At 72.2% G+C, this 115343-nt stretch carries 87 protein-coding genes; 54 read left to right on the top strand and 33 right to left on the bottom strand.

All coding sequences use genetic code 11. The annotated features are described in order from the left end of the window. Positions 1-217 precede the first annotated feature (217 nt). Together M8J73_RS19980 and M8J73_RS19975 are read right to left on the bottom strand one after the other, a co-directional pair. Entirely contained in the window at positions 218-1048 is an 831-nt protein-coding gene (locus M8J73_RS19980; RefSeq protein WP_249828883.1) for a DMT family transporter, read from the bottom strand. Between the two features lie 213 nt (positions 1049-1261). Further along, the gene (locus M8J73_RS19975; RefSeq protein WP_157873280.1) at positions 1262-1726 is read right to left on the bottom strand and encodes a hypothetical protein; all 465 of its coding nucleotides are present in this window, start codon (positions 1724-1726) and stop codon (positions 1262-1264) included. Positions 1727-1918: 192 nt separating this feature from the next. Here M8J73_RS19975 and M8J73_RS19970 point away from each other — a divergent pair, with 192 nt between their 5' ends. The 10 genes from M8J73_RS19970 (at position 1919) to M8J73_RS19925 (ending at position 12587) form a co-directional block, all read left to right on the top strand. Continuing rightward, complete coding sequence (locus tag M8J73_RS19970) at positions 1919-2269, top strand: NADH-quinone oxidoreductase subunit A (protein ID WP_240501603.1); 351 nt, start codon at positions 1919-1921, stop codon at positions 2267-2269. Further along, positions 2260-3579 (top strand): hypothetical protein, encoded by a 1320-nt coding sequence (locus tag M8J73_RS19965; protein WP_055541392.1) that lies wholly within the window; start codon positions 2260-2262, stop codon positions 3577-3579. The genes M8J73_RS19970 and M8J73_RS19965 overlap by 10 nt, the downstream gene beginning before the upstream one ends. Further along, a complete protein-coding gene (locus tag M8J73_RS19960) occupies positions 3572-4516 on the top strand; it encodes an NADH-quinone oxidoreductase subunit H (RefSeq protein WP_055541391.1) in 945 nt (314 codons plus the stop codon). The genes M8J73_RS19965 and M8J73_RS19960 overlap by 8 nt, the downstream gene beginning before the upstream one ends. A gap of 15 nt (positions 4517-4531) precedes the next feature. Further along, a complete protein-coding gene (locus M8J73_RS19955; RefSeq protein ID WP_055541390.1) occupies positions 4532-5095 on the top strand; it encodes an NADH-quinone oxidoreductase subunit J in 564 nt (187 codons plus the stop codon). Continuing rightward, on the top strand, positions 5092-5397 hold the full coding sequence (gene nuoK / locus M8J73_RS19950; protein WP_055541389.1) for an NADH-quinone oxidoreductase subunit NuoK: 306 nt from the start codon (positions 5092-5094) through the stop codon (positions 5395-5397). The genes M8J73_RS19955 and nuoK overlap by 4 nt, the downstream gene beginning before the upstream one ends. Continuing rightward, entirely contained in the window at positions 5394-7259 is a 1866-nt protein-coding gene (locus M8J73_RS19945) for an NADH-quinone oxidoreductase subunit 5 family protein (protein ID WP_055538569.1), read from the top strand. Before nuoK ends, M8J73_RS19945 begins: the two co-directional genes overlap by 4 nt. Positions 7260-7264: 5 nt before the next feature. After that, complete coding sequence (locus tag M8J73_RS19940; protein ID WP_206187825.1) at positions 7265-8773, top strand: complex I subunit 4 family protein; 1509 nt, start codon at positions 7265-7267, stop codon at positions 8771-8773. Positions 8774-8823: 50 nt separating this feature from the next. Then, entirely contained in the window at positions 8824-10245 is a 1422-nt protein-coding gene (locus M8J73_RS19935) for an NADH-quinone oxidoreductase subunit N (protein WP_055538574.1), read from the top strand. A gap of 133 nt (positions 10246-10378) precedes the next feature. Then, complete coding sequence (locus tag M8J73_RS19930; RefSeq protein WP_157873127.1) at positions 10379-10882, top strand: hypothetical protein; 504 nt, start codon at positions 10379-10381, stop codon at positions 10880-10882. Between the two features lie 94 nt (positions 10883-10976). Further along, on the top strand, positions 10977-12587 hold the full coding sequence (locus tag M8J73_RS19925; protein ID WP_055538572.1) for a multicopper oxidase family protein: 1611 nt from the start codon (positions 10977-10979) through the stop codon (positions 12585-12587). Between the two features lie 64 nt (positions 12588-12651). Here M8J73_RS19925 and M8J73_RS19920 read toward each other — a convergent pair whose 3' ends face one another. Beyond that, complete coding sequence (locus M8J73_RS19920; protein ID WP_055538573.1) at positions 12652-13395, bottom strand: CbtA family protein; 744 nt, start codon at positions 13393-13395, stop codon at positions 12652-12654. Positions 13396-13410: 15 nt separating this feature from the next. Next, positions 13411-13626 (bottom strand): CbtB domain-containing protein, encoded by a 216-nt coding sequence (locus M8J73_RS19915; RefSeq protein WP_249828882.1) that lies wholly within the window; start codon positions 13624-13626, stop codon positions 13411-13413. Between the two features lie 252 nt (positions 13627-13878). Here M8J73_RS19915 and M8J73_RS19910 point away from each other — a divergent pair, with 252 nt between their 5' ends. Continuing rightward, positions 13879-14448, top strand: coding sequence for a histidine phosphatase family protein (locus M8J73_RS19910; RefSeq protein ID WP_055541057.1), 570 nt, complete (start codon positions 13879-13881; stop codon positions 14446-14448). Positions 14449-14512: 64 nt separating this feature from the next. Here M8J73_RS19910 and M8J73_RS19905 read toward each other — a convergent pair whose 3' ends face one another. Then, entirely contained in the window at positions 14513-15109 is a 597-nt protein-coding gene (locus M8J73_RS19905; protein WP_055541054.1) for a short chain dehydrogenase, read from the bottom strand. 188 nt (positions 15110-15297) lie between these two features. On the opposite strand from M8J73_RS19905, the gene M8J73_RS19900 reads away from it, so the two are divergent. Together M8J73_RS19900 and M8J73_RS19895 are read left to right on the top strand one after the other, a co-directional pair. Beyond that, a complete protein-coding gene (locus tag M8J73_RS19900; protein WP_055541055.1) occupies positions 15298-16281 on the top strand; it encodes a DUF8832 domain-containing protein in 984 nt (327 codons plus the stop codon). A gap of 105 nt (positions 16282-16386) precedes the next feature. Continuing rightward, positions 16387-17217: a class I SAM-dependent methyltransferase gene (locus M8J73_RS19895; RefSeq protein ID WP_055541056.1), complete on the top strand. Its 831-nt coding sequence runs from the start codon at positions 16387-16389 to the stop codon at positions 17215-17217. Positions 17218-17316: 99 nt separating this feature from the next. Here the strand turns inward: M8J73_RS19895 and M8J73_RS19890 are convergent, their stop codons facing one another. Further along, positions 17317-17856 (bottom strand): GNAT family N-acetyltransferase, encoded by a 540-nt coding sequence (locus M8J73_RS19890; protein WP_055542757.1) that lies wholly within the window; start codon positions 17854-17856, stop codon positions 17317-17319. Between the two features lie 317 nt (positions 17857-18173). Here M8J73_RS19890 and M8J73_RS19885 point away from each other — a divergent pair, with 317 nt between their 5' ends. Continuing rightward, complete coding sequence (locus M8J73_RS19885) at positions 18174-18422, top strand: Lrp/AsnC ligand binding domain-containing protein (RefSeq protein ID WP_055542758.1); 249 nt, start codon at positions 18174-18176, stop codon at positions 18420-18422. 53 nt (positions 18423-18475) lie between these two features. On the opposite strand, the gene M8J73_RS19880 is transcribed toward M8J73_RS19885, so the two are convergent. Further along, positions 18476-19255, bottom strand: a complete 780-nt coding sequence (locus M8J73_RS19880) for a DeoR/GlpR family DNA-binding transcription regulator (protein ID WP_055542759.1) — start codon at positions 19253-19255, stop codon at positions 18476-18478. Positions 19256-19400: 145 nt separating this feature from the next. On the opposite strand from M8J73_RS19880, the gene M8J73_RS19875 reads away from it, so the two are divergent. The 3 genes from M8J73_RS19875 (at position 19401) to M8J73_RS19865 (ending at position 22150) form a co-directional block, all read left to right on the top strand. Further along, a complete protein-coding gene (locus tag M8J73_RS19875) occupies positions 19401-20288 on the top strand; it encodes an SIS domain-containing protein (protein ID WP_055542760.1) in 888 nt (295 codons plus the stop codon). A 59-nt stretch (positions 20289-20347) separates the two neighbouring features. Further along, the gene (locus M8J73_RS19870; protein WP_055542761.1) at positions 20348-21208 is read left to right on the top strand and encodes a class II fructose-bisphosphate aldolase; all 861 of its coding nucleotides are present in this window, start codon (positions 20348-20350) and stop codon (positions 21206-21208) included. 168 nt (positions 21209-21376) lie between these two features. Further along, positions 21377-22150, top strand: a complete 774-nt coding sequence (locus M8J73_RS19865) for an AraC family transcriptional regulator (protein ID WP_055542762.1) — start codon at positions 21377-21379, stop codon at positions 22148-22150. A 139-nt stretch (positions 22151-22289) separates the two neighbouring features. Here M8J73_RS19865 and M8J73_RS19860 read toward each other — a convergent pair whose 3' ends face one another. Next, positions 22290-23441, bottom strand: a complete 1152-nt coding sequence (locus tag M8J73_RS19860) for a methyltransferase (protein ID WP_206188056.1) — start codon at positions 23439-23441, stop codon at positions 22290-22292. A gap of 66 nt (positions 23442-23507) precedes the next feature. On the opposite strand from M8J73_RS19860, the gene M8J73_RS19855 reads away from it, so the two are divergent. The 3 genes from M8J73_RS19855 (at position 23508) to M8J73_RS19845 (ending at position 25953) form a co-directional block, all read left to right on the top strand. After that, positions 23508-24230 carry an alpha-ketoglutarate-dependent dioxygenase AlkB family protein gene (locus M8J73_RS19855; protein WP_249828881.1) on the top strand — a complete coding sequence of 241 codons (723 nt, stop codon included), beginning with the start codon at positions 23508-23510 and terminating at the stop codon, positions 24228-24230. A 45-nt stretch (positions 24231-24275) separates the two neighbouring features. Next, positions 24276-25523: an ROK family protein gene (locus tag M8J73_RS19850; protein ID WP_055542923.1), complete on the top strand. Its 1248-nt coding sequence runs from the start codon at positions 24276-24278 to the stop codon at positions 25521-25523. A 121-nt stretch (positions 25524-25644) separates the two neighbouring features. Next, complete coding sequence (locus M8J73_RS19845; protein WP_055542924.1) at positions 25645-25953, top strand: SHOCT domain-containing protein; 309 nt, start codon at positions 25645-25647, stop codon at positions 25951-25953. Positions 25954-26018: 65 nt separating this feature from the next. Here M8J73_RS19845 and M8J73_RS19840 read toward each other — a convergent pair whose 3' ends face one another. Next, positions 26019-26558 carry an ATP-binding protein gene (locus M8J73_RS19840; RefSeq protein WP_079055268.1) on the bottom strand — a complete coding sequence of 180 codons (540 nt, stop codon included), beginning with the start codon at positions 26556-26558 and terminating at the stop codon, positions 26019-26021. Between the two features lie 271 nt (positions 26559-26829). Then, on the bottom strand, positions 26830-27153 hold the full coding sequence (locus M8J73_RS19835; RefSeq protein WP_055517608.1) for a hypothetical protein: 324 nt from the start codon (positions 27151-27153) through the stop codon (positions 26830-26832). A 396-nt stretch (positions 27154-27549) separates the two neighbouring features. On the opposite strand from M8J73_RS19835, the gene cds1 reads away from it, so the two are divergent. After that, positions 27550-28683, top strand: coding sequence for an L-cysteine desulfhydrase Cds1 (gene cds1, locus M8J73_RS19830; protein ID WP_055542925.1), 1134 nt, complete (start codon positions 27550-27552; stop codon positions 28681-28683). 163 nt (positions 28684-28846) lie between these two features. On the opposite strand, the gene M8J73_RS19825 is transcribed toward cds1, so the two are convergent. Further along, the gene (locus M8J73_RS19825; RefSeq protein WP_055542926.1) at positions 28847-29674 is read right to left on the bottom strand and encodes a DeoR/GlpR family DNA-binding transcription regulator; all 828 of its coding nucleotides are present in this window, start codon (positions 29672-29674) and stop codon (positions 28847-28849) included. Between the two features lie 290 nt (positions 29675-29964). Here M8J73_RS19825 and M8J73_RS19820 point away from each other — a divergent pair, with 290 nt between their 5' ends. Beyond that, complete coding sequence (locus tag M8J73_RS19820) at positions 29965-32367, top strand: hypothetical protein (RefSeq protein WP_372503981.1); 2403 nt, start codon at positions 29965-29967, stop codon at positions 32365-32367. 7 nt (positions 32368-32374) lie between these two features. Here M8J73_RS19820 and M8J73_RS19815 read toward each other — a convergent pair whose 3' ends face one another. From M8J73_RS19815 to M8J73_RS19805, 3 genes are all read right to left on the bottom strand, one after another. Further along, positions 32375-33223 (bottom strand): hypothetical protein, encoded by an 849-nt coding sequence (locus M8J73_RS19815; protein WP_055543425.1) that lies wholly within the window; start codon positions 33221-33223, stop codon positions 32375-32377. Between the two features lie 89 nt (positions 33224-33312). After that, complete coding sequence (locus M8J73_RS19810) at positions 33313-35997, bottom strand: right-handed parallel beta-helix repeat-containing protein (RefSeq protein WP_249828880.1); 2685 nt, start codon at positions 35995-35997, stop codon at positions 33313-33315. Further along, the gene (locus tag M8J73_RS19805) at positions 35994-48029 is read right to left on the bottom strand and encodes an RHS repeat domain-containing protein (protein WP_157873153.1); all 12036 of its coding nucleotides are present in this window, start codon (positions 48027-48029) and stop codon (positions 35994-35996) included. The genes M8J73_RS19810 and M8J73_RS19805 overlap by 4 nt, the downstream gene beginning before the upstream one ends. Positions 48030-48270: 241 nt before the next feature. On the opposite strand from M8J73_RS19805, the gene M8J73_RS19800 reads away from it, so the two are divergent. From M8J73_RS19800 to M8J73_RS19775, 6 genes are all read left to right on the top strand, one after another. Further along, positions 48271-50124 carry a coiled-coil domain-containing protein gene (locus tag M8J73_RS19800; RefSeq protein WP_055539153.1) on the top strand — a complete coding sequence of 618 codons (1854 nt, stop codon included), beginning with the start codon at positions 48271-48273 and terminating at the stop codon, positions 50122-50124. Between the two features lie 172 nt (positions 50125-50296). Then, the gene (locus M8J73_RS19795) at positions 50297-50599 is read left to right on the top strand and encodes a hypothetical protein (RefSeq protein ID WP_055539154.1); all 303 of its coding nucleotides are present in this window, start codon (positions 50297-50299) and stop codon (positions 50597-50599) included. Between the two features lie 268 nt (positions 50600-50867). Then, positions 50868-51437, top strand: a complete 570-nt coding sequence (locus tag M8J73_RS19790) for a sigma-70 family RNA polymerase sigma factor (protein ID WP_055539155.1) — start codon at positions 50868-50870, stop codon at positions 51435-51437. Next, entirely contained in the window at positions 51434-52705 is a 1272-nt protein-coding gene (locus M8J73_RS19785) for a hypothetical protein (RefSeq protein WP_055539156.1), read from the top strand. The genes M8J73_RS19790 and M8J73_RS19785 overlap by 4 nt, the downstream gene beginning before the upstream one ends. Positions 52706-52794: 89 nt before the next feature. Beyond that, positions 52795-57378 (top strand): FtsK/SpoIIIE domain-containing protein, encoded by a 4584-nt coding sequence (locus tag M8J73_RS19780; protein WP_055539157.1) that lies wholly within the window; start codon positions 52795-52797, stop codon positions 57376-57378. A 66-nt stretch (positions 57379-57444) separates the two neighbouring features. Beyond that, entirely contained in the window at positions 57445-57663 is a 219-nt protein-coding gene (locus M8J73_RS19775; RefSeq protein WP_055539158.1) for a hypothetical protein, read from the top strand. 105 nt (positions 57664-57768) lie between these two features. On the opposite strand, the gene M8J73_RS19770 is transcribed toward M8J73_RS19775, so the two are convergent. From M8J73_RS19770 to M8J73_RS19750, 5 genes are all read right to left on the bottom strand, one after another. Further along, entirely contained in the window at positions 57769-59274 is a 1506-nt protein-coding gene (locus tag M8J73_RS19770) for an alpha/beta hydrolase (protein WP_055539159.1), read from the bottom strand. Between the two features lie 132 nt (positions 59275-59406). Continuing rightward, a complete protein-coding gene (locus M8J73_RS19765; protein WP_055539160.1) occupies positions 59407-61851 on the bottom strand; it encodes a right-handed parallel beta-helix repeat-containing protein in 2445 nt (814 codons plus the stop codon). Between the two features lie 111 nt (positions 61852-61962). Continuing rightward, the gene (locus tag M8J73_RS19760) at positions 61963-62586 is read right to left on the bottom strand and encodes an Rv1733c family protein (RefSeq protein ID WP_055539161.1); all 624 of its coding nucleotides are present in this window, start codon (positions 62584-62586) and stop codon (positions 61963-61965) included. 250 nt (positions 62587-62836) lie between these two features. After that, positions 62837-63661, bottom strand: coding sequence for an MOSC domain-containing protein (locus tag M8J73_RS19755; protein WP_249828879.1), 825 nt, complete (start codon positions 63659-63661; stop codon positions 62837-62839). A gap of 54 nt (positions 63662-63715) precedes the next feature. Continuing rightward, positions 63716-64165 carry a DUF6643 family protein gene (locus tag M8J73_RS19750; RefSeq protein WP_249828878.1) on the bottom strand — a complete coding sequence of 150 codons (450 nt, stop codon included), beginning with the start codon at positions 64163-64165 and terminating at the stop codon, positions 63716-63718. A 323-nt stretch (positions 64166-64488) separates the two neighbouring features. Here M8J73_RS19750 and M8J73_RS19745 point away from each other — a divergent pair, with 323 nt between their 5' ends. Further along, the gene (locus M8J73_RS19745) at positions 64489-65811 is read left to right on the top strand and encodes a TerD family protein (RefSeq protein WP_476718391.1); all 1323 of its coding nucleotides are present in this window, start codon (positions 64489-64491) and stop codon (positions 65809-65811) included. Between the two features lie 54 nt (positions 65812-65865). Here M8J73_RS19745 and M8J73_RS19740 read toward each other — a convergent pair whose 3' ends face one another. Further along, entirely contained in the window at positions 65866-67041 is a 1176-nt protein-coding gene (locus M8J73_RS19740) for a glycosyltransferase (protein WP_249828876.1), read from the bottom strand. Between the two features lie 57 nt (positions 67042-67098). Here M8J73_RS19740 and M8J73_RS19735 point away from each other — a divergent pair, with 57 nt between their 5' ends. Next, complete coding sequence (locus tag M8J73_RS19735; protein ID WP_055542073.1) at positions 67099-67905, top strand: glutamate racemase; 807 nt, start codon at positions 67099-67101, stop codon at positions 67903-67905. Between the two features lie 50 nt (positions 67906-67955). Next, positions 67956-68513, top strand: a complete 558-nt coding sequence (locus M8J73_RS19730; protein WP_249828875.1) for a hypothetical protein — start codon at positions 67956-67958, stop codon at positions 68511-68513. A 117-nt stretch (positions 68514-68630) separates the two neighbouring features. On the opposite strand, the gene M8J73_RS19725 is transcribed toward M8J73_RS19730, so the two are convergent. Further along, positions 68631-69623: an O-antigen ligase family protein gene (locus M8J73_RS19725; protein WP_206187842.1), complete on the bottom strand. Its 993-nt coding sequence runs from the start codon at positions 69621-69623 to the stop codon at positions 68631-68633. A 289-nt stretch (positions 69624-69912) separates the two neighbouring features. Here M8J73_RS19725 and lnt point away from each other — a divergent pair, with 289 nt between their 5' ends. The 4 genes from lnt to M8J73_RS19705 all read left to right on the top strand — a co-directional run bounded on the left by lnt (position 69913) and on the right by M8J73_RS19705 (position 75064). Further along, positions 69913-71529 carry an apolipoprotein N-acyltransferase gene (gene lnt, locus M8J73_RS19720; protein WP_055538900.1) on the top strand — a complete coding sequence of 539 codons (1617 nt, stop codon included), beginning with the start codon at positions 69913-69915 and terminating at the stop codon, positions 71527-71529. 67 nt (positions 71530-71596) lie between these two features. Then, positions 71597-72070, top strand: coding sequence for an NUDIX hydrolase (locus tag M8J73_RS19715; protein WP_055538901.1), 474 nt, complete (start codon positions 71597-71599; stop codon positions 72068-72070). 195 nt (positions 72071-72265) lie between these two features. Continuing rightward, the gene (locus M8J73_RS19710) at positions 72266-73477 is read left to right on the top strand and encodes a hypothetical protein (RefSeq protein ID WP_055538902.1); all 1212 of its coding nucleotides are present in this window, start codon (positions 72266-72268) and stop codon (positions 73475-73477) included. 345 nt (positions 73478-73822) lie between these two features. Then, positions 73823-75064 (top strand): cation:proton antiporter, encoded by a 1242-nt coding sequence (locus M8J73_RS19705; RefSeq protein ID WP_249828874.1) that lies wholly within the window; start codon positions 73823-73825, stop codon positions 75062-75064. Positions 75065-75300: 236 nt separating this feature from the next. Here the strand turns inward: M8J73_RS19705 and M8J73_RS19700 are convergent, their stop codons facing one another. The 5 genes from M8J73_RS19700 to M8J73_RS19680 form a co-directional block, all read right to left on the bottom strand. Continuing rightward, positions 75301-76518, bottom strand: a complete 1218-nt coding sequence (locus M8J73_RS19700) for an ABC transporter substrate-binding protein (RefSeq protein ID WP_249828873.1) — start codon at positions 76516-76518, stop codon at positions 75301-75303. Next, positions 76515-77420, bottom strand: a complete 906-nt coding sequence (locus tag M8J73_RS19695; protein ID WP_055543245.1) for a GlnX family signal transduction membrane protein — start codon at positions 77418-77420, stop codon at positions 76515-76517. Before M8J73_RS19695 ends, M8J73_RS19700 begins: the two co-directional genes overlap by 4 nt. After that, on the bottom strand, positions 77417-78910 hold the full coding sequence (locus M8J73_RS19690; protein ID WP_240501791.1) for a vWA domain-containing protein: 1494 nt from the start codon (positions 78908-78910) through the stop codon (positions 77417-77419). The genes M8J73_RS19695 and M8J73_RS19690 overlap by 4 nt, the downstream gene beginning before the upstream one ends. 92 nt (positions 78911-79002) lie before the next feature. Beyond that, complete coding sequence (locus tag M8J73_RS19685; RefSeq protein WP_420834094.1) at positions 79003-81123, bottom strand: tetratricopeptide repeat protein; 2121 nt, start codon at positions 81121-81123, stop codon at positions 79003-79005. Between the two features lie 227 nt (positions 81124-81350). After that, positions 81351-83069, bottom strand: coding sequence for a trypsin-like serine peptidase (locus tag M8J73_RS19680; protein WP_249828872.1), 1719 nt, complete (start codon positions 83067-83069; stop codon positions 81351-81353). Between the two features lie 96 nt (positions 83070-83165). Here M8J73_RS19680 and M8J73_RS19675 point away from each other — a divergent pair, with 96 nt between their 5' ends. Then, positions 83166-83468 carry a trypco2 family protein gene (locus tag M8J73_RS19675; protein WP_308408353.1) on the top strand — a complete coding sequence of 101 codons (303 nt, stop codon included), beginning with the start codon at positions 83166-83168 and terminating at the stop codon, positions 83466-83468. Positions 83469-83636: 168 nt separating this feature from the next. On the opposite strand, the gene M8J73_RS19670 is transcribed toward M8J73_RS19675, so the two are convergent. From M8J73_RS19670 to M8J73_RS19660, 3 genes are all read right to left on the bottom strand, one after another. After that, on the bottom strand, positions 83637-84731 hold the full coding sequence (locus tag M8J73_RS19670) for a carboxylate-amine ligase (RefSeq protein ID WP_055543411.1): 1095 nt from the start codon (positions 84729-84731) through the stop codon (positions 83637-83639). Between the two features lie 430 nt (positions 84732-85161). Next, entirely contained in the window at positions 85162-85755 is a 594-nt protein-coding gene (locus tag M8J73_RS19665; protein WP_249828871.1) for a hemerythrin domain-containing protein, read from the bottom strand. 11 nt (positions 85756-85766) lie between these two features. After that, positions 85767-86966, bottom strand: coding sequence for a hypothetical protein (locus M8J73_RS19660; RefSeq protein ID WP_249828870.1), 1200 nt, complete (start codon positions 86964-86966; stop codon positions 85767-85769). A 206-nt stretch (positions 86967-87172) separates the two neighbouring features. Between M8J73_RS19660 and M8J73_RS19655 the strand changes: the two genes are divergently transcribed. The 7 genes from M8J73_RS19655 (at position 87173) to M8J73_RS19625 (ending at position 93622) form a co-directional block, all read left to right on the top strand. Then, positions 87173-87667: an SPW repeat protein gene (locus M8J73_RS19655; RefSeq protein ID WP_249828869.1), complete on the top strand. Its 495-nt coding sequence runs from the start codon at positions 87173-87175 to the stop codon at positions 87665-87667. 737 nt (positions 87668-88404) lie between these two features. Beyond that, on the top strand, positions 88405-88698 hold the full coding sequence (locus M8J73_RS19650) for a hypothetical protein (RefSeq protein WP_055542747.1): 294 nt from the start codon (positions 88405-88407) through the stop codon (positions 88696-88698). Between the two features lie 232 nt (positions 88699-88930). Further along, the gene (locus M8J73_RS19645) at positions 88931-90016 is read left to right on the top strand and encodes an S-(hydroxymethyl)mycothiol dehydrogenase (protein WP_249828868.1); all 1086 of its coding nucleotides are present in this window, start codon (positions 88931-88933) and stop codon (positions 90014-90016) included. After that, positions 90013-90648, top strand: coding sequence for an MBL fold metallo-hydrolase (locus tag M8J73_RS19640; protein WP_055539437.1), 636 nt, complete (start codon positions 90013-90015; stop codon positions 90646-90648). Before M8J73_RS19645 ends, M8J73_RS19640 begins: the two co-directional genes overlap by 4 nt. A 196-nt stretch (positions 90649-90844) precedes the next feature. Continuing rightward, a complete protein-coding gene (locus tag M8J73_RS19635; RefSeq protein ID WP_055539436.1) occupies positions 90845-91207 on the top strand; it encodes a bifunctional 3-phenylpropionate/cinnamic acid dioxygenase ferredoxin subunit in 363 nt (120 codons plus the stop codon). Then, positions 91204-92364, top strand: coding sequence for an NAD(P)/FAD-dependent oxidoreductase (locus M8J73_RS19630; protein WP_055539435.1), 1161 nt, complete (start codon positions 91204-91206; stop codon positions 92362-92364). The genes M8J73_RS19635 and M8J73_RS19630 overlap by 4 nt, the downstream gene beginning before the upstream one ends. A gap of 130 nt (positions 92365-92494) precedes the next feature. Continuing rightward, a complete protein-coding gene (locus M8J73_RS19625) occupies positions 92495-93622 on the top strand; it encodes an aromatic ring-hydroxylating oxygenase subunit alpha (protein ID WP_055539434.1) in 1128 nt (375 codons plus the stop codon). A 10-nt stretch (positions 93623-93632) separates the two neighbouring features. Here the strand turns inward: M8J73_RS19625 and M8J73_RS19620 are convergent, their stop codons facing one another. Further along, positions 93633-94379 carry an IclR family transcriptional regulator gene (locus tag M8J73_RS19620; RefSeq protein WP_055539433.1) on the bottom strand — a complete coding sequence of 249 codons (747 nt, stop codon included), beginning with the start codon at positions 94377-94379 and terminating at the stop codon, positions 93633-93635. A gap of 200 nt (positions 94380-94579) precedes the next feature. On the opposite strand from M8J73_RS19620, the gene betA reads away from it, so the two are divergent. Both betA and M8J73_RS19610 read left to right on the top strand, forming a co-directional pair. After that, positions 94580-96250, top strand: coding sequence for a choline dehydrogenase (gene betA / locus M8J73_RS19615; protein WP_055539432.1), 1671 nt, complete (start codon positions 94580-94582; stop codon positions 96248-96250). A 3-nt stretch (positions 96251-96253) separates the two neighbouring features. Beyond that, positions 96254-97090: a methylenetetrahydrofolate reductase gene (locus tag M8J73_RS19610; RefSeq protein ID WP_055539431.1), complete on the top strand. Its 837-nt coding sequence runs from the start codon at positions 96254-96256 to the stop codon at positions 97088-97090. A 135-nt stretch (positions 97091-97225) separates the two neighbouring features. Here M8J73_RS19610 and purU read toward each other — a convergent pair whose 3' ends face one another. Further along, positions 97226-98098 (bottom strand): formyltetrahydrofolate deformylase, encoded by an 873-nt coding sequence (gene purU / locus M8J73_RS19605; protein ID WP_055539430.1) that lies wholly within the window; start codon positions 98096-98098, stop codon positions 97226-97228. A 217-nt stretch (positions 98099-98315) separates the two neighbouring features. Here purU and M8J73_RS19600 point away from each other — a divergent pair, with 217 nt between their 5' ends. The 9 genes from M8J73_RS19600 to M8J73_RS19560 all read left to right on the top strand — a co-directional run bounded on the left by M8J73_RS19600 (position 98316) and on the right by M8J73_RS19560 (position 112613). Then, a complete protein-coding gene (locus M8J73_RS19600) occupies positions 98316-99785 on the top strand; it encodes an aldehyde dehydrogenase family protein (RefSeq protein ID WP_055539429.1) in 1470 nt (489 codons plus the stop codon). Positions 99786-99805: 20 nt separating this feature from the next. Further along, positions 99806-100894 (top strand): quaternary amine ABC transporter ATP-binding protein, encoded by a 1089-nt coding sequence (locus M8J73_RS19595; protein WP_055516164.1) that lies wholly within the window; start codon positions 99806-99808, stop codon positions 100892-100894. Next, positions 100894-102924: an ABC transporter permease gene (locus tag M8J73_RS19590; RefSeq protein ID WP_055539428.1), complete on the top strand. Its 2031-nt coding sequence runs from the start codon at positions 100894-100896 to the stop codon at positions 102922-102924. Before M8J73_RS19595 ends, M8J73_RS19590 begins: the two co-directional genes overlap by 1 nt. 12 nt (positions 102925-102936) lie before the next feature. After that, positions 102937-103914, top strand: a complete 978-nt coding sequence (locus tag M8J73_RS19585; RefSeq protein ID WP_055539427.1) for an ABC transporter substrate-binding protein — start codon at positions 102937-102939, stop codon at positions 103912-103914. Between the two features lie 239 nt (positions 103915-104153). Further along, entirely contained in the window at positions 104154-106592 is a 2439-nt protein-coding gene (locus tag M8J73_RS19580; RefSeq protein WP_055539426.1) for a GcvT family protein, read from the top strand. Between the two features lie 9 nt (positions 106593-106601). Next, entirely contained in the window at positions 106602-107462 is an 861-nt protein-coding gene (locus tag M8J73_RS19575) for a bifunctional methylenetetrahydrofolate dehydrogenase/methenyltetrahydrofolate cyclohydrolase (RefSeq protein ID WP_055539425.1), read from the top strand. 31 nt (positions 107463-107493) lie between these two features. Then, complete coding sequence (locus M8J73_RS19570; protein WP_107466333.1) at positions 107494-108726, top strand: sarcosine oxidase subunit beta family protein; 1233 nt, start codon at positions 107494-107496, stop codon at positions 108724-108726. 28 nt (positions 108727-108754) lie between these two features. Further along, positions 108755-112018: a sarcosine oxidase subunit alpha family protein gene (locus tag M8J73_RS19565; RefSeq protein WP_249828867.1), complete on the top strand. Its 3264-nt coding sequence runs from the start codon at positions 108755-108757 to the stop codon at positions 112016-112018. Beyond that, positions 112011-112613, top strand: coding sequence for a sarcosine oxidase subunit gamma (locus M8J73_RS19560; RefSeq protein WP_055542994.1), 603 nt, complete (start codon positions 112011-112013; stop codon positions 112611-112613). The genes M8J73_RS19565 and M8J73_RS19560 overlap by 8 nt, the downstream gene beginning before the upstream one ends. A 46-nt stretch (positions 112614-112659) precedes the next feature. Here M8J73_RS19560 and M8J73_RS19555 read toward each other — a convergent pair whose 3' ends face one another. Together M8J73_RS19555 and glyA are read right to left on the bottom strand one after the other, a co-directional pair. Then, positions 112660-114384 carry a dolichyl-phosphate-mannose--protein mannosyltransferase gene (locus M8J73_RS19555; RefSeq protein ID WP_372503980.1) on the bottom strand — a complete coding sequence of 575 codons (1725 nt, stop codon included), beginning with the start codon at positions 114382-114384 and terminating at the stop codon, positions 112660-112662. Between the two features lie 152 nt (positions 114385-114536). Then, positions 114537-115343, bottom strand: an 807-nt coding sequence (gene glyA, locus M8J73_RS19550) for a serine hydroxymethyltransferase (RefSeq protein WP_249828866.1), incomplete at its 5' end; no start/stop codon positions are given.

The raw sequence follows: 115343 nt of genomic DNA, 5'->3' as shown, positions 1-115343 counted from the left end.
CCCCGACGGCCGGTCCCCCAGCGGCCGGTGATCCCTCGGCGGCCGGCGATCGTCCTCCCTCGGACCCGGCGCGGTCGTCGTCACCGCCACGACGACCGCGCCGGCCATGGTCGAGCACCGGGAGGCGGGTGCCGACCTCCGGAGCGGGTCGGGAGCCCCCGGTGCCCGGGCCTCGGAGCCCGGATACCGGAACGCTCCCCGAACGCGGGCCTCCGGCTCAGTGGCCGTGCCCGTCCTCCGCGTGGCCGGCCTCTCCGTCGTCGGCGCCGCTCCGGGTGTCCTCGCCGCGGGTGTCGGCGCCGGGCGATGCCTTGGGCGCCTTCGTTCCCGTGTCCTCGGAGTCGTGGTCGGCGGCGTGCCCGTCCTCCGTCTCCGAGTCGCCGGTGCTCTCCTCGCCGTGGCTGTGGCCGCCACCGCCGGACTCCGCCGCCATGTCGGCCGCGACACCGCGCAGCCCGACGAACGCGACCGCGGCCGTGACCAGGACCAGGAGTCCGGTCGGGCCGACGATGCTGCGCCAGCGCGCGGCGTCGTAACGCAGCACGTACGCCACGAACGACAGAGCCAGCCCGAACGGGATCAGCATCGCCGCTCGTTCCGGGAAGTCCTCGAAGTGCTGAAGCCCGCCGCTGAGCATGCCGATGCCGAACGACAGCGCCAGCGAGGCCACCACGATCGCGATCACCTTCGCGGCGCTGGGCCGCCGGCGCTTCAGGACGAACTCGTTGAGTACGGTCGCGAAGAGGAAGACACCCGCCCCGGCCAGCGCGATCACCGTGTACCGGTCTGGGTCCAGCGGATGGTGCACCACCGCGCCACTGATCAGACCCGCCCCGACGAACGTGGTCGCGTACCCCAGGTAGTCGCCGATCACCGGTGTGCGCTTGTTCGCCCGCCGACGTGCACGGCGGCCACCGGTGGCTTCCTGGGCGTCAGGGCGGACAGGGACACGCGGCTGCTGTCCGGGGTGCCGGGAGTCCCGGTGGGAGGAGGGTGTCTGCGGGCGGGTGGGTATGCCGACGGGGTCGGCGAGGTGGTGCTGGGTCACGGATCGAGGCCTTTGTCGCGGGCGGGCCGGGCAGGCGCGAGGGCATGCCGACCCGCGGGGCGTGCGTGTCAGGGGTACGTCGGGATCGGCGGCAGGCTCACCGGTTCCTCGCCGGGCCGGAACCTCGTCGGTGCCGGTCGTCGAGCGGGGCCGGGCCGCGTCGTACGACCTGGTGGTACGACGGTGCTCATGCCTGCGTGCCCGTGACGCGGCCTAGATCCGCAGGACGGCCAGCTGTGTGATGTCGACGCTCGGTGAACGTCTTGGGCGGGGTGGCCGACGCAGGATCCGCCACGCGGCCCGAACACGCCGCCTGAGGTACAGGAACACCGCGAAGCGACGCCCGTGGAGACGCCGGCCGCCTGCGGCCAGGAGAGCACAGCAGCCGATGACGGCGACGCACAGACCGAATCCCGCCGTGTCCGACGTGCCGGGATGGCTGTGCTCCCCGGAAACCACCGCGAGAGGCGGGGCCGCCCCGTCATCCGGTGCGGTCGGCTCCGCCTCCACGTGACGGGTGTGGGCGTGGGCGGCGGCGGTCCCCTTCTCCGGACCCGTGTCCGCGCCGCCCGCGTGGGCGAGGAGGTGCATCAGACCGAGAGCGAGGAGCAGCAGGAGCAGCAGTCGTCCGACCGCCCCCCGCCCCGCTCTCGCCCCGCTGTTCATACGCTCCGTCATCTCGCCGTGCCGCCGCCGCGACGCCTCCGGAACCGTCGCGGCCCGTCAGCGTACCGGCGCCGATGATACCCCCAGGGGGTTAGGGGTCGGCCGGACGGACCTGTCGCCGACGGCTTGGGCCCTGCCTCCGGGGTCCGGACCAGCCGGTCGCGCACCATGAGCGGGACGACGCCGGGAAGGGAGGTCGGGCGGATGGACGCGTGGCAGTCGATGCTGGTCCTGCTCGGCGTGGTCGGCGCCGGTCTGGCCGCCCTGTACGGGCTGGGCCTGTGGCTGGCGGCGGCCCGCACCCCCCTCGAAACCGGTCCCTTCTCCGGTGGGTTCGGGCCGGGAGAACACGCCGTGTCCCGCTTCCATGTGCGCTGGTACCCGGTGACCATGATCTTCCTGGCCTTCGACATGGAGATGCTCTTCATGTACCCGTGGGCGAAGGTCGTCTCGGAGGTGGGGACCCCGGCCGTCGTGGAGATGTTCCTCTTCCTCGGCGTGCTGTTCGCGGCGGTGGCGTACGCCTGGCGCGAGGGGGCTCTGCGGTGGACCTGAGCCGCGCCCTCCGGCGTACGGCGATGAGGCGCCCGGCGGTGCTGGCGGTGACCCTGCCCGGAGCGACGGAACTCCGGCTGGAGGCCGAGGCGGAGGTGCGTCGGCGGGGGTGGCCCGTCGTGGACACTCCGGCTGCCGCGGATCTGCTGCTCGTATGCGGTGTCCCGGCGCCCGGGGACGCGCAGTGGCTGGACGCCGTCGGGGGATCGATGCCGGAGCCCGCCCTGCGCGTCGTGGTGGGGGAGAACGGGCGGGTGGCCGACGCCCTCGACAGGGCCCGCGCGGAGCTGGTCGACAGGGCCGCGACCCGGCGCCCGGCCGCCGCCGTGGCGGACGTACCCGTGGCTCCTGGGCCCGGCCCGCACGAGGGGCACGGCGACGTCCACGGCCACGGCCACGGCACGCACCACGACAGCCCGCCCCCCGAGGCATCCGCCGGCCCTGGCGATCACACCGGTCACGATATGCACGGCATGCAGGGCATGGGCGGTATGCACAACATGCACGCCATGGGCGAGGTGGCGGGACTGCCGATGGCCGAACGCGGCGACGACCGGGACGGGCTGAGGCTCGATCAGCTGCACGTGCCCCTCGGTCCCGCGCTGAGCGACTGGCCCGCGGGGCTCATTCTCCGCTGCACCCTGCAAGGAGACGTCGTGCAGGACGTCGAAGTGGACCACCTCCCCGCGGCGCCCGGCCGCCGACTCCCCTTCTGGGACGAACCCTGGCTGCGGGCCGCGCGGGGCGAGCCGGTCACCGGGGACCGCGCGGCGCGCCGACGCTGCGCCGCGCATCTGGACAGCGTGGGACGGCTCCTCGCCGTCGTCGGCTGGGAGGACGTCGCCGCGCGGTGCCGCCGGCTGCGGGACGCCTTGCTGTCGGGTACGTCGCGCGAGGTGATCGGCGGCGACCTGCGCAGGACGCTCCGCAGGATCCGGCGCTCCCGGACCCTGCGCTGGTCGATCACCGGACTGGGGGAGTTGCCGGCGGCCAGGGCGCGGGCGGCCGGGGTGACCGGGCCGGCGCTCGCCGCGGACGGGGACGCCCACGACCGGCTGCTCGTGTGGATCGGCGAGATCGAGCGCGGCCTCGACGGGCTCGACGACGAAGGGCCGTTGACGCCGGACGACCGGACCGGTCCGCGTGGCGTACTGGGCGGATCGCGGCCACCGTCGCAGGCGTTGCTGAGTCTCCTCCCCGAACTGCTGATCGGCGCCGAGTTCGCCGGCGCGCGGATCGTCGTGGCCAGCCTGGATCCCGACCTCGAAGAACTCACGTCGGCTGCCCTGTCCGGAGCGGCTCATGGCTGAGGCCGCGCCGCTGTGGGCGACGCTCGTTCTTCCCCTCGCCCTGGCAGCGGCCGCCGTGGCCACCGCCGGGTTCGACGCGGTGCTGTCCGCGTCGGCCGAGCGCGGCCCCGCGGCAGGTCCGCGCGAGGCAGGGCTGAGGGCGCTGGCCCCCGTGCGTGAGGCTCTGCGGCTGCTCGTCCAGCAGCCTCGTCGTACGACGGCCGACGACCGGCTGCTGGGCAGGCTGGGCGTGGTGCTTGTCCCGGTGGCGGCGGTGCTCGCGGGTGCCGTCCTGCCGTGGGGCTTCTCCGCGGTGAGCGATCCGCCGGTCGGCATCGTGTGGTTCAACGCGATGGAGGTCCTGGCCTGGGCGGCGGTGTGGCTGACGGGCTGGGGCCCCAACTCGGCGCTGGCACTGATCGGGGGACACCGGTTCCTGGCCCAGGGGCTGGCGTACGAACTCCCGCACATGCTCGCGATCACCACCGCCGCCCTGGGAGCCGGATCCTTGCGGATCGGGGAGGTGGTCGCGGCCCAGGACGGCCTGTGGTTCGTGGTGTGGATGCCGGGCGCGTTCGCCGTCTATCTGTCGAGCGCGCTCGCGATGGCCTTCTGGGGGCCGTTCGCCCACCCGGTGGCCCGGGACGCGGCCGGTGGCGCCGCCGCCGAACTGGCCGGCGTGGACCGGCTGGTGTTCCTGGGCGGACGGTGGCTGCTGCTCGTGGTGACGGCCGGATTCAGCGTGCCGCTGTTCCTCGGCGGGGGCAACGGCCCGCTGCTGCCGGGATGGGCCTGGACGCTGCTGAAGACGGCCGCCGTGCTGGCGCTGCTGGTGGCCGGGCGGCGCGCGCTGCCCGTGCTGCGGATGGAGCGGTACATGGAGGTGGCGTGGACGGTGCTGGTGCCGGTGACCCTGCTCCAGGCGCTGGTCGTCGCCGTCGTCGTCCTGAACGGATGAGAGCGGGGACCGAACGTGTTCGACGACGTCGTCTTCTGGGCGCTCGCCCTGCCTGCGGTGGCCGCCGGGGTCATGGTGTTCCGGTTCGACTCCATGGCCCGGGCGACGTACGCGCTGCTGACCTCGCTGCTCTGCGTCGGCGGCGAGGTGCTGCTGCTCGGACTCGACTACCTCGGCGTCGTGATCGTGCTGATGATGACCATCGAGATGGCCGTCATGGCCGTGTTCATGGTGATGTACATGATGAACCCGGCCGGGCTGATGCCGATGACGATGGTGCACAACGCCAAGGGGGCGGTCGTGATCTGCGCGGCGGTCCTCGCCGTCCTCGTCGCGGGGATCCTGCTCGCTCCCTGGCCGGCCCGCCGCGGCGAGCCGTCGGCCGACCCCACCAGGGACCTGGGCCTGTCGCTGATGGGCCCTCAGATGCTCACCATGATGACCCTCGGCCTCGCCCTGGTCGCCACCATCGTCGCGACCGTCGTCCTGGCCACCCGCCGGGGCCGCTACGACCGCTACGGCGACGACGTCGACGCGCGCTGCGCCGACGACCCGGTACGAGGAGGAACGGGCCGATGAGTCTGGAGCCGTTCCTGCTGCTCGCCGCCGCGCTGTTCAGCATCGGCCTGTTCGGGGTGCTCACCCAGCAGTCCGTGGTGATGCTCATGATGGGGCTCGAACTGATGCTGGGCGGCGTGATCGTGGGCGCGGCGGCCGTCTGGCGACACGTCGCCCCGGCCGTCGCCGACGGGCAGGTGCTGGTCGTCCTGGCGGTCACGGTCATGGCGGTGGAGATGGCCGTCGGATTCGCCGTCGTCACCGCCCTGTTCCGGGCCCGTGAGGTCGACATGACGGACATGGCGGCGGAGTTGAAGGAGTGAGCGCGCTGCTGTGGGCGCTCGTCGCGCTGCCGCTGACCGCGGGGACACTGCTCGCGGTCGCCGGCCGCCCGGCGGACCGCTACGCGCCCGGTGTCGCGGTCGTCGCGGCCGTCGCCGCGCTCGGCCTCGCCGTCACCGCGGCGTTCGCGCATCCGCGGGTCGAGGCGCCCCTGCTGGAAGGGCTTCCCGCCGGGCTCGCGGTCGACGGGCTGTCGGGCCTGATGGCCGTCACCGTCACGGCCGTGACGGTGGCTGTCCTGGTGTTCAGCGTCGCGGACATCGGGCCGGGTGAGGCCCGCGCCCGATTCTTCGGGCTGATGCTGCTCTTCAGCGGCGCGATGCTGACGACGGTCACCGCGACCACGCTCCCGGTCCTGCTGATGGCGTGGGAGGTGATGGGCGCCACCTCCTGGGCACTGATCGGCTACCGGTGGCGCGACCCGGGACGCGGCGACGCCGCCGCCACGGCCTTCCTCACCACCCGCGCGGCCGATCTCGGCCTCTACCTCGCCGCCGGCGCGGCGCTGGCGAGCGGTCGGTCCGGTTCCCTCGCCCTCGACGACCTTCCGCACGCGACCGGCGCCTGGGCGGACGTCATCACCGCCGGCGTCATCGTGGCCGCGTTCGGCAAGTCCGCCCAACTGCCCTTCAGCTTCTGGCTGTCCAGGGCGATGCTGGGCCCGAGCCCGGTTTCCGCCCTGCTGCACTCGGCGACCATGGTGGTCGCCGGGGCGTATCTGCTGCTGCGGCTGGAGCCGCTGCTCACCCGCTCCGGCTGGGGTGCGCCCGTCGTGGCGTGGACGGGCGCGGTGACGGCGGTACTGCTCGGCCTTGTCGCCGTGGCGCAGACCGACCTCAAGCAGTTGCTGGCCGCCTCCACCTGCGCGCAGATCGGCTTCATGGTCCTCGCCGCGGGAACCGGCGCGATCACCGGCGGAACCCTGCAACTCGTCGCACACGCCGTCGCGAAGAGCCTGGCGTTCCTCGTCGCCGGCGCCTGGCTGACCACCCTCGGTACCAAGGCGCTGCCCGCTTTGCGCGGCGCGGCACGGCGGCACCGTACGACCGGCATCAACTTCGGCGTCGCGGCCCTGACGCTGGCGGGCGTCCCGCCCTTGGCGCTGTGGGCGGCGAAGGACGTCCTCCTCGCCGGTGCCCTCCACGACAGCACGGCGCTGTACGCCGTCGGGCTGGCCGGCGCGGTGATCTCCGCCGTCTACAGCACCAAGGCGCTGTGGTTCGTCTGGCGGCCCGACGCCGCACCGGAGGCCCGTGCGGCGCTGCCGCCGTACGCGAGCCCGCCGTACGCGATCCGGCTGCCGCTGGTGACCCTGGCCGTCGCCTGCGCCGCCCTGACCGTCACCTCCTTCCCTCCCGTACGCGACGCGGTGGAGCGGGTGCTCGGCGAGCACGGGCAACCGGAGCCGCGGGCGTGGGAGTTCGTCGTGTCCGGTGTGCTCGCGGTCGCCGTCTCGGCCGTGGTCTGGACGCATGGTCCGCAAGCGCGCGCCCTTCCCACCCGGATCACGGTCCCGGCGTCGGAATGGCTGCGATCGGAGAGGGCGGCGCGGGCCCTCGTCGTCGGTCCGGTCCTGCGCCTCGCCGACGCCCTCGCCGTCTTCGACGACCGGGTCCTGGACCGCGCCGTCGGGGGCACCGCCCGCGCCACGGTCCGGCTGGCGCGGTGGACCGACGTCCGGGCGGAGCGGCTCGTCGACGGCACCGTCCAAGGCGTGGCGGACGGTGCCCGTGCGCTCGGCCGCTGGGCGCGGCGGCCGCAGACCGGGCAGTTGCACCAGTACCTCGCCCAGGCCGTCGCCGCCTTCACCGTCCTCGCCGTCGTCCTCGTCCTCGTGAGGTGACCGCCGTGCTCACGGCCCTCGTCCTGCTCCCGACCGCCATGGCGGTGCTCCTGCTGTGCGTGCCGCGCGGCGCGCCCCGCGTGCTGTTCCCGGCGGCCTGGGCGGCGACCGCCGCAGCCGAGCTGGTCCTGACGGTGATCGTCTGGACGGGTCACGAGCGGGGCGGCGGGACGTGGTACGAGACGCGGGCCCGCTGGATCCCCAGCGCGGGCATCAGCTACCACGTCGGTGTCGACGGCCTGTCCCTGCCCCTGGTGGCCGTCACCTGCGTGCTGTTCCTCGCCTGCGCCGCGTACGCGTGGCGGGAGACCCGAAGGCCGCGGGAGTTCGCGGCGCTGTTCCTCTTCCTCCAGACCACGTGCCTCGGCCTGTTCGTCGCCCTGGACCTGATCCTGTTCTTCGTCTTCTTCGACCTGTCCATCGTGGCGATGTACTTCATCATCGCCGCGTGGGGGCACAAGGGCGCCGCCCGAGCCGCGCTGAAGTTCTTTCTCTACACCTTCATCGGCTCCCTCGCCCTGCTGCTGGGCTTCATCGGCCTGTACCTGGCCGCCGACCCCCACACCTTCGACATCGTCGAGCTGACCGAGGCCGATCCCCTGGCGGGACGTACGACGTACGGCGCCCTCGTCCTCCTCGCCATCGCGGTCGGACTGGCGGTCAAGACCCCGACCGTGCCCTTCCACACCTGGCTGCCGCCCGCGCACACCGACGCCCCCGCCGCCGGGTCGGCGATCCTCGCCGGCGTGCTGCTGAAGATGGGCACCTACGGCTTCCTGCGCGTCGCGATGCCCGTCCTGCCCGACGCCTGGCGCGACCACGCCCTCGTCTTCGTCGTCGTCGGTGTCGTCTCCGTGCTCTACGGCGCGCTGGTCGCCCTCGCCCAGACCGACTTCAAGCGGATGGTCGCGTACACCTCCGTCAACCACATGGGCTACATCATCCTGGCCGTCGGCGCGGCCGGGGCCGTCGGCGCGGACCAGGAGGACGCCCGCCGCCTGGCCGTCACCGGCTCGGTCTTCCAGATGGTCAGCCACGGGCTGCTGACCGGCGCGCTGTTCCTGCTGTCCGGCGTCCTGTACGAGCGCGGGCGCACGTACGAGATGGCGGCGTACTCCGGTGTGGCCGGGCGGGCGCCGGTCTTCGCCGCGCTGACCGGCGTCGCCGCCTTCGCCTCGCTGGGGCTGCCGGGCTTCTCCGGCTTCATCGCCGAGTTCCAGATCCTCACCGGGAGCCTGGGACCGGCGCCGGTGGCGACCGGTCTGGCCGTGCTCGGGATCCTGCTCACCGCGGCCCTGTTCCTGCGCGCCCTGCAACAGGTCCTCCTCGGGCCGCTGCGGCTGCCGGTCGCCGCGCCCGGCGCCGACCGGCCGTTCGCCGACCTCCGCGTCCACGAGGGGCTCGCCGTCGTTCCCCTGCTGGCTCTCGGTGTCGTCCTCGGTCTCGCCCCCCGGTTCGTCCTCGACGTCATCGAGCCCGCCTCGCGCACCGTCCTGGACCTCCTCCGGCGATGAACGGGACGACCGAGTCGAACGCGGTACGCGCGCTCACCGCGATGAACGAGATGACCGGGATGAACGAGAACCCCCTGGACCTCCTTCCCGAAGTCCTGCTCGCGGCCTCGGCCGTGCTCGGTCTGCTGCTCGGGGCATGGCTGCCGCGCCGCCGGCAGTGGCTGGTCGGGGCCCTCGCGGGCGCGGCCTGCGCGGGTGGGCTCGTGGCCGCCGCGATCGCCGCGACCACCCCCGTGGAGACCGCCTTCGGCGGGGCCTTCGCCCTGGACACGCTCTCGGCCACCAGCAGGATCGTCATCCTCGGCGCCACACTGCTCGTCCTCGCGCTCGCCGCGCCCCGCCTGTACGCGGACCCGCGCGAGACGGAGTTCCACGTCCTGCTCCAGCTCTCCTCCGTCGGGGCCCTGACGCTGGCCGGAGCCCAGGACCTGCTCCTCCTCGCCGCCGGTTACCTGCTGGCCAGCGTGCCCGCCTACGCGCTCGCCGGGTTCCGCAAGGACGGCCCGGGCACCGAGGCGGCTCTGAAGTTCTACGTTCTCGGGGCGTTCCTCGGCGTTCTGATGCTCACCGGCATCACCGTCCTCCTCGCCGCCGGGCGGACCACGGCCTACCCGGTGCTGCGCACCGAACTCGCCGGGGCGCCGACAGGGCTGGTGGCGGCCGGCACCCTCGCGCTGCTCACCGGTGTCCTGTTCAAAGCCGGAGCCGTGCCCGCTCACTTCTGGGTGCCCGACGCGGTGCAGGGCAGCTCGGAGCCGGTCGCCGCGTTCCTGACCACCATCCCCAAGATCGGCGCCCTCGTTGCGTTCTACCGCCTCGCCGTCGTACCGCTCGCGGACGCCGACCTGCCGTGGGCGGGGCTGGTGGCGGTGCTCTCGGTCGCCTCGATGACACTGGGCAACCTGGCGGCCTTTTTCCAGCAGGACGTCACACGGCTTCTCGCGTACTCCACGATCAGTCAGGTGGGCTACCTCCTGTTGCCCGTCGCCGTCGCCGGACGCACCGACCTCGACCAGGAGGCGCTGCTGTACTACCTGGCCGGGTACGCGCTGACCAACCTCGGCGCCTTCGCCGTCGTCTGCGCTCTGCCCGGTGCCCGCACCGTCGACGACTACCGGGGACTGGCCCGCACGCGCCCAGCCCTGCTGGCCGCGCTCGTCGTCTGTCTGCTGGGACTGGTGGGCACACCGCCGACCGCCGTCTTCCTCGGCAAACTGGAGGCCTTCAGCGCGGCCTTCGACGGCGGCTACGCGTGGCTCGCGGTGGTCGCGGCCGTCAACACGGTCGCCTCCCTCTTCTACTACCTGCGCTGGATCGCACCGGCGTTCCTCGCGTCCGGCCCCGCGGGCGGCCCGGGCGCGATGTCGAGATCAGCCGCGGTGATCGCCTACGGGGCGGCCACCGGCTCCGTGGTGCTCGGGCTGCTGGGCGGGAGTGTCCTGGACGTGCTGGGCGGCCCGCCGGCTCCCTGATCGCCCAGGCGCCGTGTGCGCCCGCACGCCCCCGCGGACCGAACCCCCGGTGTTCCCCGAGAGGTGTCGGTTACCCCCTGCGGGTATATTGGCGCGTGTCGTCTCGCCGGGAGTTTCGAGGGAAGCGTTGAACTTGACGGGAGTCTGGGCCCCGCCGACCCGTGCCTCGCACGGTGTCGTGCGCTGGGCGCGTGGCGTCGTCATCGCTCTGCTCGCGGCCCTCGCCGTACTGATCCACCACGAGTCGGCCGCCGTGGCCGTCGGCCCGGTCTCGTCGTCCGCCGCCCACATCATGACGCCGGGCATGGTGCCGGGCATGGCGATGTCGGGCGGCCGTGCCGCGCCGTCACAGGCGACGACCGGGCACGGGCACGGAAGCGCCGCAGCGCAGGACGCGGAGCGGGCGCCGGCCGCCGGGCCCGCGATGATCAGCGCCGAGGGGCCGGCGTGCGACGGAATGCACATGCCGCACTGCTCGGCCGCGAGCCTTGAAGTCGTGAAGCTCGCACCACCCGCTCCCACCCCGGTGTTCCAGGATCCCGCCGCGCAGGAAGCGGCCGCCTCCGGGGCGAAGGCCGCCGGGACGGTGGGCCGAGCGCCCCCGGACCTGTCCGTTCTCTCCCGGTTGCGCATCTAGGCCTGCCCCACGGCTTCCTCGCGTCCTCTTTCCCTCCGAGGAGCCGTCCCCGCATGCCTGTTTCCCTGTGCGCACCTTGAGATCGAGGACACCCATGAACAGCATCAACCGCCGCTCCGCCCTTCTCGCGGGGCTCGGCGTCGCGGGCGCCGGCGTGCTCGCCGCCTGCAGCAGCGGCACCGACACGACACCCGCCCTGGTCAACCCCTCCGGCCCCGCGGTCGCCGCGGCCGAGAAGAAGCGGAAGGGCACCGGCAGGACGCGGAACGTCACCCTGACCGCGGCGCCGGCCGTGCTCGACCTCGGCGGCGGGGTCCTGGCCAAGAGCTGGGCCTTCGGCGGCCGGGCCCCCGGCCAAGAGGTCCGACTGTCCGCCGGCGACACCTTGGCGGCCGAACTCTCCAACCAGCTGCCCGACAGGACCACCACGTCCATCCACTGGCACGGCATCGCCATGCGCAACGACATGGACGGCGTCCCCCCGGTGACCCAGCAGACCGTGCGTGCGGGCGCCAACTTCACCTACCGCTTCATCGCCGACGCCCCCGGCACGTACTTCTTCCACCCCCACGTCGGCGTCCAGCTCGACCGCGCCCTGTACGCGCCGCTGATCGTGGAGGACCCCCGGGAACCGCTGTCGTACGACGACGAATGGGTCGTCGTCCTGGACGACTGGGTCGACGGCGTCACCGGCACCCCCGACGAGGTCCTCGCCGAGCTGCGCAACGGCATGGGAGGCATGGACATGGGCGGCCACTCCGGCTCCGGGAACAAGAAGGGCCACGACATGGGGGGCCACGACATGGGAGGCATGGACATGGGGGAGGGCTCCCCGTCCGCGTCGCCGTCGACCGGCGGCATGTCGATGAAGCACATGCTGATGGGCGCCGAGAGCGAGTTGCTAGGCGGCGACGCCGGCGACGTGAAGTACCCGTACCACCTGGTCAACGGCCGTGTCCCGGCCGACCCCGACGTCTACCGGGGCAAGCCCGGCACCCGGGTCCGGCTGCGCGTCATCAACGCCGGGGGCGACACCGCGTACCGGGTGGCGCTCGGCGGGCACCGGCTGACCATCACCCACACCGACGGTTTCCCCGTCGAGCATCAGGAGGTCGACGCCCTGCTGATCGGGATGGGGGAGCGGTACGACGTCCTGGTCACCCTCGGCGACGGTGTCTTCCCGCTCGTCGCGCTGGCCGAGGGCAAGGACGCCACCGGTGTGGCCCTGGTACGGACCGGGTCCGGCGGCGCACCCGGGGCGACCGTCCGCCCGAAGGAGCTGAACGGCAGGCTCCTCGCGGCCTCCCGGCTGCGGGCGGCCGACGACGTCCGTCTGCCGTCCAGGAAGGTGGACCGGGTGCACCGGGTCGAGCTGACGGGCGGCATGCGGCGGTACGACTGGGCCATCAACGGCAAGCCGTACGACATGGACGACCCGACCGCGAATCCGCTGACGATCGAGGAGGGGCAGCGGGTCCGGCTGGACTTCGTCAACACGACCACGATGTGGCACCCCATGCACCTGCACGGCCACACCTACCAGTTGGGCACCGGAGGCCCGCGCAAGGACACCGCGATCGTGCTGCCGAAGACGAAGCTGTCCGTCGTCCTCGACGCGGACAACCCCGGCCAGTGGATGCTGCACTGCCACAACGCGTACCACGGAGAGGTCGGCATGATGGCGCTGGTCGCGTACCGGAGCTGACCGCCGCCGAACATGACCGGACCCGCCGGGCGCGCCCCCGGCGGGTCCGGTCACGGTGTTCCGCTCAGGCCACCGGTGTGGGCACCCGGTGCGTCAGCGGCCTCGGAGCGAGGACGCGTTCGGCCAAGTACCCGAAGGCCAGACCGAATCCGGCCCACAGCACCGCCTGGATCCCGATCGACGCGAGCCGGAACTCCCACAGGTCCGCGGCGGGGAACCCCTTCGGGATGTTGTCCCCGGACGGCAGGAACACCATCGCCACCGCCACGGCTGCCGTGAAGGCCAGACCGGCGGTGACGGAGGCGTTCCAGTTGCCCCAGAGGGGCGCCACGCGGCGGCCGAGGATGACCGCCGCGCTGCCCAGCAGCACACTGAGCGCGATCATCAGGAAGAACAGCGCGGTGCGCCGGGCGAGGGTGTCTGGGTCCCCCACCGCGGGCGGGTTCGCCGGGTACTTCAGTGTCGGCACGAGGTACACGAGGAGGAACGCGGCCAGCGCCGTCAGCGCCGCCGTGGCCCGGGCCGAGAACCGGCCGACACGACCCAGGGCGAAGCAGAAGGCGAGTGCGGCGATCCCGCCGACCGCGACGCCGAAGACCAGCATGCCGGTGGCCAGACCGGCGGTGGACTGCACCGACCGGCTGACCAATTCTTCACCGTGTTCGTGGGAGTTGGCGGATTCGAAGGCGATCGCCGCGTCGACCGGCCCCTCGCCGACGAAGTAGGCGAAGAGCAGAGCCGGGACGGCTGCGAGCAGCCCGGCGAGCATGCCGCGCACGAGCAGCGCGCGCACCAGGGCGGAGTTCATCGGTGTCCGTCCGTCTCAGTGGCAGGGGAAACCGAGCAGATGGCGGGCGTCGTGCACCCACTCGTGCACGCCTTCACCGGAGACGACGGAGGTGACGCCCTGCTCGGCGCCGACGAAGTACAGCAGGACCAGCATCAGGACGCCGAAGAAGACCGCCCAGGGGGCGACCGCCTTCAACGGCAGGGGGGTGACGACGGGCTGGGTGGTGGGGGCGGCAGTGGACTGCGCCATGGCGAGACCTCCTCGGGAACAACGCGTCCCGCGTTCGTGTGGAGCACTCGACGACGGCGTGGGGTCTGACTCACCACCACCTCCAGGGTGGAGGGGTGGCACACAGTGGCGCGACCGTGCCGGATTTGCACCGGACTTCCGTCTCGCCGTCGTCCTTGCGGTCCGATGGTAGGGGTAGGACGAGGATCGGCCAACATGGCGTGCGCCACCTACGATGAGCCGACCGCGGTGGGCTTCGGCGAAGGGACTCGTATGACTGTCCGGCTCACACTGGTGTGTGCCGCCGCTGCGGCGGGACGTGAAGTGCGCTTCGGGGACACGGCACTCGACGAGCGGGCGCTGCGGCAGGCCCGCGCAGCGGCCCGGCCCGTGGACACTGCGACGGGCACGCGGTACGTCGCGCCCACGCACCGGTGCCGGCAGACCGCGCAGGCCCTGGGGTGGGACGAGGTCACCGTCGAACCGGCGCTGCGGGACCTCGACATGGGCCGCTGGCAGGGGCGTACCCCGGAAGAGGTGGCGGGCGAGGACCCGGCCTCCTTGGCGGCCTGGATGACGGACCCGGAGGCGGCTCCGCACGGCGGTGAATCGGTGGGTGACCTGTGTCGTCGGGTGGCCGCCTGGATGGAGGCGTTGCCGGACGACGCCGGGCGCGTGCTGGCCGTGGTCGACCAGGCGGTGATCCGCGCCGCGGCGCTGTCCGTGCTGTCCGCGCCGGTCCAGTCCTTCTGGCGGGTCGACGTCCCTCCGCTGGCCGAGGTCGAGTGCACCGGCCGGGCGGGCCGGTGGAACCTGCGGTGGGGAAGCCCCCCGATCGCGTAGCCCCGACGCCAACTCAGGCCTTGGCGCCGGTTCGTGGGGTTCGGGGGGCGGAACGCGCCCCGGACTAGAGGGCGTACACCTGCCCCGTCTGGGCGCCCTCGACGGAGCGGACGTATGCCTGCGCGACGTCGGCCAGGTCTACCGGGGGCATCCCGGGGAAGTAGTCGCCGTAGTCGGCGAGGCTCTCGGTGAAGACGGTGGGGCTGACCGCGTTGATGCGCTGCGGGGCGATCTCGATGGCGGCGGCGCGGACGAACGCCTCCACCGCGCCGTTGGCCATGGAGGCCGCGGCGCCGGTGGGGATGGGCTCGCGAGCCAGTACGCCGGTGATCAGGGTGAAGGAGCCGCGCTCGGCGACGCGCGGTATGCCCTGCCGTACCAGCTCGATCTGACTGAGCACCTTGCCCCGGAACGCGGCGAGATGGTCGTCGGGCGTCAGTTCGGTGACCGGCTTGAACGGCACGTCGCCAGCGGCGCTGACCACCGCGTCCAACCGGCACGCCCGGTCGTAGAGGTCGGTGATCTGCGCGGGGTCGGTGAGGTCGCAGCGCAGATCGCCGCCGCCCCGTCCCACGGTGAGGACCTCGTGGCCGCGGCTGGTCAGCGTCTTGTGCACGGCCGTGCCGAGCGTTCCCGTGGCACCGATCAGAAGAATCTTCATGCCGAGACGCTAAGCCCTGGCGGTGGCCGCTGAGAAGTGCCGCTCTCGGTCGGTGGGACGGGGGCGGAGCCCTGCCGTTCGTATACCCCCACAGGGTATTCCGCGCAAGCGGCTCCAGCACTTGACTCGATACCCCCAGGGGGTATGGTGGGCTGCGTAGAGACCTTCCGGATCCCGAGGAGACGGCCATGAACACCGGACTGAGGATCACCGCGTTCGCCGCCGCGCTGGCCGCGACCTTCGGCACCGCCTACGGGGTGGGCAAGGGCGTCGAGCCCGTCGTCGCGGACAGCGCGCCCCCGCGCCACGACAGCCACAGCCGGACCTCACCGGAGCCCGGCGAGGGCGGCGGCCGCACCGGGCGGCACGAGTCGCCGCCGGCCGGTGGCCTGCAGATCTCCGAGGGCGGCTACACCCTCGACCTGCGCACCACGGCCGTCACCGCCGGGAAGCGCGCCGACCTGCGCCTCGTCATCCGCGACGACGACGGCCGCGCCGTCACCGCGTACCAGCGCGAGCACGACAAGGAGTTGCACCTCATCGTCGCCTCACGCGACCTGGTCACCTACCGCCACCTCCACCCCACCCGCGCGGCCGACGGCACCTGGAGCACCCCCGTCGACCTGCCCAGGGCGGGCGGCTACCGCGTCTTCGCCGACTTCACCCCCGCACGGAAGGGCGCCCAGAACCTCACACTCGGGGCCGACCTCGCCGCCTCCGGCGCCTACGAACCGCAGCGGCTCCCGAAGCCGGACACCACCGCCGAGGTCGACGGCTACGAGGTCGAACTGGACGGCAGGCTCCGTCCGGGCGCCGCGAGCGAGCTGAAGCTCACCGTCTCCCGGAACGGCCGCCCCGTCACCGACCTCCAGCCCTACCTCGGCGCCTACGGCCACCTGGTCGCCCTGCGCTCCGGTGACCTCGCCTACCTGCACGTCCACCCCAACGGCGAGCCCGGCGACGGCGAGACCGAACCCGGCCCCGGCATCTCCTTCACGGCCACCGCGCCCAGCGCCGGCACCTACCGCCTCTTCCTCGACTTCAAGCACGAGGGGAAGGTCCGCACCGCCGCGTTCACCGTCCGCGCCGCAGGCCCGGCAGCTTCGGCTGCCCCGGACGAGCCGAACGACGCGGACGGAACCCACGACAGGTCCACCGGGCACGGGCACTGAGCGGGGCGGGGCGGGGTGCATCTGGCCGTCCCGCCCAGCGAGCTCGGCCGGACATGCGCACCGGGAAGCCGTGTCGCGGTGCCCTGGCTTTGCTTGGATGGCGTCATGACCGACGCCCATGAGCGCATGATGCGGGCCAACGAGGCCAACTGGGACGCCCGGACCCCCGTCCATCTCGCCAGCCGCTTCTACGCCCTCGACGAGAACCTCGACCCCGCACGCTGGTTCGCCCCCTGGGAGTGGGAGGACCTCGGCGAGCTGCACGACCGGGACGTGCTGCACCTCCAGTGCCATCTCGGCACCGAGACCCTCGCCTTCGCGCAACGCGGGGCGCACGCCACCGGCCTCGACTTCTCCGAGGCGTCGGTGGCCGCCGCCACCGGCATCGCGCGGAAGGCGGGCCTCGACGTCACCTTCGTCCGGGCGAACGTGTACGACGCCGTCGAGGCCCTGGGGGAGCGGAAGTTCGACGTGGTGTACACCGGCAAGGGAGCCCTGTGCTACCTGCCGGACCTGGACCGCTGGGCCGGCGTCGTCGCCCGGCTCCTGCGGCCCGGCGGGAGGCTGTACATCGCGGAGTTCCACCCGCTGCTCAACTCCCTCGGCCCGAAGCCCGCGCCGGACTCCGGCCCCGAACTCCTGCTGCGCAACGACTACTTGAGCGGCGAGAGCGCCGTGCACCGTGACGCGACCTACACCTACACCGACGGCCCCGCCGTGGAGGGGGCCACCGACAGCTACGAGTGGATGCACGGCCTGGACGAGGTGGTCAACGCCGTCATCGGCGCCGGCCTCGTCATCCGGCGCCTGCGGGAGAGCGACGAACTGCCCTGGCCCCGCTGGCCCCGGATGACCCGCACCCCGTCCGGCTGGTGGCGTCTGCCCGACCCCCGCATCCCCCTGCTGTACGGCCTCCTCGCGAGCGCGTCCGACTAGGCACGGCCCAGGCCCCGCCCCCGGCCAGTGGTTCATCTTCAGAACGTTGAACGGCCATGGACACGCCGTTCGGTGAGGTCTGACCGTGTCCGGGGCTGCTCAGGTCGGCAGCCTTGCTGCATAGATCCAGTCGAGGCCGTCGTATCCGGTGTCGTCGAGGTGCTCTGCTCGGGTCAGGCCGGCGCGCACTGCCACGTGCTGCGAGGCGATGTTGGCCGGCCGGACGCGGGCGATCAGTGGGAGGTCGGGAACGCGGCGGGCTGCCCATGTAGTGACCGTCGCTGCGGCCTCGCCGGCGAAGCCTTGGCCCCAGGCCGAGGTGGCGAAGCGGTAGAAGAGGTTGAGGACTTTCATACCGTGCAGTTCCATGGGCTTGATCCCGCAGAATCCCAGTTGCGGGGCGGCGCCGTGGCGTCGGACGACCCAGTACCCGTATCCGCACCGCTGCCACTGGTCGTTCCAGCGGCGGTACAGCTCCCCGGCCTCGTCGAGTCGTGTGAGCGCGTCGGAGGGGTTGTGCCGGCAGGTTTCGGGGTCACGGTGGATCGCGAAGATCGCGTCGATGTCGGCTTCGGTCGGACGCCGCAACGACGGTCGAGCGGTCTGAAGTTGTTCGTCGGCAGGGTTCGTGTCACTCATGCGAAGATCGTAGAAGTGCGTCAGACAGCCCTGGCGGGGTAGTCGGCCCAGGCGCGGATCGGCGAGTCCGGCGCGAAGTTCGTCTTCGGCTTGGCTCGGGCGTTGCGCCGGCGGACGTAGGAGGCGATGGGGGCGTTCTGCCGTGGCTGCGGTGGTCGGTGCTGTTGAGAAGGATCCGGCGCGGCATCTCCCGGCTCATGGCGGGGAACACTCTCTGCTTGACCAGGTGCTCGGCGAGCTTGTCCGGACGTAGTCCTCGCCGACCTGCATCAGTGTGGTGATGTCCTTGACGACTGCCGGTCGAGGCGGTCCTCTGGGTGCGGACCCCGCCGTCACGGGCGGAGGCCGTCAGCGCCGCCCTCGCGGAGTCCGCGCACGTCCGCCACGCCAGCTTCGTCACGGGGGAACGCCAGTTCCTCCTGCTGACCGCGTTCCCCGACGAGTCGGCCCTCCACCACTTCGTCACCCGCTCCTCCTGGCTGCGCGACGTGGAGTCCGTGGACGTCTCCCTGGTCCTCACCACCCTGAAACGCGGCGGCATGCTCGCCCCGTGGCTACGGGACTGACCGCGCGTGCGAAACCAACCTCGAAGACCGCGTCGGCGCGTCCGAGTCCGGTCTCAGACCACCACGACCCGTACCCCCGCCTCCTCGAACCGCCGTACGGCCTCCGGTTCGGCCGCCGCGTCCGTGACCAGGGTGTCCACCGAGTCGGCGCCGCAGATCCACGCGAACGCCCGCCGCCCCAGCTTGCTGGAGTCGGCCGCGACGACGACCCGCTCCGCGCGCTCGCACAACAGCCGGTTGACCGCGGCCTCCGCCTCGTCGTGCGCCGCCGCGCCGTGCACGACGTCGAACGCGACCACACCGAGCACCGCCACATCCAGGGTGATCTGCCCGAGCACCCCGTCCGCGAGCGGCCCGACCAGCTCGTACGACTGGGCACGGGCCACCCCGCCCGTCACCACGATCTTGAACTGGGGCCGCACGGCGAGCTCGCTCGCGATGTTCAGCGCGTTGGTGACCACGGCCAGTGCGGGCGTCCCGGACGCCAGATCGCCGCGTACGGCCAGCGCCCGCGCGACCTCCGTGGTGGTCGTGCCGCCCGTCAGGCCCACCGCCTCACCGGGCGCGACGAGGTCCGCCACCGCCTTCGCGACGCGCTGCTTCTCGGTGGCCCGCCGGGCCGTCTTGTAGCGCAGCGGCAGCTCGTACGACACCCCGTGCACGACAGCCCCGCCCCGTGTCCGGACGAGCATCTGCTGCTCGGCCAGCTGGTCGAGGTCGCGCCGGATGGTCGCCGCCGACACCCCCAGCTCGGCCGCCGCCTCCTCGACGTCGAGCCGCCCCCGCTCCACGAGCAGTTCGAGCAGCGCCTGCCAGCGGGCGTCGCGGGACATGGGGCACCCCACCTCTCCGTCCGGACGTGATCTTCGGACGACCCTAGCGCAGCCGGCACCGCCTGCATGCTTGAAGTTGTTCGGAATGGGCCTCTATCTTGCACAAACAAGCATGAAGCTGTCGTCCGCTGGGGAGGGTGACCGTATGACCCACGTCGAGGACGAACTGAACGGCCAGCCCGAGTGCTGGTCCCGCGCCGCCGCCGAGGCGGTGTCGCACGCCGGTGCCCTGCCCGCGGTGGGGGAGCGGGTCGCGCTCGTCGGCTGCGGCACGTCGTACTTCATGGCCCAGGCCGCCGCCGCACTGCGGGAACGCGCGGGGCAGGGCGAGACGGACGCCTTCGCGGCCTCCGAGTTCCCCCACGGCCGCGCCTACGACCGGGTCGTCGCGCTCACCCGGTCCGGCACCACCACCGAGGTGCTCGACCTGTTGGGCGCGCTCCGGGGCCGTACCCGCACCACCGCCATCACGGCCGACCCGGACACACCGGTGATGACGGCCGTCGACGACCTCGTCGTGCTGGACTTCGCCGACGAGAGATCCGTCGTCCAGACCCGTTTCGCCACCACGGCGCTCACCCTGCTCCGCGCCCACGTGGGCCTGCCCGTCGACGGGGCCGTGACCGACGCCCGCGCCGCGCTGGAGGCCCCGCTGCCCGAAGGGGTCGTCGACAGCGCCCAGTTCACCTTCCTCGGCCGCGGCTGGACCGTGGGGCTCGCGCACGAGGCCGCGCTCAAGATGCGGGAGGCCGCGCTTGCGTGGAGCGAGGGATATCCGGCGATGGAGTACCGGCACGGCCCCATCAGCGTCACCACACGGGGTACGGCGACGTGGATGTTCGGGGAGCCCCCCGAAGGGCTGGCCGAGCAGGTCCGCCGGACCGGTGCGACCTGGGTGGCCGGCCGGCTCGACCCCCTCGCCGAACTCGTCCGCGCCCAACGCCTCGCCGTCGCCGTGGCCGCGGCCCGCGGCCTCGACCCGGACCGGCCACGCCACCTCACCCGCTCGGTGATCCTCGACCCGACCCCGTGACGGCCCCTGTCGGCGCGACGCCCGCAGATCCTCGACCGCCCAGCCCCTCAGGAGGAGTTGTGCCCCTCACGACGACCGGTGAGCTGATCACGGGGGCCGCCACCGCGCACACCGCCGTGGCCGCGTTCAACATCATCACCCTGGAGCACGCGGAGGCCGTCGTCGCGGGTGCCGAGTCCGTCGACGCGCCCGTCGTCCTCCAGGTCAGCGAGAACGCCGTCAAGTTCCACGACGGGGATCTGCTCCCGCTGGCCCGCGCCGCCACCGCCGCGGCCGAGCGCGCGACCGTGCCCGTCGCGCTCCACCTGGACCACATCCAGAGCGACGACCTGCTGCGCCGGGCACCCGACGCCGGCTTCAGCTCGGTGATGTACGACGCCTCGCGCCTGCCGTACGCCGAGAACCTCGCCGCCACCCGGGCCGCCGTGGACTGGGCGCACGCCCGGGGGCTGTGGATCGAGGCCGAGTTGGGGCAGGTCGGCGGCAAGAACGGGCTGCCGCCGCTGGACGCGCACGCCCCCGGCGCCCGTACCGACCCCGACGACGCCCGCGCCTTCGTGGCCGACTCCGGCGTGGACGCCCTCGCCGTGGCCATCGGCAGCGCGCACGCCATGACCACCCGGACCGCCACCCTCGACCACACCCTCCTCAAGAGGCTCTCCGGCGCCCTCGACGTCCCCCTCGTCCTGCACGGCTCCTCCGGCGTCCCCGACGACGAACTACGGGCGGCCGTCACCGGCGGTATCGCCAAGGTCAACATCGGTACCGCCCTCAACATCGCCCTGACCGGCGCGATCCGCGAATTCCTGACCGCCCGCCCCGACGCGGTGGACCCCCGCACCTATCTCGCGGCGGGCCGTACGGCGATGACGGAGACGGTGGCCCGGCTGATCGGTGTCCTGGCCACCCCGTCGACGTGAGGCCTGGGGCGGGCGGTGACGTACGTCGTCCCGTGCGCCGGGGCGCCCGAGATGACCGATGGCCGTCCATACGGGAAGAAGCGCGCCCGGGGGTCCGCCGTGTAAAGGTCCTGCTAACGGAGCCGCCCGGGCGGGGAATGTGACGGCCGTCACTGGTACTTTTCCGTCATGCGGGAGACGGAGATCCACCTCGGTGAGCCGCCCGTCGTCGCGGGCATCGGAGTCGGCGTGCACGGGGTGGCCGGGCGGACGGACGTGTTCCGGCTCCCGGAGCTCTGGCAGCTCCACCTCTACCAGTACGAGGCCGAGTTGACCGTCGACGGCTCCGTCCACACCATCCGCCCCGGCCGGGTCAGCCTCGTCCCGCCCGGCACCACGGTCCGCTACCGCTACCGGGGCCGCTCGGAACACCTCTACGCCCATCTGCGCATCGCCCCGACCGGCGCGCTCCGCACGGTTCCCGTCGTCCAGGACGCCGGCCCCGAACTCCCCGCCCTGACCGACCTGTTGCTCCACGCGGTGGCCGCCGCCCCGAGCGAGCCCGAGCGCACCAGGGCCGAGATCTGGACGACCCTGTGGCGGGTCGCCCACCTCACCCCGCCCGCGGCGGCGGACCCGGGCCCGCACCCGGCGGTGATCACGGCCATCGCCCACATCGAGGCCCACCTGGCGGCCCCGCTGTCCATCCCGGACGTGGCCCAGGCGGCCGGTGTCTCCCACAACCACCTGACCCGGCTGTTCCGGGCGGAGACGGGCAGTACGGTCGTCGGCTACATCCGCCGGCGCAGACTCGAACGCGCCCACCACCTGCTGCGCGCCACGACCCTCTCCATCCCCGCCGTCGCCGCCTCCGTGGGCATCCCCGACCTCCAGGCCTTCAACAAGGCCTGCCGCCGCGAGCTGGGCGCATCCCCGAGGGCCCTGCGCGGGGTCGCACCGTGACCTGCCGCCGAACACCACGGACAGGCACCCTGGCCGGCGCGGGCGCGCCCCCGCGGTGAGGGGCACGGATGTGCACCTCCGCGGTCACGGACACGGGTGCCACCCTCGGCGTCACGGTCCCCGACGCGCGCCCTCCCCGTCACGACCCCCGCTTGACCGCCTGGAGCACCACGAACTTCGCGTCGCCGGCGACGAGTCGGCTGTTGCCGAAGATCCGCCGCAGCTTCACGTGATACCCCAGATGGCGATTGCCGACCACCCACAGCTCGCCCCCCGGCCGCAGCGCCCGCCGCGCCCCGGTGAACATCCGCCAGGCCGTGGCGTCGGTCGTCGCCTGGTGGGAGTGGAACGGCGGGTTGTTGAGGACGAGGTCGACGCTGCCCGGCGCGAACCCCGCCATCCCGTCCCCGACCCGGAACTCGGCCTTGCCGTCGGCGTTCGTCCGGTACGTCGCCTCCGCCGAGGCCACCGCCTGGTACGACTCGTCCACGAACACCACCTCGGCGTCCGGGTCGTCCAACGCGACCGCCGTACCGACCACGCCGTTGCCGCACCCCAGATCCACCACGCGACCGCCACGGCCCCGGGGCAGGTGCCGAAGGAAGAACCGGGTGCCGATGTCGAGCCGGTCGGCGCAGAACACCCCCGCGTGATTGACGACGGTACGCCCGGCCAACGGCCCGGTGTCCTCCGGCAGTTCATAGGTGTACGGCCACGGGTCGGCCTCGCGGGCCCGCACGACCCCGGCGTCCGGCGTGCAGAAGATCAGCCGTGCCTTCTGCTCGGCGAGCGAGGTGCGGGTCGGCCCGAGGATCCGCTCGAACAGCTTGAGCGTCGAGGTGTGGATCTCCTTCACCATCCCCGTGCCGACGACGACCGTCCCCTCGTGCACGGCCGGCGCCAGCCGGTGCAACTGGTCCTCCAGGAGCGCGAGGCTCTTCGGGACCCGGACGAGCAGCACGTCGACCCGGTCCGGAGGCGGGTCCTGGGTGGTGAGCAGCCGCACGGTGTCCGGGTCGGCGCCGTTGTGCGCCAGGTTCGCCCGGGTGGCCTCCCGGCTCAGGAAGGAGTCGGTGATCTGGGTCGGCCGGTGCCCGGCGAGCGCCGTGGTCAGCGCGCCCCAGCGGTCACCGACCACCACGACGGTCCCGTCCAGCGGTGTCCCGCTCGCCGCGAGGTGGCGCAGCAGATACGCGTCGGACGCGTCCCAGGCGCGCAGCCGGTCACGGGGGTCCTCGGGGTGGCGGGCCAGGGCGTACTCGCCCCAGGGCGCGGTCATACGGTCGCTCATCGTGTGCCCAGGCTAACCGAGCCGCAGCTCAGGCCAGGTCCCCACGGGGTGCGTGATGATGGAGCCATGGACGCCGAGCTGTTCCCCCGCAGCCGTACGGAGATCGCGCCGGGCGCGGTCCACGTCCCGGACTGGCTGGACATGGAGCGGCAGCGGCGGCTCCTCGCGGCCTGCCGTGAGTGGGCCCGCCCACCCGCCGGGCTCCGCACGGTCCGCACCCCCGGCGGCGGCACGATGACCGCCCGCCAGGTCTGCCTCGGCCACCACTGGTACCCGTACGGCTACGCCCGCTCGGTGGTCGACGGTGACGGCGCCCCCGTGAAGCCCTTCCCGGCCTGGCTGGACGCCCTGGCCCGGCGCGCGGTCGCGGACGCCGCCGGGACCACCCCGGAGAAGGATCCCGCCCTCGCGGTGGCCCCCGGCACGGCAGCCGACCCGGCGCCGGACCCCCGCGTGCCGACGGACCCGTACGACATCGCCCTGATCAACTTCTACGACGGGGACGCCCGCATGGGCATGCACCGCGACAGCGACGAGAAGTCGGACGCGCCGGTGGTGTCGCTGAGCCTCGGCGACACCTGTGTCTTCCGCTTCGGCAACCCGCGCTCCCGGGCCCGGCCGTACACGGACGTGGAACTGCGCAGCGGTGACCTCTTCGTGTTCGGCGGGCCGTCCCGGCAGGCGTACCACGGGGTGCCCCGGGTGTACGCCGGGACGGCGCCGCCCGCGCTGGGCCTGGCCGGGCGGCTGAACATCACTCTGCGGGTGAGTGGCTTCGGCGGTGGCTGAGGCCGACTCGGCGGCAGCGGTACGGATCATGGGAGACTCGCCCTCATGGACGGCAAGGCGGCCCCCAAGGCGGCGGGCGAAGGGACAGCGACGACGACACGCACCCGGCTGGACCGGGGGAGGGGCGCGCTCGGCCCGGCGCTCGAACTCGTGCACACCGGGCGGGCGCCGACGCGTGCCGTGCTCACCGCCGAACTGGGCGTCACCCGGGCCACGGCGGGTGCCGTGGCCGCCGAGCTGGAGGCACTGGGGCTGATCCGGGTCGACGCGCACCCCGGCGCGGCCGCCGGTTCCCAGGGCCGTCCCTCGCACCGTCTGGAGGTCGCCGAGGAGGGCCCCGTCGCGCTCGCCGCCCAGGTGCACGCCGACGGATGGCGGGCCGCGCTGGTCGGGCTCGGCGGGCGGATCGTGGCCACCGCCCCCGGCTGCGAGACCGTCGACGCCGACCCGGCGAAGGTGCTCGGGTCGGTCGTCGAGGCGGGCGCCGACCTGCTCCGCGAGACGGGCCGGCGCTGCGTGGGCGCGGGACTCGCCGTGCCGTCCGCCGTGGCCGAACCGGCGGGTCTGGCCCTGAACCCCCTGCATCTGGCCTGGCCGACAGGTGCCCCGGTCCGCGAGATCTTCTCCGAACGGGTACGGGCGGCCGGTATCCAGGGCCCGGCCTTCGCGGCCAACGACGTGAACCTCGCCGCCCTCGCCGAACACCGGCACGGCGCCGGCCGGGGAGCCCGCCACCTCCTCTGCGTGGCCACCGGCCACCGCGGCGTCGGCGGCGCGCTGGTCCTCGACGGCCGCCTGCACACCGGCAGTTCCGGGCTCGCCCTCGAAGTCGGCCATCTCACCGTCAACCCCGAGGGCCGCCCCTGCCACTGCGGAAGCCGCGGCTGCCTCGACGTGGAGGCCGACCCGCTGGCCTTCCTCACCGCGGCCGGCCGTGACCCCGGACCCGTGGTCTCCCTGCTGCAACAGGCCAACGACCTCATCCGCACGGAGTACGCCGACCCGGCCGTCCGGACCGCCACCGAGTCCCTCATCGACCGCCTCGGCCTGGGCCTCGCCGGCCTCGTCAACATCCTCAACCCCGACCGGATCATCCTCGGCGGCCTGCACCGCACACTCCTGGACACCGACCCCGACCGGCTGCGCAGCGTGGTCGCCGACCGCAGCCTCTGGGCCCGCCAGAGCGGAGTGGTCCCCATCCTCCCCTGCACCCTCGACCACAACAGCCTGGTCGGCGCCGCCGAACTGGCCTGGCAACCCGTACTCGACGACCCGCTGGCAGCCCTGACCTGACGGCCCCCGTACTCCGCGGGAGGTACTACCACTGCCGCTGCCCGTACGACGACCCGCACCTCCTCGCGGCGAGAGGCTCGACTCATCGATACAAGGCGCGTCCCAAGGAGATGAGTTCGAGATGCACACCCTCGCGCACGGGAACGGCGACGGCCCCGGCCCCTGGCTCCTCCTCTTCCCCCTGATCTGGGCGGCGGTCGTCGTCGGAGCCGTCACCCTCCTGCGCCGCACCGTCCGGCGCGGGCACCGGTCCCCGTGGTGGCCGTCGGGGGCCGGCTTCGCCCCGCACGGCGACAGCCGCCCCACCGGCGACTCACCGATCGCGATGCTCGGCCGCCGCTTCGCCTCCGGCGAGATCGACGAGGACGAGTACTGGCGCCGACTGTCCGTCCTGGACGAGCAGTTCGGACGGTCCGGCAAGGACGGATGAGACACCGGCCGGGGTCACCGGCCGGCGCACGGACCAGCTGTACGGCGAAGGTGGTCACCGCCCGGTCAGCCTGCGACGGCCGACCGGGCGGGAGCGTGTTCGGGCCTGCGCCCGCGCGCGGCGGGCCGGAACCCGGTGTCGCACGGCTGCAACTGCGGCTGGGGCTGGGGCTGCCCGACGTCGTACGGCGAGATCTTCGGCACCGCCGCCGAGGACGCCGGCAGCGTGAACCACACGACCTTCCCCGTCCGGCCGTGCGGACGGACGCCCCAGCTCTCGCTCACCGCGGCGACCATCGCGAGCCCGCGCCCACTGGTGGCGAACGGCTCCGCGTCCTGGACGATCGGCAGACGGGGGTCGTTGTCCTGCACCGAGACCGTGAGCCGGCCGAGGAGCAACTCCATCTCCACGGTGCACGACTTGTCCGGCTCCGCGTGCCGGTGGACGTTGGACAGCAACTCGGTCACGCCGAGTGCGGCGCGCTCTATCAACGGATCCAGATGCCAGTAGCGCAATTGCGCAGATACGATTCTGCGGACCTGGCCGATCCGCGACGGCAGGGCTTGGAGCTCCACCGTGCAGTGCCTGCTTTGCTGGCTGATCACGGCTGCGACTCCCCGATGTGAGTCCGGAAGATCGGAGTACGGATCCAGCGAGGTGGCTGGGCGAAAAACGCCGCCTGCTGTGGGGCGGCCGCCTGTGACTGCCGCCTGGTGGCGGCCGCCGGGGGCTGCCGTCTGCTCGTGGGGTGGCTGCGTACAGATCGCCGCCCGCTGTCGTGGCCGGCGGGCTGGTTCGCAGCGTTATCGCCGGTAAACCCAGAGTTACGTGAGACCAGCGTGACCCAGGGGGTCGGGTCCCGCAACTCGCGGTCCGTCAGCCCCCGCGCCCCGCCGCCTTGCGCACCGCCTCGATGAACCGGCGCGCCGAGGGCGGGCCGGGCTTCCCCGGAGCGGGGTCGTGCTCGTTCAGGGTGAGCGTGTAACGGGTGCCGTTGACATCGGCCAACGCCCGGTCCTCGTTGGCGAACCAGGGCTTCGAGGCGCGCACCGCCTGCACCGGGGCGCTGTCGATCTCGCTGCCGTAGCTGGTCAGCAACTGCAGCCGGCCGTCCTCGATCCTGACCTGGCCCGCCCGGGTGAGCTGCCGCAGCCGCTTCCCGATCCGCACGCCCGTGGCCGTGAACTCCGGCTCCGCCATGTGCCCCGCCCCCTAGTGCGCTCTCGCCTGTCCGCTGTCGTGTCGGCTGTCCGCCGTCGTGTCGTCGGTCCGCTGTCGTGATCCGTACCGGACCGTGATCCAGTGTGCCCGAGGGGCGCGTTTCCCCGTGCCACCCCCTCGGGGGGACCACCCGGCCCGTGCGGTGAAGTCTGCACGTCCCCGCCGTCGAGCACCAGTGCGCACGGTTGGTCGGGGGCGGGGTTCCGGCGCACGCGCGGCATGCGCCCCCCATGCGCCCCGCGCATTGCCGCCACAGGAGTGTCTTTGGGTTGCTCAAAGGCATGTTTATGCAGGTGAGAAGCGTGCGGAAGGTGTTTATCATCGGGACGTCCGACGCCGCGGCACGCCGTCGGCGCACCCTGTGAGGAGCACGCCGTGAGCACCCCCCAGACCCCTCGCCCTGGCGCGACCCTCGACGTCGACCACAGCGACCCCGACTACCGGACCTGGCTCAAAGAAGCGGTCCGCCGGGTCCAGGCCGACGCCAACCGCTCCGCCGACACCCATCTGCTGCGCTTCCCCCTACCCGAGAAGTGGGGGATCGACCTGTATCTCAAGGACGAGTCGACCCACCCGACGGGCAGCCTCAAGCACCGCCTGGCCCGATCCCTCTTCCTCTACGGCCTGTGCAACGGCTGGATCCGGCCGGGCCGCCCCGTCATCGAGGCGTCCAGCGGCTCCACCGCCGTCTCGGAGGCGTACTTCGCCAAGCTGATCGGCGTCCCGTTCATCGCCGTCATGCCGCGCACGACCAGCGCCGAGAAGATCCGCCTCATCGAGTTCCACGGCGGTCGCTGCCACTTCGTGGACGACTCACGGAAGATGTACGAGGAGTCGGCCCGCCTCGCGGTGGAGACCGGCGGCCACTACATGGACCAGTTCACCTACGCCGAGCGGGCCACGGACTGGCGAGGCAACAACAACATCGCCGAATCCGTCTTCCGCCAGCTGGAGTTGGAGCGCTTCCCCGAGCCCACCTGGATCGTCGCCACCGCCGGCACCGGCGGCACCTCCGCGACCATCGCGCGCTACGTCCACTACATGCAGTACGACACGCGCATCTGTGTCGCCGACCCCGAGAACTCCTGTTTCTTCGAGGGCTGGACCACCGGCGACCCGGACGTCACCTGCGACTGCGGTTCCCGTATCGAGGGCATCGGCCGCCCCCGTATGGAGCCCAGCTTCGTCCCCGGCGCCATCGACCGCATGATGAAGGTCCCCGACGCGGCCAGTGTCGCCGCCGTACGGGCCCTGGAGCAGGCCATCGGCCGCAAGGCGGGCGGCTCCACCGGGACGGGCCTGTGGAGCGCCCTCAAGATCATCGCCGAGATGGTGGCGGAGGGGAGCCGGGGCAGCGTCGTCACGCTCCTGTGCGACCCCGGCGACCGCTACCTCGACAAGTACTACTCCGACACCTGGCTGAAGGAGCAGGGCCTGGACATCGCCCCGTACGCGGCGGCCATCGATTCGCTTCTGGTGACGGGGGTGTGGGCGGCGCCCCCGCGGTGACGGGGGTCGCCGTACGGCCGGTGCGGTCGTCTCGCGGTACGAGAGGCGCCGGCGCCCGGACGGGGCCGGTGCCCATGGTGGGCCGGCGCCCGGACGCGACCGGCGTCGAGACGGTGCCGGGGGTCAGGACAGGAATCGCGCCCGTCAGGGACCCGTGTCCTCGTCAGAGGTCGCTGTCCTCGTCCTCGCCGGCCACCACCAGCCGCCGCAGGTGCTCGGAGATCTCCGCCCGCGCCTGCGCGGCCAGCCCCGCGTCCGTCACCAGGGTGTCCACCTGGTCCAGCGCGGCGAACGAACTCAGGCCCACCGTCCCCCACTTGGTGTGGTCGGCCACGACGACGACCCGCCGTGCCGACTGCACGAGCCGGCGGTTGGTCTCGGCCTCCGCCAGGTTCGGCGTGGACAGGCCCGCCTCGACCGATATCCCGTGCACTCCGAGGAACAGCACATCGAAGTGGAGCGCCGCGATCGCCTGATCGGCCACCGGCCCCACGAGCGAGTCGGACGGGGTCCGCACCCCGCCGGTGAGCACGACGGTCGCCGCCCCCTGCCGGGGACCCGCCGTGCGCTGCGCGGCATGGAAGACGTCCGCGACCCGCACCGAGTTCGTGACCACGGTCAGATCCGGCACGTCCACGAGCCGGTGCGCGAGCGCGTAGGTCGTCGTACCGCCCGACAGGGCGATCGCCGAACCCGGCGCCACCAGCTCGGCGGCGGCCCGCGCGATGTCCTCCTTGGCGCTCAGCTCCAGCCCGGACTTCGCCTCGAAACCCGGCTCGTGCGTACTCGCCTCGGCCACCGGGACCGCGCCGCCGTGCACCTTCTCCACGGCGCCCTGGCGGGCCAGCGCGTCCAGGTCGCGACGGACCGTCATGTCCGAGACGCCCAGCTTCCGCGTCAACTCGTTGACCCGGACCCCGCCCCTGCGGCGCACCTCGTCGAGGATCAGGGCACGCCGCTGCTCCGCGAGGAGGTTCTGATTCTCACTCACGCTCGCTCCGGTCCTTTCGCCCCATCACGCCCGACACGCTCCCATACCCCCTCCGAAGCGGACATTCACCCGCCCCCGGTCCCGAGGACGTCCCATATTCGCACGCCATACCACTGGTCGCGCCACCACCCGCACGCGCACGAACAGCCCGTATCGCGTTTCCGCGCCCGTCACTATCACACGGATCGGGGAGATTCGGTGACCACAGGTGTACGAGGACCACTTTGCGGCGATCATCTGTACCTGCACATGACACATGCCTTGCGGCGCATCATGGGGGAAGCGGACCAGTGGACCGTGCGACGGAGCACGCCGAGTACGGAGAACGCCCCGGACGGTCCGAGACGGGCGGGCGCGAGGCCACCGGCCGCGGCGGCACCGACGACGGCACCGCCCTCGAACTGCTCGTCCACGGAGTCGGCGGCACCACCCCCGAACGCATGCTGGACGATCCGCGCACCGTCCGCGTCACCGGCGACGACACGGCGGCCGTCTTCCGCCGCATCGACGACGCCGACGCCGAGGCCCGCCCCGCCGACCACCGCGGCGGACCCGTGCCCGAGGCCTACGTCTGGTGCAACCTCACCTCCGGCAACGGCTCCCGCGCCCTGTGGCTGTTGCTGCTGCCGTTCATGGTCGTCAACCTCGCCCACTGGATGCGCCCCACCGCCCGCCACAGACGGCGGACCATACGACTGCACGGCCTCCTGGTCCGCCTCACCGGTCTGACCCTGACCGTGCTGCTCGTGGCCGCGGCCTGCGAGGTCGCCCTCGACCTGACCGCCTGGCAGTGCGCGGGCACCCGCGCGTGCGCCGAGGCGCACACCTGGCTCGGCTTCCTCTCCCCGGACCTCTCCCACCACGGCTGGTGGAGCAGCCCTGGCCGCCGCCTCGCCCTGGCCGCCGTGGTGCCCACCGCGCTGACCGTGCTCCTGTGGTACCTCTCCCACCGCACCTGGAGCGCGTACGAGTCGCAGCGCCCCATGGACCGCGCCGAGGTCCGCCCCACCGAGGACGACGTCGAGCCCGTCGCGCTCGGCCGCCCCGGCTTCTGGTACGGGCGCCGCCTCGTGGCCCGGCTGCGCGCCGCCCACACGGCGGCCGGGTTCCTGACGGTCGCGGCGGCCGTCGGGACGTCCGCCGCCCGTGAGGACCGCCGCCCCGGCGGCCCCGCCGTCCTGGAGCTCCTGGGGTGGCTGTTCAACGCGACGCTCGTGCTGCTCGCCGTGGTCGTGGTGTGGGTGGTGTGCCGCAGGGGCCGCTCCGAGAGGCGCCTCGACCGCGAACTCGACGGGCACCTCGTGCGCGGCCTGCCCACGGCCTCGATCGCGGTGCTCGTCCTCGCCCTGGTGTACGCGGGCTGGTCACGCCCCGGCTGGAGCTCGACGGGCCGGCTGCCGGGGGACCTGACCTTCGGCGGGATCACCCTGGTCCAGGGCCTCCTCGTCCTGGCCCTCGGTGTGGTCGCCCGCGTCCTGCACCGCTCCCGCCCCGACCCGCGGACCGCTCTGTACGGCCTCGGCGGCCCCGCCGTCGCGATGCTGGCCTGCGCCCTCGGTGGTGTCATGTCCGCCGGTGTCGCCCAGCGTGTCGCCGACTGGCTCGGCGGCACCGACGACGCCCTCCCCGGCCCGCCGATCCTCCTCACCTGGCAGGCCGCCGTCATCCCGCCCCTGCTGCTGGTGGTGGTGACCCTGCTCGTCTGGCTGGCCCGCCGCACCTGGGTCCTGCGGCGCGAGGAGACGGCGGCGGTGGAGGAGGAGTACGGCCTGGCCGAGTCCGTACGGCCGCGGGCGAGCGGCCAGGACGAGGAGCCCGAGCCCCGCGACGCCGCCCGGACCCTGCGTATCGCCCGCACCCGTGCCATGGCCGCCCTCACCGACCGCGCGCCCCGCGTCGTCGGCATCATCTCGACCGTGACCCTTCTGCTCGGCGCCGGAGCGCTGGTCGGCGCGTTCGCCACGGGGGAGACCCCGGCGCGGGCGGCACGTCACTCGTACGCCTTCGTCGCGGGCGCGGCCCAGACCGCGCAGGCGCTCGGGTCCTGGTTGATCGGCGTCGGCTTCCTGCTCTTCGTCACCTGGGGCCGCCGCGCCTACAAGGACGCCTCCGCGCGCCGCACCATCGGCATCCTCTGGGACGTCGGCACGTTCTGGCCGCGTGCCGCGCACCCCTTCGCCCCGCCCTGCTACGCCGAGCGCGCCGTGCCCGACCTCACCTGGCGGATGGCCACCTGGACGCGGACCACGGGCGGACGGCTGGTCATCTCGGGGCACTCCCAGGGCAGCGTCCTCGCGGCGGCCGCCGCCTGGCAGCTGACCCCGGCCGTCCGAAGCCGGGTCGCGCTGCTGACGTACGGCTCACCGCTGGAGCGGCTGTACGGACGGTGGTTCCCGGCCCACTTCGGCCCGGCGTCCCTGGCCTCCCTGCACCGCGAGGTCGACTGCTGGCGCAATCTGTACCGGCTCACCGACCCCATAGGCGGTCCCGTGCGGCTGCCGGGCCGGTGCGGGCCGGAGGTCGACGCCGAGCCGTTCAAGGACCCCCTCGCCTACGGCCGCACCGCCGACCATCCGCTGCCCGCCCCGATCCTCGGCCACTCCGACTACCAGGCGGACCCGGCCTTCGCCGCCGAGCGGCAGCGCCTGCTGGCCCGCATCGGCCCCGGGGTGCCGGGCCCCCGGGAGTGCTAGGGCCGGCTCAGAAACCGCCCTTGCGGTACTCGGTGGTCCCGGCGGTGGAGGTGGTGGTGACGTTGTAGCGGTCGCCGTCGGGGGCGCGATCACCCTGGTTGTGGTTGTACTGGAACCTGAAGATGTAGGTGCCGGGGTCGACCGTGACGCCCGGCTTCAGCGTCACCACGTAGTCCAGCTCGCCGCTCGCCGACGCGGAGGCCACCGACACCTTGTCCCCGAGGTTGGTCCAGGTGCCGGTGCTGGCCACGCCTCCGGTCTGCGCGATCTTGACGACCACTTTCAGGCTCTTGAGCGCCTTAGTGGTCTGCACGGTGACGGTGCTCTGGTCCCAGTAGGGATTGGAGTCGCCCTCCACGGCGCCGTCGGACCAGAGATAGCTGGTCGACGTCTGCCGCGTCGGGGCTGTCGACCGGGGCGGGGAGGTCCGTGTCGTCCCCGCCCCGCTGCCGTCGTCCGCCCCGCCGGATCCGTGGGAGCCGTCGGAGCCGGCGTTCCCGCCGCCCGGGGCGGGGACATAGACCACCGCCGGGCCGTCGTCCCGTTCCTTGTGCGCGGGCGCGGGCGCGGCCGAGGCCGCGGTCGGTGTACGGCTGTCGGCAGGGGGCTTGTCCTTCGCGGCGTCCTTCTTCTCGGCCGCCGTGGTCACCTTGCTGTCCCCGCCACCGGTGAAGTCGATCTGGGAGACGAGCGCGGTGGCACCCGTGATCACCAGGACCATGGCCGCGAAACCCCCGACGGTGCTCCAGACCCTGCGGCCGGGCAGGAAGCCGCGCAGCGGGGTACGCGTCCTGCGGGCGAACACGTCGGCGAACGCGCCGTCCGAGCGGCTGGGTCGAACGGGGGTGTGCGGCATGGGACGGGTCCTTTTCCAGGGGGGTGGGCCTGACCGGAGGGGCCTGGCAGGGGCGGGTGGGGTTTCACAGCGGCGCGCTACCGGAGGCGCTACGGGACGTCTTCCGGTGTGAGGGTCATCAGATCCGACTCCGAGACGTCTGACAGCTCGGCGACGCGGTATGCCTGACGCTCCGTCATCGCCTGGAACAGCTGGCGGGCCGCGCGACCGTTGCCGAATCCGCGCTCCCTGGGCAGCGTGTCGAAGTGGGCCGTCAGGGCTTCGCGGGCGGTCGACGTGAGCTGGTACTGGTGTTGGGCGGCCTGGTGCTCCACGATGCTGACCAGCTCGGCGGAGCCGTAGTCCTCGAAGAGCAGCGTGCGGTTGAAGCGTGAGGCCAGACCGGGGTTGGAGCGGACGAAGACCTCCATCTCCCGTGGGTATCCGGCGACGATCACCACCACGTCGTCGCGGTGGTCCTCCATCAGCTTCAGCAGGGTGGCGATGGCCTCCTGACCGAAGTCGTTGGTGCCGGCGTACTGGGTGAGGGTGTAGGCCTCGTCGATGAAGAGGACGCCGCCCCGGGCCTGTTCGAAGACGCGCGTGGTCTTCGGACCGGTGTGGCCGACGTACTCGCCGACCAGGGCGGAGCGGTCGGCCTCGACCAGATGGCCACGGTCGAGGAGGCCGACGGCGGCGAGGATGCGGCCGTAGAGGCGGGCGACGGTGGTCTTGCCGGTGCCGGGGTTGCCGGTGAAGACCAGGTGGCGGCTGAGCGGGGGCGCGGCGAGGCCCATCTCCTCGCGGCGGCGCACGGTCCGCATCAGTTTCACCAGCGAGGACACGTCGTTCTTGACCTTGTCCAGACCTGCCAGTCCGTCGAGTTCGGCCAGCAGGTCTTCCAGGGTGTCCTCGGCGGGTGCCTCGGTCTCCCGCGCCCCGGTCGCCGCGGCCAGGTCGCCGCCCTCGGCGGACGCGAGCGTCTCGGCGCGGCCGGTGGGCAGGGCGGGGTGGGTCACGTCGTGTGAGACGCAGCCGTCGAACACCGGGCGGGCTCCCTTCTCCGCGGCGATGTCCTCCTCCACGTCCCGCACCACGCAGCCGCGCAGCACGGGCGCGCTGCCGGCCGCCAGGTGGACGGCCGGGAACGCCTCGCCGTCGTGACCGGCGCCGGCGAAGACGCACTCCTCGAAGGTGCCGCGCGCCTTCTCCCCGACGAACAGGCTGTTCTTGCCGGTGCGGGCCACGGTGACGGCCTTGACACGTGGTTCGGCCGCGGGGCCCAGGACCAGTCCGGAGCCGGTCGCGTCGCGCACCGTGCAGTCCTCGATGCTGGGGGTCGCGCCCTCGCCGATCACGAGGCCCGCGGTGCCGGTGCCGCTGATCCGGCAGTCCCTCAGTACGGCCGAGGTGCCGGTGCCGCAGGTGATGCCGGCACGTTCGGGCTGGGTGACGTCGCATTCCTCCAGGACGACCGTGCCGCTGGAGTCGGCGTTGATCCCGGTGCGGCCGCCCCGCACGGCCAGTCCGCGCACCCGGGCGGCCGCCGCCGAGTCGATCTGGAGGCCGGAGAGTCCGCAGTCGCTGATGCGCACGTCTTCGAGGGTGAGTTCGGCCCGGTCGGTGGCGCGGACGCCGTGTTCCGGGGTGGCGCCGATCCGGCAGTCGGTCAGCGACAGCCGGGAGTCGTCGCAGGCGTGGACGGTGCTGAAACCGCAGTCCGTCACGTCGCTCGACGCCAGGGTCACCTGCGAACGGCCGCCCGCCAGCAGGCCGTTGGCCCGGCTGCCGTGCACCGAAGTGCCCGCCGCGGACAGCCTGGCGTTGCCCCGGGCCACCAGGCACGAGCCGTGCGGTCGGTCCACCCGGCAGTCGACCAGTTCGACCGTGCTGTCGTCGTCGGCGCTCACGCCCGCCCCGGAGCCGCCCCGTATCCCGGTGGTCAGGAGGAGAACGTCCCCGGTACCGGAGACGGCGACCCCGTCCGTGCCGGCCCGCAGCACCTGGCAGTCGGCGAGGACCACACCGCCCTCGGCGGCCTCGGGACGCCCCGGACCCCCCTCGGGGCGGCGGGAGCTGCCCAGCACCCGTACGCCTTCCGCGCCGGTCTCCTCCAGCCGGCAGTCCAGCACGGCCACGGATGCTTCGTCCTCCGTCAGCAGCCCGCTGCGGCCGGGGCCGGTGATCCGGCAGTCGCGGAGCACGGCCGCGGCCCGGCCCCGTACCCGGACCCCGGATCCGGTGACGTCCCGGACCGTCAGCCCGAGGAGGTCCGCCGTCGTGGCGGATCCCAGGACGACTCCGGTGCCGTCGATGTCCTCGACCAGCGTGTCGATCAGCTCGGTCCGGCCGGTGGTGTTCGCGTGCACCCCGGCGAGTGCGGCACCGGAGACCCGGCAGGCGCGCAGCGCCAGTGAGGCGTCGCCGCCGGCCTCGATACGGCCGCCGGAGATCTCACAGCCGTCCAGCTCCAGACCGCCGGCCGCCACCAGTACCGCGGGCAGGGCCGGGTCCTGGCCGGTCAGCGCGATTCCGTCGACGCGGACGTCCGGTGCGGTGATCTCCAGGACGGGTCGGCCGGGGTCGGCCGCCAACAGCCGTACGGCGTGGTCCGGCCCGTCGTCCGGCAGCAGGCTCACCGAGCGGTCCAGGACCAGCACCTCGACGTAGTCGCCGGGGGCGATGCGGATCTCGTCGCCGTCGGCCGCGGCGCGTACGGCGGCGGTGATGCTGCGGTGGGCGCCGCGGCCCTTGGGGGCGACCCGGTGCACGGCAGGGAGGGCGGTGGCGGTCACGGGAGCTCCAATCCCTCGACGGGTGCGTCGGGTTGATCGGCAGGGGGCTGCGGGGCCGGCGCGGGCGGTGGCGCCGCGGGGACGGTGACCGGCTTGGGGAAGGCCCGGCCGGGCGACGGCAGGTGGTTCCCGTTCAGGCTGTCCGCCTGGGCGATCTGGAAAGCGATGTACTTGGACAGCGCGGACTCCACCCAGTTCATCCCCAGTTCGCCGAGGCCGCCCTTGTGGAAGACCCGGGCGCCGGTGGCCAGGTGCCAGGCGTTGCGGGCCAGGCCGGTGCTCACCCCGCCGAACAGCGAGCCCGCGGCGCCCCACATGCCGGCCCGCAGCGCGTCGGCGCCCTGGATCTCGTTGCCGTTGACCCCGAACACGGCCGAGCTGATGGCGGTGCTGACGAAGCCGCTGAGCGCGCCGGTGGCGAGGCCCACGGTGTTGGCGTAGGTGGCGGTGCGCCAGCGGGTGGGCTTCTCGAAGGCGGTCCAGTCGGTGGCCCAGTCGTCGGTGAGACCGGCCATCGACTGCTTGGGGTGCGCGGCCCAGTCGAGTTGGCCCATGGTGGTCTTGAGGTACCCGAGCCGGGTGTGGTTGTACAGGATGTTGAGCCCGCCGCCGAAGGTGCCGCCGACCGCGCCGGAGAGCAGCGCCTTGAAGACGTCCTCCGGCTTGAGACTGCCGTTGTTGGTGAGCTCGGTGATCAGCAGGCCCGCGGTGAGGTCGGTGACGAACCCGGTGCTGAACGAGGTCAGGAAGCTGCGGAGCTCGCGCTGCCACAGGGGCATCTCGACGGACTCGCCGTTCCTGACCCCCTGGAACAGGCCGTGCCACGGGTCCTGGACCTCTCGCAGATAGCCGAGGGCCTCGATGTCGGCGCCGCGGTAGTCGGCCTCCCGGCCGATGAGCTGCCAGGCGCGGTCGCCGGGCAGGCCGACCTCGCCGCCGACCCTGGGCAGTACTCCGCCGAGGTAGTGGGGGATCACAGCGGGCCCCGCCATGCTCAACCGGCCGAAGGCGTCGGTCCGGTAGACCCGCCCGTCGAAGACGCGCTGCTCGACCAGGTGGCCGTTCTGGTACTCCCGCCACTGGCCCCACTGCTTGTCGACCTCGCGGTAGCGGACGGGATCGCCGTCCACCTTGACGCGCTCGCGGAAGACCTTGCCGAGGTCGTACTCCTTCCATGCCTCCCGGTCCACGCGGACCGTGCGGGGCGGCTCGAAGTGGCGCGCGGACTGTTCGAGCAGATCGCGCAGCGTCGTCGCACGGGTGACGTCGGCCGCGGGCGAGGCGGGCGGCTGCGACGTGACGATCTCGTACGCGTACTCGCGCACCCGGCCGCCGTCCCTGCTGCGGACCACCTGGTCGTCGATGAGGTCCCGCCAGCGGCCCTTCGCGACGTCGTCGTACACCCGGACGCCCTCGGAGTGGACCGTGCCGTCGGCGGCGGTCTTCGTCCACGTGTAGGTGCCGTCGGGCTGCCGCACCGCGTCGACCCAGGAGGCGCCGACGTCGGTGGCGTTGCGCTCGCGCACCACGTTGCCGAGCCGGTCGAGGTCGACGAACGAGTCGTCCCAGGTGCGTGAGTAGAGCGAGCCGCGGTTCTGCTTGCGGATGCCCTCGTCCAGCACGGTGGCCGGGTTGTCGGAGTCGTACGACTTCCATGTCCAGTCGGTGCGGTAGGGGCTGCCGGACGACTCGACGTACACGTCGCCGACCGCATCCCGCCGACCGGTGACGTGCAGCAGCGAGTTCCGGTCGACCCAGACACCCGCGCGGTCGTTGTGGGCGAGGTCGTGCGGGGTCGGCGCGTCGAAGAGGTACTCGCGTGAGCCCGCGCCCTCGCTGCGCAGCCGGACGCGTTCGACACCGTCGCTGTCGGTGAAGACGTCCCGCCACTGTCCGAGGCCGTCGGCGTGCCGCGTGCCGGTCTCGCCGGTCTTCGTGTTCCGCCAGTGCAGCTCGTACGGGGCGCCTTCGCGGTACTCGGGAAGCGGCGCCCAGCGCGGGGCGTCATCGGCGCTGCGTCCGATCTCGATGACGCTGCCGTCGTCCAGCTTGCGGCTCTCCCGGACGACACGGCCGAACTCGTCGACGTCGACCCAGTTGGCGGCCGACGGGTTGAGCCGGACACCGGTCACCGTGGTGCCGTCGGCGGCGGTCTGGGTCCAGTGGCTCACGCGGTTCAGGGAGTCGCCCGCGAACAGGTCACCGAAGAAGTTGTCGAACGGGTTGCGGCCCGCCGCGCCCTTCCACAGGAAGGCGGGCGGGCGCATGTCGGCGAACCGCTCGACGAGCAGGCTGCCGCCGTCCGCCAGCGTCTCCAGGCTCTCGATCTGCGCGTTCGACGGGCCCTGACCGACATACGTGCCGGGGTCGATCCGGGTTCCGGCCGGGGCGTGGCCGGGCAGCAGGGAGTGCTCCTGATACATCCGGGACCCGTGCAGTCCGCCGAACGGCCAGGTCTGGCTGCGCCGTTGAGCCACCGTCTCCAGTCCCGTGGCGGGGTCGAGGAAGGTGTCCTCGAAGGCGACGTGGTTCGCGCTCCAGCGCCGGGTGCCGGAGAGCGCCTCCACGCCGTCCTTGTCGAAGCGCTGCCAGGTCCAGTGGCCGTCGGCGCCCTTCTCGGCGCGCACGAGGCCGCCGTCGAGGGCCTTGTGGTAGGTGCGCACGTCGGAGGTGTTGAGCAGACGCCAGGAACCGTCCGGCACGTCGTGGTACGTCCGCTGGTCCGGGTCCCCGATGCGCTCGCCGGACCGGACCCGGTTGCCCCCGTTGTCGAACTCGGTCCAGTGGGCGTGGCCGAAGCGGTCCCGGGCGATGTGCAGGGTGTTGCCGTTGTTCAGCACCTCGCGCTCGAACAGGGTGACCTTCCCGGGCTCCTTGCCGGTCAGCTTGAACTGCCCGGTGGGGGACGTCTCCAGCGTGGCGGTGTCGAAGCGGCTGGTGAACGGGGTGTTGTCGCCGTTGACGCGGACGCCCTTGCCGGTCACGTGGTCGATGGTCCAGTACGAGCCGGTGGGCTTGCCGCCGCTGCCGCGGATGGCGAAGGTCTCCTCCAGCAGCTTGCCGCCGCTCGCGTCGAAGACGGTCCGCTCCAGCGGTGGGGTGCCCGGCCCGGTGTGGATCAGGGCGATCCGGCCGTCGTCGAGCCGCTCCGCGCGCAGGGTCGGGGACGCGTTGCCCGACGGGTCGAGGACCCGGGGCGCCCCGTCCGGAGCGCCCGCCTCGAAGCGGAACACGCCCCCGTCGCCCACGAGTTGGACGTCCCTCAGGGCGAGCGCGCCCTCGGGGCCGTAGTGCCACTTCGTCGTGCCGGCGGCGTCGGTGACGGTGAAGCCGCCGCGCAGGTCGGCCGGGAGGGTCGGCTCGAGACGCGTGAGCGTGAACGCGTCGTCGGCCACGTGCGTGCCCACGAACTGGAAGGAGTCGGGGGTCCAACCGCCCTCGGCGGTACGGCCGGTGAGCCCGAGCCTGGTCCCGTCGAGCTCTGCCGGGCCGCCCCTGACGAACACCTCCCGGTGGAGCAGTTCGCGATTCGGGCCGAAGCCCGTGGTGAGGTCCGTCGGCGTGTGCGTGACGGTGAAGCGGCTGCCACCGGGGCCGCCGTGCGGGGTCGGCGTGACGGTGAAGTCGCCGTAGACGCGGCTGCCACCGCTCCGGAGGTCCTCCAGACGCGCGGCCAGGGGCAGGTTCTGGTACTCCCGCAGGACGGTGGCGGCGCCCTGCCGGATTCCCTCGTGGGCCTGCGCGGTCATCTGGCGGAGCTGGTCGTGGAGGAGCTCGGGCCGCAGCCCGGGGAACCTGTTCAGTGAGTCGGTGGCGTCGCCCGCGAGCTGCCGCACATGCAGGAGGTCCAGGTTCTGGACGGCGTGGGAGTCGGGTGCGGCATGCAGGAACTCCATGGCTGCGGAGATGGACGACAGGTCCGCCGCTGCCGCTTCACCGGGCAGGTCGGCCCGTATGCCCGATGCCTCGTCGAGGGTGCGGTCGAAGAGCTGGGAGAGGTCGGTGAGGCCCTCGTCCAGGAGGTCTTCCTCCGGGATGGAGGTGAGCGGGAAACGCTCGGACAACGGGTCGACCAGCCGGGTCGGCTGTGCGGCGCGCGCGCCCTCCGTGAACCGCAGGAAGCCCGAGCCGTCATGGGCCGGCAGGTCGCGGAAGACGACGGCCCCGGTCCGGTCGAAGTGGAAGCGACTGCCGGTGACGGTGTCGGTGAGGGTGAAGCCGCCGGGCAGCCGCCCGGCGAGCTCGCCCTCCGGGGCGGTCACCCGCAGCGACCTGACGGAACTGTCAGGACCGAGCAGATCGACCTGCGTGAACCCGCCTGCCTCGTTGTGGGTCGCCGAGACGCGCAGGCCGGAGGGGAGTCCCTCCCCGGTGAGCGCGGCCTCGCGGCCCAGGAAGGAGCCGTCCTGGGCGAAGGTCCACGTCGTGTTCCCGGTCGGGTCGGTGAGGGCGAACCCGCCGTCCGGGATCCGTTCGACCGTGAAGTCCGCGCCACGGACCGTTCCGTCCGCCGCCGGGGCACGGTCGAGGAGTTCGAGGCGGAACGAGCCCGGTGCCGTGTCGGTGGAGGGTACGCGCAGCATCCGTATCTCGAGGTCGGCGAGGTCGTCCGCGCCGGTCAGCCGGATCCCGGGCGTCCGTTCCAGGAGCCCGGTCCAGTGCTCGTCCAGTGCGCGCCAGGCCGCCCGGAGGTCGAGGTCGGGCGCGTCGCCTTGGCTCAGCCGGGTGAGCCACTGGTCGCCGTGTTCTCCGAGGGCGTCGGACAGGCGCCGGGCGGCTGCATCGTCCAGGCCGGGCAGGCGCGGAGCGGCACCGAGGGACACGTCGGTCACGTCGGGCATCGGACGCGCGCCGCCCGATGCCTCGTCCAGGGTGCGCTGGAAGATGCCGGCGAGGTCGTCCAGGCCCGAGGAGCCGCCCAGGTCATCGAGCCGGACGGGCGGGACGTCGGAGGCACCCTCCGTGAACCGCAGGAATCCGGAGCCGTCTCGGGCCGGCAGGTCGCGGAACGCGAGGTTGAGGTCGGCGTCGTAGTGGAAGCGGCTACCCGAGACGCTGTCGGTCAGGGTGAAGCCGCCCGGCAGACGGTCCTGAAGCGTCCGGTCGACGGTGGTGAGCGGGAAGGAATCGGTGACTTCGCGGGGACCGACCAGCCCCACGATCCTGGAGGTGATGCCGTCCGTCGTGGTCGTGGCCGTGTTCCTGAACCACAGCCCGGACGGCAGCCCCAGGTCGTGGTCGACGAGCGCCGTCTCCCGGGCGAGGAACTCGCCCCCGGCGCCGAACTCCCAGCGGGTGGTGCCGGCCGGGTCGGTGACGCGGAACGTGCCGCTGTCCAGGCGCTCCACCGTGAATCGCGGCTGCGGTCCCGTCCCGTGGGGTTCCGGGACGGCCCGCGTGACGTCCAGCAGGAACGTACCGGGCACGCCGTCGGCAGCGTCGCCGCCGACGATCCGGAACTCCAGCCCGGCCAGGTCGCCCGCGCCGGACAGCGGTACGTCCTGGAACTCGGTCAGGCGCGTGAGGGGCGGGCCGGCGGGCAGCGCGACGTCCGCCGCACGCGCGATGGCCGGTGCGTCGGCACCGGGCAGCTCGATCCTGGGCAGGTCGGCCGCGGCGCCGTCCAGGGGGTGGTGCTCGGGGAGGGAGTGCAGCGGGAACCGCTCGGACAGGGGGCCGCCGAAGTCGTCGACGGCCGTCAGCGGGCCGACGTTCGGGTCCGGCAGGGTCGTTCCGACCGTTTCCGGCACGGTCGTCCCGGCCGCGTCCACCCGTACCGGCGGGACGTCCGCGGCGAAGTCCACGAACCGGCCCGCGCGGTCGAAGACGAACCGGTCGCCGCTCGCCAGATCGGTCACCGCGAAGCCCCCGGCCGGCAGCCGCCCCGCCGCTTCACCACCCGGCAGCCGTACGACGGAGAAGGCCCCGTCGCCCAGCCCCGGCGCGGTCAGCCGGAGGCTCGGCACCAGGTCACCGCCCGGCCCTCGGGTGAGCGTCGTGACCAGCCGTGCGTCGGTCAGCGCACCACCCGCGTGGCCGGAGAGCCGCAGTTCCTCGGACAGTGGTGTGCCGTCGAGGTCGAACCGGGCGGTCCAAGCCCCGTCCGGCGTCCCCGCCTTCACACCGGTGACCACGCCGAGCGCGCCCCTGACCGGGTCGACCACCGCACCCGTACCGGCCAGCGGCATCCCGTCCGCACCGACCCACCGGGGCAGCGCGTCCGGACCCGGTGCGGCCTCGAACCGCAGGAAGCCGTCCGTCCCCGGAACCCGGTGGTCGCGGAACTGAAGAACCTCGTCCGCGCCGAACACCAGGCGCGCACCGCCCGTCTCGTCGGTGAGCCTGAAACCGCCCCCGTCCAGCGGAACCCGCTCCCATTCCACCCGCACGTGCGACGTCCCGGCGACCTGCTCCGGACGCAGGAGCACCGTCTCGGCGCGGGGCGCGGGCGCGTCGAAGCGGTCCAGCCGTGTCACGTTCGTCGTGAACGCGTCCCCTGCGCGGACGCCGCCGGCGAGCTCGTCGACGGACCCGCGGACCGCACCGCCGGCGGGAAGGATGTCGGCGAACACGATCACCTTGGCCTTGTCGCCGAACTCGTCGGCCAGTTCGTGCGCGAAGTGACCGTCCCGCACCAACACCTGGTTGATCTTGATCTGGGTGTTGACCGGGAACGTCACTTCCGCCTCGGCCAGGTTCTCCGACCCGAGCACGCGACCCGGATGCCCCTGCTCCGGCACGTCGAACTTCCAGATCAGGGCCTTGGAGTTGACGAAGTTGTGCGTGGTGGCACTGCCTGTGGTCGTGGACATGATCCCCGGCCAGGAGATGGTCCTCCCGACGTCGTGGTACCCACCCCCGGGATAGTGCCCCGGATCCAGGATCCCGTCGAACGACGAGAAGATCTGCCAGCTGTCGCCGCGCACCACGGCGTTGCCCGGGATCGCCGGGGACGGGAAGTCGTCCCACGCCCGATGGATGGATTTGATGCTGTCATGCCACCGGTGCAGGTCCTGCAAGTCCCAGGACTCCGTCACCTCCCGTGACGCGTACCCGCGTTCCGTGGCCACCCGCTTCCAGTTCTCCAGAACGTCGGCGGCCCGCTCCGAGAAGTCGAAACCCACATGTCGCACCTGTGCCGCCGTGTATCCCGCCTCCTCGAACGCGGCCAGCAGCGGATTGATCGACCGGTACCCCGAACTCAGGTACTTCCCGCCCTCCTGCAGATCCGCCTTCTTCAGCTGCTCGGCGGCCCTCTTCAGCTGTTCCGCCTCGAACACCTGGCGTGAGGCGGCGGCGTTGTCGAGGGTCGCCCACGCGCGATCGCTCGCGGATACCAGGGACACGGAGCCGTCGTCGGTGTTCCTGATCTTGTAGCGTCCGAAGGTCGCCTTGCCGTCGATGACCCAGTGCGAGGTGTCCCCGCCCGGTGCGTGGCGGACCACAGGGGTCCCGGCATCCAGTCCCGACCCCAACCCGTGCGTGCCGACGGGGGGCGGTGGAACCGGTGCCGTTCCCCCGATTCCTTTGCCGAGCGCCGGAACAGGGGGAGCGGAAGGAGCATGCGGAGCCGGGCGCACGGACGGCACCGGGGGAGGCCGCAGCGGTGCCGGCGGAGGCGGGGTCGCGGCGGTGACGGGAGCGGCCGGGACCGCCGGGCCGTCGAAGAGCACGTGCTTACCGGTCGGGCCGACCTCGCCGATGCGCGGAGCGCCGGAGTTCACGCCGTCGAGGCCGTGAGGTTCGACGAAGACGGGCTTCGCCTCGACGTCCGTCTTGAACGTGTCCGACAGACGGAGTTTGCCGGCGGCCTCGTCGAGACCACTGAGCGGGCCGGCCGACAGCGCGTCACCGATCCCGGAGGAGGCCCCCGCCCTGGGGTACGGGCCCTCCAGATAGCTCTTGGGAATGGTGCCCTTGACCAGCCATTCCTGGTCGCGGGTGGTGTTGAGCAGGACCCGGACATCCGCGACGAACTTGTTGGACTTGGCCGGATTGACGTCGTGGCTCTTGAGGAAGTTCAGGACGTCCTGCCGGGAGCTGTTCCCGCTGAGCGCGGAGGTGAAGTCCAGGCGTTTGCCGATGGTCCTCTCGATCTGGTCGGCGATCAGCCGCTGGAGGTCCTTGGCGGGGAGAATCCCCACGTCCGGCAGCCGTCCGGCCTTGATGTCCACGCCCAGCTTGTAGGCGTCGAGGCTGAACTCCATGTCGCCGTAGGTCTTGTGGTTGCCGATCTCGGCGAAGGAGGTGAACGGGCTGTTGCTCTTCCGCGTGGCGTTCTCCGCGCCGGCGACATGCTGGAACGCGGTCGTCCTTCCTTCCGGGTTGGCGGGGATCATGCCGACGTCCGGATCGAAGTACGACTTGCGCAGCCCCTTGAGGTCCTGCTGGACCATGTGGAAGTCGTCCTGCCGGACGAGCTTGATCCCACGCAGGTCCTCGAGCTCGACGCGGGACATGTAGAAGTCGTCCGACTTGAGGACCGGCTTCGGCAACTCCACCGGAGGCAGCCCGGAGCCGGAGGCGCGGCCCGCCGATTCCAGCGGGTTCGTGGCGGCGGTGAGTGGTGTGCTCGGTGCGGCCGGAATGTGCTTGAGGGAGTCGACCGTCGGATACGGGCCCTTCAGGTAGTTGGCGGGGATGGTGCCCTTGATCAGCCAGGTGTTGTCCCGGCGCACCTGCAACAGGGTCTTGATATCGGCGGTGACGTTGGCGGCCACCCGCTTGGCGACGCCGTTCTTGGCCAGGAACTCCTGGATCTCCTTGTTCCCGGTCGTGTGGGTGAACGTCGACGGGACTTCCAGGTCGGGCAGTCCGGTCTTGAACCGGATCTCGTCGAGGATCGCGTCCTGAACCTTCGAGGTGGACAGGATCTCGACGTTCCTGACGTTCTCGACCCCGGCGTTGATGTCGTTCCGGAGGGCGATCAGATCGAGGCCGATCTCCTGGTTTCCGTAACTCTTGACGATGCTGCCGGGCGGGGAGAAGGCCGTGAACGGGCTTTCCGCCTTGAACGCCTTGGCGTTGGCCGTCGTCACCGCCTGGACCGATGTGATGGTGCCGTCGATCTTGGCCGGTACGAGCCCCTCGGTGGTCAGGTGGCTCTTCATACCGGACTTGAGACTGGACGCCGCGAAGTCCATGTCCTGCCGCACCAGCCAATGGACCTGCGGCAGGACCGGTACGTCCACCTGCGCCGGAGCGGCGCCGTGGACCGTCGACGGGCCCGCCGGCGTCTCCGGGCGCATCGGGACGTCGACGCGCAGGGGCGCGCCGTCCGGGCCGAACCTGGTGACGATGCCGTCGGGGGCGGTGACGGTGAAGTGGCCGTCGACCATCGCCACCCTCACGTCCGGGACGATCCCGGCGTCCGTTCTGAGCACGTAGGTGATCCGCTCCCCGGGCTCCATCGTGATCCACTGCCCAGTGGGCCGCGCCAGGTCGTCCAGCAGCCGGAGTTCGCCGACGGGCAGGTGCGCCCCAGGACCGTCCAGGCGGACCATCATCACTGTGATGTTCTGGCGGACGGTGTCCAGGTTCATGCCGAGCCGGTCGAATGCGAGCCGCGCGTGGTTGAACTTCAACTCGGCCGCGCTCAGGTCCAGTTCGGCCTCGGCACGGTGCAGGGGCGACACGTGGGGCAGGTCGGTGACCTGGGCGAGCTTCTGGCCGGCCGTGTCGAGGTCGAGGGCGGCGTTCTGCGCCCTGACCCAGGCCTGGAAGCGGTCGGCGCCGGTCTTGCCGACGGCACCACCGGTGATGATCTCGCGCAGGGTGAGCGGGGGGAACCCGGGCTGCGCGGTGACCGGCTTGGGGGCGAGGTCGGTCTTCACCGGCCCCAGCCCCAGCAGCTCCCGTGCGCGGCCCAGCTCGCCCGGCCGGTCCGGGAGCAGCCGGGCCAGCTCGTCGAGCCTGAAGCCGAGGCCCGCCGGGGAGTCCACTCCGGTGAACTTCCCTGCCGGCGGGCCGGGGACCGGCTCGTCGGGGTCGAGGACGCGGACCGTCACCTCGCCCTTCAGCCTGACATGGACGTTCACCGGGTCCGTCTTGCCGATGCGCAGGATCACCCCGTCCGGTACGACGTCCACCAGGTCGATCTCGCCGTCGAGGATCTTGCGTACCTGGACGGTGGTCAGACCGCCGAACTTGCCGTCGATGCTGAAGGGCGCCAGCTCCGCCAGCTCGTCCATGGGCTTCAGCAGGCCGGTCCCGGTGCGGTCCATGCCAGTGAAGGCGTCCAGGTCCCGCAGCCGGGCGACCGCGCTCCGCGGCTGCTCCAGCAGAGGGGACCGGACGGCGGTGCCGGTCCCGGCCAACTCGTCGAGGTCGTCCAGGGCGTCGAGGGCGTTGCGGAACTGCGGGGACAGCAGCCCACCGGCATGCAGGTCGGCCACATCGACGGCGCCGCTCCGCAGCAGGGGGCCTGAGCGGGAGCCGAGGGCGTCCAGGTCCCTGAAGGCGGTCGGCTCCACGAGGTCGTCGAGCGTGCTGGAGAACCGGCCCGAGGGCATCCCGGTGAAGCGGGGCAGGGAGCCGGTGCTCGTCGAGCGCGCGAGCCCGGTCGGCGGGGGCATGAACTCGGTCAGCTCATCCACCGCGTCGTCCCAGGCCAGGGTGCCGGGCACGACCAGTTTGCCGCGTTCCCCGAGCGACTTCGCGGCGTCGGGGGTGCTCAGCCCTCGGCCGGTCCTCGCAGCCAGGTCGCCAACGGAGCCGACGGTCCTGCCGACGGCACCGCCGACCGAGGGCTTCCTGAGCAGGCCGCGTTCGAGGATGCCCATGCGCCAGGCACCCCGGAAGCCGTACTTGGCGAGTTCGGCGTAGCGGAGCGGCAGGAGCGCCGACAATGCGAAGTCGAAGGCCCGGCCCACGTTGGTGAGCGCGTAGACGCCCAGCCGTCGGCCCATCCCTCCGCCGACGAACGCGCTGGCCATGAAGAAGTCGCGGCGCAGCGCGAACCACCCCGACCGCATCACGCCCCTGGCGAAGCCGCCGGCCATCCGCATCGCGCCCATGAGGGCCCGGGGCGTGCCGGCGACGAGGCCGGGCAGCCGGGACATGCCGGTGACGAACATGCCGCTGCCGGTCCGGAACAGCTTCACCATTCCCTGGCCGGCCAGGGCGCCCAGCGTCCGGGGTGCCATCACGAGTCTGCCGGCCTGCATCACGAGACGGCCTGCCCCGGAGAGGGCCCTGCCGGCACCCTTCGCGCCGATACTGGCGCCGGCCTTGAGCATGCGCAGCAGTCCGCCGGCCGTGGTGAGGCCCTTGGTCGATGGGAAGAGCACGCCGAGGAAGGCGAGGCCGAGGCCGACGCCGTTGAGCTTGCCCTGGCGGTAGTCCACCAGCGCCTTGCCGAAGAGGACAGCGCTCAGGCCGAACGCCAGCAGCCCCAGCGGGCCCCCGACGATCATCGCCGCGATCGAGATCACGATCGTGACGATCTCCAGCGTCTTCCAGAGCCCCTCGACGATCCGCTGCTTGAGACTCTTCTTCGGCGGGGCGATGGGAGAGGAGACCATGTCGGCCGCGGTCCGAAGGGCGTCTTCAAGGATCGTGGCCTCGCCGGTGATGAAGTCGACCTCGGCCTCGACGTCGTTCTTCGCGGCGGTGAGTTCCGCGGGGGGCGGGGCGTTCTTCCCCACGAGGCCGGCCGGGGGGATCGCCACCGCGCCGCCCCGTTCCGCGGCGCGTTCGGCCCGGCCCTGGGCGTCCCGCAGGGCGTTCGCGTATCTGGCCGTGGCCGAGGCCGCGAGGTCGAAGGCGCTGTGGGCGTTCGCCATGAACTTCTTGAGTGACTGCTTCACATAGGTGCGCAGGGCGTCCGCCGTCTTCCCCTCGAAGCCGCCGTCCGACGCGGTGCGCAGCATGGTGTCGAGCCCGGCGTCGACATCGGCCGCAAGATCTCGAAGCAGGCGGAAATCCCGTGTGAAGCCGTCGAGGACACGAGGATTCCCGGCGACGGGATTTCCGCCGTACCCCACTTGATTCCAGTCGCCAGGGCTGGCCACAAGGTCCTCCAAGATGTCCACGGCGCAAGGGTCGGCCCTTTGCATGCGGATGACTTCCTGGTGACGTATTCAAGGGGATCAGCGGTTCAACGAAGTGACCGAAACCACATACCTGCTGGTCACTAAGGTCAGGGCCGAAATTCTTTTGAACCTTTCGGGTCCGCCAGTGCGTCTACAGGGCGGACACGATGTCACCGCTTGTTCGGCATCACGAACATCTCTGCCGCCTCGGCCCGAATGCCGGAAGAAAGGACGGAATTACGTGACCCGCGTTTCGATCGATTACGATCTGATGTACGCCCTCGCCCGTCAGATCTGGCATCTTCGCGATGAAATGGATGTCCCCTCGGGCGTGAAGCACAGCTTCGAGGCCGGTGACATCGGGCCCCGCCGGGACACGGCCGAGGCGCTGTCGGACTTCTCCAGCGCCTGGCAGAAGGCGTTCACCGAGGGCTGGCAGGTCATGACCGACCTCGGCAACCTGCTCGACGAGCTCGGCAAGGCCTTCTACGACTACGACGCGCAGACCGCGGCCGGCGCCGCGTCGATGGCGGCGGCCTACCAGCGGCAGAACGTGAAGTCGGCGAACGACGCCTACAAGCAGCGGCAGGACGCCCTCTACAAACAGGCCGAGGCCGCGAACGTGGAGCGGCGGCACAGACCCGGGCAGCTCTACCTGGAGCGACAGCAGGAGGCGTTGGAGAAGAAGCGGGCGGCTCTGCAGAAGGAGCAGGACGCCCAGGCGAAGCGCCAGGAGGACCTCACCAAGCGGCAGGAGGAGCTCCAGAAGCGGCAGGAGCCCTTGCGGCAGCGCCAGGACGAACTCACCCAGCGGCAACAGGAGCTGTGGCGGCGGCAGAAGGCCGAGCGCGCGGAACTGGAGGCGGGCTTCACGGCGAAGCAGGACGCCCTGGACAAGGAACGGGCGGCGCTCACCGCGGGGCGGCGACCTTCCCGCGAGCAGATGGACGAGCTGCGGCACAAACAGCAGGACCTCTGGCAGGAGCAGGACGCCGCGCAGCAGGCCCTGGAAGGCAAGCAGGCGGCGGAGCAGAACGCCCTGAACCAGGAGCGGGACGCCCTGCGGAAGAAGCAGGACGCCTTCACTCCCGAATGGGACGAGCTGGACAAGAAGCAGCACGACCTGTGGAAGGACCAGGCCGCGACCGAAGAGGCGCAGAAGCAGCTCGACAGGGACCAGGAACCGCTGACGCGGCGGGCCGAGGACATGCAGAAGGCCTACGCCGAGGAGCAGGAGGAGGTGGCGAGGAAACCGGCCTGGACCCCGGAGAGCGGCGAACCCAACCCGCTGCACATGAACCGCGAACTCGGTGGCGACGGCCCGGCGGAGACCCCACCGCCCCCTGTACCCACCACCTACGAGCGGGACGACGGCAACGGCCACACGAAGATCGAGTACAAGCTGAACGCCGACGGCGAGATCGAGGTCGACAAGAACGGCAACCCGGTCGAGACAACGACGACGATCACCAACGACAACGGGATGTCGTACACCGAGACCTACCGATCACTCCCTCGTGAGGGCGACTCCGTGACGACCACCCATCGCGCGGACGGCAGCGTCACCAAGGTCTACGTGGACGCGAACGACGAGTTCTACGGCAAGGGGTTCCAGAGGCGGTACGTCACCGACGAGAAGGGCAACACCCTCCAGGTCTGGCTCAAGGCGCCCGACGGCGACTGGACCCTGCAGAACGAAGCCAAACCGGAGGGGGCGGACGACCCCGATGCCGACCCGGTCGACGTCGGGCAGGCGCCACTGCAGTACCTGGAGCGGCCGCCCGCCTACCTGACCGTGGACAAGCCGATGGTCGACGCGACCGGGAAACCGGCCGACGGAGCCTTCGCGCCGGGCAAAACGACCTCCGACCTGCCCGGCGACGCCACGCGCACCGACTACACCAACCCTGACGGCTCCAGCCTGCACGTCGTCACCACGGACCAGAACCGCTACGTCGCCGACGGCAAGGGTGAGATCCAAGAGGTCTGGCAGAAGAACCGGGACGGCGACTGGTACCTGAAGGACTCCATCACCCAGCACGAGCGCTACGGCGACGAGCCACCTCTGGGAATGATCGGCGAGAACTGGCGCTGATCTCCCGCTGAAGGGCCGGACACCCGTCGGCCCTCACCCCCTGTACTCCCTGCGGGCGTCTCCCCCTGGCGCCCGCAGGGCCCCAAGGGCCCGCGTCCCCGGGCCCGGCAGTTCCCTCGCCAAGGCGTACGTCCAGTCGTGACCGGACTCGCCGCAACAGAAAGAGGACCCCATGTCCCGCAACGTCGTCGACCAGGAGTCGATCAACGCCACGGCCGCCAAGCTCAGCAACGCCGTCACCTCCACGCTGGTCCCCCAGCTGTCGTCCCTCCAGCGGGAGGTCGAGGCGCTGCTCAGCGACGGCCTGGTACTGGAGAAGAGTTCCCCCAAGCTCAAGGAGTCGTACGCCAACTTCAACACGTCCGTGACTCAGGCGGTGAACAACATCACCGAGTTCGCCAAGCAGTTCCAGTCGATCGGTACGGGCGTGAGCGACTTCGACCAGCAGGTCGCCAGCAGCATCCCCACATCGTAATGCCCAAGTAAAAGCGAACCAGGGCGAACGGGACATAGTGCTCGTTCGCCCTGGTTGCGTTCGCAAGTCAACACGTCACGTTCACCTAAAGGGGCTTGAAGCTCGCGGAAACCTCCATAGACTCGCCGCCATAAAGGGAGTTACTGCTTCCGCTTGTGATGGCGGCGTCATCTGAACTCTCGTAATCACTCCGCTCAGCACTCGCCGCGCCTGCGGCGCCCGAACGGACCGGCTCATGACCCCATGCCGGTTCTGGGGGAGGCACCACATGAGTACGCCCACCACCTGTCACGACGACGAGAGCTCACACAGACGCCAGGGGAGCGCTCCCACGAACGACGCGTCCTTCCGTGAGCTCTTCGAACGGCACCACGGTCCCTTGTTGCGCTACGTCTCCCGTCTGATGGGCGGCGACCGGCAGCGCGCCGAGGACTTCGTCCAGGAGACCCTGCTGCGCGCCTGGCTGAGCAGCGCGGACCAGCCGCCGGACTGGTCGCCCTGCCGGACCTGGCTGTTCCGCGTGGCGCACAACCTGGTGGTGGACTGGACGCGACGCGAGCAGACCCGCCCCGAGTGCCACCAGGAACTGCTGGAGTCGCACGCCGAGCCCGTCGACCCGATCGGCCAGGTGCTGCACCGCCGCTTCCTCGTGCACGCCCTCTCCCGCCTGTCCCTGCCGCACCGCGAGGTGCTCTTCTACGTCTACGTGCTGGGCTGGACCGGCCCGGATGCCGCGGACGTCCTGTCCATCCCCCCGGGCACGGTCAAGTCGCGCACGCATCACGCGATACGCGAGCTGCGCCGACGCCATCCCGAAGAGGCGCTGGTGGCCGCATGACGCCCACTCCGGCCCAGGGCCACCAGATCTCGCTTGCCAAGCCCGACTCGTCACTGGTGACGGCGCTGCTCGTCGCCGTCGCGGTGCTCCTGGTGCTGTTCCTGCTCCTACGGCACGTCGTGCGCAAGCGGGGCGGCTGGCGCCGCTTCCGGCGCGGCGTCGCCCGCGAACTCGCCCTGACCAGGCGGGCCTTCGGGGAGCCGCTGCGCGCCTTCCGGCGCCACCGACGCGGGGTACGGGCGCTCTCCCGCCACCTGTGCGACCCCCGGTCCGGTCTGCTCGTACGCCGACTGCTGGACGCGGCCGCAGCGGCGCTCGGCGATGTGCCCGGAGCCTTCGCCTACGGCCTGCGGACGGAGCCCGGATGGGCCGCCGTCCAGATCGCGGCCCGCAGGCTGCCCGATCCGCCGGCTCCGTGGGAGGTCGAGGACGAGCTCGGCGGGCAGTCCTGGTGTCTGAGCCTGGACGACGAGGAGTCGTTGCCGGACGCCACACCCCGCGCAGGGGCCCGGGTGCGGCCATTGCCGGTCGCCGTCGGCGTGGCGGACGACCTGTGTGTCCACCTCGACCTGGCCGCCGGGCCCCGGATGATCACCGTCGAGGGCGATGCCGCCACTCGCTCCCGCCTCCTCCAGGCCCTGGCCGCGCAATTGGACCGGCCGGGCAGCGGAGCCTCGGTCACCGTGGCGGACGGCGTCCACCCGCACTACCACGGCGAGCCGCTCGACTCCGTGCTGCGCCGGCTGGGGGACACGCCCTCCCCGGCGACGGGGGACGAAGCCGTCGCCGCCACCATCACGGTCGTCGTCTGCGCCGCCCCCACCCGGGAACAGGCCCGGCGGCTGAGCGCGCTCGCCGCCACCGGCACCGTCGTCTGTCTCGCCGACGGCCCGGCGGCCGGGCACAGCTGGGCGCTGCGCGTCAGCGGCCGCGGCCGGGTGACCGCCCCGGAACTCGACCTGTACGCGGACTCGGCCCCGCTGGTCAGGGCCGTCGCCGCAGCCGTCCGTGCGGACCGGCGCCGCGCACGCCGAGCGCCGGCGCGGCAGTCGCCCATCGAGTCGGCCGCCGAGCCGCGCAGGGAACCGGAGCAGCGGGCCTCCGGGACGGCCGAGCCGCCCGACAGCTCCCCGCTGTCCGAGCTCGTCGAGGAAGTCAGGTACCCGGCCATCGCTCCGGCCCGGACCGTCGCGGGTTCCGACCTCCTGTCCGAACCGGCCACCGCCCGGTCCCGTTCCGCCGAGGCGTCGTCCACCGGCGGGGAGTGACCCTCCCGTCAGGCTCCGCCGCGGTGCGCCGACCGCCGCCGCCCGGCACCGCACCTTGCCCGTCCGCGAACCACCCTCGAAGGGGAGACATGAAACTCCTCATCACCACCGTCGTCGACGGCGATGCCGCATGCCGTCAGGACGTCGTGCTGAGCGCCGATGCCGCCACCCCCGTGCGCGACATCGCCGAGCACCTGGCCCGGCTGCGCGCCGACGACCCGGCATCGACGCCGGACCAGGCGCCCGTCTGCTATCTGGGCGACGACCCGCTGCCCCCCGCAGCGCCCTTGGCCGCAACGCCCGTGATGGACGGCAGTGTCATCGGCCTCGGTATGCCCGTCCCCCGGTCCTGCGCGCAGTACGGACCCCAGCGTTTCGCCATGCCGCAACCTCAGCGGGTGGACCACTCGCCGGTGGTGGAACTCCAGGTGGTGGGCGGTCCGGACGCGGGGCGGGTGTACGCGCTCGGACTCGGCACCCACGGCATCGGCCCGCTGGAGGGCTCCGCCGTACCGCTACAGGGCCGTGGCCTTCCGTCCGAGGGCATACGGATCTCCGTACGCCCCGACGGATCCGCCATCGTCGAGCTGCCGCGGGACACCGGCGCGCGTCTGTCCGTACCGGAACCCCCGGAGCACCGGGGCAGACCGAACGTCGTCCTGTTGCCCCTCGCCGAGCAGGACGAGGAGGATACGGAGGACGAGTCGGAGGAGGAGGCCATCGAGACCGCGGCCCTCCTCGACGGCTGGGTGCCCTGGCCGCTCGGCGGTGAGCTCGCCCTCGGCGAGTACCTGCTGCGGCTGACCGAGCCGACGCAGCGGGACGCCGCGGTGGTGCCGTCCGAGGGCGGCGGCGGACTGGACTACAACCGGCCGCCGCGCATCCTGCCGCACCTCGAACCGGAGCGCTTCCGCCTGCCCGCACCGCCCGAGCCGCCCAGCCGCAGGCCCATTCCGTTCATGGTCGCGTTCGCCCCCATGTTCATGGGCCTCGCCATGGTGCTCTTCATGCACTCGTACTACTACCTGCTTTTCATGTTCATGTCGCCGATGCTGATGGCGGCGAACCACGTCAGCGGGCGTCGTACGGCCCGCAAGGACTTCGAGGAGAAGTCCCGCACCTACCGGCTGCGCCGGGCCTCGCTGGAGGAGGACGTCCGGCAGAAGGTCGTCACCGAGCAGCGGCTGCGCACCGAGAGCGCGCCCGATCCGGCGATGGCGGGGCTGTGGGCCGTCGGCCCGGGCCGACGGCTGTGGGAGCGCCGCCGCGGCGACCCCGACCACCTGGTCCTGCGCCTCGGTACCGCGAGCCAGCCGTCCCTGCTCGGCATCGACGACGCGGCGCGCGAGGACAACCACACCTCCGTGCACTGGAGCATCCCGGACGCGCCCGTCAGCGTCGACCTCGAACACTGTGGGGTGGTGGGGCTGGCCGGTGAGACCGGCCCGGTGCAGGCGCTGGCCCGCTGGATGACCGCCCAGGCAGCCGTTCTGCACACCCCGCGCGATCTGCGGATCGTCGTCCTCACCGACAAGTCGTCCGAGGAGTCCTGGGACTGGGCCCGCTGGTTGCCGCACTCCCGCGACGGTCTGCCCGGGTCCCGCGGCGGCGCCGTCACCCTCATCGGCAACGACCCGGAGACGGTGGCCAACCGGGTGGCCGAACTGGTGTCCACCCTGCGCACCCGGCAGCGGGCCGCGGAGTCGACCATGAGCAAGGCGCTGCTCAGCGAGCCGGACGTATTGGTCGTCATGGACGGCGCCCGGCGTCTGCGTGACGTCCCCGGTGTCGTGTCCATCCTCAAGGAAGGCCCGTCCGTACGGATCTTCCCGCTCTGCCTGGACCACGAGGAGCGGCTCCTGCCCGAGGAGTGCACCGCGGTGGTCCGCTACGAGAACCACCGGCTCACCTTGCGCCGCACCGGCCTGCCCGCCATCCCGGACATCCGCCCGGACCTGGTCGAACCGGCCTGGTGCGAGCGCCTGGCGCGGGGCATCGCCCCGATCCACGACGTCACCCCCGACGCCTCGGAGGGCCTGCCCGACCGGGTCGGCCTGCTCGACCTGCTGGGCCTGCCGGAACCGAGCGGTGAGGCCGTCGCGGCGCGCTGGGCCGGGCGCCCCGCGTCCACCGAGGTGCTGCTCGGCGCGGGCTATGACGGCCCGGCCGCCTTCGACCTGGTCAAGGACGGACCACACGGTCTCGTCGCGGGCACCACCGGATCCGGCAAGTCGGAACTGCTCCAGACCCTCGTGGCCTCCCTCGCCGCCGTCAACCGGCCCGACGAGCTGACCTTCGTCCTGGTGGACTACAAGGGCGGCAGCGCCTTCAAGGACTGTGTGCGGCTGCCGCACACCCTCGGCATGGTCACCGATCTCGACAGCCACCTCGTGCAGCGGGCGCTGACCTCGCTGTCGGCCGAGCTGGTGCGCCGCGAGCACATCCTGGCGGCCGTCGGCGCGAAGGACCTCCCCGAGTACCAGACCATGCGCCGCCGGGATCCCGAACAGGAGCCGGTGCCCCGGCTCGTCATCGTCATCGACGAGTTCGCGACCCTCTACCGGGAGATCCCGGACTTCATCCCGGGCCTGGTGAGCATCGCCCAGCGCGGCCGCTCCCTGGGCATCCATCTGATCCTTGCCACGCAGCGTCCGGCCGGAGTGGTGAACGCCGACATCCGTGCCAACACCAACCTGCGGATCGCCCTGCGGGTCACCGACACCACCGAGAGCCAGGACGTCATCGACACCAAGGACGCCGTCAGCATCTCCCCGAGCACCCCCGGCCGTGCTCTGGCCCGCCTCGGCCACGGCACGGTCGTACCGTTCCAGACCGCGTACTCCGGGGCCGTGCGGCCGGGAGCGGCGCCCGTCCGGCAACCGCGGCCGGCCAGCGGGGCCGAGGCACCCCGGATCTGGGGCACCGCACTGCCCTGGCAGCGCCTCGGCCGCGCGGTCGGCATGCCGAGCACCGAAGCCGAGCCCACCGCTTCCGCCGTCGACGACGACGTCCCCACCCACCTCAACGCGCTGGTGGAAGCGGTGCGCGAGGCGGCGGAGCTCACCGGCTGCGCCCCGCAGCCCAGCCCGTGGCTGCCCCCGCTCGGCCAGACCGTGCTGGTCGACGACCTGCCGCGGCCCGAGCCGACCGGCGGCGCCCGCCCGGCCCCGGTGCCCTGGGCCCTGTCGGACCTGCCCGGCGCCCAGGCGCAGGAGCCGGTGCGGCTGGACCTCGCCACCTTCGGCCACCTGTACGTCATCGGCATCCCGCGCTCGGGCCGATCGCAGGTGCTGCGGACCATGGCCGGCGCGCTGGCCCGCGCCCACACCGCCGCGGACGTGCATCTGTACGGCATCGACTTCGCGGGCGGCGCCCTGTCGGCCCTGGGTGTGCTGCCGCACTGCGGCGCGGTCGTACCGCGCGGCGACACCGAGCGGCTGGATCGCCTGTTCGCCCGGCTCGACGCGGAGTTGCACCGCCGCCAGGAGCTGCTGACCCAGCATCACGCGGCGAACCTGTCGGAGCTCCGCGAGATCGTCCCCGCCTCGTCCCGCCCGGCGCACGTACTGCTCTTCATCGACGGCTGGGACACGCTGGTCGACCTCGTCGCCGAGCGCAACGGCGGCCGGCAGATGGACCAGGTGAACCGTCTGCTCAGGGAGGGCGCCGCCTCGGGGCTGCATGTGGTGGCGACATCGGAGCGGGCACTGCTGGCCGGGCGGGCCACCACGCTCAACGACAACAAGCTGCTGCTGCGCCTCAACGACCGCTCCGACTACCACGTCGTCGGGATGCGTCCCAGCGAACTGCCCGACGTGATCAGGCCCGGGCAGGGCTGGACCTCCGACGGCACCGAGATCCAGGTGGCGTTGCTCGCACCCGGAGCCACCGGTCAGGAGCAGGCGGAGGCGCTGCGTGCCATCGGCGCCGAGGCGACCCGCCGCGACGCCGGGCTGCCCGCCGCCCGCCGGCCCGTGCGGATCGGCACGCTGCCGACGAAGGTGGCCTTCACGGACGCGTACGAAAAGGTGGCCGAGGAGCTGCGTAGGCCCATGTGGGGTCTGCTCGGGCTGGGCGGCGACGACGTCGCACCGGTCGGGGTGGACTTCGCGGGCCCCTCGCCGACGTTCGTGGTCGCCGGGCCGCCCGGCTCGGGCCGCAGCACCGCGCTGGCGAGCCTGGCGGTGTCCCTGCTCGCCTCCGGCACCCGGCTCGTCGTCCTCACGCCACGGGAGTCGCCCCTTCGCGCGTTGAACGGTCATCCGGGCGTACGCCTGCTGACCTCGCCGTCCCCCACGGCACAGGAGCTCGCCGCCGCGCTGCGCGGCGACGAGCCCCGCGTGGTGCTCGTCGACGACGCCGATCTGCTGATCCTGCCGGAGATCGACCAGGACCTGCGCGCCCTGGTCGAGTCCGGCCGGGACCGCGGCATCGGGGTGGTCGCCGGTGTCACCGGGGAGACGATGGCGGGCGCCATGGGCTGGCTCAGTGCCCTGAAGCGGCACCGCCGGGGCTTGCTCCTCGACCCTCAGAGCGTGATGGAGGGCGACATCCTGGGCGTGCGCCTCACCCAGGCGCAACTGCGCAACCGCAGGCCGGGCCGGGGCCTGACCGTCGACCCGCGCTCCGGAGAGCCGATCAGCGTGCAGATCCCGGAGACACCTCTTGACTGACGCCACGGCGGCGACGCCAGCAGAACATCGAGGCATTCGCGGGAGAACGACGGGAACCCGCCCCCCATGACGAAGTCACATGACGAAGCGAAGACGTCCCACACACCGGAGTCCCAGCCGAGCGTCCACCCGGGTTCCGACGAACCGCAGACGATCACGGCGCCGACGCCGCCCGTCGCGTGGACCGGTGACGCTCCGGACCCGGCCGACCTGGCCGACGAGGAGGAGGCATCGGAACGCTCCCGCACTCCCGAAGAACCGAAGGAGAAGCCCGAGACCGACTGAGCCGCCGCCGGGGACCGCGCATGTGCCGGGCTCCGTGCGCGGCGCGGCTGTCGCCGAGGGCGAGTGCCTTCGCCGGCCAGGCGGTCGGCGTGGAGCGCGCCCCGCCTACGCGTCGGGGCAGGTCACGTCCCGCTCGGGCCGCTGTCCCGTGAGCAGGAACGTGGTCACCGCCCGGTCGCCGCACGCGTTGCCCGTCCCCAGGTAGACGCCGTGACCGCCGCGTTCCACGGTGACGAGCCGCGCCCGGTCCCCGAGGGCCGCCCGCATCCGCAGCGCGCCGGCATGGGGTGTGGCCGGGTCCCGCCGGTTCTGGATCATCAGGATGTTGGACGGGCCGTCGTCGGTGATCCGGGTCGGCTTCTGGGCGGGCCGGTCCTTCCAGAAGGAGCACGGGGTGACGTTCACCGGCATGCCGGCCGTGAGCGGATACCGGACGCGGTGCTCGGCCACCGCCCGCTCGTGCGCCGCCACCGACGTCGGCCAGCGCACATCGTTGCAGATCACCGCCATGACGGCCGCCGCGTCCTCGTCGCTCAGCGGCTCGGCCAGATCGGGCGACAGGACCGGCGTCGCCCCCGGGTCACCGGCCTGCCGTATCAGCAGGGCCAGATCGTCGAAGGAGGCGTCGTCGTAGAGGGCGAGCTGCATCGCCTGACGCAGCCGGTCGCCCGTGAGCGGCACGCCCCGCGTGGTCGTCTCCCGCGGCGTACGGTCCAGCTCGGCGGCCAGGGCCAGGAACAGTGGCCGTACGTCCTCCGGTCGCCCGGCCAGCCGCAGGCCCTCCGGCTCACGGTCCGGGTGGGCGGCCCAGGCGGCGAAGTCCGGGAACCGGTCCTCCGCGCCCCGTGCCATGTTCTCCAGCCAGCGCCGCGCGACCCGGCGCGGATCGGGGTCGTCGTTGCTGTCCAGCACCCAACGATCGGTCCGCTCCGGGTACTTCTGGGCGTAGACGGCACCCACGTACGTCCCGTACGACACCCCGTACGCCGACAGCCGCTCCTCGCCCAGGGCCCGCCGGAAGCGGTCGATGTCGCGTACCTCGTTGGCGGTGGTGAGGCCGCGCAGCACGGCCCCGCCGTTCTTCGCGCACGCCTCGGCGGTACGCCGGGCCCGTGCGACGTTCTCACCGATGCCGCCGTCGGGCGCGGGCCAGGACCGCAGGGTCACCAGGTGCCGGTCCTCGGTGGGGAGACCGCAGGTCGCCCGGGTGCTGCCGCCGACACCACGCGGGTCCAGGCTGACGATGTCGTACGCGCCGCCGAGTTGCCCGCGCAGCGCCTTCCCCTGCTGGGTCAGGCGCCGGACGCCCGAACCGCCCGGTCCGCCCGGGATCACCAGCAGCGTGCCGCGTCGTGCCTCCGGGTGCTCACTGCGCAGCCGGGACACGGCGAGCGTGAGCCGCGGGCCGTCCGGGTCGCGGTAGTCGAGCGGAACGGGCAGGTCGGCGCACTCCTGGTCGGTGGGGCCGCCGGGTTGCGCGCAGGGGCGCCAGGTGAGTGTCGGCGGCGCGGAGGGCGCGCCGGCCGCCGGGCCGGCGAGGGCGGTCAGCGTGGTGGCGGCGGCCGAGACGGACAGGGCGAGGACGAGGGCTCGTCGAGTGCGATGCGTCATGGGGATCATGCTGTCGGCCGGGGCCCTTCGGCCCCATCCGGCCGACCGCCCACCCGTGGTGGGGTTCTCCCCCTGGGGCTCACCCCAGGGGGCCGCGCCCCGACGGCTCCGCGGCACGCGCCGGGGGAGCCGTCACGGCAGCTCGGGGAGGTCCTCCGCGTACAGCAACGTCAGGTCGTCGGTGCTGGGTTCGTCGACCTGGGCGACCCGGCTCGCGTGACGCTCCACCATCGCCTCGAAGGTCTGCCGCGCGGTACGGCCGTTGCCGAAGGCGGGGCCCTTGGGGAGCGCCGTGAAGTACTTCAGCAGGGCCTCGCCCGCGCCCGCCGCCAGCCGGTACTCGTGCTCCTCGGCCTGCTGCCCGACGATCCGCAGGAGCTCCGCGGGCTCGTAGTCGTCGAAGGTGATCGTGCGGGAGAAGCGGGACGCCACACCGGGGTTGACGGTGAGGAAGCGCTCCATCTCGGCCGTGTAGCCGGCGACGATCACCACCACCGCGTCCCGGTGGTCCTCCATCAGCTTCACCAGCGTGTCGATGGCCTCCTTGCCGAAGTCCCGCCCGGAGTCCTCGGGGGACAGCGCGTACGCCTCGTCGATGAACAGCACCCCGCCACGGGCCCGTTCGAAGGCCTCCTGGGTACGGATGGCGGTGGATCCGATGTGCTCGCCGACCAGGTCCACGCGGGACACCTCGACGAGATGGCCCTTGTCCAGGACACCGAGGGACGCCAGGATCTCGCCGTAGAGACGGGCGACCGTGGTCTTTCCGGTGCCGGGGGAGCCGGTGAAGACGAGGTGCCGTTTGACGGAGGCGGCCTTCAGACCGGCCTGTTGGCGGCGGCGGCCCACCTCGATCATGTCCGTGAGGGCCCGCACCTCGCGCTTGACGCTGTCCAGGCCGACCAGCGCGTCCAGTTCACCGAGCACGGCCTTCGACGTCCGGGCCGGCTGCTCGGGCTCCGCGGCGGGCGCGGTGACCACCGGCGGCTGCGGTTCGACGGTGCGCTGGCCGGGGATGGAGCCCAGCAGGCCGGGGGAGCGGGGCGCGGTCTGGGTCGCCGTTTCGTGCGCCACCGGGGGCCGCACGCCGGCGCTCTCGTCGCTGGCGCAGTCCTCGACCAAGGGCCCGCCGCCGGAGGAGCCGGGGCCGCCCTCCGCGAACTCGTAACCGCCGCGCGCGCAGCGCTCCGTACGGCATTTCCGCAGTGTCGCGCGGCAGCCGTCGATGATGTGGAAGCCGTAGCCCCCGCTGCCGGTGACCCGGCAGTTGAGGAAGCTGCCGCGGCCCTCGGCCGAGACATAGAAGCCCGCCTCGGCGGGCGAGGTGACCGTGCAGCGCTCGATGGTGGGGTCCGCGCCCTTGGTGACGATCACTCCGGTCTGTGTGCCGTCCAGGGTGCAGCCGTTGAGGGTGCCGCCGCTGCCGTGGTCGCGGAACCAGGCGCCCGTCGCCGCGTCCCGGATCCGGCAGTCGTCGAGCTGCGCGGTCGCGCCGTCGCTCACCGACACCGCCGTGTTCCGCACCTGCGACAGATCGCTGTCCACGACGTCCGCGCGCGACCCCCGGTCCAGGACGAACAGGGCGTCCGGCACGTCGTGGACCCGGCAGGACTCCAGGACCGCCGTGGCCCCGTCGCTGACCCAGACGGCCGGATAGTCGCCCGTGCTGTCGAAGATCTCGCACTGGTTGGCGTCCACGCGGGTGCCCGGGTCCCACACCGACAGTCCGTTGCGCCCGAACTGGCGCACCGTGGTGCGGGTCAGGGTGAGCACGGAGCGGGAACGCAGATCCACCGCGTTCTCCGGGATGTCGTGGATGCGGCAGTCCGCCAGGGTGAGCACGGCGTCCGTGTCGAGCGTGACACCGTCCGCGGTCGTGCGGTGCACATCGCAGTCGGTGAGATGGGCGGTGGCCCGCCCGGTGATCTGGACTCCGCTGCCCCGGACCTCGTAGATCTCGCAACCGACGGCCTCCAGCGCGGAGTTCTCGCCGGTCGCCGTCAGGCCCGAGCCGGAGGCGTGGTGCACCCGGCACCGGTCGAGCCGTGGATGGCCGCCGCCGCGCACCGCGACACCGGCCTGCCCGGCCGCGACGACCTCGCACTCCTCGAACACCCCGCCGCCGCCGTCGACGACGGCGATACCGATCCCGGCGGGGTTGTCGACCGTGCACCGCCGCACCGTCGGACGGGCGGTGCCCCGCACCTCGATGCCGACCGCGGAGCGGGTCACGATCCTGAGGTCCATCAGCTCGGGTGTGCCGTCCTCGACGAGCAGCGCCGGCGCCGTCGCGTCCTGGCCCTCCACGTGCAGGTCCTGCACCACGGCCGAGGCGGACACCGTGAGCGGTACCCCGTCCACGGGCGCGATGCGGACCGAGCCGGGCGATCCCTCCGGGCCGCGCAGCGTGACCCCGCGCTGCACGACGAGGTTCTCCCGGTACGTGCCGGGAGCGACGATGAGCACATCGCCGTCGCTCGCGGCCTCCAGGGCCGCGGCGAGCGATGTGTACTCACCCGTGCGGCGCCGCCACCGCGATGTACCGGTGTGCGTCACCTGGACCGTGCCCTGTGCCATGGCGTTGCTGTGCCCCCACCTCGTGGAACGCGGGTCGATGCCGAACAGTTCGGCTGGTCGGTCCACCGTAGCGTGCGTGGGCAGGGCGAGTTGACCGGAGTGGGAAGGCCGTCAGCTGCCCGTGCCCGTCCTGCCCCAGTCCGGCCCCGCCTTGTCCCATGCCTGGTCCCAACGGACGTACCGGTGGCGGATCATGCGCCAGACGATCAGGCGTCTGCAGCCCTCGATGAAGCCCGCGGCCAGCACGGTCGCACCGAATCCGGCCAGGACCGCGTGGGTCGTCGCGGTCGCGCTGTCGAGGGGCCGGCCGATCGTGCGGCCCTGGGCGTCCGTCCACAGTGCGAAACGGTCCCCGGGCCGCGGGTCCTTGAGTCCCGACATGACCGTGCCGTGCCGGTCTGTGCCGTCGGGGCCGGTCCAGTCGGCGACCACGCGACTGTGCCGGTCGCGGGAGGTCGACGTCTCGGGGTCGGGGTCGAACGGGGAGCCGGCGACCCGCTTGACGACGGTGGCCGTCACCAGATGCCGGGCCGCCCGCTGGTCCCGCACGGACTGCTGCAGGGAACTCTGCGCGGCCGTCCCGACGACGGCGCCGACCAGGGGGGCGGCGACGAGGATCAGTGTGAGGGCCGCGAACGCCAGCCACGCCTCGACGAGATCGGTCGTCCGGCGCAGGGGATTGCGGCGCCAACGCCACAGCCCGCCGAATGCCCCCAGCCCGCCGATTGCCCGCACTGTCCCACGCCCCCTTCCGCGTCCGTGATAACCCCCAGCGGGGAAGCCCACGTGCGGTACCGGTGAAGAGAGAGCGAAATCACCTCTCCGACCGGCCTTCTCATGAACTTCTCACAAAGGCCCAACGGCCGGGCCGGGGACCTGTGTTCCCGACCGCCGGCCGAATCCAGGATGTTGAATTTTCAAGGTGGATGGTACTCCTATGCGTGCCCGGGGATCTCCACGATCCGAACTCCCCTTATGCGTAAGGCTATTCGAGCACGCGCACCGGATCGCCGATCCGAACCGTGCCGCCGGATTCCGGAACGAGGTTCTGCCCGAAGACCAGCTTGTCCCCGAACCGCCGGTGCCGCGCGAGGGTCCGCAGCGGCTCCCGGCCCCGCTGGGCGGTGTCCTGGTCGGTGGTGGTCACCACGCACCGCCCGCACATCTTGGCGACCCGGAAGGTGACCTCGCCGATGGCGACGCGCCGCCAGCCGTCCTCGGCCCACCCCTCCGTGCCGTCCACCACGACGTTCGGCCGGAAGCGGCTCATGGGCAGCGGGCCCTCCTCGGGGTGGTCGCCGTGGGCGATCAGGGAGTTGAGCGCGTCGAGCGAGCCGAGGGTGGTGAGCAGCAGGGGGTAGCCGTCGGCGAAGCTGACCGTCTCGCCGGGGCGGGCGAACTCGGGGTCGACGGGGCGGCGGGTCGCGGGGTCGTCCAGGTGGACCAGGCGTACGGGGACGCCCAGATAGTCGCTGAACCAGGCGTGCGCGGCCGCGTCGGCGGGGACCGCCTCCACCTTGTCCTGCCAGATCTCCACGGTGATCGTCGGGGCCGGCCCGGGTGCGGCGACGGTGAGCGGCTCGCGGCCGGGTGCGGACAGCACGACGCCGCCGCCGGGCTCCAGCCCGGCGGCGGCCAACGCCATGCGCGGATGTGGACGTTGTGTGATGACCTTGCCCGAGTCGTCGACCAGCACCCAGCGACGGTCACCCGCCAGACCCCAGGGCTCCACGACGGCCTCGTCGGGGGCGAAGCCCCGGGCCGCCTTCAGCGGGTGGACGTGGATCGAGTGCAGCGACGGATTCCCCATGGGGCCATCCTGCCAAACGGCGGTGACCACCCCACGCGGAATGTTTCAGTCGGCTCAGTACCCGCGGTACTGCTGGCCGTTGTACGGGTCCTGCTGGTACGGCGGCGTGGGTGCCGGGCGCGGGGCGGCGGGGCGCATGGCCTCGTAGCCCGTGCCGGGGCCCATGGGGCGTTGCTGCTGCGGTGGCTGCGCGCCGGGGTAGCCGCGCGGGCCCCCGGCCTGCTGCGGGATGTACGCCGTCGGTGCCTGCTGGAGCGGCGACGGCTGCTGGGCCTGCGGATAACCGTAGGCGGGCGAGGGTTGCGAGGGGCCCGCGGGCAGCGCGGGGAGCGCCGACGGGAGGGCGGGCAGATTACTGCCCGGCGTGTCGTACGCGGCCGGGACTCGGATCGGCGCGATCTGAGGGGTTCCCCGCTCGGCGACGAGAGAGTCGTAGATCGGGGTGTCCGCGAAGGACGAGGCGGAGTAGTAACCGCCGCCGTAGGTGGAGCGGGGGGAGGTCATGGCACATAAGTTAAGCCCACGATGTGCTGGTTGGGGAGACCGATAAGAGGGTTGTTTTCCGTGTCCGCAGTGACGCTGGATCCCCAATGCGAGCGAACTCGGCGAAAAAGGGCAGCGAAAAGGGCTGTGATCGTGTAAAGGCCGAGTTCCGAGTGGGTTACCGGGGGTTGGCCAGTGATCTTTCGGTCCGGCTTCTGGGGGTTCGGGCGCCGGGGGAATAGGTTTGGCGCCGACAGACGGGCCGGACGGTTCGGACGGACTGCGTGGGACACGGCCTGGTGATGACCCTTGTGGGTGACCTTCTGATGGGGGCGGACATGACAATGCCGAAAGGATCGAACGTCGCGGTGCCGACGACCGCGCTGCGCGTGGAATTGGGCTGGCGCTCGGGACCGGGTGTGCCGGACGCCGACGCGTCGGCGCTGCTGCTGACCGGGGGGAAGGTCCGCTCCGACGCGGACTTCGTCTTCTACAACCAGCCCGCGCACTCCTCCGGCGCCGTCCGGCACGGGGGCAAACAGGACATGGGCGGACAGGTGACCGACTCCCTGTACGTCGACCTCACACGCGTGGAGCCCGCCGTAGAGACCGTGGTGCTGGCGGCGTCCGCCGACGGAGGAACGTTTGGGCAGGTGCCCGGCCTGTACATCCGGGTGCTCGACGAGCGGGCCGGCACCGAGGTCGCGCGCTTCGACAGCGCGGACGCCGGTGTCGAGACGGCGTTCGTGCTCGGCGAGTTCTACCGCCGGCAGGGCGCCTGGAAGTTCCGTGCCGTCGGCCAGGGCTACAGCAGCGGCCTCGAAGGACTGGCCACCGACTTCGGCATCACCGTGGACGAACCCCAGCACGCCGCCGCCCCGCAGGCGCCCGCCGCCCCGCAGGTCCCGATGTCCCCTCCCACGCTCGTCTCCCCGCAGGCGCCCGTCTCCCCGCCCGTCACCGTGCCGCCGCCGGTGACGACCGCGCCCCCCGCACCCCCGGCCCCGCCCGCCGCGCCGCCGGCCCCCGTGCGCCTCACCAAGGTCACGCTCACCAAGGAGGCCCCGGCGGTCTCCCTGACCAAGCAGGGCGGCACCTCCGGCGCCATGCGCGTCAATCTCAACTGGGAGGTGCGCAAACAGTTCACCGGGTGGGGCAGCAAGCTGGGCCGGGCCGTCGCCATGCACGCCGACCTCGACCTCGACCTCTGCGCCCTGTTCGAACTGTCCGACGGCAGCAAGGGCGTCGTCCAGGCGCTCGGCAACGCCTTCGGGGCGCTGCACCGCCCGCCGTTCATCCACCTCGACGGCGACGACCGCACCGGGGCCCTGTCGAGCGGCGAGAACCTCACCATCAACCTCGACCAGAAGAACGCCTTCCGGCGCATCCTCATCTTCGTGACCATCTACGAGGGCGCCCGCTCCTTCGCGGACCTCCACGCGACGGTCACGCTCCAGCCCCAGCACGGGGCGCCCGTCGACTTCTCCCTCGACGAGTGCACCGTCCCCTCCACCGTCTGCGCCCTCGCCCTCATCACCAACCAGGGCGGCGACCTCATCGTCCAGCGCGAGGCCCGCTACCTCGTCCCCGAGCGCGGCGTCAGCCCCCAGCGCACGGTCGACTACGCCTATGGGTGGGGCATGAACTGGACACCGGGCAGGAAGTAGCCGCCCACCTGACGAAGCCGCCCCCTTGGCAGGGGAGCGGTCGGCGTCATACGGCTAGCCCTCCTCGGGGACCGTCTCCGGGCGGGCGTAGGTGCGGCCCTTCCAGGCCGCGCCGCGCCCCCGGTAGTGCTGCACGGCGGAGTCGACGGTCATCAGGAGGTAGAGGACCGCGGTGAACGGCAGCAGAGGGGCGAGCCACAGCGGCTGCCGGTAGTGGCGCAGCATCGGAAGGTACGTCGCCGCCATGAGGGCCCAGGCGAGCCCGCCGGCCCACGCCGCCGGCACATCGCCCGCCGCGAGCCCCAGCAGGAACGCGGCGGGCGGCACCCCATAGACCAGCAGCAGGCCGAGGACCGTGCCCGCGAGCAGCAGGGGGTTGTGGCGCAGCTGGGCGTAGGCGCTGCGGGAGACCATCCGCCACAGGTCGCCCAGCCGCGGGTAGGGCCGCACGCTGTCCACCCGTTCCGCGAGACCCAGCCAGATGTGGCCGCCGCTGCCCTTGACCGCCCGGGCGAGGGCCACGTCGTCGATGACGGCCTGCCGGATCGCGTCCGGGATCCGGGCCCGCTCGGCGGCCTCCCTCCGCAGCAGCACACAGCCACCCGCGGCGGCCGCCGTGCGCGAACCCCGCACCCCGATCCGGCGGAACGGGTACAGCTGGGCGAAGAAGTAGACGAAGGCGGGGACCACGAGCCGCTCCCAGGCGCTCTCCGCCCGCAGCCGCGCCATCTGCGACACCAGGTCGAAGCCACCGGTGCGCGCCGCCGCCACCAGCGCGCGCAGGCTGTCCGGCCGGTGCGCGATGTCCGCGTCCGTCAGCAGCAGGTACTCGGGAGCACGCACGCGTGCCAGTCCGATCCCGTGCCGTACGGCCCACAGCTTGCCCGTCCAGCCCGCGGGCGGCTCCCCGGGCGAGGTGACCGTCAGCGGCAGGCCGCCGTGACGCAGGGCCAGCTCGCGGGCGAGCCCGCCGGTGCCGTCGGTGCTGCCGTCGTCGACCAGGAAGACCTCGGCGCGGCCGGGGTAGTCCTGGGCCAGCAGCGACGGCAGGCTCTCGGGCAGGACGGCGGCCTCGTCGCGCGCGGGGACGACGACGCAGACGTACGGCCAGTCGTGCGGGTCCCGGCGGGGTGGTAGTCGTACATCTGTGCGCCAGAAGAAGCCCTGGCCGAGCAGCAGCCACAGCCAGGCGGCGAGTGATCCGGCGGCGGTCCACGCGATGGCGCTCACGTCGGCAGTCTGCCCCACGCCGACGGGCCCGCCGAGGCAATCGTCTATCGTGGCCGGGTGAAGATCGCGCTCATGGACTCCGGTATCGGTCTGCTGCCCGCCGCCGCCGCGGTGCGGCGACTGCGCCCCGACGCGCATCTCGTGATCTCGTCCGACCCCGACGGCATGCCCTGGGGACCGCGGACCCCGGAGGACCTGACGCGACGTGCCCTCGCGGTCGCCGAGGCGGCGGCCGAGCACCGGCCGGACGCCCTGATCGTCGGCTGCAACACGGCGTCCGTGCACGCCCTGCCCGCCCTGCGGGCCCTCCTCGAACCGGAGCTGCCGGTCATCGGCACGGTCCCGGCGATCAAGCCGGCCGCGGCCTCCGGCGGCCCCTTCACCATCTGGGCGACGCCCGCCACCACCGGCAGCCCCTACCAGCGCGGACTGATCGAGGAGTTCGCCGACGGCGTGCCGGTCAGCGAGGTGCCCTGCTGGGGTCTCGCCGAGGCCGTCGAGCACGCCGACGACGCGGCCATCGACGCCGCGATCGCCGCGGCCGCCGCCCTCACCCCCGACGACGTGACGACCGTCGTCCTGGGCTGCACCCACTACGAACTGGTCGCCGAGCGCATCCGCGCGGCCGTCCAGAAGCCCGGACAGCCGCCCCTCTTCCTGCACGGCTCCGCCGGAGCGGTGGCCGCCCAGGCGCTGCGCCGGATCGGCGAGCTCCCCGCCCCCGACGCCGAGTGGACCGAGGCCGGCCTGACGGTCATCCTCAGCGGACGCGAGGGCGCGCTGCCGGACCCCGCGCTGGCCTACGAGGAGGGCAGGCTGCTCCAGGCGGTCGGGGCAACGCTCGCGGCCCAGCCCGAGAAGTGACGTTCCGCGACCAGGTGCCTGCGCAGCGGAACCTGAGTACGCTCAGAGTCATGAGGGACCACTCCCACGGCGTGCCGGGCACCCCCGAAGCCCTCACCTCCGAGGTCTGGACCGGCCGCGCGACCAATCGCGCCCAGTGGCTCCTGGCGCTGGGCGGCGCCGCCTTCATGGCGCTGGGCATCGAACTCGCGGTCGACTCCGCGTGGACGTCCGGTACGGCCCCGCTCGTCATGTCGGTCGTCGGCTGCATCGCGGCCGGGCTGCTCGTCCTGTTCGGGACGCTCGCCTTCGTGCATGTCTCCGTGAGGGTCGACGGGGAATGCCTGGAGGTGCGCTGCGGACACATCGGCGTGCCGCGCCGCCGTATCCCTCTGTCCCAGGTCACCGACGTGGACTTCGCCCCCTGTGTCACCCCTCACCAGTGGGGTGGCTGGGGCTACCGCTGGCGCCCCGAGAAGGGCACCGCCGTCGTCGTACGCAGAGGCGAGGCCGTAGTGCTGCGGCTCACGGACGGACACACGTTCACCATCACCGTCGACCACGCCGAGACGGCCGTACGTGTCATCCGGGCCCGGCTCAGGCCCAAGGCGTCCGACTCCGCTCGCTGACGCCGTCAAGGGCGCCGGGTTTTCCGGGGCGGCGCCGGGGGTTCAGGGCGCCGGGGCCTTCGCGGGCGTCGGGGCCGTCCGTCGGCGGCGTCCCTCGTGGTCCCTGGTGGGCTGGGCTCATCCGCCGCCCGCGTCACGGCCCGGTACGCCGACGCCGCCCTCCTCGTCCGCGAGGGGCCGCGCCGTCGCCATCCCCGCGAGCAGGCCCGCGCCCGCCGTCACCGTCGTGAAGCTCAGCGCGTTGCCGACCGTGGCGATCGCGGCCAGCGCGGTCAGCGCCGCGCCCGCGGTGAGCGCGACCGGCGTGGCCCGCGGGGACCGCCACAGCACGTAGAGGACCCAGCAGAACACCGTGGCCAGCAGGGCGACGCCGATGAGTCCCTGCTCGGCCGCCAGCTGGAGCGGCGCCGAGTGCGGCTTGTCGTCGGACGGCAGCGACTGGGCCAGCGTGGGGCTGAGCTCGCCGAAGCGGCCGGGGCCCGCACCCAGCAGCGGTTCGGCGCGGGCCATGCCGAGTGCGTCGTGCCACAGCAGGACGCGGTGCGGGGTGAGCTGGCCCTCCAGGGAGTCGGTCAGCCCCGACGGCAGCGCGTTCTCCGCCGTCGCCCACGTCGTCGCCGTCACCAGGGCGATCACGACCGCGAGCCCCGCGAGCCCGGGGCCACGGGGCATCCGGGCCGCGGCGAGCGAACAGAGCAGCACCCCCGTGCACGCGACGACACCGGTGGTCGAGCCGAGCACACCCGCCGTCACCGCGACGCCCACGGCCAGCAGCCGCAGCCCGAACCGCAGGCCCGGCGCACGGGCCGCCCAGGCCGCGCAGCAGGCGGCGCCCGCCGACAGGACCAGCAGCGCGGCCGTCGCGCCCGTGTGCCCGAGCGGTGAGATGAACGGTGAGCTCGCCGTGGTGTGCGGGGCGGTGACCGCCAGACCGAGACCGGCGAGCGCCCCCGCGCCCGGCGCCACGACCGGCAGCAGGGCACCGCAGATGCGCCCCGCCGCATAGCCGGCCGACACCGCCAGCACCGCGAGCAGCACACCCTCGGGGCGGCCGCCCCGTGCCGCCGCCGTGACCAGCGACCAGGCCGCACACGCCCCGAGCAGGATCACGCCCGTGACATCGGAGACGTTCCGTCTGTCGGACGCGGCCGACGCTCCGGCCGCAGGCTCCGTCCCTATGGACCCCAAAACGCCCCCCGACTGTGCCGGGCCCCGACCGCTCGACCGTGTTCGGCCGCACGTCAGAGGCTCGGGCACACCGTAACGGGTGAGGTGCCCAAGTGTGGACGAGTTGCGCAGGAACGATGCTGCAGATGTGCGGGGAACCTGCGCCCGGGCCGCGCCGGGACCGGACGGACCGCGCTGTGAGCGCCCCCGGCACGCGCCGTACACTCCCCAAGTGACCGTCACCGCGACTCCCGTAGACGAGCCGGAACAGCTCGAACCCCAGGCCGCGCCCGTTTCCCGCGCGTCCCGATGGGCCCGTCGGCTTCTCCCGGCCGCCGCCGCGGCGCTCTCCGGAGTGCTGCTCTACGTCAGCTTCCCGCCCCGGACCCTGTGGTGGCTGGCCCTGCCGGCGTTCGCGGCCTTCGGCTGGGTGCTGCGCGGGCGGAGCTGGAAGGCGGGACTCGGCCTCGGTTATCTCTTCGGCCTCGGCTTCCTGCTGCCGCTGCTCGTCTGGACCGGTGTGGAGGTCGGCCCCGGACCGTGGCTCGCGCTGGTCGCCATCGAAGCGGTGTTCGTGGCACTCGTCGGCGCGGGTACCGCCGTCGTGTCCAAGCTCCCCGGCCGGCCGCTGTGGGCCGCCGCCCTGTGGGTCGCCGGCGAGGCCGCACGCGCGCGTGCCCCCTTCAACGGCTTCCCCTGGGGCAAGATCGCCTTCGGCCAGGCGGACGGCGTCTTCCTGCCGCTCGCCGCGCTGGGCGGCACCCCGGTCCTCGGCTTCGCGGTCGTCCTGTGCGGCTACGGCCTGTTCGAGATCGTCCGGCTGATCGTCGAGGCCCGACGCACCGGTGCCGCGCTGCGCCGCGGGACCGCCGCCGTGGCGGCGCTGAGCGTGGCCGTCCCCGTGGCCGGCGCCCTCGCCTCGCGCGGCCTCGTCAGCGACAGGGCCGAGGACGGCACGGCGACCGTCGCGGTCATCCAGGGCAACGTCCCGCGGCTCGGGCTCGACTTCAACGCCCAGCGCCGGGCGGTCCTCGACTACCACGCCAAGGAGACCGAGCGTCTCGCCGCCGAGGTCAAGGCCGGCAAGGTGGAACGGCCGGACTTCGTGCTCTGGCCGGAGAACTCCTCCGACATCGACCCCTTCGCCAACGACGACGCCCGCGCGGTCATCGAGCACGCGGCCACCGCCATCGGCGCGCCCATCTCCGTCGGCGGTGTCGTCGAACGCGACGGCAAGCTCTACAACGAGCAGATCCTCTGGGACCCGGAGAAGGGCCCCACCGACACCTACGACAAGCGGCAGATCCAGCCGTTCGGCGAATATCTGCCCCTCAGGTCGCTCATCGGCGCCATCAACGACCAGTGGACGTCCATGGTCCGCAAGGACTTCAGCCGGGGCACCGAGCCCGGTGTGTTCACCATGGACGGCGCCAAGGTCGGTCTTGTCACCTGCTACGAGGCGGCCTTCGACTGGGCGGTGCGCTCCGAGGTCACCGACGGCGCGCAGCTGATCTCCGTGCCCAGCAACAACGCCACCTTCGACCGCAGCGAGATGACCTACCAGCAGCTCGCCATGTCCCGGGTCCGCGCGGTCGAGCACAGCCGCACCGTCACCGTGCCGGTGACCAGCGGTGTCAGCGCGATCATCATGCCCGACGGGAGGATCACGCAGCGGACCGGGATGTTCGTCGCCGACTCCCTGGTCCAGAAGGTGCCGCTGCGCTCCTCCGAGACACCCGCCACCAAGGTCGGCATCCTGCCCGAGATGCTGCTGGTGCTGGTCGCGGCCGGTGGGCTCGGCTGGGCGATCGGGTCCGGTGTGCGCGGGAGGCGCGCCGGTGGCGTGTAGCCGTACGCCGCGCGTGCGCGTGCGGGAAGCGTCGGGGTGAGGGAACCGGCCCGTTAGGGTCGGCTCCATGGCTACCCCTGAATTCATCCGCACGCTCCGTGTCTCGGCCGGTCATCAGCTCCTCTGGCTCCCCGGGGTCACCGCCGTCGTCTTCGACGACGAGGGCAGAGTGCTGCTGAACCGCCGGTCCGACAACGGCCTGTGGTCGCTCATCGGTGGCATCCCGGATCCCGGGGAGCAGCCCGCGGCCTGTGCCGTGCGCGAGGTCCAGGAGGAGACGGCGATCAGGTGCGTGGCCGAGCGGATCGTCCTCGTCCAGGCACTCGACCCGGTGCGGTACGACAACGGGGACGTCTGCCAGTACATGGACACCACGTTCCGGTGCCGTGCCGTCGGGGGAGAGGCACGGGTCAACGACGACGAGTCGTTGGAGGTCGGCTGGTACTCCCTGGACGCCCTGCCCGACCTGAGCGAGTTCGCGCTGTCCCGGATCAAGCAGGCCATGTCCGACGCGCCCGCGTGGTTCGACCCCATCGTCTGACGGCGGCCCCCGACACTCGGCCTACGGGAGCTCATCGGTCCTGTGTGCCGCCAATTCCCCTTTCGTGCAGGATGGTTGGTGGGCGACCGGGTCGGCGGGGCCGGGCGCGGTCGGCCCGGGGCGGGCGTGTACGTTGGCACGTGATCCGTTACCGACCACGACGGCGCCGGGACCGGCGAAGGGGAAAACGAGCACATGGCACGCGTTGCCGTCATCACCGCGCCGAACATCGGGTACCGCAACACGGGCATGGTGACCGTCGACCTGGCGTTCGAGTCCCTCCGGCGGCGGATGGCCGCCCCCGTCGACGCCACCTGGTACACCCTGCACCCACCGGAGACGGTCGAACTGCGGGAGTGCGCGCGCGGCACCGAGTTCCCGTTCCGCTTCCGGCGGTTGGCCGAGCACCTCGACGAACTGCGCGACCACGACGCGGTCGTCTTCTGGGGCGACTTCCTGCACACGCGGCACTATCTGGCGCAGGACGCGACGAACCGCCTCATGGACTTCGGCATGGCCGAGGACCGGGACGCGGCCCGGCAACTGCTGAACCGTACGCTGCTGCTGGCGGACCAGCCGGACGAACTCCTGTCACGGACCCTCAGCTACGGCGGGACGATCCTGCACAACACGCAGTCCGACTACGAGGACAAGGAGTACGGACCGCTGTTCGCACGGCTGGTGACGGGCAGTCACCGGATCTGGACGCGTGAGCCGCTCTCCGCGGCCAAGGTCGCCCGCCTCCGCGGGGACCGCGCCACCGAGCACTTCGGCGCGGACGCGGCTTTGCTGTCCCGCCCCGGCGACCTGGACCACCTCCCGGCCACGGCCTGGTCCCAGGAACTGCCGGAGGGCGGCGCGATCGGCGTGTTCCTCGGCGCGCGCACCGAGATCCCGGCCTGGCTGCCGGAGTTCTGCGCGTCCCTCGCGGACCGACTCGGCGCCCCGCTCGAATGGCTGCCCTGGTTCGACCGGGACGTCCCGGCCCGCGCCGCCCACATCGCGCGGCGGCCCGGCGACCACACCCTCGGCGACCTGCTGCACGTCCTGCCCCGGTACCGACTGGTCGTCACCGACACCTACCACCTGGCGGTCAACGCCTGGGGGGCCGGCACCCCCGTCCTGTGCGTGGGCGCTCCCGAGCCGGTGCCGACGACCCACGACGACTATCTGACGCTGAGCGACGTGAAGAAGCATGTGTTCCACATGGCGTACGACGCGGCGGACTTCTATCTGACCACCCTTCCCGACACCCGCGAGGGCCACGAGCGGCGCCTCGACCGACTCGTCCACCTCGTGGAGGGGGGCGGCGCCGACGCCGTGGCCGCGCGGATACGCGAGCACGCCGATCAGTCGGCGACCGCCTTCACCGAGACGCTCACCTCGCTGCTCGACACCCCGCGCTGACCCAAGAGGCCCGGTAAGGCAAACGTTTACTGCCTTCGACGGGCCACCCTTGTATGTGGTTTTCGGATTGTCCCTTTCGGGGATGCGCTAGCATCCTTACTGAATACTTATGCTCCATTGAGCATGTGTTCGCTCAGGCGTGGGGGGAGTGGTCGGCGGTACAGGGCCGACGTGATGGGGGGCGAGGGCATGGGGCGAGTCATCCGCGTGCGTGCCGTGATCGCCGCTCGCGACAGTGTCCCCGATACCGGCGCGTGACGGGCTGACCGGACGCCCGCCGCCGTACCCGCCTACCGACACCAGGCACAGTCGCCGCCCGCCCTCGTCGACGGAGGACAGACGCCCGTGCATCACACCACCGCCATGCTCATCGAACTAGGGGCGATCATCCTCGCCCTCGGCCTGCTGGGACGCCTCGCCGGACGCGTGGGCTTCTCACCCATACCCCTCTACCTGCTCGCCGGGCTCGCCTTCGGCCAGGGCGGAATCCTTCCCCTGCGGGCCAGCGAGGGGTTCGTCGCCACCGGCGCCGAGATAGGCGTCATCCTGCTGCTGCTCCTGCTCGGCCTGGAGTACAGCGCCACCGAACTCGTCACCAACCTCAAGACCCAATACCCCTCCGGCGCGGTCGACTTCGTCCTCAACGCGGCCCCCGGCGCCGGACTGGCCCTCCTCCTCGGCTGGCGCCCGGTCGCCGCCGTCGCCCTCGCCGGGGTCACCTGGATCTCCTCCTCCGGCGTCATCGCCAAGGTTCTCGGCGACTTGGGCAGGCTCGGCAACCGTGAGACACCCGTGGTGCTCGGCATCCTGGTCCTCGAAGACCTGTCGATGGCCGTCTACCTGCCGATCCTCACCGCCCTGCTCGCCGGGGTGAGCCTCGCGGGCGGCGCCGTCACCCTGCTGATCGCCCTGGGCACCGTGGGCGTCGTCCTCTTCGTGGCCCTGCGGCACGGCCGGCTGATCAGCCGTGCCGTCTCCTCCGACAACGCCGAACTGCTCCTCCTGGTCGTTCTCGGCCTCACCCTCGTCGTCGCGGGGCTCGCCCAGCACCTCCAGGTCTCGGCAGCCGTGGGCGCGTTCCTCGTGGGGATCGCCCTGTCCGGTGAGGCCGCCGAAGGGGCCAGCAGCATCCTCACGCCGCTGCGGGACCTGTTCGCCGCGGTGTTCTTCGTCTTCTTCGGCCTGCACACCGATCCCGCCGACATCCCGCCGGTGCTCGTCCCGGCCCTCGCCCTGGCCGCCGTCACCGCCCTCACCAAGATCGCCACCGGTCACTGGGCGGCCCGCCGCGCCGGCATCACCGCGAAGGGCCGCTGGCGGGCGGGCGGAACCCTGGTCGCCCGCGGCGAGTTCTCCATCGTCATCGCCGGACTCGCCGTCGGCGTGGAACCCCGGATCGGTCCGCTCGCCACCGCCTACGTCCTGATCCTCGTCGTCCTCGGTCCGCTCGCCGCCCGCTGGACCGAACCCCTCGCCCGCCGCGTCACCGACCGCGTCACCCGACGCGTCGCACCTCGCCCGCCGGCCCCGGCCGTGGAAGCGGCGGCCGTGGCCGAGCCCGTGGAGCCCGTTCATGCGAGCGGGTGAGCACCGGAGAGCGGGCCGCGCCGGTAGGGCACCGATCGGGGCCGCCGAACCGGATCGGTCGGGGCCGCCGAACGGGATCGGTCGGGGCGGTCGGGCCGGGCCGACCACGTCGCGCGAACGCCCGCCCCGCACCGTCCCGCCCCGCACCGTCCCGTCCCGCGCGCAGGGCGACGACATGACTGCCCGCGACGCGCCCGCGGCGCCCGTATGAGCCGGGGCCTCGGGCCACCGGCTCGTCAACCGCCGCCGCACACCGGCAGGGTGGGGCGGCGGTCATCGCTCAGGGCATCCAACTCCCGCAGCTGGGCGTCCAGTTCGCCGGGGGCGACCAGGAAGCGCAGCACCGCCTGGTGGAACGCGTTGCGCAGGGCCGGGGGCATGGTGTCCGAGGCGTCCCAGCACAGCCGTCGTTCCGCGCCGCGCAGGATCGAACCGATCCGCCGCCCCGGCGCGCCCTCGGGACCGTCCGGCGCGGCGGCCCTCCGGTGGGCGGTGAAGTCCGGCAGCCGGGTGTCGGGGTCGGCCAGGAACCGGATCAGCTTCTTCGCCTCGTCCGTCGCGTTCAGCAGGGCCGCGAGGTCCCCGGAGACCTCCCAGTGGTCGGCGCCCTCCCGCGCGCCCGGGATCACCTCGGCGGAGTGCACGAAGTCACCCGCCGGCGGCTTCCAGTGGCTGTCGCGGAACGAGCCCAGATGCTCCAGGTTCCGTCGGGGGCAGTCCCGGGCGAAGTTGTCCTGGAGCATGCGGTCGACCCGGGACCGGTCGCCCGCGCCCACCAAGTCGCCCCAGGTCCGCCACGCCTTCCGTACCCGGGGGTCGGTCCACGGGAGGCGGCCGTTCGCCCACTGCGCGTACACCTCCGGGCCGGCCTGCTGGAGCAGGATGTCCTCCACCCAGTCGGTGCCCGGCCAGCCCGAGGTGGCCCCGGACTCCATGCCCACGCACCAGCGGCCGGGATCGCCGGCGGCCCGCCCGATCCCGGCCCCCGACAGCTCGCTCCCGTGCCACACCATGCTCTTCAGACCGGTCTTCACCGGCAGCCAGTACGTGCGCTCCCGGCCGTCCCCGCCCGCCACCTTCGGCACCCAGACCCCGCCGTAGTCACCCGCCTCGAACAGCCCGTCCAGCGGCTCCAGTCTGCCCTCGGCCGCGTACGCCGTCAGCTCACCAGGACCCGGCAGCAGCGCCACGTCGGGTTGGGTACCGGCCGCCAGATCCGCCGCCAGCACCTGGCTCAGGGCGGAACTGCCCTGGTACACGACGTCGATGCGGTGCTCCTCCTCGAACGGCCGCACCGCCCGCTCGAACTGCTCCCGCTCGGCGCCGCTCCAATTGGCCAGCACCGTCACCGACCCGGTCCAGCCCCCCGTCAGACGCACCACCACGACCACCGCGGCGAGCAGCACCAGACACACCCCGACGGCGACGAGCGTCCGGGTCCGCGGGCGGCTCATCGCGGCCCCCTGAACCGGTACTCGGAGATGCGCGGCCCCAGCCCCGAAACCGTCAGCACCATCAGCACGACCCCTCCGACGAGGACCCAGCCGGACAACGACGCCCAGAAGCCCGCGTCCGCCATGTGGTGCTCCACGTTCGCCCCGGCCTCGGGGATCTCGTCCGCCGACCGGACCCCGCGCAGCTCGGCGAGCGAGTCGGCCATCGCCCGCTGCGCCCGTACCGTGAACCAGCCGAGGACCGCCAACCAGCCCGCCCACAGCACCGTGGCGGCGAGCAGCCACGGCTGCACGGCGGTGCGGAAGCGGCGCCGCGCGAACCACTGCGCCTCCACCAGCGCCCCGCACAGCGCGAGGCCCAGCACCGCCACCGTGCCCCAGCCCAGCCACAGCGGCCACGGGAACGACGCCTGCTCACGGGCGACCGCCAGCCGCCGGTCCCGCAGTTCGTCGAGCCGCTCGACGATGTCGTCCCGGCCCTGCTCCGCGTAGTGCAGGAACGCCGCGCGCAGCGACGCGTCCTCCTCCTGCCCCGCCTGCTCCACCCACGCCGAGTACACCGTGATCAACCCGGTGATCGTCTTCAGGGTGTGACGGTCCGCCGGGCCGGCGACGTTCTCCGACGCCGCGACGGCGATGCTCTGGTGGGCCACCGATATCTGGGTGTGGAAGTCGCCCGTGGCGTCCGGCGCCGGCCCGCTCACCTTGACGGCCGCGTGCGCCGCCTGCACGGCGTTCCTCGCGGTGTCCACGGCCAGGATCCCCGGCGCGCTCGACGACGCCAGCGGCACGGTGTCGTCGTGCACGCCCCGGTAGGCGCCGAACAGCACCAGGGTGGAGACGACCGCGAGGGACAGCAGCACCCAGAGCCTGCGCACCAGATCACGTCCGGTGGTGTTCACGCCCGCTCCCGCAGGTCGTGACCGCACAGCGGGCAGAAGCGCGCCGTCGCCGGCGTCCGCTCCTGGCACGAGGGGCACCGTACGGTGGCCGCGACCGGGTCGCCCAGGAACACGTCGTCGGTGGAGCCCGCGTCGGGCCCGTACGTGCTGTGGCTGCTCGCGGTGATCAGATGCTCGAAGTCCACGGCCGCCACACCGGGGCGGAGCCGGACCCGGCCCTCCTCCGCGTCGAGGACCTCCACCAGCCGCTCCAGCCGGTCGAGGGCCTGCTCGGCGCCGATGGCGTGGGCGAGTTGCACGGCCCGCCCCAGGTGGTGCTGTGCCGTGTCGCGCCGCCCGCCGCGGTGGGCGTCCGTCGCCGCGGCGACGGCCTCGCCGAGCCGCTGGTGCCGCTCGAAGTGCTCGACCTGGATGTCGCTCCGCCCGGACAGCGCCACGTCGTCGGTCCAGTGCACCACGCACGGCAGGGGCGGCGTCACCTCCACGCCCCGGCCACCGGGCACGTCGAGGGCGACGACCGCGAGCTGCAGGTCCTCGCCCGGAGGCATGCCGGTGGGGTCCGCGGACAGGGACAGCTGGTACCGGCGGATCTCGTCGCCCCACGCGCGCGTGACGAACCGCAGGGTTCCGTCGCCGTCCGTGCCCACCGGGTCCAGCTCCACCTCGGTCGGGAAGACCTGCTTGAGGGAGCGCACCTCGGCCCCGGCCGTCGGGGTCACCGCGATCACCAGCTCCGGGATGCTCTTCGCGAGCAGACGGCGCGTCAGCCGCGCGTACTCCTCGGGCAGGGACGCCTCCTCCCGCACCGACGACGCCGTGCCGTGCAGCCGGCTGGTGATCCGCAGCAGTTCCCGGCCGTCCCAGCCGTCGCCGATGCCCCAGGCGTCGCACACGAACCGCCCCGCGCACGCCTCCAGGACCTCCGACAGCGGCATCAGCTCGTCGTGCTGGTTCTGGCCGTCGGTCAGCAGCAGGACATGGCCGATGGGGGCGTCCGCGTCGATCAGCAGTCTGCGGGACAGGTCCAGCCAACTGCCGATGCAGGTGCCGCCCCCGGCCACCAGGTTCAGCACGGCCCGCTCCGCCCGCGCGCGGTGCCGGGCGTCGGCCCGCGCCATGGTCGCCGTCGTCGGATAGACCAGGTCCGCCGACTGGGTGCCCCTGACCACCGCGAAGGGCGTGCCGTCCGGCAGCAGCCGCAGCGCCGCCACGGCCGCCTGATGGGCCGCGCGCAGCTTCTCCTGCGGATACGCCATCGAACTGGAGCAGTCCACGGCCAGCACCTGCGCCAGCATCGGGCCCGCGCCGCCGCCGCTCTGCGTGCCGTCGGCCTCGACGGTCAGGATGGCGTGCATCTGCGGTTCCCGCGCCTGGCGGGACAGGTACTTCCACTGGCTGAGGTCGAGGCCCACCGATGTGGTCCCCGCGGCCCCGCCGCCCGCCGTTCCCTCGTTCCTCGCGTGCTCGTTCACGGATGCCCCTGTGTCCACGGTGCCCGTGCTCCTCGCCCTAGTTCGCGGGCCTCGGCCCGCCCGGCCCGTTCACGGCCCGCCGGCGTCCCGGCCGGCAGGCCCTCGCACCTTCACGCCGTCCGTCGCCGGCCCCGCAGCAGCTCCCGCAGGCGGAGCGGCTCCGGGAGCACCGCGTACGCCCGGTCGAGCAGCTCACCGCGCTCGACGGCGCTGCCCGCCTGGTCGGCGAGCCTCCTCAGGGAGCCGGACAGCCGGCTGCTCAACGCCCCGCGGGTGTCCAGCGGCCCGAACACCCCACCGGCCGGGAAGCGCGGACCCCACCCGCCGGGCGGGCGGCAGGCCAACGCGTTCTCCCGGACCTCGGTGACCAGCCGGTCCCAGGCCGCGCCACCCACGAGGTGCTGCGCCGGGCCCGCCAGTCGCTCCAGCCGCCGGTCCGCGTCGGCCAACTCGTCCACCGTCGGCCCCGATCCGGCCAACCGGCCGGTGAGCACCCGGATCGCGGCGACGCGTGCGGCGTCGTAGTGCCGTGACGTCGTCGGCACCTCGTCCAGCACCGCGACCGCCCGTGCCCGGTCCCCGCGCCGCAGATGGAGCCGGGCAAGCCCGAAGGCCGCGCTGCCCTGCGTCCGGTCCCGCCGCCGGACGGCCTCGTAGTACGCCTCCGTCCGGTCCTCGGCGGCCGAGCGGTACTCCGCGCAGAACCCCAGCGCCAGCTTCGGCGCCGACTCCCCGGGCAGCGCGGCGTAGGCGGCCGCGAACTCGGCCTCGGCCCGCTGCACCTGACCACGCGTCAGCCACATCAGCCCCTGGTGCCAGAAGCCCCGCCAGTCGTAGGCGCCGCTCCGCTCGCGGGCCCGGTCGAGCCACCGGCCGGCCCGGTCGGTGTCCCCGTCGGCGAGGTAGGCGCGGCACAGCCACCACGCCGTCTCGACGGTGCCGAGCGCCGGGTCCCGTTCGGCGCGCTCCGCGATGCGGTCGGGGCTGCCGGAGACGAGACCGCCGAGCAGGACGGCCGCGGGGTCCCCCGGATCGGGGATCGGCACCGGCAGCGCCCGCGCGGTGTCCTCCGGGTCCGGCGCCCCGACCGGCAGCTCCGGCGTGTCCGGTCCGGAACGGCGGGTCCAGTGGTCCAGCGTCGGCACCGTGCCGAGGGCCGCGCCGAACACCGCCGCCGTCGGCTCGAACCGGGTGGAGCGCTCCGGGTACGGCGGGTGCCCGCTGAGCGCCTGGTGCTCGCGCAGCACCTCCCACAGCTGACGGGACATCTCCGCCGCGGACGTGAAGCGGGCCGCCGGTTCCGCGTGGGTGGCCCGTCTGATCAGCGCGTCGAAGGAGCGGGCGGCGAGCCCCGCGGCGGGCTCGGCGCGCGCGGCCAGGGTCTCCAGGGTCCGGCCGACGGTGAAGAGGTCGGTGTCGATGTGGAAGCCCCGTTGGTCCCGTTCCTTCTTCGGCGGCGCGTAGCCCGAGGTGTAGACGAGCGTGGAGGACCGGTCGTCGGTCCGCCGGATCGCCCCGAGGTCGATGACCTTGATGTCGCGACCGTAGTGGATGACGTTCTCGGGCTTCATGTCGCAGTACAGCAGGCCCTGACGGTGCAGGTACTCCAGCGCCCCGAGGATCTTGCAGCCGTAGGTGATCACGTGGCCGATGCCGAACGAGCCGCCGAACAGGGCCGCCAGTTCCGCGTCGGAGGCGCGCCGGATCCAGTCGAGGGAGCGGCCGCCGACGTACTCCATGACGATGTACCCGGTGGGTTCCGTCTCGCCGGGCTCCTGGTGCCGTACGTACGTCACGATCCGCACGATGTCCCGGTGGTGGAGGGTGGTGAGGGAGCGGCGCTCCTCGACGGCCGACCGCCGGGCGACCGCGTCCCCGGTGTTGATCAGCCCCTTGAGGACGACATGGAGGTCCGGCACCCGGGTGTCCTCCGCCAGATAGACCCAGCCGAGGCCGCCCACCGCGAGGAAGCCGAGGACCCGGTAGTGGTCGCCGACCCGGTCCCCGGGGCGCAGCTTCGGTTCGAAGGAGTACGCGCGGCCGCACTGGGGGCAGTAGCCCTGGGCCAGGGCTGGGCCGCCGGGGAAGGCGACGCCGATGGTCCCGGCGCAGTTGTCGACGCCGCAGCGCCTGCCGCCGGTGGGCGGGGCGGCGACGGTGGCGGCGGCCTCCGACGGATCGGGGGAGGGGACCTCGGGGAGGATCACCAGCCCGTCGTTGTCGAGGGTCACGGCGGCCGGCCGGGCGGACCGCGGGGTCCGCTTCCCGGAAGCGGATATGGACGTGGACGAGGACTCGGACGGGGATGGGGATCCGGGTTGGCGTCGGGGGGCGGGCCGTGCCGGGGTCGCCTGGGCCTGGTCGGGGGGCCGTCGGTGGCAGGTGTCGCAGAAGCCGGTCACCATGATGCGGCCGCCGCCCGGGCAGTCGGGTCTTGGGCACGGCACCGATAAGGACGTCATGTCGCGGAGGCACCTCCGTGTCCCCGTCCGCGCGGGGTCCGGCGGTCGACGCGGCGGGTGTACGCCTCGACGGCGGCCTCGGCGGCCTTGACGTCGCACGGCCTGGCCCGCAGCAGTTCGTGCGCGCGTAGACGAAGAGCGTCCAAGGTCAGGTCCTCCTCGTTGCCTCGTACGGAGTTCAGATGCAGGTCGTGGTAGCCGCGGAGCCTGCCGTCCAGCTCGTCCCGCCGGTCGCGCAGCGCGTCGAGGGCGCGGACGGTCCTGGTCAGCCGTTGGGCCACCCGCTGGGCGAGCCGCTCGTAGCGGGCCAGCTCCGGGTGCGGGCCGCCGCCGTCGGCCGCGGCCCGCCCGAGCCTGAGGGCGGCGAGCGCGGCGTGCGCCCGTACCAGGTCGGCGTCGGCGGGGCGCACCTCGTCGGCCCGCACGGCCCCGAGGCCCTCGTGGAGGGCGTGGGCGAGTGGACCGGTGATCTCCTCCAGCCGTGCGACGAGACGGGCGCGGCGTTCCCGTTCCGGTTCGAGGACCAGTTCGCTCCGGGCGCGGTGGTAGACGGGGCCGGCGTCGCGGAAGACCAGCAGGAGGCGGTTGCCCTTGGTGCGCAGGGCCTTCAGCAGTTCCAGCAGCGCGGGCGGGTCGGCGGCCTCGTCGACGCCGACGACGACCAGGGTGAGGGTGACGTCCGCGGCTCTGATCCGCTCCGCCACCGGGTCCGCGGGATGCTGCCACAACCCCATGCGCTCCGCGATCCGCTCCCCGATCTCCGCGGAGGTCAGCCCTGCCGCGTCCACGGCCAGGTCGTGGCCGCCGGCCGACGGGACGGTGCCGGGCGGGTCGAGGGAGGCGCGGCCGACGGACGCCGCGGTGCGCAACTCCCGGTCGGCGAGGGTGATCGCGCGGCGCAGCGTGGCGGCCCGTACGGCGTCCCCGGCGGGGACCAGGCTGATCTTCACCTGCTGTCCGTCGTCCTGGAGCCAGTCGGCGAGGCGCTGGGCGAACGGCTCGTCGAGCAGTGCCTCGGCCGTGTCCTGCCGGGTCGTTCTGAGCCCGTCGTCGACGGCGGCCTTGCCGCGGGTCCACCGGCGGACCTGGGGGAGGTGCCGGACGATGGTCTCGGCCGGGCTCATGAAGGAGAACAGGTTGCCGTGCTGGTCGGAGATGCCGCTGAGGACCATGCCGATGACCTTGCCGCTCAGGGTGTCCATCACGCCCGAGCCACTGCATCCGGGGCTGGCCAGCTCACCGGGGCTCGTCGGGCTCAACTGGACCTGCCCGTCCCGTCCGCAGCCGCCGACGATGCTGGCCCGGAACCAGATGCCGCCGTTGTGGTCGTACGGGAAGCCGTACATCTGGACCGCGCGGTTCGGCGCCGAGAGGCGGTACAGCAGGGTCGTCTCCGCCATGGGCCTCGGCTGTTCGAGGCGGAGCAGCGCCACGTCGCCGAGGGGATCACCGTCGGCGTCCCGGGTGTTGGGCACATACGCGTCCCCGTCGACCCACGCGGCGACCGAGGGCACCGTGAGACCGGGCGCCGCCCCGACGAACTCGGCGGCGAACCGCGCCTCCCGGTCCTCGATCACATGGGCGCAGGTCAGCACCCGGTCGGGGCTCAGCAGAATGCCGGCGCCCGCGATCTTTCCGTCGGCCCGGCGGATGCGCACAGCCCAGCCGGGCGTCTCGAGTGACGAACCATCAACGACTCCCCCGTCGTCCGCCATAGCACAACTATACGAGCGACGCGTCCCGGCGCATACTGGGACGACAGGGATCAACGGGCGTGCGGGGGGTGCGAGTTGACCGATGGACCGGGGTTCGTGGGATTGACCGAGGTGATCCGCCAGATCAGGGGTGAACTGGAGCGGGCCCAGGACGAGGCGCAGGGCCGCTCCCTCGGATTCAGCGTCGACAAGGTGAGCCTCCAGTTCACCGTGCAGGTCCACCAGTCCGGATCGGGCCGCGGCGGGGTGCGCATCGGGGTGGTGACGGCCGAACTGGGCGGCTCCGTCGACCGCCAGACGACCCATCAGGTTCAGGTCGAACTGACCCCGCAGACACGGTCGGGCGGCCGTGTCTCCGTCGGCCGCGGGGAGCGGCCGGGCCCGACTCCCGCGCCGTAGCCGACTGAAGGGCGCCGCCTCGGTGCGGGCGGCACCCGACGTATCGGGTTCGGCGGAAAGCGGTCCGTACAGGTCGTGACCGGACGCGCCCGCGAGCGGTGACCCCGCCGCCGGTACGGCGTGGCCATGCCCGGTGACGCCGCCGCCGGTACGGCGTGGCCGCGCACGTCAGGGGAGTGTGCTCTCCGTGGTGATCAGCTCGATGGCCGCCCTCGGGCCGCCGGTCGCGAGGGCGGTCCGCTGCCGGTCCGCCCCGGTGCCGCCCTGGAGGAGCCGGTGCACCAGGCTCGTCACCTCACGGGTGTCGCCGGACGCGTCCAGCGCCGGCCCGACATGGAGCAGGAGCCGGCACAGCACGTCACCGGCCCGGTGGCGCCGACCGTCGGGTCCTATCAGGGTGTCGCTCAGACCATGGCGGGCGGCGTGCCACATGGCCGCCTCCAGCAGTTCCGGCGGGCAGTCGGGCGGGGGAGCGCCGGCGGCCGCCTCGACGCGGGCGGTCTCCACCAGGGCCCGGACGATCCCGGCGAACATCACCGCGTCGTCCGCGCGCAGCTGCACGTCGGGGCAGCGCACCTCGACGGTCGGGTAGCGCTCCGAGAGACGTGCCTGCCAGTACACCTGGCCCGTGTCGCAGATCAGACCGCTCTCCACCAGCTGGTTGAGCCGCCGGTCGTAGTCGGCCGCGTCCAGGAAGGCGGGCGGCATACCGCTCACCGGCCAGCGGCTGAAGACGACCGTGCGCCAGCTGGCGAAGCCGGTGTCGTGGCCGTCCCACAGCGGGGAGTTCGCCGACATCGCGGTCAGGGTGGGCAGCCAGACGCGAAGCCGGTTCAGCACCTCCACGCCGACCTCGCGGCTGGGGACACCCACATGCACATGCATGCCGTTGACCAGCTGTTCCTCCACCAACTGCGGTGCCTGCGCGAGCATGGCCCGGTAGCGGGTCTGGTCGGTGACGGCCATGGACCGGGCGTCGCGCAGCGGCGGTGTCGCGGCCGCGGCGATGCGGCAGCCGTGCTCCTCGGCGGCGGCGCCCACCGCGTGCCGCAGCCGCAGCAGGTGACCGCCGATCTCGTCCAGGGTGTGGCACACCGGGGTGGTCACCTCGACCTGCGACTGGAGCAGCTCGTAGTGCACCTCGTGCTCCTCCGCCAGGTGCGCCAGACACGCCGACAGGCGGACCTTCTCGGCGTAGGGGACCGGTAGGCCCGTGACAGGGTCGACCAGCATGTACTCCTCTTCCAGGCCGATCGTCGTCATCAGTCGCCCTCTGCTCGGCTCGCTGCCGTGACCGGCACGCGAGGAACCCTGGCCGACACCCGTCCCGCGGGTTGATCACCTCAACTCAGGCGCTTGCTTCTGGGACGATCCGAGTGCCCAGCCGCTTCACCGCAAACCCGACACATGTGTGCCCGGCGGCGCCCCGCACCATGCCGCGCCGGAACACCCGGAACGCCCGGAGGAACCGTTTTGCGTCACGGTCGTGAGGGCCGCTGCGGACGGGACGGCGCCGCCATCACCACGAGGTGCGAGCGGCTCCGTCGACCGGGCGAAGCCCCAGGTCAACCACGCCAGACGTCCTCCAATCGCCGCCGCTCCCTCCACCATTAGATGCCGCTGCGGCCTCCCCGGCCACTCCGGGCCCGAGGGTGCCCTCGACCACCCCCGCCACGCCGGATACGCCGGGCGCTCAGCCGTCCTTGCCCATGGCCTTGCGGACCGCGTCCTTCGTACGGTCCACGAGGGCGGCGACCGGGCCGAGGGCCAGATTCGCCGCCGGCGACTCGATGCCCGGGTGGGGTCGGGTGGGCGCCATCGCCTCGGCGGCCTCGACCGCCTTGGCCAGGGCGGCCAGCCGCCCGGGGTCGGCGCCTCGGCGGAGGTGCGGGAACTCGTAGCGTTCCTCGGCCCGGGCGTGCTCCTGCACGTCCGTCCGCAGCCGCGTCAGCCTGGGCAGGAACTTCGGGTCGTCGGTGTCCAGGTCGTCCAGATCCGCCAGGGTCTCCTTGGCGGCCCGTTCCTCGGTGAGCCGGTCGTCGACGACCTGACCGCCGCCGGCCAGGGCGCTACGGGCGAAGGGGTGGACGATCTCCTCCTCGGCGGTCTCGTGCACGGCCAGCAGCCGCACGAGCCGGCGGAAGGCGTCACGGCGTTCCTCGCCGGTGCTCGCCTCGACCTCGTCGAAGAGATTGCGGATGTCGCCGTGCTGCCGCATCAGCAGCGCCACCACGTCCGTGTCCGCCGCCCGGTCGTCACCGGCGTGCGGGGTGTGGAGCTCGGTCATCCCGCCCTCCCTCACTTCTCGCGCCGGGCGGGGTCGGGGTGCTCGCCGTCGGTCTGCACGCGGTACTCGCGGCCGAACATCGATCGGTGCTGCGCGATGACCTGGTCGCTGGGCGGTGCCTCACCGCCGTGGATCCGCTCCTGCATCGACTCGAACCGCTCGTGCGCGTCCCGCACATAGCCGGCGCCGAGCGTGGTCAGATCCATCTGCGTGTCGAGCAGTTCCCGCAGATAGCCCTTGTTCGGCTCGAACGTGAGCACGTTCGGCAGCCGCGGTGCCAGCACCGAGGCGGGATCGCGGCCGTCGTGCCGGCGCATCAGGTCGCAGGCGATGTGCAGGTGCTCCAGCTCCATGTTCAGGTGCAGCTCCCAGACGGCCCTCACCTTGGGGTCGCTCTCCTGCTCCATGAAGGAGTAGTAGAGGTAGCACTCGTTGTACTCGTGGTTGACCAACTGCTCCCACCACGTCTCGCCCGGGTCGACGAGGGACTCGTAGTGCGTGACGTGCTCCTCCTCGATGAGCCCGATCTCCTGGTACAGCCGTCGGGCGATCGGCTCCATGTACTGCGGGCCGACGTTCATGTAGAAGTTCATGGTCTGCTGCTCCGCCGACATGATCGTCAGCGTGTGCAGCTTCGACAGCGGGTCCGTCCCGTCCTTCGCATACGGGTCGCGCACGTTGTCGTACGGATCGCGGTGGTGGAACCTGGTCGGCCGCCCCGGCATGACCTCCGTGAGCCCCTCGACGATCGACTCCGCCTTGCGGTGCTCGATCATCTCGTAGAGGTTGGCGTACCGGTACAGATGGTCGAAGTCCTCCAGCACACCGAACTCGTACGCCTGCTTCAGATACGGATCCGGTTCCATCCGCGCGACCCACGCCGTCAGGTCCACCGCGACCTGCTCGTAGGCGATCGTCGTCTCCAGCACGGAAGCCACGCCGGGCAGCAGCCAGTTGACCACCTTCTGCTGCTGCGCCTCGATGTAACGGGTCCGGGCGAGCTGCCGTTTGACCTCGGGGTCGACGGTGTTGCGGGCCAGATGGTGGCTGAAGAGGATCGCCTCCACCTCGATGCCGTTCATCGTGATGATGCGGCACCGGGTGTAGGGATCGCACCGGTCGGGGTCGATCGGTTCCACGTTCAGCTCACTCCAGTCGCGGAGCTGGCGGTCCAGCGGGATGCCCCGCTCTTCCAGGGGATTGAAGGTCATGGGGAACTCCTCGGGATGACCGAGCGGACGAGGTACCCCCGCCGCGGGCATGCATGTTGCGCGGGGGGAGACTCCTGCCGGGTTCCGGCCACCCTGTCGCCGGTCCCGACCCGCACATCGAAATGACCCGATTCAGGGCATTTGCTTGGGTACTCGGGCTTCGATCGGGGACACGGATCGTGGCCCCCCGAAGCAGGAGGCGATCAATGACCGACCAGACCCACACCACCCTGGAGTCGCATCCGGACATCGTCGAGATGCGGGAACGCCACGCCCGGGCCGAGCGGGCGGCCTCGACGCAGCAGGGGCAGGCCGTCGAGGCGCTGGCCCTCGTCACGGGGCTGTACCTGGCCGCGTCGCCCTGGATCGCGGGATTCAACGACCTCGGCACCCTGGCCATCAACAACCTGATCACCGGTATCGCCTACGCGCTGCTGCTGAGCGGCTTCGGCCACGCCTACGAGCGCACCCACGCCAGGGCGTGGGCGGCGGCGCTGATCGGAGTCTGGACCATCGTCGCTCCGTGGGTCGTCGCGGGGAACGTCGACACCACGCGGACTGTCGTGAACAACATCATCGTCGGCGCCGTCGCGCTGCTGCTGGCGCTGGCCGCCGGGGCCGCGGCGGGCGAGACCGACCGGACCGGCCGGACCGGCATGGGCGCCGGCGGTGGCGGCCGCATGGGCCGGACGGCACGCTGACCCTCGCCCCTCGCTCCCCCCGGCAGTGGGGTGGGGCGGGGGCGTCGACGGCGAGACACATGGTGCCGGGAGCCCCGGCTGGGCGGCCCCCCACCCGTCGGACTCGGGGCAGGGCGGACCCGTACGGTCGGAGGACGCGGTCGGAGCCCCGGCGGGGCCGCCCCGAAGCAGGGGGCGGCAAGCTGGTTCCGATGGCGGCGGCGTGAGGGCAGGGAGTTCCGCGTACGGCCGGAGCCCCGTCGCCGAGGTCAGCCCCGGAGGCTGTTCCCCCGTCCCTCCCGTGAGCCTCGGTAGGCCGCCCGGCGTGACATGGCCAGGGTGCGGCCGGGGGGTGAAGGCGCGGGCGCCGCAGACGTACGGGTCGAAGCCGAGGGCCTCCTCCTGCTCCAGCGGCAGCGGCGTACGCACCGTCAGGAGGTCGAACGGCCGCCACGGTCGGTCGGGCGAGTCGGCGGCCGGTGCTCGGCCGGCCCGCAGACGCGAAAGGCGACGCGGTGCACGGGCGGCGCACAGGGGGAAGACGAGTGGCGCCTCGGCAAGGGCGTCGCGCAGGCTCGCCGGGTCGCTGTGCACCCGCGCCCGCCCCGGGCGTGGGAAGGCCGCGAGGACGCGGGAGCGGCCGGCCACCCGGTAGGCGACCAGGCTGGAGTACGGGCCGCCCAGCGTGTCGGCGCGCGGCAGGGGGAGACGACGGCTGAACCGCTCCGGCCGCTGCTGGTGAGGAGCAGGTCGAGGGGATGGTCCGGCTCGTCCGCCCCGGCGACGCGCACGGCGAGCCCCAGCCCGTCGGGCAGCCGCCGTGGCAGACCGGCCGCTCGAGAGAGGCGCACCGTGGCCTCGTGCAGCCCGACCCGGTCCAGCCGGGGGACGCCCCAGGGTTCACCCCCGTCGGTCACGACCTCCAGTTCCGCCGCGCACGTCAGTCCGCGTGGGTGCAGTGCGGGAGCGCCGCGCAGGCGGGCCGGCAGCCGGAAACCGGCTTCGGCTGCGACGGCGGACCGTCGGAGCGCCGGGAGTCGTCGCGGGTGTGATGCATGCCGGGGCGGGTGCGACCCCGGTCGGGGCCGGTGTGCCGCCCGCTGGGGCCAGTGCGGGAGGGGCCGCTCGGTAACGGTCGGTGGGTCCCCCGCGAGGCCTGTCGGAAACCGCGGGTCGAATCCTTGACCCCGGGTCCGCCCTCCCCGATGCTGTGTTGCGGAACATGCGTTGTGTACCGCCATAAGCAACATCAGTCTGAGGTCTCGTACCAGCCGAGGAGTGGCCATGGCTCACCAGGTCCGTGCTGTCGTCGCGCGGGGGAAGGGCGCCCCCGTCAGCCTGGAAACGATCATCGTGCCCGACCCCGGACCGGGTGAGGCGCTGGTGAAGATCGAGGCGTGCGGGGTCTGCCACACCGATCTCCACTATCGCGAGGGCGGCATCAACGACGACTTCCCCTTCCTGCTGGGCCATGAGGCGGCCGGTGTCGTGGAGTCGGTGGGGGAGGGGGTCACCGACGTGGCCCCCGGTGACTTCGTGATCCTGAACTGGCGTGCCGTGTGCGGGCAGTGCCGGGCCTGTCGGCGCGGCCGGCCGTGGTACTGCTTCGCCACCCACAACGCCAAGCAGAAGATGACGCTGACCGACGGCACGGAGCTGTCCCCGGCGCTGGGCATCGGCGCCTTCGCGGAGAAGACGCTGGTGGCGGCGGGGCAGTGCACCAAGGTCGACCGCTCCGCGTCCGCCGCGGCCGCCGGTCTGCTCGGCTGCGGCGTGATGGCCGGTATCGGCGCGGCCATCAACACCGGCAACGTCGGACGCGGTGACAGCGTCGCCGTCATCGGCTGCGGCGGGGTCGGCGCCGCAGCGGTCGTCGGGTCGAACCTGGCGGGCGCGGCGAAGATCATCGCGGTGGACATCGACGACCGCAAGCTCCGGACCGCCGAGAAGCTGGGCGCGACCCACACCGTCAACTCCCGCGACACCGACGCCGTCGAGGCGATCCGTGAGCTGACCGGCGGCTTCGGCGCCGATGTCGTCATCGAGGCGGTGGGCCGCCCCGAGACGTACCAGCAGGCCTTCTACGCCCGCGACCTCGCGGGCACGGTCGTCCTCGTCGGCGTGCCGACCCCGGAGATGAAGCTGGAGCTGCCCCTGCTCGACGTCTTCGGCCGCGGCGGTTCGCTGAAGTCGTCCTGGTACGGCGACTGCCTGCCGTCCCGTGACTTCCCGATGCTCATCGACCTCTATCTCCAGGGCCGGCTGGACCTCGACGCCTTCGTCACCGAGACCATCGCCCTGGACGACGTCGAGAAGGCCTTCGAGCGGATGCACCACGGTGACGTGCTGCGCTCGGTGGTGGTCCTGTGACGGCCGGCGCCCGCGTCGAGCACCTCGTCACGTCCGGCACGTTCAGTCTGGACGGCGGTACCTGGGACGTCGACAACAACGTGTGGATCGTCGGCGACGACCACGAGGTCGTCGTCATCGACGCCGCCCACGACGCCGACGCCATCGCCGAGGCCGTCGGCGACCGCAGGCTGACGGCCATCGTCTGCACCCACGCCCACAACGACCACATCGACGCCGCGCCCGCCCTCGCCGAGCGCACCGGCGCCCCGATCTGGCTCCACCCGGACGACCTGCCCCTGTGGAAGCAGACCCACCCCGAGCGCGCGCCCGACGGTGAACTCGCCGACGGGCAGGTGCTGACGGTGGCGGGCATCGAGCTGACCGTGCTGCACACGCCCGGCCACGCCCCCGGCGCGGTCTGCCTGTACGCCCCGGACCTGGCGGCCCTCTTCAGCGGCGACACCCTGTTCGCGGGCGGACCGGGCGCAACGGGCAGGTCGTACAGCGACTTCCCCACCATCGTCGACTCCATCCGCGACCGGCTGCTGACCCTGCCGGGCGACACCGTCGTCCACACCGGTCACGGGGGGACGACCACGATCGCCACGGAGGCCCCGCACCTCCAGGAATGGCTCGACCGCGGTTTCTGACCAGGTCCACCGAGGCTCCCCGCGCGGCGCCCGTACCGCCTGTTTCCGCAGGTGGTACGGGCGTTTCGAGCTGTCTTGAGGACGGCCCGGCGACCCGTCCGAAGCGGGCCTTTCGACGCCTTGACAAGGGTTCAGGGCGACCCCAGACTGATGTTGCGCTTACCGCAATCCGTTTCGCTATACGCACCGAGGTGTCATGATGATTCCCGCGTGCCGTCTCTCGGATCTCCCGCGAGGCGAGGCCATCCGGCTCGACATCGACCCGCCGGTCTCGGTGTTCCACACCGACGACGGCGAGGTCTTCGCCATCGACGACACCTGCACCCACCAGGACGCCTCGCTCGCCGACGGCTGGCTGGAGGGCTGCGAGGTGGAATGCCCGCTGCACGCCTCGAAGTTCGACCTGCGGACCGGAGCGGTCGACGCTCCGCCGGCCAAGCTGCCGGTGCGGACGCACGAGGTCGTCGTCGAGGACGGCATGATCTACGTGAAGGTGTCCACGGACGCCCCCAACCTGCCGCCCTGCGTGGCCGCCCGGCTCGCCGGTGGTCCCGCGTGAGGACGGTGGCCGTCGTGGGCGCCTCGCTCGCCGGCCTCTCGGCGGCGCGCTCGCTGCGGAAGCAGGGCTACGACGGGCGGCTCGTCGTCATCGGTGACGAACTCCACCGCCCGTACGACCGGCCCCCGCTCTCCAAGGAGTTCCTCTCCGGGGTGCTCGGCGAGAGCGACCTCGCGCTGGAGACGGACGGCGAGGACCTGCGGGCCGAGTGGCTGCTCGGCACCCGGGCCGTGGGACTCGACGCCCGTGAGCGGACCGTCCGGCTCGCCGACGGCGGGTCGGTGCGGGCCGATGGCATCGTCATCGCCACCGGCGCCGCCGCCCGGCAGCTGCCCGGCTCCGAGGGCCTCGCCGGGGTGCACGTCCTGCGCACCCTGGACGACGCCCGCGCCCTGCGGGACGAACTGGCAGGCGGCGGACGGCTGGTCGTGATCGGCGGCGGCTTCATCGGCGCCGAGGTCGCCTCCACCGCCTTCGCGCTCGGCCTGGACGTGACGGTCGTCGAGGCGGCGCCCACCCCGCTCGCCGGGCCCCTCGGCGAGGAGATGGGCCGTATCGTCTCCGCCCTCCACACCGACCACGGCGTACGGCTGTTGTGCGGGGTCGGCGTCAAGGGGCTCAGCGGCGAGGCCAGGGTCGACGCGGTCCTCCTGGAGGACGGCCGTACGATCCCCGCCGACATCGTCGTCGTCGGCGTGGGCGCCCGCCCGTGCGTCGAGTGGCTGGAAGGGTCCGGCATCGCGCTCGACAACGGCGTGCAGTGCGGCGCCGACGGCCGCACCAGCCTCGCCGGCGTCGTCGCCGTAGGGGACTGCGCCTCCTGGTACGACCCGCGCGCCGGACACCACCGCCGCGTCGAACACTGGACCGGCGCCCAGGAACGGCCCGCCGCCGCCGTCGCCACCCTGCTGGCGGGCGGCGCCGTGGAACCGGGCGTGCCCCGGCCGCCGTACTTCTGGTCCGACCAGTACGGCGTGAAGATCCAGTTCGCCGGTCACGCGGCCGGCGCCGACAGCGTGACCATCGAGCAGGGCGCCGCCGACGACCGCGACGTCCTCGCCGTCTACCGGCGCGCCGGACACCCGGTCGCCGTGCTCGGGATGAACCAGCCCCGGCTGTTCACCCGCTGGCGCAAGCAGCTCGCCGCCACGCCTTGACACCGCAGTCGCACCACCCCAAGCTGCGGTTCCTCATGGCGCGCAGCGTTGCTCCACACACAACGCCGTCCGGAGTCGCTCTTCCCGGCGCGTGACAGTCCGATCCACGACGTTTCCCGAGGAGTGCACCGTGACCTCGACCAGCCTGCCCGACAGCCTGATCGCCACCCTCCCCGGCTCCTCCTACACGGATCCGCAGATCTTCGCCCAGGAGCAGGAGCGCATATTCGAGACCATGTGGTTCTGCGTCGCGCGCGCCTCCGAACTGGCGAAGCCCGGTGCGTTCCGCACCGTCGACGTGGGCCGCGAGAGCATCCTCGTCACCCGCGCCCGGGACAACTCGATCCGCGCCTACTTCAATGTCTGCCGGCACCGTGGCGCCAAGCTCTGCACGGAGGAGACCGGCGAGGTCAAGCGGGCCTTCCAATGCCCGTACCACGCCTGGACGTACGACCTGAACGGCAAGCTCGTCGCGGCGCCCAACCTCACCAAGATGCCCGACGTCGGCCGCACCGAGTACGGCCTGGTCGGCGTGGCCGTGCGCGAATGGCTCGGCTACATCTGGGTGTGCCTGGCGGAGAACCCGCCCTCCTTCGAGGAGGACGTGATCGGCGCGGTCGTCGAGCGGCTCGGCGACGTCGAGTCCATCGAGCGCTACGACGTCGACAACCTCTCCGTCGGCAAGCGGATCGTCTACGACGTCAAGGCCAACTGGAAGCTCATCATCGAGAACTTCATGGAGTGCTACCACTGCGCCACGATCCACCCGGAACTCACCGAGGTGCTCCCCGAGTTCGCGGACGGCTACGCGGCCCAGTACTACGTCGGCCACGGCGCGGAGTTCGGCGAGGAGGTGCAGGGCTTCACCGTCGACGGCTCCGAGGGACTGGACCGCATCCCCGGCGTCTCGGACGACCAGGACCGCCGCTACTACGCGATCACCGTCAAGCCGCAGGTCTTCATCAACCTCGTCCCCGACCATGTGATCTTCCACCGGATGTACCCGGTGGCCGTCGATCGCACGATCGTCGAGTGCGACTGGCTCTACCTCCCGCACGTCGTGGAGAGCGGCAAGGACGTCAGCCGGTCCGTGGAACTCTTCGACCGGGTCAACCGGCAGGACTTCGAGGCGTGCGAACGCACACAGCCGGGCATGAGCTCCCGGATGTACGCCAAGGGCGGCGTCCTGGTGCCCAGCGAGCACCACATCGGCGCCTTCCACGACTGGGTCACCGAACGGCTGGGCGGCCGGGCGTAGCGTCCGGGGATCAGCCCAGGTAACCCATCCGGTGGCTGATCTCCTCGGCGCCCTTGATCAGCACCGGGGCCAGCTCCCGCATCCGCTCCTCGGTGAACCGGTACGAGGGTCCCGAGGCGGTGACCGCCGCGATGACCTGTCCCTCCCGGTCCAGGACCGGGGCGGCCATGGCGTGCAGGCCGATCTCCAGCTCCTCCTGGGTCCAGGCGTAGCCGGCCTCCCGCACCTCCGCCAGATGCTTCTCCAGCCTGGTCCTCGAGGTGATGGTGTGCGGCGTGACCTTCTTCAGGCCCGCCTCGGCCAGCAGCGCGGCGCGCTCCTGGGTGGGCAGGTACGCCAGCAGCACCTTGCCGCTCGACGTGGCGTGCAACGGGGTCAGCTGGCCGACCCAGTTGTGCGCGGTCACCGCCCCGGGGCCGCGCACCTGGTAGAGGTTGATCGCGTAGTGCTCCTGGAGCACCGCGATGTTGACGGTCTCGCCGATCTCCTCCGCGAGCCGCTCGCAGACCGGGCGGCCCTGCTGGGTGATGTCGATACGGGCCGTGACCGCGCCGGCCAGGCGTACGATGCCGAAGCCGAGCCGGTACTTGCCGCGCTCGCCCGACTGCTCCACCAGACCGCGAGCCTCCAGGGCGCCGAGCAGACGGAACGCGGTGGACTTGTGAACATCGATCTCGGCGGCCACCTCACTGACGCCCGCCTCCCCACGCTGGGCCAGGATCTCCAGGACGCTGATGGCGCGGTCGACCGACTGCACTCCACCGGACTGTGAATTCGAGGTTTCGGTGTCTTGCCTGTGGTTGCTCACAACGAAACTATACGCGCAGTAAACAACACGATTGCAAGTAACAGGCGCGAAACTCGCCCGGACAAGTTGCGTTGGCCGCAACCTGGTGCGTATCGCGATACCGGTCTAGCATGCCTCGCGTACCGATGGCGCGAGCGAGACGAGGCACCATGGCTCCCCTGCACTACGACTTCGTCATCGTCGGCGGCGGTTCGGCCGGCAGCGCACTGGCGAACAGACTCTCCGCGGACCCGGCCAACCGTGTGCTGGTCCTGGAGGCCGGCCGGTCCGACTACCCGTGGGACGTCTTCATCCACATGCCCGCGGCGCTGACCTATCCGATCGGCAGCCGGTTCTACGACTGGAAGTACGAGTCCGAACCCGAGCCCCACATGGGCGGCCGACGCGTCTACCACGCGCGCGGCAAGGTCCTCGGCGGCTCCAGCAGCATCAACGGCATGATCTTCCAGCGCGGCAACCCCCTGGACTACGAGCGCTGGGCGGCCGACCCGGGCATGGAGAGCTGGGACTACGCCCACTGCCTGCCGTACTTCCGGCGTATGGAGAACTGTCTCGCCGCCGACCCGGACGACGAGTTCCGCGGCCACGACGGCCCCCTCGTCCTTGAACGCGGCCCCGCCACCAACCCGCTGTTCACCGCCTTCCTCAAGGCCACCGAGGAGGCGGGCCACGCCCCCACGGACGACGTCAACGGCTTCCGGCAGGAGGGCTTCGCCAAGTTCGACCGCAACGTCCACCGCGGCCGCCGGCTCTCCGCCTCCAAGGCGTACCTCAAGCCCGCCAGGAAGCGTCCCAACCTCACGGTCACCACCCGCGCCCTCGTCACCCGCGTCCTCTTCGAGGGCAAGAAGGCCGTCGGCGTCGAGTACCAGCGCGGCAAGGGCGCCCCGAAGCAGGTCCGCGCCAAGGAAGTCATCCTGTGCGGCGGCGCCATCAACTCCCCGCAGCTGCTCCAGCTCTCCGGCGTCGGCAACGCCGAGGAACTGAGCGCCCTCGGCATCGACGTCGTCCACGACCTCCCCGGCGTCGGCGAGAACATGCAGGACCACCTGGAGGTCTACATCCAGTACGCCTGCAAACAGCCCGTCTCCATGCAGCCGTACCTGGCGAAGTGGCGCGCCCCCTTCATCGGGCTCCAGTGGCTGTTCCGCAAGGGGCCCGCCGCCACCAACCACTTCGAGGCCGGCGGCTTCTGCCGCAGCAACGACGACGTCGACTACCCCAACCTCATGTTCCACTTCCTGCCGATCGCGGTCCGCTACGACGGCTCCGTACCGGCCGGCGGCCACGGCTACCAGGTGCACGTCGGACCCATGTACTCCGACGCCATCGGCTCCGTGAAGATCAAGAGCAAGGACCCCCGCGAACACCCCGCGCTGCGCTTCAACTACCTCTCCACCGAGCAGGACCGCCGCGAATGGGTCGAGGCGATCCGCGTGGCCCGCAACCTCCTCAACCAGCCCGCGCTCGCCCCCTACAACGACGGGGAGATCTCACCCGGACCGTCCGTGGAGACCGACGAGGAGATCCTCGCCTGGGTCGCCAAGGACGGCGAGACCGCCCTGCACCCCTCCTGCACCTGCAAGATGGGCACCGACGAGATGTCCGTCGTCGACCCCACCAGCATGCGAGTGCACGGCGTCGAGGGCCTGCGCGTCGTGGACGCCTCCGTCATGCCGTACGTCACCAACGGCAACATCTACGCGCCCGTGATGATGATCGCGGAGAAGGCCGCCGACCTCATCCTCGGCAAGGAGCCGCTGCCCGCGTCCAAGGCCGCCTTCTACCGCCACCGTGACGCCCAGAAGTCGGCGGGGTAGAGGTTGACCGCCCCAGGACTCAGTGCGCTGCTGCGCCGCGTCCGCTACGAGGTGCTGCCCGCCGGGGCGACCGAGGAGAAGGTCCTCGCCCATGTGCCGCGCGACGTCGTCGTCACCGTGACGGCGTCCCCCGTCAAGGGCCTGGAGCCGACCCTCGACCTCACCGCGCGGCTCGCCGCCCACGGCTACCGCGTCGTCCCGCACGTGCCCGCGCGGCTGCTGCGGGACGACGCGCACCTGAAGGAGACCGTCGACCGGCTCCGCGAGTCGGGCGTCGACGACGTCTTCGTGCCGGCCGGCGACGCCGATCCGCCGGCCGGGACGTACGACGGGGCGCTGCCGGTACTGCGCCGCCTGAGCGAGCTGGGGCGGCCCTTCGCCGAGGTCGGCGTCACCGGCTATCCCGAGAGTCATCCGCTGATCCATGACGACATCACCGTCCAGGCCATGTGGGACAAGCGCGAGCACGCCACGTACCTCGTGAGCAACCTCTGCTTCGACCCGCGGGTGCTCGGGCAGTGGATCGCCCGGGTGCGGGGCAGGGGAGTCGCGCTGCCCGTGTACGTGGGCGTCGCCGGCCCCGTGCAGCGGGCGAAGCTGCTGGCCATGGCGACGAAGATCGGGGTGGGGGAGTCGACGCGGTTCCTCGCGAAGCACCCCCTGTGGTTCCTGCGGTTCGCCGCGCCCGGCGGCTACTCGCCCGAGGCCCTGCTGACCCGGTCCGAGGGCGCGCTCACCGCGTCCTCGGCGGGGGTGGCGGGGCTGCACCTGTTCACGTTCAACCAGATCGCCGAGACGGAGACCTGGCGCCGCGCCCTGCTGGACCGCCTCGACGGCTGACGGACACCACGGCGGGCAGCTGACCACGGGCACCCTTGCCGGGCCGTATACGCGGCAACCCCGGCGGGCCGCATAGGCCGTATACAAAGAGGGGCGGGGCTGGAGATCCAGCCCCGCCCGCCGTCGTGGCCGCTCTCAGCGGAAGACCACCGTGCGGTTGCCGTCCACCATCACCCGGCTCTCGCTGTGCCACTTCACCGCGTGCGCGAGGACCTGCGCCTCCACGTCACGGCCGACGGTGACGAGGTCCTTGGGGTCGAGGGAGTGGTCGACGCGGACCACGTCCTGCTCGATGATCTGGCCCTCGTCCAGGTCGGGGGTCACATAGTGGGCCGTCGCGCCGACCAGCTTGACCCCGCGGTCGTAGGCCTGGTCGTAGGGGCGGGCGCCCTTGAAGCTGGGCAGGAAGGAGTGGTGGATGTTGATCGCACGGCCCTCCAACTGCTTGCACAGGTCGTCGGAGAGGATCTGCATGTAGCGGGCCAGCACCACCAGGTCGACGTCGAGGTCGCGCACCAGCTCCAGCAGCCGCGCCTCCGCCTCGGCCTTGGTGTCCCGGGTGACCGGGACGTGGTGGAAGGGGATGCCGTAGGTCTCCGCGAGCCCCTCGAAGTCACGGTGGTTGGAGACGATCGCCGGGATCTCGATGTTGAGGGCGCCGGATCGGCTGCGGAAGAGAAGGTCGTTCAGGCAGTGGCCGAACCGGGACACCATGATGAGCGTCCGGGTCGGGGTGGACGCCTCGCTGAGGGCCCAGGAGATGCGATACGCCTCGGCAACGGGACCGAACCGGTAACGCAACGTTTTCAGCTCCGCGTCCGGGTCGGAGACATCGAAGTGGACCCTCATGAAGAAGCGGCCCTGGAGTCGGTCGTCGAACTGCTGGCTCTCCAGGATGTTCCCGGAGTTCCTCACGAGGAAGCCGCTCACCGCGTGGACCAGCCCCGCGCTGTCGGGACACGAGAGGGTGAGGACGTACTCACGGCCAGGGTGCGGTCGAGGGGACATGACAGCCTCCGTCGGTGCGTATTGCACAACAAGGTGAGCGATACGCAACATGGTCGGCTTGACACCGCTCCCGGTCAAGGGTGGACGCGCAAGTGTCCGCATGGCTGAATCGTCATCCACCAACCTCTTGACGTAGGTCTTGGCGCCCGACAGGGTGTTCCACCACAAGCAATTGGATGCATGATGCGCAACGCATTTCAGCTGAAGGGCTTGGCGAGTGGCAGACCTGTATGTGGCGGGGACGTGGCGGGATCCGGTGGCCGGAGGGCGACGGGAGGTCCGCTGCCCCGCTGACGGCTCGCTCGCCGCGACCGTCTCGGAAGGCACCCGATCCGACACCGAGGCGGCGATCGCGGCGGCCCGTGCCGCCTTCGACGAGGGACCGTGGCCGCACACCCCCGAGCGGGAGCGCGGCGCACTGCTGCTGCGCACGGCCGACATCATCGAACGCGACGCGAAGGAGTTCGCCCGCGCCGAGTCGCTGGACACCGGAAAGCGGCTGGTGGAGAGCGAGTACGACATCGCCGACGTGGTCTCCTGCTTCCGCTACTACGGCGGTCTCGGCGGCACCGACGCCGGCCGGGTGATCGACACCGGACGCGACGACGCCGTCAGCCGTGTGGTGTACGAGCCGATCGGCGTCTGCGGACTCATCACCCCCTGGAACTACCCGCTCCTGCAAGCCAGTTGGAAGGTCGCCCCGGCTCTCCTCGCCGGCAACACCGTCGTCCTGAAGCCCAGCGAGCTGACCCCCTCCACCTCGATCCTGCTGATGCGGGCGCTGGCGGAGGCCGGGCTCCCGGCCGGGGCCGCCAACCTCGTCCTCGGCACCGGCCCCGAGGTGGGCGCCCCGCTCTCCGAGGACCCGAGGGTCGACATGGTCTCCTTCACCGGCGGCCTGGACACCGGCAGACGGATCATGGCCACCGCCGCCGCGACCGTGAAGAAGGTGGCCCTCGAACTCGGCGGCAAGAACCCCAATGTGATCTTCGCCGACGCCGACTTCGAGACGGCCGTGGACTTCGCGCTCACCGCCGTCTTCCTGCACTCGGGCCAGGTCTGCTCGGCCGGAGCCCGGCTGATCGTCGAGGACTCCCTGCACGACCGCCTCGTCGACGAGATCGTCCGCCGGGCTCGACTCATCCGGCTCGGCGGGCCCTTCGACGACGAGGCCGAGACCGGCGCGCTGATCTCCGCCCAGCACCGGGAGAAGGTCGAGGCGTACGTCGCTGCGGGCCTCGCCGAGGGCGCCGTCCTGCGCTGCGGCGGCGAACGCCCCACCGACCCGGCGCTCGCGAACGGCTGGTTCTACCCGCCGACCGTGCTCGACGAGTGCCACCAGGACATGCGCGTGGTGCACGAGGAGTCCTTCGGGCCCGTGCTCACGGTGGAGCGCTTCACCGACGAGGACGACGCCGTACGCATCGCCAACGACACCGAGTACGGACTCGCCGGAGCCGTCTGGACGCAGGACGCGGGCAAGGCCCAGCGGGTCGCCCGCAGGCTGCGCCACGGCACGGTGTGGATCAACGACTACCACCCCTATGTGCCGCAAGCGGAATGGGGTGGCTTCGGGCATTCGGGCGTGGGCCGGGAGCTGGGACCGACCGGCCTGAACGAGTACCGAGAGCCCAAGCACATCTGGCAGAACATCCAACCCCGGCCGCAGCACTGGTTCCGCGGCTGAACGCCGAAAAGAGGTCGATCGTGACCCCAACGCAGACCGAGGTGCCGCAGCGGCGCGGCACACCTCAGGACTCGGACGGTACGCCGGTCATATCCGTGCGCCGGCTGTGGAAGGTGTTCGGGCCGAAGGCCGACCGGGTGCCGGAGTCGGAGGAGCTGTGCGGCCTCACCCGCCGTGAGCTCATGGACCGCACGGGATGCACCGCGGCCGTGCGCGACGTGAACTTCGACGTCCGCAAGGGCGAGGTCTTCGTCGTGATGGGCCTGTCCGGCTCCGGCAAGTCCACCCTGGTGCGATGTCTCACCCGCCTGATCGAACCCACCTCCGGGGAGCTCGTCTTCGAGGGCGAGGACATCCGCGAGGCGGACGCCAGGCGTCTGCGGGACCTCAGGCGGAGCAAGTTCTCCATGGTCTTCCAGCACTTCGGGCTGCTGCCGCACCGCCGGGTCGTCGACAACGTGGCGTTCGGCCTGGAGATCCGCGGCATGAGCAAGGCGGAGCGGACCAGGCGGGCCCTGGAGGTCGTCGAACTCGTCGGCCTGTCCGGCTACGAGAACTCCTACCCCGACCAGCTCTCCGGCGGTATGCAGCAGCGTGTCGGGCTCGCCCGGGCGCTCGCCGGCGACCCGGACGTCCTCTTCTTCGACGAGCCGTTCTCGGCGCTCGACCCGCTGATCCGCCGCGACATGCAGAACGAGGTCATCCGGCTGCACCACGAGGTCGGCAAGACGATGGTCTTCATCACCCACGACCTCTCCGAGGCGCTCAAACTCGGCGACCGCATCCTCATCATGCGGGACGGCAAGATGGTCCAGTGCGGCACCGGCGACGAACTGGTCGGCGCCCCCGCCGACGACTACGTCCGCGAGTTCGTCAAGGACGTCCCGCGCGGCGATGTGCTCACCCTGCGGTGGATCATGCGGCCGGTCGCCGACGGCGACGCCCTGGACGGCCCCGAGCTGGGCCCGGACGTCGTGGTCCGCGAGGCGACCCGCGCGGTGCTGGCGGCCGACAAGCCGGTCAAGGTCGTCGAGAACGGCGAACTGCTCGGCATCGTCGGCGACGAGGAGATCCTCGCGGTGGTCGCCGGGCAGGAAGGCGGCATGTGATGACCGTCGCCGTGGAGAAGCCGGAACAACCGCAGAAACCCGAACCCCCGCTGAAGACCGATGCCGTCCCCCCGGCCGCCGCCTCCGGCGCCCGCACACGGAAGGTCGGACGCGGCACCGTCGTCGCGGCGATCGTCGTCGTCTGGCTGGTGCTCTTCGCCCTGCTGCGCGGCAGGCAGACCCTCACCCTCGCCGCGGCGGACCTCACGGATCTGCACCGCTGGATCAACGACCTCTACGACTCCATCGGCGCCAACCGCAACTCCAACCCGCTCTTCCTCTACTTCTTCAATGAGATCCGGCTGGTCATCGACACCCTGGTGACCTTCGTCCAGGAGCTGATCTCCCAGCCCTCCGCCGGCCGTCCGCTCCCGCAGATCGGCTGGCTCGGCGTCGTCGGCATCGTCGGCTACGTCTCCTGGGCCGTGGGCAACTGGCGGGTGGCGCTGCTGGCCGTGGCCGGCTTCACCTTCTTCGGGCTCCAGGGGCTGTGGCAGGAGAGCATGGACACCCTCGCCCTCACCGTCTCCGCGGTCCTCGTGGCGCTGCTGTTCGCGATCCCGCTGGGCGTGTGGGCGGGGCTCTCCGACCGGTTCAACCGGATCGTGACACCCTTCCTGGACTTCATGCAGACGATGCCGACCTTCGTCTACCTGGCCCCGCTGACGCTGTTCTTCCTCATCGGCGGCGCCTCGGCCACCATCGCCACCGTCGTCTACGCTTCGCCGCCCGCCATCCGGATCACCGCGCACGCCATCCGGTCCGTCCCCGAGACCACCGTCGAGGCGGCCGACTCGCTCGGCGCGACCCGGCGGCAGGCACTGCTGAAGGTGCTGCTGCCGATGTCCAAGCGGACCGTGGTGATGGGCGTCAACCAGTCGATCATGGCCGCCCTGGCCATGGTGACGATCGCCGCCCTGATCGACGCGCCCGGTCTCGGCAAGACCGTCATGCAGGCCCTGGAGTCGCTCGACGTGGGCACGGCCTTCAACGCGGGCCTCGCCATCGTCGTCATGGCGATCGTCCTTGACCGGGTGACCACCGCGGCGAGCGCGCGTCAGGAGACGACCCGGCACGCGAGCGGCCGGTTCGCGACCTGGCGGCGGCCGCTGCTGGCCGCGGGCGGTGCGGTCGCGGCCGTCCTCGTGTACATGTCGCACACCTATGTGTGGGCGGCGGAGTTCCCCGGCGAGGGCGGGGCCGGCAGCTCCATCGTCAAGGCGGCCGACACCACGACGACCTGGGTGCAGGACAGCCTCTCCGGGCTCACCAACGCCTTCCGGGACGCCATCACCAACGGTCTGCTCAACCCGTTCCAGTCGCTGCTCACCGACTCGCCGTGGTGGCTCGTCGCCGCGGTGCTGATCGCGCTCGGCGTGGTGCTCGGCGGATGGCGGGCCGGTGCCGTAGCCGCCGTCTGCGTGGGTCTGCTGGTCGGGACGGGCCTGTGGTCGGACGCGATGACGACGCTGGCCTCCACCCTCGTGGCGACCGTGCTGGTCATGGTGCTCGGCATGGCCTTCGGGGTGTGGATGGGGCGCAGCCCCCTCGTGGACCGGGTGCTGCGGCCGACCCTCGACGCGGCGCAGGTCATGCCGCCGTTCGTCTACCTCGTGCCGTTCCTCGCGCTGTTCGGGGCGACCCGCTTCACGGCCATCGTCGCCGCGATCGTCTACGCGGCACCCGTCGCCATCAAGATCATCGCGGATGGGGTGCGGGCCGTGCCGGAGGCCACCGTGGAGGCGGCCACCTCCGCCGGGTGCAACACCTGGCAGATCATCACCAAGGTTCAACTGCCGATGTCACGCAGTGCCCTGACGCTCGCGACCAACCAGGGCCTGATCTACGTGCTGTCGATGGTTGTTGTGGGCGGCCTGGTAGGAGCGGGCGCCCTCGGCTACGACGTCGTGGCCGGATTCTCCCAGGGGCAGCTGTACGGGAAGGGCCTGGCGGCAGGGTTCGCCATCGTCCTCCTCGGAGTCATGTTCGACCGGATCACTCAGGCCGCGGCGCGACGCGTGAGCGCGTAAGGAGCACTGACCATGGCAACACAAGTACGACAGTGGAGAGCCGGCGTGGCCGGAGCGGCCGTCCTCGGTCTCGCCCTGACCGCCTGCGGCGGCGCGAAGGTCGGTGAGGACTCGGCGGGCTCGGGCGGTTCGGGCGACTCCGGGAAGTGCGGCACCTTCAACCTCGCCGTGAACCCGTGGGTGGGCTACGAGGCCAACGCGGCGGTCGTCGCGTACGTCGCGGAGCACGACCTCGGCTGCAAGGTCACCAAGAAGGACCTGAAGGAGGAGATCGCCTGGCAGGGCTTCGGGACGGGTGAGGTCGACGCCGTCATCGAGAACTGGGGCCACGACGATCTGAAGAAGAAGTACATCACCGACCAGAAGACGGCCGTCGAGGCCGGTGCCACCGGCAACAAGGGGCTGATCGGCTGGTACGTGCCGCCGTGGCTCGCCAAGGAGCACCCCGACATCACCGACTGGAAGAACCTCGACAAGTACGCCGACAAGTTCAAGACCTCCGAGTCCGGCGGCAAGGGCCAGCTCCTCGACGGCGACCCGTCGTTCGTCACCAACGACGAGGCCCTGGTGAAGAACCTGAAGCTGGACTTCAAGGTGGTGTACGCGGGCAGCGAGACCGCGCTCATCCAGGCCTTCCGCAAGGCGGAGAAGGACAAGGAATGGGTGATCGGCTACTTCTACGAGCCGCAGTGGTTCATGGCCGAGGTGCCCCTGGTCAAGGTGAAGCTGCCGGAGTACAAGACCGGCTGTGACGCCGACGCGGAGAAGGTCGCCTGCGACTACCCCGTCTACGAACTGGACAAGATCGTCAGCACGAAGTTCGCCAAGTCGGACAGCCCGGCGTACAACCTGGTCAAGAACTTCACCTGGACGAACGACGACCAGAACACCGTGGCCAAGTACATCGCCGTGGACAAGATGGCGCCCGAGGCGGCGGCGAAGAAGTGGGTCGAGGCCAACCGCGGCAAGGTCGACGCCTGGATCAAGTAACGAGGTCGGAATAACGAGGTCGGAAGGCCGGTCGGACGAGCCCGGCGGGCGGCGTGCACAGGGGTGCGCCGCCCGCCGGGCTTCGCCGTTCCCGGGGCCTTTTCGAAGGCCGTTTTCCGACGTCACGGACCCCTTGACACCCCCTCCCCGCGACAGGCACATTGAGTTGCGCAACCTGAACCATGTTGCGCAGACAGCAACTGAACCGGCTGGACTCGTTTTCAATCGGAGGTGCGGCGATGGCGGGACCCCGAGTGGTCATCATCGGAGCGGGCGTCGTTGGCGCGGCACTCGCGGACGAGATCTCCGCGCGCGGCTGGACCGAAGTGACCGTGGTCGACCAGGGGCCGCTCCCCGCCACCGGGGGCTCCACGTCACACGCCCCGGGCCTGGTCTTCCAGACCAACTCCTCCAAGACCATGACGGAGCTGGCCCGCTACACCGTCGAGAAGTTCTGCTCCCTCGACGTCGACGGCAAGCCCTGCTTCCTCCAGGTCGGCGGCCTCGAAGTGGCCACCACCCCCGAACGTCTGACCGAACTGCACCGCCGCCACGGCTGGGTCACCGCCTGGGGCATCGAGGCCCGGCTGCTGACCGCCGAGGAGTGCGTCGAGCAGCACCCCCTCGTCGACCCCGACCGGGTCCTCGGCGGCCTCCTCGTCCCGACGGACGGCCTCGCCAAGGCCGTCCTCGCCGTCGAGGCGCAGATCCGCCGGGCCACCGAGCGCGGCGTACGCTTCCTCGCCCGCCACGAGGTCCTGGACATCCTCCGGACCGACGGCCGGGTGACGGGCGTCCGCACCGATCAGGGCGACCTGGAGGCCGACATCGTGGTGTGCTGCGCCGGCATCTGGGGTCCGCGCATCGCCCGCATGGCCGGCATGAACCTCCCGCTCACCCCGCTCGCCCACCAGCTCGCCTGGACCGGCCCGATCCCCGCGCTCGCCGGCCAGACCGAGGAGGCGGTCCGCCCGATCCTGCGGCACCAGGACGCCGACCTCTACTACCGCGACCGGTTCGACGGCATCGGCATCGGCTACTACGGCCACCGCCCGATGCCGATCTCCGCCGACGACATCCGCTCCTTCGACGACGCCCAGCCGATGCCCTCGGTCCTGAAGTTCACCGAGGACGACTTCGCCGACGCCTGGACCGAGACCCAGTCGCTGCTCCCGGCGACGAAGGAGGCGAAGGTCGAGGAGGGCATCAACGGCCTGTTCTCCTTCACCACCGACAACTTCCCGCTCCTCGGCGAGTCCCCCGACGTCAAGGGGTTCTGGGTCGCCGAGGCCGTGTGGGTCACCCACTCCGCGGGCGTCGGCCGGGCCATGGCCGAGTGGCTCGTCGACGGCCACTGCTCGTCGTTCGACCTGCACGAGTGCGACGTCAACCGCTTCGAGCCACACCAGCTCACCCCGGAGTACGTCCTGGCCCGCGACTGCCGGAACTTCGTCGAGGTCTACGACATCCTCCACCCCCTCCAGCCCTCCGGGGAGCCCCGCCCGATCCGCAAGAGCCCCTTCTACGCACGCCAGGAGGAGCACGGCGCGTTCTTCCTGGAGGCGAACGGCTGGGAGCGCCCGCAGTGGTACGAGGCGAACGCGTCCCTCGTCGAGGGCCGCAGCATCCCCACCCCGAACGACTGGGCCGCGCAGTTCTGGTCGCCCATCGTCGGCGCGGAGGCGCAGGCCACCCGCGAGACGGTCGCGATGTACGACATGACGGCCCTCAAGCGCCTGGAGGTCACCGGACCCGGCGCCGCCGACTTCCTGGAGCGGCTGACCACCAGCAAGGTCGCCAAGTCCGTCGGTTCGGTGACGTACACCCTGCTCCTCGACCACGACGGCGGCATCCGCAGCGACATCACCGTGGCCCGCCTCGGCCGCGACCTCTTCCAGGTCGGCGCCAACGGCAACCTCGACCTCGACTGGTTCGGTCGGCACCTCCCCGCCGACGGCACGGTCCAGGTCCGCGACATCACCCCCGGCACCTGCTGCGTCGGTCTGTGGGGCCCGCTGGCCCGCAAGGTCCTCCAGGCGCTGACGGACGAGGACTTCTCCAACGACGGCCTGAAGTACTTCCGCGCCAAGCGCGCCCACATCGGCTCCGTGCCCGTGACCGCCATGCGCCTGTCGTACGTCGGCGAACTCGGCTGGGAGCTGTACACCACCGCCGACCTCGGCCAGAAGCTGTGGGACACCCTATGGGCGGCGGCCCGGCCGCTCGGCGGCATCATCGCGGGCCGCGGCGCCTTCAACAGCCTGCGCCTGGAGAAGGGCTACCGCTCCTTCGGCACCGACATGACGTACGAGCACGACCCCTACGAGGCCGGTGTCGGCTTCGCCGTCAAGCTCGACAAGGGCGACTTCATCGGGAAGGCCGCGCTGGAGCGCCGCAAGGAGGACGTGCGGCGCAGGCTGACCTGCCTCACCATCGACGACCCCCGGTCGGTCGTCATGGGCAAGGAGCCCGTGTACGACGGCGACCGTGCCGTCGGGTACGTCACCAGCGCCGCGTACGGCTACACCATCGGCAAGGGCATCGCCTACGCCTGGCTGCCGACGGAGGTGGCGGTGCCCGGGACGAGCGTGCACATCGGGTACTTCGACCAGCGTGTGGAGGCCGTCGTGGCCGAGGAGCCGCTGTTCGACCCGTCGATGTCCCGGCTGCGTGGATGAGGGGTCACCGTGACCGCACAGACACTTGACGGGAAGGCGACCGCCGCCGCCGTCCGCCGCGAACTCGCCGAACGTGTGGCCAAGCTGACCGCCGGCGGCGGTCGCCCGCCGGGGCTCGGCACGGTCCTCGTCGGCGACGACCCCGGCAGCCGCGCCTACGTCGCCGGCAAGCACCGGGACTGCGCCGAGGTGGGCATCGCCTCCCTCCGCCGGGAACTGCCCGCCGACGCCACCCAGCGGCAGGTCGAGGACGTCATCGACGAACTCAACGCCGACCCCGCCTGCACCGGCTACATCGTCCAGCTCCCGCTGCCCCGCCACCTGGACGCGGGCGCCGTCCTGGAACGGATGGACCCGGCCAAGGACGCCGACGGACTCCACCCCGTGAACCTCGGCCGGCTCGCCCTCGGCGAGACGGCACCGCTGCCCTGCACCCCGCGCGGCATCGTCGAACTGCTCCGCCGGTACGACGTCCCCGTAGCCGGCGCCCGGGTCTGCGTCGTCGGACGCGGCATCACCGTCGGACGCCCCCTCGGCCTCCTCCTCACCCGCCGGTCGGAGAACGCCACCGTCACCCTCTGCCACACCGGGACGAAGGGCCTGGCCTGGCATGTGCGGGAGGCGGAGATCGTCGTCGCAGCGGCCGGCTCGCCCGGACTGATCACCAAGGACATGCTGCGCCCCGGCGCCGCGGTCCTGGACGTCGGTATCACCCGCACCGACCACGGGCTGGTCGGCGATGTGCACCCGGACGCCGCCGAGGTGGCCGGATGGCTCGCGCCGATGCCCGGCGGCGTCGGTCCCATGACACGGGCGATGCTCCTGGCCAATGTGGTCGAGGCCGCCGAGAGGAACGCGAACCCCGTATGAACCTGTCCCTTCCCGTGGACGGAGCCGTCCGATGAGCCCCCGTACCCCCGGCGCCGAACTCCCCGAGCACCCCGACTGGCTGTGGCGCACACCCGAACCGAAGCGGTCGTACGACGTGATCGTCGTCGGCGGCGGCGGACACGGCCTGGCCACCGCCCACTACCTCGCGAAGAACCACGGCATCACCAAGGTGGCCGTGTTGGAGAAGGGCTGGCTCGCGGGCGGCAACATGGCCCGCAACACCACGATCATCCGCTCCAACTACCTGTGGGACGAGAGCGCCGGCATCTACGAGCACGCCCTGAAACTCTGGGAAGGGCTGGCGGACGAACTCGACTACCCGATCCTCTTCTCCCAGCGGGGTGTGCTGAACCTCGCCCACAGCCTCCAGGACGTCCGCGACAGCGTGCGCCGCGTGGAGGCGAACCGCCTCAACGGCGTCGACGCCGAGTGGCTGGACGCGGACGGGGTGAAGGACGTCTGCCCGATCGTCAACACCTCGCCCGACGTGCGCTATCCGGTCCTCGGCGGCACCTACCAGCCCCGCGCCGGCATCGCCAAGCACGACCATGTGGCGTGGGGCCTGGCCCGCTCCGCGGACGCGGCCGGCATCGACATCATCCAGAACTGCGAGGTCACCGGCCTGGACGTGGTCGGCAACCGCGTGGTCGGCGTACGGACCAACCTGGGCCCCATCGCGGCCGGCAAGGTCGCCCTCTGCTCGGCCGGCCACACCTCGGTCCTGGCGGCCATGGCGGGCATCGAACTGCCCCTCCAGAGCCACCCCCTGCAGGCACTCGTCTCCGAGCTGCTGGAACCGGTCCACCCCACGGTCGTGATGTCCAACGCGGTCCATGTGTACGTCAGCCAGGCCCACAAGGGCGAGCTGGTGATGGGCGCGGGCATCGACTCCTACAACGCGTACACGCAGCGCGGCGCCTTCCACATCATCGAGGAACAGATGTCGGCGGCCCTGGAACTCTTCCCGGTCTTCGCCCGCGCCCACGTCCTGCGCACCTGGGGCGGCATCGTCGACGTCAGCCCCGACGCCTCGCCGATCATCGGCCTCACCCCGGTCGACAACCTCTACCTCAACTGCGGCTGGGGCACGGGCGGCTTCAAGGCCACCCCCGGTGTCGGCTGGGTCTACGCCCACACCATCGCCCACGACACCCCCCACCCCCTCAACGCCCCCTTCTCGCTCGACCGTTTCACCACCGGCGCGCTCGTCGACGAGCACGGCGCGGCCGCGGTGGCCCACTAGGACCGCTGGACCACTTGGGAGCCGAACCATGCTGCTCATCCCCTGCCCGTGGTGCGGGCCCCGCGACGAGGCCGAGTTCCACTACGGCGGTCAGGCCCACGTCCCCTACCCCGAGGACCCGTCGGCCCTCACCGACGAGGAGTGGGCGCGCTACCTCTTCTTCCGCGACAACCCCAAGGGCCCCTTCGCCGAACGCTGGAGCCACGCGGCGGGCTGCCGCCGCTGGTTCAACGCGGTGCGGGACACGTCGACGAACGAGATCCTGACGGTGTACAGGACGGGAGAGGAACGCCCGGCACCTGTTGAGCCAGGGCCGGCATTTTCAGCCCGTCCGGGGGTCCCCCCTCTGGGGGAGTTCGAGGACGAGGCCCTTTCAGGGCCGACGGGGCGCCAGGGGGCAGAGCCCCCTGGCGGGGTCGAAGGGGCGGAGCCCCTTCAGGATGGGACGGGTAGGGGCGGCGGGGTCGAGCCCACCCAGCCGTTCCGCCACGCGACCCGCGGCCGAATCGACCGCGACACCCCCCTCACCTTCACCTTCGACGGCACCGAATACCGCGGCTTCCGAGGCGACACCCTCGCCTCCGCGCTCCTCGCCAACGGCGTGATCCAGGCGGGCACCAGCATCAAGCTCGGCCGCCCCCGCGGCATCTTCTCCGCCGGCGTCGAGGAACCCAACGCGGTCGTTCAGATCGAGGAGCCCTTCCCCGAGCCCATGCTGCCCGCCACCGCCGTCGAGCTGTACGACGGCCTCGTCGCCAGCAGCCTCCCCGGCCAGGGCCGCCTCGCCACCGCCCCGGACCCCGCCCGCTACGACGCCGTCCACGCCCACTGCGACCTGCTGATCGTCGGCGCGGGCCCGGCCGGCCTCGCGGCGGCCGCGGCCGCCGCCGGCAGCGGCGCCCGCGTCATCCTCGCCGACGACCGGCCCGAGCCCGGCGGGAGCCTCCTGGACACGGGCGAACACCTCGACTGGGTCGACACGGTCACCGCCCGCCTCGGCAACGCCCCCGAGGTGCGCGTCCTGCGCCGTACCACCGTCTTCGGCTACTACGACGACAACCATCTCCTCGCCGTGGAGCGCCGCACCAACCACCTCGGCGCGGCCGCCCCCGAGAACGTCTCCCGCGAGCGGGTCTGGCGGATCCGCGCCCGCCGGGTCGTCCTCGCCACCGGCGCCCACGAACGCTCCCTGGCCTTCGCGGACAACGACCGCCCCGGGGTGATGCTGGCCGCCTCGGCCCGCGCCCACCTGCACCGCCACGGCGTCCTGCCCGGCCGGTGCGCGGTCGTCCTCACCACCAACGACAGCGCGTACGCCGCCGCCCTGGACCTCGCCGCGGCAGGCGTGGGGGTCGCGGCGATCGCCGACACCCGCCCCGAGGCGGGGGAGTGGGCCGAGCGCGCCCGCGAGGCCGGCATCGAGGTGCTGACCGGCCACGCCGTCATCGGCACCGAAGGCGACCCCCGCCTCACCGCCGTGACCGTCGCCCCGTACGGCGAGACCGAGGGCGGACGGGAGTTCGCCGCCGACCTGCTGCTGGTCTCCGGCGGCTGGAACCCGGTGGCGCACCTGTTCAGCCAGGCAGGCGGCAGGCTCCGCCACGACGACGCCCTCGGCACCTTCGTCCCCGACACCTGCCGCCAGGCCGTCGAGGTCGCGGGCGGAGCGAGCGGCACACCGGACCTCGCCGGGGCCCTCGCGCAGGGTGCCGCCGCAGGTGCCCGCGCGATCGAGGCCGAGGGCTACACGGCCGAAACGCCCCGCCTCCCGCAGGTGCCCGCACCGCCCCGTCCGACACCGCCCCAGCACCTGTTCACCGTCCCCGGCCGCGACGGCGCGCCCCGCTTCGTCGACCTGCAACGCGACGTCACCGTCGACGACCTGGCCCGCGCGACCGGCGCCGGCATGCGCTCCGTCGAGCACACCAAGCGGTACACCACCGCCGGCACCGCCAACGACCAGGGCAAGACGTCCGGCGTCCTCGCCAGCGGTGTCGTCGCCGAACTGCTCGGCGTGGACATCTCCGCGCTCGGCACGACCACCTTCCGGCCGCCGTACACCCCCGTCTCCTTCGCCGCCCTCGCGGGCCGCGACCGGGGCGCCCTCCACGACCCGGTCCGTACGACGGCCCTGCACGAGTGGCATGTCGCGCACGGCGCACTCTTCGAGAACGTCGGCCAGTGGAAGCGCCCCTGGTACTACCCGCGCGACGGCGAGGACATGAAGACCGCCGTGCTGCGCGAGTGCCGGGCGGCCCGCGAGAGCGTCGCCTTCATGGACGCCTCCACCCTCGGCAAGATCGACGTCCAGGGCCCGGACGCCGCCGTCTTCCTCGACCGGCTCTACACCAACATGATGAGCACCCTGAAGGTCGGCATGATCCGCTACGGCGTGATGTGCCGCCTGGACGGCATGGTCTTCGACGACGGAACGGTCATCCGTCTCGCCCAGGACCGCTTCCTGGTCACCACGACCACGGGCAACGCGGCCACCGTCCTCGACTGGATGGAGGAGTGGCTCCAGACCGAGTGGCCCGAACTGCGCGTCCACTGCACCTCGGTGACCGAGCAGTGGGCCACCGTCGCCCTGGTCGGCCCCCGCTCCCGCGACGTCCTCGGCTCCCTCGCACCGGAACTGGCCGTCGCCAACGACGACTTCCCGTTCATGGCGTGGCGGGAGACGACCGTCGCGGGGATCGAGGCCCGCGTCTGCCGGATCAGCTTCTCCGGCGAACTGGCCTACGAGATCAATGTGTCACCGTGGGAGGCCCTCGCCCTCTGGGAAGCGCTGTACGAGGCCGGCGCCCCGCACGGCATCACCCCCTACGGCACCGAGACCATGCACGTGCTGCGCGCCGAGAAGGGCTACCCCATCATCGGCCAGGACACCGACGGCACGGTCACCCCCCAGGACCTCGGCATGGGCTGGGCGGTCTCCAAGAAGAAGCCCGACTTCATCGGCAAGCGCTCCTATGCCCGCGCCGACACCGCCCGCCCCGACCGCAAGCACCTCGTCGGCCTGCTCCCCGAGGACCCCGGCACCTTCCTCCCGGAGGGCACCCACCTGGTTGCCGACAGCGTCCTCCCCGCGCCGCCCGTCCCGATGCTCGGCCATGTCACCTCCAGCTACCGCAGTGCCGCCCTCGGCAGGACCTTCGCGCTCGCCCTGATCAAGGGCGGCAGGGACCGGATCGGCGAGCGGCTGTACGCCCCCGTCGGCGACCGGCTGGTCCCGGTAACCGTCGCAAGCCCCGTCCTCTTCGACCCCGAGGGAGCCCGCCGCGATGGCTGACATCGTCCTCACCTCCACGCCCCGCAGCCCCCTGGGCGGGGCCGCCGCCCGGCTGGCGGCCGCCACCCGCACCTCCGCCGGCGCGGTCCGGCTGGCCGAACTCCCCTTCCTCACCCAGGTGAACGTGCGCCTCGACGCCAAGGGCCCGGCGGCCGACGCCGTGGGGCTCGCCCTGGACCTGGCCCTGCCCCTCGAACCCAACACCGTCGTCCGCACCGGCGAGTTGACGGCGCTGTGGCTCGGCCCCGACGAATGGCTCCTTGTGGCCCCGCCCGGCCGGGAGCGGGACCTGGAGACCCGGATCCGGGAGGCGGCCGGCGACGAACCGGTCTCCGTCACCGATGTCTCCGCCCAGCGCACCACGCTCCTCGTCGCGGGCCCCCGCGCCCGCGACGTCCTGGCCCACGGCTGCCCACTGGACCTGCATCCGCGGGCCTTCGGCCCGGGCCGCTGCGCCCAGACGACCCTCGGCCGCACCCAGGTCGTCGTGGTCGCCCGCGACGAACCCCGGGCCGGTTTCTGGGTCCTGGTCCGCTCGTCCTTCGCGGGGCATCTCGCGGACTGGCTGCTGGACGCGGCGACCGAGTACGTGTGAGTGCGGTGGGCGGTGGGCGGTGGGCGGTGGGCGGCGCGGCGGACGGTCAGATCCAGGTGTCGAGCCACATCCTGCCCCGCCAGCCCTCGTACGGGATGGTCTGGCCCGAGTACAGCGGGAAGAAGTAGATGAAGTTCCACGCGATGAGCAGCACCAGGGCGCCAGCGACGATCGCGCCCGCGGAGCGGCGGTTGTCGTCCGCGCCCGGCGGCCCGAGGAGCGCGCCCACCGTCATCGCGACGGCCAGACACAGGAACGGCACGAACACCACGGCGTAGAAGGAGAAGACGGTCCGGTCCTGGTACAGGAACCACGGCAGATAGCCGGCGCCGACACCGCAGAGCACCGCGCCCGCCCGCCAGTCGCGGCGCAGCGCCCACCGGAACAGCAGATAGCCGAGCGCGCAGCACGCCGTCCACCACAGCAGCGGGGTGCCGAGGGCGAGGACGGTCTGTGAGCAGTCGACGGCCGTGGCGCAGCCGTCCTGCCCCGGCTGCGGCGACTGGTAGTGGAACAGCACGGGGCGGCCGAGGACCAGCCAACTCCAGGGGTTCGACTCGTACTTGTGCGCCGTGTGCAGGCCCACGTTGAACTGGTAGACGCCGTACTCGTAGTGCCACAGACTGCGCAGCGGCGCCGGGATCCAGGACCAGATTCCGCCGCGGTCGTCCGCCCAGTGCCGTCCGTAGCCCTTGTCGGAAAGGAACCAGCCGGTCCACGTGAGGACGTAGGTCACCACGGCCACGGGGACGAGGGACAGCAGCGACCAGCCGAGGTCCTTGCGGAGCACCGCACGGTAGGGGTGGCGGGCTCCCGCGACACGGCGGGCGGCGACATCCCACAGCACGGTCAGGGCCAGGAAGAACACCAGGACGTACAGGCCGTTCCACTTGGTGGACGCGGCCAGGCCCAGACAGACCCCGGCCGCGAGGCGCCAGGGCCGCGGCCCCGTCCCGGTGTGTTCGGCGGCGTCCACGTCCGGCGTCGCGCGGCCGTCGTCGTCGACCGGCAGGGCGGCCGCGAGGCGGGCCCTGGCACGGTCCCGGTCGACCAGGAGGCAGCCGAAGGCCGCGAGCACGAAGAACATCACGATGATGTCGAGGAGCGCGGAGCGGCTCATCACATAGTGCAGGCCGTCCATCGCCATGAACGCGCCGGCCAGACACCCCAGCAGCGTCGACCGGAACAGTCGGCGTCCTATTCGGCACAGCATCAGCACCGACAGCGTGCCGAGGACAGCCGTCATGAAGCGCCAGCCGAACGGGTCGAGCCCGAACATGAACTCCCCGACGGCGATGACCCACTTGCCCGTGGGGGGATGCGCGACGAAGGTCCCCGGGTCGGTCAGTGAGATCACCTGAGGGTCCGCCAGGATCTGCGGGTCGGCGACCTTCCGGTCCGGCCAGGTGCCCTCGTACCCGAGCCGGAGCAGGGACCAGGCGTCCTTGGCGTAGTACGTCTCGTCGAAGATCACGGCGTGCGGCCGGCCGAGGTCCCAGAAGCGGACGGCGCCCGCCAGGGCGGCGACGAGCAACGGGCCGAGCCAGCCCATCGCGTGCGCGACCCGGTGCGCCGCGACCGCCCCGAGCCCGAGCCGCTCCCACGGCCGGGTCCCCGGCTCGGGGAACGCCGGGACCAGCCGTTCCCGCACGTCGGCCGCGGGACGCCCGACATACCCGAAGCGGCGCAACCGCCCCCGCCAGTCACCGTCCTCCGCCGACGCACCGCCACCATCCGCAACCTGGGCACACGTCGTGTCGCTACTCGTCACCGGGTGACCCTAGTACGTCGGCGCCGACGTACTGTCGTCCGCCCACCTGGCTGCTCCGCCGCGGCCCGCCCGCCAACCCCTGTCGCCCCCACCCGGCACCCTTATGCGCGGGGCGGCCGGGGGACAGGGGGACTCACGGCTGCCGCTCGGGGTCACTTGCCCAGGGTGGGGTAGAGCGGGTGTTTGGCGGTGAGGGCCTTGACCCGTGCTTTGAGGGCCTCGGTGTCGTGGGACGGCTTGAGGGTCTCGGCGATGATGTCGGCGACCTCGGTGAAGTCGGCGGCGGTGAAGCCGCGGGTGGCGAGGGCGGGGGTGCCGATGCGCAGGCCGGAGGTGACCATCGGGGGGCGGGGGTCGTCGGGGACGGCGTTGCGGTTGACGGTGATGCCGACCTCGTGGAGGCGGTCCTCGGCCTGCTGCCCGTCGAGGTCGGAGTCGCGCAGGTCGACCAGGATCAGGTGCACGTCGGTGCCGCCGGAGAGCACGTTGACACCGGCCGCGCGGGCGTCGGGCGCGGTCAGGCGCTCGGCGAGGATCCGCGCGCCCTCCACGGTGCGGCGCTGGCGGTCCTTGAACTCCTCGCCCGAGGCGACCTTGAAGGAGACGGCCTTGGCGGCGATGACGTGCTCCAGCGGGCCGCCCTGGAAGCCGGGGAAGACGGAGGAGTTGAGCTTCTTGGCGAAGGCCTGCTTGGCGAGGATGATGCCGCCGCGGGGGCCGCCGAGGGTCTTGTGGGTGGTGGAGGTGACCACGTCCGCGTGCTCGACGGGGTTGGGGTGCAGTCCCGCGGCGACGAGGCCGGCGAAGTGCGCCATGTCCACCCACAGGTACGCCTCGACCTCGTCGGCGATCCGGCGGAAGGCGGCGAAGTCCAGCTGGCGGGGGTAGGCGGACCAGCCGGCGATGATGACCTTGGGGCGGTGCTCCTTGGCGAGGCGTTCGACCTCGTCCATGTCGAC

It is taken from the genome of Streptomyces neyagawaensis, assembly GCF_023516595.1.
GTDB lineage: Bacteria > Actinomycetota > Actinomycetes > Streptomycetales > Streptomycetaceae > Streptomyces > Streptomyces neyagawaensis.
The sequence above is the reverse complement of the archived record's forward strand: the minus strand, read 5'-3'. Positions and strand labels throughout refer to the sequence as shown.

Excerpts from the sequence above, each read along its gene's own strand:
- M8J73_RS19860 (WP_206188056.1), bottom strand. The coding sequence starts at position 23,441 with ATGAGCGACCGTATGACCGCGCCCTGGGGCGAGTACGCCCTGGCCCGC.
- M8J73_RS19700 (WP_249828873.1), bottom strand. The coding sequence starts at position 76,518 with ATGAGCCGCCCGCGGACCCGGACGCTCGTCGCCGTCGGGGTGTGTCTG.
- M8J73_RS19900 (WP_055541055.1), top strand. The coding sequence starts at position 15,298 with ATGAACACCGGACTGAGGATCACCGCGTTCGCCGCCGCGCTGGCCGCG.
- M8J73_RS19710 (WP_055538902.1), top strand. The coding sequence starts at position 72,266 with ATGGCACGCGTTGCCGTCATCACCGCGCCGAACATCGGGTACCGCAAC.
- M8J73_RS19845 (WP_055542924.1), top strand. The coding sequence starts at position 25,645 with ATGCACACCCTCGCGCACGGGAACGGCGACGGCCCCGGCCCCTGGCTC.
- M8J73_RS19665 (WP_249828871.1), bottom strand. The coding sequence starts at position 85,755 with ATGACCGAGCTCCACACCCCGCACGCCGGTGACGACCGGGCGGCGGAC.
- betA (WP_055539432.1), top strand. The coding sequence starts at position 94,580 with ATGGCTCCCCTGCACTACGACTTCGTCATCGTCGGCGGCGGTTCGGCC.
- M8J73_RS19865 (WP_055542762.1), top strand. The coding sequence starts at position 21,377 with ATGCGGGAGACGGAGATCCACCTCGGTGAGCCGCCCGTCGTCGCGGGC.
- M8J73_RS19645 (WP_249828868.1), top strand. The coding sequence starts at position 88,931 with ATGGCTCACCAGGTCCGTGCTGTCGTCGCGCGGGGGAAGGGCGCCCCC.
- M8J73_RS19565 (WP_249828867.1), top strand. The coding sequence starts at position 108,755 with ATGCTGCTCATCCCCTGCCCGTGGTGCGGGCCCCGCGACGAGGCCGAG.
- M8J73_RS19895 (WP_055541056.1), top strand. The coding sequence starts at position 16,387 with ATGACCGACGCCCATGAGCGCATGATGCGGGCCAACGAGGCCAACTGG.
- M8J73_RS19850 (WP_055542923.1), top strand. The coding sequence starts at position 24,276 with ATGGACGGCAAGGCGGCCCCCAAGGCGGCGGGCGAAGGGACAGCGACG.
- M8J73_RS19765 (WP_055539160.1), bottom strand. The coding sequence starts at position 61,851 with ATGGCACAGGGCACGGTCCAGGTGACGCACACCGGTACATCGCGGTGG.
- M8J73_RS19750 (WP_249828878.1), bottom strand. The coding sequence starts at position 64,165 with ATGACCTCCCCCCGCTCCACCTACGGCGGCGGTTACTACTCCGCCTCG.
- M8J73_RS19680 (WP_249828872.1), bottom strand. The coding sequence starts at position 83,069 with ATGGCGGACGACGGGGGAGTCGTTGATGGTTCGTCACTCGAGACGCCC.
- M8J73_RS19635 (WP_055539436.1), top strand. The coding sequence starts at position 90,845 with ATGATGATTCCCGCGTGCCGTCTCTCGGATCTCCCGCGAGGCGAGGCC.
- M8J73_RS19790 (WP_055539155.1), top strand. The coding sequence starts at position 50,868 with ATGAGTACGCCCACCACCTGTCACGACGACGAGAGCTCACACAGACGC.
- purU (WP_055539430.1), bottom strand. The coding sequence starts at position 98,098 with ATGTCCCCTCGACCGCACCCTGGCCGTGAGTACGTCCTCACCCTCTCG.
- M8J73_RS19975 (WP_157873280.1), bottom strand. The coding sequence starts at position 1,726 with ATGACGGAGCGTATGAACAGCGGGGCGAGAGCGGGGCGGGGGGCGGTC.
- M8J73_RS19915 (WP_249828882.1), bottom strand. The coding sequence starts at position 13,626 with ATGGCGCAGTCCACTGCCGCCCCCACCACCCAGCCCGTCGTCACCCCC.
- M8J73_RS19855 (WP_249828881.1), top strand. The coding sequence starts at position 23,508 with ATGGACGCCGAGCTGTTCCCCCGCAGCCGTACGGAGATCGCGCCGGGC.
- M8J73_RS19905 (WP_055541054.1), bottom strand. The coding sequence starts at position 15,109 with ATGAAGATTCTTCTGATCGGTGCCACGGGAACGCTCGGCACGGCCGTG.
- M8J73_RS19585 (WP_055539427.1), top strand. The coding sequence starts at position 102,937 with ATGGCAACACAAGTACGACAGTGGAGAGCCGGCGTGGCCGGAGCGGCC.
- M8J73_RS19785 (WP_055539156.1), top strand. The coding sequence starts at position 51,434 with ATGACGCCCACTCCGGCCCAGGGCCACCAGATCTCGCTTGCCAAGCCC.
- nuoK (WP_055541389.1), top strand. The coding sequence starts at position 5,092 with ATGAGTCTGGAGCCGTTCCTGCTGCTCGCCGCCGCGCTGTTCAGCATC.
- M8J73_RS19875 (WP_055542760.1), top strand. The coding sequence starts at position 19,401 with ATGACCCACGTCGAGGACGAACTGAACGGCCAGCCCGAGTGCTGGTCC.
- M8J73_RS19560 (WP_055542994.1), top strand. The coding sequence starts at position 112,011 with ATGGCTGACATCGTCCTCACCTCCACGCCCCGCAGCCCCCTGGGCGGG.
- M8J73_RS19835 (WP_055517608.1), bottom strand. The coding sequence starts at position 27,153 with ATGGCGGAGCCGGAGTTCACGGCCACGGGCGTGCGGATCGGGAAGCGG.
- M8J73_RS19780 (WP_055539157.1), top strand. The coding sequence starts at position 52,795 with ATGAAACTCCTCATCACCACCGTCGTCGACGGCGATGCCGCATGCCGT.
- M8J73_RS19795 (WP_055539154.1), top strand. The coding sequence starts at position 50,297 with ATGTCCCGCAACGTCGTCGACCAGGAGTCGATCAACGCCACGGCCGCC.
- M8J73_RS19715 (WP_055538901.1), top strand. The coding sequence starts at position 71,597 with ATGGCTACCCCTGAATTCATCCGCACGCTCCGTGTCTCGGCCGGTCAT.
- M8J73_RS19655 (WP_249828869.1), top strand. The coding sequence starts at position 87,173 with ATGACCGACCAGACCCACACCACCCTGGAGTCGCATCCGGACATCGTC.
- M8J73_RS19745 (WP_476718391.1), top strand. The coding sequence starts at position 64,489 with ATGCCGAAAGGATCGAACGTCGCGGTGCCGACGACCGCGCTGCGCGTG.
- M8J73_RS19670 (WP_055543411.1), bottom strand. The coding sequence starts at position 84,731 with ATGACGACGATCGGCCTGGAAGAGGAGTACATGCTGGTCGACCCTGTC.
- M8J73_RS19650 (WP_055542747.1), top strand. The coding sequence starts at position 88,405 with ATGGTCCGGCTCGTCCGCCCCGGCGACGCGCACGGCGAGCCCCAGCCC.
- M8J73_RS19815 (WP_055543425.1), bottom strand. The coding sequence starts at position 33,223 with ATGCCGCACACCCCCGTTCGACCCAGCCGCTCGGACGGCGCGTTCGCC.
- M8J73_RS19910 (WP_055541057.1), top strand. The coding sequence starts at position 13,879 with ATGACTGTCCGGCTCACACTGGTGTGTGCCGCCGCTGCGGCGGGACGT.
- M8J73_RS19660 (WP_249828870.1), bottom strand. The coding sequence starts at position 86,966 with ATGACCTTCAATCCCCTGGAAGAGCGGGGCATCCCGCTGGACCGCCAG.
- M8J73_RS19920 (WP_055538573.1), bottom strand. The coding sequence starts at position 13,395 with ATGAACTCCGCCCTGGTGCGCGCGCTGCTCGTGCGCGGCATGCTCGCC.
- M8J73_RS19730 (WP_249828875.1), top strand. The coding sequence starts at position 67,956 with ATGAGGGACCACTCCCACGGCGTGCCGGGCACCCCCGAAGCCCTCACC.
- M8J73_RS19570 (WP_107466333.1), top strand. The coding sequence starts at position 107,494 with ATGAGCCCCCGTACCCCCGGCGCCGAACTCCCCGAGCACCCCGACTGG.
- M8J73_RS19775 (WP_055539158.1), top strand. The coding sequence starts at position 57,445 with ATGACGAAGTCACATGACGAAGCGAAGACGTCCCACACACCGGAGTCC.
- M8J73_RS19890 (WP_055542757.1), bottom strand. The coding sequence starts at position 17,856 with ATGAGTGACACGAACCCTGCCGACGAACAACTTCAGACCGCTCGACCG.
- M8J73_RS19770 (WP_055539159.1), bottom strand. The coding sequence starts at position 59,274 with ATGACGCATCGCACTCGACGAGCCCTCGTCCTCGCCCTGTCCGTCTCG.
- M8J73_RS19925 (WP_055538572.1), top strand. The coding sequence starts at position 10,977 with ATGAACAGCATCAACCGCCGCTCCGCCCTTCTCGCGGGGCTCGGCGTC.
- M8J73_RS19755 (WP_249828879.1), bottom strand. The coding sequence starts at position 63,661 with ATGGGGAATCCGTCGCTGCACTCGATCCACGTCCACCCGCTGAAGGCG.
- M8J73_RS19935 (WP_055538574.1), top strand. The coding sequence starts at position 8,824 with ATGACCGGGATGAACGAGAACCCCCTGGACCTCCTTCCCGAAGTCCTG.
- M8J73_RS19580 (WP_055539426.1), top strand. The coding sequence starts at position 104,154 with ATGGCGGGACCCCGAGTGGTCATCATCGGAGCGGGCGTCGTTGGCGCG.
- M8J73_RS19970 (WP_240501603.1), top strand. The coding sequence starts at position 1,919 with ATGGACGCGTGGCAGTCGATGCTGGTCCTGCTCGGCGTGGTCGGCGCC.
- M8J73_RS19960 (WP_055541391.1), top strand. The coding sequence starts at position 3,572 with ATGGCTGAGGCCGCGCCGCTGTGGGCGACGCTCGTTCTTCCCCTCGCC.
- M8J73_RS19880 (WP_055542759.1), bottom strand. The coding sequence starts at position 19,255 with ATGTCCCGCGACGCCCGCTGGCAGGCGCTGCTCGAACTGCTCGTGGAG.
- M8J73_RS19590 (WP_055539428.1), top strand. The coding sequence starts at position 100,894 with ATGACCGTCGCCGTGGAGAAGCCGGAACAACCGCAGAAACCCGAACCC.